Raw genomic sequence first — 114,432 nt, forward strand, 5'->3', positions numbered from 1 at the left:
CGGTTCGGCTCGCGTGCAGGCTAAGAACTGGCGCATCATGGCCTTCGGCTCACTGATCCTCTCGGCCGGTTTCGCCTCTGCTCTGGTCTGGCAATCGGCGCGCGGGACGGTCGTGCCCTGGGTGGTGCAGGTCGATAATCTCGGCCAGGCCCAGGCCATCACCGCAGCCACGGCCGATTACCGCCCGACCGATCCGCAGATCGCCTTCCATCTTGGCCGTTTCATCGAGCAGACGCGCTCGATCCCGGCGGATGCCATCATCGTGCGCCAGAACTGGCTGCGCGCCTATGAGTTCACCACAGATAGGGGAGCGGCCGCGCTCAACGACTATGCCCGCGCCAACGATCCGTTCACCCGTGTCGGCCGCCAGCAGATCGCAGTCGAAGTTTCCAGCGTCATCCGCGCCTCGAACGACAGTTTCCGCGTCGCCTGGACCGAGCGCCATTACGAGAACGGGCAGCTTTCCACGACCGAGCGCTGGACCGCGATCCTGACCATCGTGATCCAGACCCCGCGCGATGCCGAGCGTCTGCGCGCCAATCCGCTCGGCATCTACGTCAATGCAATTTCATGGTCGCGGGAGATGAGCCAATGACCATCGCGTCTTCCCGCAATTCCGCCTTGCCGGTTTTCCGTAAACCCGCCTTCGCGGCTTTGTTGCTTTCGGCCACCATGCTCGCCGGCTGCGCCACCAACAAAGCGCCGCAGTTCAGCTATGATGCCGATGTGCCGGCGTTGCCCGTCGTGCCGACCGCTGTCACGGATGACCGGCCTCGGCCGCTTCACACGCCGCCGGCCTGGACGGTCGCACGCGGCGGCACTGCTGCCGGAACACCGGCAGGCCGCGTCGAGAACGCCAATGCCGCCGCCCGCGTCGAGCCGCGCCGCGAGGGTTACTATAACGCCATCCAGATCTATCCCTGGTCGGAAGGCGCGCTCTATCAGGTCTATGCAGCACCAGGACAGATCACCAATGTAGCGCTGGAGCCGGGCGAAAGCCTGACCGGCGCGGGACCAATCGCGGCGGGAGACACCGCCCGCTGGATCATTGGCGATACCGAGAGCGGGAGCGGTACGTCGCGCCGGGTCCATATTCTCGTCAAACCATCCCGATCCGACATCTCAACCAATCTCGTGGTGACGACCGATCGGCGCACCTACATGATCGAGCTGCGCGCCCGTGAGGCGCTCTACATGCCGTCCGTATCCTGGTCTTATCCGGCGCTGCCTGCCGGTCAGCGCCAGACCGTTCCGGCAGCACCCATCATCCCGGTCGAGGCGGCACGCAACTATCGTTACAGCCTGACTGGAGATACGCCGCCATGGCGGCCGATTTCCGTCTTCGATGATGGCCGCCGTGTCTATGTCGTTTTCCCGCGCGGCATCGTGCAGGGAGAGATGCCACCGATTTTCGTCATCGGTTCCGAGGGCGAGACCCAGATCGTCAATTCCCGTGTTCACCAGAACATCTTGATCGTCGATCGGCTGTTCGGAGCGGCTGAGCTGCGTCTTGGTAGCGGCAAGCAGCAGCAGACGGTCAGGATCGTTCGCATCGAGCAAAGACAAGCTGCCCAGCCCGCTAAAGCCGGAGAGCAACCGTCATGAGTGAAGAGGCTACCACCAACCCAACGCCGATGCGTCTGCGTGCCGAGCCGCCGCGCGTCACGCGCCTGTCGCGCAAGATGCTGGCCGGTGCCGGAGCTGTTGCGCTCCTCGGCATCGGCGGGGCGCTGATCTATGCGCTCCAGACGCGCGATATGAGCGGAAACGGTGAAGAACTCTATTCGACCGAGAACCGCGCCACGGCAGATGGACTGGCAGGTCTGCCGAAGGATTATACCGGGCCGGTCCTGGGGCCGGCATTGCCGGGCGATCTCGGTGGCCCGATCCTGGATGCCCAGAACCGGGGTCAGCCCGTCACGCCGCCCGCCATGGCGACGCCTGCCCGCGATCCTGCCGAAGAGCGCCGGCTTGCCGAGGAAGAAGCCGCACGTCTTAGCACCGTGTTCTTCCAGTCCGGGCCAAGAGTGGCGACGACAGCTGGCTCAACGATTCCGGGGCTTGTGGGGCCGGACCTTGGTGCCCAACCTGAAACGCAGGACCGGCACACAGCTTTCCTCAATGGTCCTGTGGATCGGCAGACCGTTGCCATGGATCGGATCATGGCGCCTGCCTCGCCCTACATCCTGCAGGCCGGGGCAGTGATTCCGGCGGCGATGATTACCGGCATCCGCTCTGATCTGCCGGGGCAGATCACCGCGCAGGTGACGGAGAATGTCTATGACAGTCCGACCGGCAGTCTGCTGCTGATCCCGCAAGGAACCCGCATCATCGGCCAGTATGATGCGGGCGTGCAATTCGGTCAGCGCCGCGTGCTGCTGGTCTGGAACCGCCTGATCCTGCCCAACGGCCGCTCCATCGTGCTGGAGCGCCAGCCCGGTGCGGACGCTTCCGGCAATGCCGGGCTGGAAGATGGCGTTGATTACCACTGGTGGGATCTGATGAAAGCGGCGGGGCTGTCCACGCTGCTCGGCATCGGCACGGAACTGGCGACCGACGACGAGGATCGCCTGATCCGCGCCATCCGCGACGGAGCGCAGGATACCATCAATCAGGCCGGGCAACAGATCGTCCAGCGCCAGTTGCAGGTCGCGCCGACCCTGACGATCCGGCCGGGCTACCCGGTCAGGGTCATCGTTACCCGCGATCTCGTACTCGAACCTTACAGGAACTGACCATGACGAAGCTGAAACTCGGCCCCCTCATCGAAGACAAGCCCGTGAAGGTGACGGTGGAACTGCCGGGGCCGCTGCACCGCGATCTTGCCGCCTATGCCGAAGTGCTGGCTCGCGAAACCGGCCAGCCCGCTGCCGATCCTGTCAGGCTGATTGTGCCGATGCTGGAACGGTTCATTGCGACAGATCGGGGCTTTGCCAGCGCCAGAAGATCTCGCTCATGAGGTGCCGCGCGAGTCATGGCGCGTCGCGGCGATGATTTCCATCAACGTATCGACGGCCTTTCGTGTCGCATCCCATTTGGCGGACTGGTCCATTTCCCGGTTCTGAAGGGTGAGGCTCACCGCGCCGTGTACCGTTGACCAGAACATGAAGCTGTAGCGCCTCAGATCCATGCCGGGCAAAAAGCCTTGGCCCTGAGAGCAGCGAAGTCCCGTCAGCAATAGATTTAGTATCTGTCTTCCAGCTTCGCCCGACCATGGATCATCGCTGACTCCGAGCCGTGGCGGCGGTGTGAACATCAGCCGGTACAGCGTGGGGTTTTCCAGGGCAAAGCGGACATAGGCATAGCTGCCATCACGCAAATAGCCGAATGGATTGCCGCGCATCTGCTGGAAGACGGCCAGCTTTTCTCTGTAGAGCTGGTTGAAACCTTCGTCCCGAACGGCGCGCAATAAGGCGCTTTTGTTGCGGAAATGGCCGTAAAGCGCTGGCGCTGTGCATCCGATGGCATGCGCGACCGCAGTCAGCGGTACGTCGAGGTCGCCACGCTCCGACAGCAGCCGGATCGTTGCGTCGATTGTACGACGAGCAATATCAAGTTCTTGCTCTTTCCGGGGACGGGCCATTCCGATGCCTGTTGCAACTTGTCGTGAAAACTAAACGACATTTACTTTTTTCGTTGACGGGCCGGAAGTCAAGAAGCAGCATTCGGTAACTGAACGTCGTTTAGTTTGAGGATGTGCGGAGAGCCGATGAACGCACATAGATCGATTTTCGCGTTGATGATGGCGGGGTGCCCGTCAGAAACCGAACGCTGTTTCGGATGATGCACCATGGCTGTGATCGGGAACAATCAGACCTCGCCTGATGATAGCCTCACGAAGGTCGTTGAGGGGAAACCTGGCACATCTGCGGTCCGGCTGAACCAGTTGCGATATTTTGTTGCCGCCGTCGATTATGGGAGTTTTCGCAAGGCTGCTGCCGCGCTTTCGGTGCAGGAATCCTCCATCAGCCGACGAATCCGTGATCTCGAAGATGAACTCGGGGCGTCGCTTTTTATGCGAAATGCTGGCGGGGTGCGGTTGACCGTTGCCGGGCGGGAATTCCTGCGCAACGCTCGCCATGCTCTTCGCCAGATCGATATCGGGGTGACAAAGGTGGCAGCGGTTGGCCGGGCGGAGCAAGGGCTGATCAAGGTCGGGATATTCTCGTCCCTCGCATCCGGTTTTCTGTTCGATTTGCTTCGAGATTTTGGGTCACGCCATCCGAAGGTGCAGGTCGACATTATTGATGGAAATTCGCCCGAGCATGTCGCCGCTGTCCGCAAGCTTTATCTGGACGTCGCATTCATCACGGGAACGACAGCATGGGACGGATGCGAGACGGAGCATATGTGGTGCGAAAAGGTTTACGTGGTGCTGCCTGATGAACATCCTTTGGCGGGCAAGCCCGAACTTGGATGGGCCGATTTGGCTTCCGAGCGGTTCATCGTGAGCGATGTCGCGCCGGGACAAGAGATCCACGACTATTTGGTCGCTCACCTTGCTGGTCTCGGCCGCCACCTCGATATTCAGTCTCAGCAGGTCGGCCGCGACAATATCCTATCTCTGGTCGCTCTCGGTCGGGGCCTCACTCTGACGAGTGAAGCGACGACCGTCGCGCAGTTTCCGGGGGTCGTTTATCGGAAGCTTGCCGGTGAGGTGCTGCCGTTCAGCATGGTCTGGTCCGCGCAAAACGACAATCCAGCATGTCGGCGGTTATTAAGCTTGGCCCGGTCGATGGCGGGACCGGCCGGGAGAAAGTAGGATTTGTCGGCACATGCGATTGTGCCGACGTGTAAGGCTACCCCAAGTTGCGCCCATCGGCTATTCCAGCGACTTTTCGATGAAGCCGAGCGTATTGGCGTTCTCGACCAAGGTTCGCACCTTGGAGCGCTCGAGTCCTTCAGGCACTTCCGCCTCGATCTCGAGCCTGAGTTTCACCTGACTGCCCGGAAGCGTGGTGAGCTGTTCGACGATCGCCTCTACAATCTGGTGGATGTCCCGGGCCGGACGATCCGGCGAGATCATCACGGTGCCGGAAAACCGCGTCGGCTTCTTTTCCGGCGCAGGCGTGGTCGGCGCGTCGTCCATTGGCGGCCCATCGGGCCCCGGCGTGCCACCACCCGGCCCCGAGGCTGTGTCGCCCGATCCAGGCTGCACCGGCGCCGGGCGGTGGGCTTCGGCCACCTCCGGTGTCACGATGACGCTGTCGCTGTCGATCACGACCGCGGCGCTGGCCGCCCGCTCGATCGCCAGCCCCAGATAGGTGCCGGCCCCCTCCTCCCATCGCTCGGCATAGGCGAACGGACCGGGCAGCATGCCACTCACCGCCGCCTGCACCGCCTTGACCAGTACGTCCTGGCCCTTGAGACGCGGCAGGTAGATGTAGCGGTTGAGATATTCCCGCAGGTCCTTGAGCGACAAATGCGGCTTGTCGTTCCAGATGTATTTCTGCAGGTCTCGGTCGAGGCGCGACGGCCCCAATTCCGTCAGCAGGCCCTCCTCGGCCACCAGCTTCTTGCTCGCCCGGGCCAGCAGCCCGTCCTGCGCCGGAATCTTGCCCGACACCCATTCCCAATCCGCCTGTGCGCTTTCCTGGGCGGGATAGTGCAGATAGCACCACGCCTCTTTCAGGCGCGTCTTCATCGTCTCGTTCGCCTCGACCAGCTTCGCCTTGGCCAGCGCACTGTCGCTCTGGGTGAGGTTCAGCCGCTCGGTGTCGCGCACGATCTCGCCCCACGCCAGGGACGCGCGCACGGCGTCTTTCAGATGATCGAGCTGGCGGGCCTCCGCAGCGATGAACACCAGCATGTTGCGGTAGACGCGCGGCGTGCTGCCGCGCTGAGTGAGGATGTCCTTCGCCTCGACCAGCGCGTCCGAACCGTCGCGCCCGTTATGCGAATGCTGGACCCCCAGCACAACGACACGCACGCCGCCCGCCTCATCGGGGACTTCGGCTGACGAGGCCGGCGCGACCTGAACCGCGTCGAAATGCCCGCGATCGGCAAGCCCGTTCACGTATTTTCCGAGTTCGCTGTCGATCATCACATCGACCAGTGCCGCCTCGATCTGCGCCGCCTTGTCCGCTGCGATACGGTTAAGGCTCGCCGACATCGAGTACCAATAGCGGCCCAGATCGGCGTGCATGAACTTGGCCTGATTGGTCAGCCGGCGCAGCGCATCGCCGAAGATCGCCGGACGCTCGCCCGGCTGCACGACACCGAGATTGATCTGTTTGTCGTCGAGTCCGGTGTTCTGCTGCTGATGCGTCGGCGCCGTACCCATGAAGATCGCGCGGGCGACGCGGCGCGTCGCCGAATAGCGGTTAAGGTTGGGCGCCGATTGATCGACCTTGTACGGGGTGGAGGCCGTGCCATCGACGTCGCCGGCGATAATCGACTGCCAGGTCACGTCGAGATAATGGAGCAGTTCCGGCTCCACGCGCGGCGAACTCACCGCCACGCTGCCCGGCATGATCATCACTGACGGGTCTGCGTTCATCCAAAGTTCGTGGATCGCCTGCGCCATCAGGCGCAGGACGCCGCGCGTGCGCTGGAACTTCTCAAGCGAACCCCAGCTCGTATAGAGCTGGTCGAACAGCTCGGGATGGATCGGATAGGCCTTCTCCAGCTTGCGCCGATAATCCTCATCCGCGCAGCCTTGCGGGAAATCGTTGGCGTTTTCCCGGTACAGCTTGGCGAACTGCTTCAGCGTGTTGTCGCGATGATGGAACTTGTCGCCGGGGATTTCCTTGAACAGCCGCCGCCGGACGATCTCATAGCTCTCTTCCTGGCTCGCCGGCCGCCACGAGGATTCCACGCGGCTGAAGGTCTGCTTGAGGCGCGCGAGCGCCTCCTGGCCGCCTTCGCCGCCCACCTCGATCTGAGACGCCGGCAAGGAGGCGACCAGCAGCGTGCCGGGGCTGGCCTTAACCGCCTCGGTCAGCGACTGAACGAACGACAGGTTCGCATCGAACGAGCCGGACGGCAGGCCCTCGACCTTGTATATCTGGCGCAGATAGGCGACCCATTCATCGATCAGGATCAGGCACGGCGCATATTTCTTGAAGAGCGCCTCCAGAAGGTTGGAGCCTGGCGCAATGCCGCTGGCGTCATTTTCCGCCACCATGGCGAAGGCGTCTGCGCCGCCGAGCTGCCAGGCGAGTTCGCCCCAGGTCGTGCGGATCTTCAGGTCGCCTTCCGCGTGGAGCACGTCCTGCGGTCCTCGCGACGTGCCGACCAGGACCGCCCGATTGACGGCCTTCGGCACGGTCAGGCCGAGCTTGTCCAGCAACTGATCGAGGCCCGACAGGTCCTGCACCGGCGTCGGCCCGGCCATGTGATAGAGGGCCAGCATCGAGTGGGTCTTGCCGCCGCCGAAGTTGGTCTGCAGCTCGACGACCGGATCGCCCCCGCTGCCGGACAGCCGCTTGGCCGCGCCGATCAGCAGCGTGCTCAACCCTTCCGTCAGATAGGTGCGGCTGAAGAACTGGCGCGGATCGCGATATTCCGGCGGCGCGCTTCCCGAATGCACCTTGGCGAGGTCGGCCGCGAACTCTGCCTGCTGGAACTCACCGGTGGCGACATCCTGGTGCGGCTCGACCACCTCGCGCCACGGCAAGAGGCCGGCCACGGTATCGACCGAAATTTCGAGGCGCTGGGTCTTCCGGCGTTCCTCATTGCGCGCCAGCTCGGTGAACTTGGTGCGCAGGATGGTGTCGCGCATCTTGCCGAGCTGCTCGGCCGTTTCCCCCGCGCTGATCGCCTCCATCAGCCGACGCATGGAATCGAGCGCGCGCTCGGCGTCGTCATAGGTGAAAGTCTCATTGTGCGACAGCTTGTTGCGCACGTCGCCCAGTTCGTTGACCAGCGAGCGCTCCGCACGGCCAAGAACGGTCTTGAACGCCTCAGCCCAGAACCGATCCATCGCGTTGAACAGCGCGGCCTGATCCCAGCCGACCTCGCCGTTGCTGTTCGGGCGCAGGTTCGGCAGCTTCTCCAGAACCTGGACCTGCCAGTGCCCCTTGAGGGAGGTCTCCAGCCTCTTTTCGACGAAGGGGATCAGCGCCGACGGCAGCAGCTCCATCCCCTCAAACACATATTGGCGCGTACTTTTTGCCACGTCCCGTTCCCCCTTAAATATCCAACCGGATCTGACGATCGCCGCTTGTGTCGTGAATGGCCGCCGCGGCCTTTGTCAGCTCGGTCCAGTCGGCGATCAGGGCGTTGTAAGCCGTGGCCTCCTTGGCATCCTTCCGCTTGTTAGCGCTGATGTCGTAAAGGCAGTAGGCGAGATCCTTCACGGCCTCGGCCTGGGTGTTGATCTTCTTCATCAGGACGGCGGTGTCGTGGGAGATGCCGTCCTTCTCGTGCAGGCGGACCAGGTGCTGGAGGCATTCCCACACCGTCAGGTGGCCATCACTTTCCGGCTCCCAATCCCCGGCGAGTTCGTCGCGAGAGAGAATACGGACCTTGCCGGCGGCGCTTTCGACGATACCGGCGTGCTTGACGCTATCGACAGAGATACCGCGCGCGGTGGCGATGCTGTTGGCCGTACCGTATTCGCCCTTGCCCATGCCATTCTGCTCAAACCAGGTGATGGCGAACCGCGTGTCCGCGTCGAACTCGCCCTGGATGCCGCCGAGATATTCATCCAGTTCCCGGTTGATGAGCTGAAGTGCAGTTTTCACGCTCATCGGGCTGTCGTCGGATTCCAGCACGGCCTTGTAGCGCGAGAACACACCCATCCCGGGGCCGATGGCCGACTGCGGCATGTCTGCCGGCGCAATATTGGCAGCCTGAAGCTCGGCGATCGCCGGCGGCAGCTCGCGTTTCAAAGCACGGATGAATTCGGCACGTGAGATGATTTCGGCCGTGGCTTCCTTCTTTCGGCACACGAGAACGACCGAATTGGCGAGGGCGTTGGTGCCCTTGGCGATCAGCCGCCCGGGGCTTTCGGTACGAATGGGCCATGTGCCGAGCACAGAAAAACCAGCGGAAATAACCGCTTGCAGAAAGGTGGACCAGCCCGTTGAGCTGATTCCTTCCTGCTCAACTTCACTTTGCTTGAAAGCATAGTAGATCGTGGCGGGAAAATCTGCGGCCGTTCCGTCAGCCATTCTTCCAATTGCCGCCGTCATTCCTTCAAGGAAAAACTTCTCCGCTGCATCCGCACCGCCGTGCCGATAAGGGGTCGCAACCAATTCTTCAGTTTTCGGCGTCGCCAAAACACCGAAAATCGATGGATAGATTTCTTTTAGACTAGGCTTGAGCCAGCAAAAGAAAAAATCTGAAAGGTCTGCGTATCCGATGTTGTCATAATAGGGCGGATCGGATGAAATTACTGTTCCAGCCTCATAAATCACTTCCCCAGCATTAACTTGTTTAACAGATCCAATTCCTGACGCGGGGAAATCTGCAATTGCCCTGCTGATCTTATCGACCGGCGTCGACCAATTCCCCCCTGAGTTCGAGAAGAAGTTGACTTCAGCATAATCCCAGACCATCGGAATCGCTTGGCGAGCAAAGGTTTCGCGCAGGGCTCCTCGATCGCTCATCCAGCTTGTCACGGTTGAGCCGAGGTTTGTTAATTTCGAGATCGCGAAAGCCAAATATACACTCACCGCCTCCGCATATGCCTTTGCACCATCACCACCATCACGCAGCGGGGCCGTGTTGGAGGATTTGCTTGCAGCCGACGCATCAACCTCGACCTGCGCACGCACCTCATGCACTAGGCTGCTAAAGGTATTCAGGGCCACCAACTGACGATCAGTGAATAGATCACCGAAGGTCGTGAGTCCGTAGTCTACCGTCCAGAAATTGCGAGGATCGTTCGGCAGGCTGGCCTCGGGCTTCCACGCAGGCTTTGCCGACAAGGCCAGCGTTCTGTGCATATCCGTAGGTGCAACATAAGCACGGGTGCGATGGCCTTCGGCGACGATCGCGATCAGTGTCTGGCCCATTTTACCAGCGCGTCCGTTGCTCTTCACATAGTCAGGGGTGATGGCGGTATCCGACATAAGGCATCGGAAATTCGCGCCACGACCCGCCTTGGTCCCTTCCTTAGCCGCGGCGATCTCGGCTTTGGTTCCGCCATGCCTAATCCGATAGGAAATGGTCTTGGCCTGCTTATCGACCATAGGCTCGACCCAAGCCTCCTTGCCGGTCTTGGTGCTGAGCAGGAAGCTTGAAGCGATCGGCACCTGGACGTTGGCAAACGCAGGATCGGGACTAGGCACCGTTCGCGCCCAGATCCAGGCAACTACTGTCGCTTGGCCGCCACCATATTCCTTGGACAGCTCCACCTGCGGATATAGATTCCCGATGCGCTCCCACGCCTTCTCGCGCATCCACTCGCCATAATATTTGACGTCCTCGGCGAGCCCCTCGGCGTTGCGGTAGAATTGCCGGTCCTTCGCGCCCGGATGGATGGGCTGCTTGTCCTTGAACCTCGGTGGGATCTCGATCATCGCCTTGCCGATCATCACCGCGACCGGGTTCAGGTCGGACCCATAAGCGGGCAGACCGAGGCGTTGCGCCTCCAGCGGGATCGAACCGCCGCCCGAGAACGGATCATAGACCGGCGGCAGCTCGCCGCCGCAGCTCTTGCGGATCTCGGCGCGGGCGCGTTCCAGCACTTCCTCGTTGGTCGAGTTCTCCCACACCACAAGTTCCTCAATGATGCCGAACAGGCGCTTGCGTTCGGCCTCCTGCGCTTCGGGCGTGGGGAATTTCCCGGGGTCGCTCGACGGATCATCGACAAGCTGGGCGAACAGCACCGCGCGGCACGCCGCCAGTGGCCGCCGCGCCCACCACATATGCAGCGTGGACGGATGCCCATGCCGGATGGACTTTTCGCGTGCGGAGGCGGCGTTGATCGCTTCAAGCGGGATCGCAACCTCAATCAATTTCTTCTTGGTGTTAGTCGTCGAGGTCATAAACCAGCCTGTAGGTTGCGGGATGGATGGTCAGTTCGCCGCCGTCGCGCAGGGCGCGCAGGCGGGCGCCCGTCATCTCGACGGGACCACCCTCCGGGTTGATAAGAATGAAGGAATAGAGGTCCGGCTTCTGGTCGAGCAGCCCCCAGAGATCGGCCTCGAGCTGGAGCGGTTCGTGCTCCAGACAATGGTCCTTGGGATAATAATGCCGCAGAACCTCGCCGCCTGCCGAGCGGCGCTCCCACGGAAAACGTGTCCCGTTGGCGCGACCGATCCAGCTCCCGTCCGCATGGAAAAAACGGTCCTCGCCGTCAGCCTTGTAGCCTTCAGCCAACGCAAACCGCGCCATGACACTGGGGCGTGGCGGCTTCGGCGCGACGCGGGGCCTGCTCGCCATCTCCGTCTCGATCAGCTCTCGATCCGGTTCCACGGTTGGCGAGACGGGCTCAGGCTGCGACGCCGGCTCATCTTCGTCCGCCAGGAGGAGATCATCCGCATCCGCGGGCTCGGCATCACCGCGTTCGTCTTCCGCGACCTGGTCGACGCCATCATCATCGCCAGGCTTGGCAGGGAGTTGGACTTCGACGATCGGAGCGGCGGCGATGTGCTGGGGACCGAGCGTGAAATTCTCCTCGAGATATTCTTTGATATCCTCAGGCGAGCGCTCGAACGCATAGGCGAGCGCTGCGCGAATGTCCGCGCTCAGAGGCCTGCCGATCTCTTCCGGCACCCGCTTGGCAAGCTTGGCCTTGGATAACGGGCTGACAAACAGTTTGCGCTCGAGCCACAGAATATCGGTGAGACGCGCGGTCCCCGCCGGGACGCCATCGAGATAGGGTACAACCTCCAGCTTGGGTGTCTGGACCCAGATCGTCGCCGCGATCGCTTCCGCCAACGCCCGCACACGCTCGGTCTCGACCGCATCGGCAAGCTCAATCCGCCCGAGCTGGGTTCCGAAGGCCGTGAGCCAGGCGCGGTGATCGTCCATGCCGGCCAACAGCGACGGCTGGTGGAAGCGTTCTTCGACAAGGTCCGACAAGGCCGGCAACGCCGAGAACGGCGGCGCCTGCAGAATCTCGCCCGACAGTCGCTGAAAATCAGCGGTCTTGCGCTTGATCCATTCGTGCAGATGGCTCCACCGGAACAGGGTCTGCATGCTCAGCCCATAGCCGAGCGTCTCGATCGGCGCCCACTCGCCCACGAGGTTCAGCCAGTGCGCGCACTCTTCCCAGATGCGGGTCGGGTATCGGACCAACAGGGTGCGAACCCGCCGGGCGTCGTCGGTCGACAGCACCTTGCCCGAGGCCAGCGTCCCGAGCCATTGCAACGCCAGGTCCGCCGATGGGCGATCGGCGACGCCGATACGATGCCACAGACTGAGATCGAGCACGGACCCGCGCACGACCGCTGCGCCAGGAACATCCCCCTCGTCCCCCGCCAGGAAGACGCCGACTGACGTCACCCACGTGCCGTCCTGGGCGAGGATCAGTTTCTCCGCCTTGAAGGCGGTTCTGATGTTCTGCGCGTCGGCAGTCGAGCAGCCGTCGAGCAGCTGGTCGAGCCGACGATACCATTTCTCAACCTCATGGGCCGGAGCCTTGTCGGATTTCGCCAGGGCGCGCAGCCGGTCGAGCAAACGTCCGGGGCCGCTCGGCGTGCTGCGGACCCCGAGAAGATCGAGCAAGGGGCGCGTCGTCTCCCGGTCGAGCAGCCCATTCACAAAGGGCTCGACGTCGATCAAGGCTTCTGTCTCAGGCGTCCGGCGCACCAGGTCGGCCGGAAGCTGGATCATGTTGCGCGTGTCGGGAAGGCAGGGTTTTGCGCGCAGCTTCATCAACCAGTCCGCCAGCAGGCGTTCTGATGTGACCGATCGCGTTGAGCCCGTGGTCGCGACCTGCGACATGCGAGCGCTGACGGCGCGCGACCAATAGGCGTCGCGCTGATCCAGGATCTTGCCGGCGATCTTGGCCCAGATGCCGGCGTCCGCCTTCGACAACGCCTCCCAATGCCGCCAATAATCGGACGAGAAGTCCCAGTCCTCAATGACGAACTGGTTGGTGACATAGGGATAGTAGAGCGCGCCGCGCGCACCGCGCGCCTGCGCCTCCGCGGTAAGTTGCTGCCGACCATAGGCGCTCTGGCGCTTCTGAACGAGCGGCGCGAATGTCAAAAGCCCCGCACGACCGGACGACACCCAGCGGAGCCAATCTTCGCGCGAGCAGGATTTGAAGCTTGCTACATAGTCGCCGTGCAAAAGCTGCGCCGCCCGCACCGTCTCGGGCAGCAGCTCTTCCAGCGCGCCATTCTCATCAAACAGAACGCCCTTGCCGATCGGCCGAAGCGTCCGATCGGCGCAGGCATAGCGGAAGGATTCCCCAACGGTGACGCCGAGCTTGGCCGCGATCTGAGCGAGCTGGACGCACTCGGCCAGCTTCGGCTGCCCCGAGCCGAAATAGTCGGCGGCGACGCGTTCGATCACGGCATTGACGTCACTCGTGCCGTCGAGACCGATCTCTTCCAGCACCGCGAAAGCCGCCTCGATCGGGTCGTTGCGACCTTCTCCCTCCGCCTTGTCACGGCGCTGTTCGGCGAGGAACCGGGTCCAGTTCTGGTTAAGCACGATCAGATGGCTGGCGAGGAACTCCCAGTCTTCCTCAGATTGAAGCAGCTTCTTCTCGCCAAGCCGAACGATCTCCGAGGCCGCGTAGAGCACGTCCTTGCCCTGAACCGGCACAATCCGCAGGCTGTCGGTGTCATGGCACTGCCAGCCCGTCACCTCGGGCGCGATATAGGCCCACAGGTTCAATAGATGCCGCCAGGTCGAGGGCCGAGGGAGGTGGTGGCTCCGCAGGCGTGTCAGCAGATCGGACTTCGAGAACTCCTCGACCAGCCCCCAATGGACCAGCTTGGTCCGATCCCTGGACGAGACATGCTGGCACAGGGCGGGACGGGCCGTGGCGTCGAGCAACGCCATTGCTTGGTCAGCCGGCCAGATGTCGAATATCGGCTGCGGAACGGTGACGGCGCCCCTGGCGGCGACAAGCTGTCCCTCTTCGGTCAGCAACAGCGAGCGACCATCGATCGCCGCGTCAAACGCCAGCTCGACGATCGCACCACACGCCCCCTCGAGCGTCGTCGCTTCCCGGTCAACCTCGGGAAGCAGGCCATAGGCGTCCGCCCGATCCTGCGCGCTGGCGCCGGCCTTCTCCAGCCACTCCATCATCGCGCTTGCGGCGAGTTCGCCGGCCCGGTTCAGAAGCCAGCGATTGGTCGGCGAGGTTTCCGGATCCTTGATCTTGAGACGCGCCGGGTCCTGGATGAAGGGCGCATTACAAGCGAAGGGAAGCGCCGTTTCAACCCCGGTCGGCAGCACGACATAGAGTCTGCCCTTCGCGCCCAGCACGATCTCGACCCGGCAGGGCGGGAAATCACTACTGTCTTCAGCGCCCAGCATCCGCTCCTTACGGATCTCGTCGAGCGCCTCGTCCGGAAAGGCTTCCTCGCCCGATCGCACCAACAGGAAGGGATCGTCCGCCTTCTCATCGAGGGCCATCCATTCGCTCCCTGCGATGGGGCCGGGTCCAAGGCTCTGCCAATGCACCTCGCTCTCGCCGATCCGCAAGCGTCGGATTGTCTTGAAGAAGAGCAGTGAAACCGGGCTCTTCAACCATTCATCGAGGTTCTTTTCGACCTCCCGCCGCAACCGCGCATCGGCGATCGCCACTTCAACGCGCGTGACGCCCGACGTCAGATTGCGGCCGTCGATCCAATGCGGCTGGGTGAACCGTGCGCGCTCGAAGGCGACCGCCAGAGTCGGCGTGACAAGCTCGACACGATCGCCCAGGCTGAAGGTGCTCTTGAACCCGATCCCTCGAAACCCGATCGTGTGAAGGGCCCGCTTGTTGGAATAACCGAAGCGGCAGATCGAGGCGAAGTGGGCCTCGATGAAATCATCGCCATTGTGCTCGAACACGAAGCGCTCATTCTCGATCGACACACAGGCTTCGCTGGCGCCGGCATCGTCGGCGTTCTGGAGCAACTCAGAGAGGATATGGCGAGGGCTCTGGACCTGCTTGAAAAGCTGGTGCCAAGGCCCTGCAAGTTCAGGATCAGCCTCAAGCTGATCCCATCGCTTGGTGGCGCGGTCCTGGATCGGCTGGAAATAGTCGGGCCACGCGACCGGCGCCGTCGCCATCTGGGAGGTCGCGGTCATAACGGCGCCTCTGCGCGCTCCAGCAAGCGCCGCAGATCGAACTGGATCGCCGTTTCGAGGAACGACGGTTCCCGCTCCACAAGCGGACCGCGCACGTAACGAGGCGCCTGAGCGACGTCGGCGTTGACGGAGACGATCGCCAGGATGAACTTCTCCGGCTCATGCAGGGAGGTGATGACCTCCTGCCGCGTAACCATCACGCTGTCCGCGCCGTCGATGCGACCCTTGACCTCGATGAAGCGCAGATGCCCCGACCTCGGATCGTGAGAAGCGATGTCGTAGCCGATCTTCTGGGCCGAAACATCGGCCGGCACATTGCCCAGCGCCCGCTCCGCGGCCATGACCGCTTCCATCGCCGCAAGCTCGATCCGTCGGCGCGCGGTGGGATCTTCGGCGAAGTGGTTCGGGCTGCCTGGCGCCTGACGCGCTTCGAGCAGGCCCCGCGGAATGACGACCATGCCGCCCCGCACGCGCGGCGGCTGCGATGAGATGAACCGCTCGCGCTCAAGCTGGTCCATTCGGCGCTTCTGCCGTTCCGCCAGATCTTCCGCCCGGCGTTGGGCGTTCTGCCAGTTCACTCGCGTCTTCTTGCCGGCGCGCTCTTCCTCCTTCAGCTCGAAGGCGCGCGCGTCCCAGTAGTTGATCTCCTTCTTGAGCCGCGCGCGAACTTCCTGCTCGACCTTTTCGATCTCGGGCAAACGCCGCGCCTTGACCTCGCCGACATGCCCCTGGGCCAGCTCGACCGTCGCAAACCGGATCGCAGCCTTTTCCAGATCCGTGGTCAACCAACTCTCATGCAGAAGCTCGCGGACGCTTTCGACCTCCTCCGGCGTCGCTGGCCGCAGATTCAAATGCGGCGCGATGCCCGCATTGACAGTATTGCCGGCCTTGTCGATGGCGGCGAACTGCAATCGCTGCGAAATCACATGCGGCTTGCCGGCGCTGGTCACACGCCCGTCCTGGACGCTGTGCTCCAGCAGGAAGATCGCCGACAGCGCGTCACCGGCATCGGTGTCGTCCACCAGGATCGCCCCCTGGCGCATGATCTGCTCATATTGCTCGCGGATCAGGCTGATCACGGCTTCGAGCAACGGATGGCCGGGGCAGACGAAGGCGGCGACCGGCTGCTGGTTGATCTTGTCCTTCTCGAAGCAGATCCGCTCATATTGCGTCTGGATCGGCGCGCCGGTCCCGATCTGGCGATCGCGCTCGCGAATGCGTACCGGCACATGGCTGATTTCCCAACGCCCTTCCTCTCGGCGCTTGATCCGGCCGCCCAGATGCTGGAACGCCTCGACAAAGAAGCTCTGGATATGGTGCGGCTGCAGGCGCAGCGCTTCGGCCCGCTCCATTTCGAGGCGCAGTTCCTCGACCCTGGCCTCCGGCATGGTGTCGTTGGTCAGCGCCCGGCGGCGCAGCAGTTCCAGCAGATGTCCCTGATCGACGGCGCCATCGACCTGCTGGAAGAGGCGCGCTTTGACGTCCTCCTGCTCGCCGTACTGGATCGCCTCGAACAGCAGATCCTTGAGCGCCACGCCGTCGAACAATTCGCCGAGCACGTCATAGACACGGCCGCCCAAGGCCTCGCGCGCCGCCTCAAGCTTTTCCAGCAGCCGCGCATAGACCTCGCCTTCGCGCGTATCGGCGGCGACGAGATTCCACAGATGACACACCTCGGCCTGGCCGATGCGATGGATACGGCCGAAGCGCTGTTCGATCTTGTTCGGGTTCCACGGCAGGTCATAGTTGACCATGAGGTGGCCACGCTGAAGGTTCACGCCTTCGCCCGCCGCATCGTTGGCGATGAGGACGAGCATGTCCTTGTCCTGCATGAAGCGCTCGACGACCTTGCGTCGCTCTTCGCGCGACACCCCGCCATGGATCACTTCGACGGCCTCGGGATTACCAAGCCGCGCCCGCACCTTGTCGAGCAGGTAGTGGAGCGTGTCCTTGGGCTCGGTAAAGATGATCAGCTTGCGGCGATGGCCTGCCGCATCGATCATGAGATCGTCGTCGAGGATACGATTGAGCTGGCTCCACTTTGTGTCCACGCCCGAGCGCAGCACGCCCAGCGCCATGCTTTCGAGACCCTTCAGCGTCTCGACTTCCAGGGCGAGTTGCTCGACCGTCTCGGCCGTCGTCGCGCCCGTCGAGATCAGATCCTCAAGCTCGTCGATCTCCTCCTGGCCATATTCCTCGATATTGCGCAGCATGTCAGCGTTGACCGCCGGTTCGCCCATGCCCGACCGGCGCCCCTTGGCGGCAAGGCGCGCCTCGCCCAGTTCGTTCTCGAGCCGTTCGCGCCGGCGCTTGAGCGACTGGTAGATGGCCGCCGGCGACGAGGCGAGACGCCGCTGGAGAATCTGCAAGGCGAAGCCGACATTGTTGCGCTTCTTCCCGTCGCCCTCGGCGAAGCGCTGCACCCGGTTCATCTCGGTGCGGACATATTCGGTGACGGCGGTGTAGAGCGCGGCCTCCCCTTCCGAGAGTTGATACTTGACCGTGCGCGCCCGCCGCTCGGGGAAGAGCGGTCGGCCATCGAACTTGAGCAGCTCCTCCTTGGTCAGTCGCCGCATCATGTCTTCGGTATCGGCATAGTGGACGCCGTCGCGGAACCGGCCTTCGAACCGGTCGCCGTCGAGCAGCGCCATGAAAAGCTGGAAGTCCTCTTCCTTGCCGTTATGCGGCGTCGCCGACATGAGCAGCAGATGCCGGCAGACCTGGCCGAGCTTCTGACCGACCTGATAGCGGCGCGTATATTTGACCTCGCCACCGAAATAGGTGGCCGACATGCGATGGGCTTCGTCGCAGATGATCAGGTCCCATTCGCGCGCGCTCATGAGCTTCTCCTGAAGCTCCTCGTTGCGCGCCAGCACATCGAGACGAACGATCAGCCGATCTCGGTCGCTGAACGGATTGCCCGACCGCGAGTTCTCGATCATGTCGCGAGAGAGAATGTCGAATTCGAGATTGAACTTCTGGCCGAGTTCGTCCTGCCACTGCTCGACCAGGCTGCCCGGCGCGACGACGAGACAGCGCTCAAGATCGCTGCGGGCGATCAGCTCCTTCATCAGCAGCCCGGCCATGATCGTCTTGCCGGCGCCGGGATCGTCGGCGAGGAGGAAACGCAACGGCTGACGCGGCAGCATTTCGCCATAAACGGCGGAGATCTGGTGCGGCAGCGGATCGACCAGGCTGGTGTGAATCGCCAGATACGGATCGAAATAGTGCGCGAGCTTGATGCGGTTGGCCTCTGTCACCAGTCGCAGCAAGGCGCCATCGGCGTCGAACGACCACGGCCGCCCGTTCTGCTCGACCTCAAGACGGTGCTCGTCGTCCCTATAAAGAACCGCCTCGGCGACCGCGCCATTGTGATCGCGGAAAACGACATTGACCGCCTGATCGCCGATCCAGTCGACCGAAATGACATGCACAGCCTGCGCCGAGGCCACGCCCCGCACGGATGCGCCGTTCTTTATGTCCTCAAGCCTTGCCGCCATCAGTCCGCGCGCCCCCCGTTTCGTTCATAGCTGAAGCTCCGCCCGCTCGAGCGCGGCCTCAGTTTCTTTGCGGTTTATTGTCACGATATGCTGGGTATGGGCGCTCTGTTTCGCAGCATCGCCCAGCAACCCCAGGCGCTTCAAAACATAGAAAAGCATCGCATAACGCACCGTGAGCACGCCGTTACCCTGATCGAGCCCGTAATCTTTGGCCACGACCTTCTTCTGGCTCGCCGTCAGCGCGGGGTGCGGGCCGATCATGACGTCGAAATAATTGTTCCACAGCCAGTCCTGATCGCCAGTCTCTCCCGGCTCGCCCTTCGCCCCCACATCCAGAATGCGCGGCAGCAGGAAATCCTTGAACTTGTGCTCAAGGTGGCAATAGGCCCGGGTGTGCCAGCGAAAGCCGTCATAGCCGAAGGCGTGGGGTGTGATGCGCCGCCAGAGCGGGTCCGGTCGCGCCGTGTTCATCGACTGATAGAAGACCTCGATGGAGACACCCTCACGGCTGGCGTCGAGGATCTTGCGCAAAACCTCTATGTCGATGTCCCGCCTCGGCGTCAGCGCGACATCAGCGCTGGGCAGGGCCGCAATCCAGGAATCATGTGACGGCACAGCCCCTTCGGCGACCGAGCGAAGCTGCGCGAGATAGAAGTAAGGATCAGGATCGAGGAAGCGCAACATGAACTTCTCGGCGGCGACATAGCGCTTGGCGCGCGTGTCATATTCCATGTTTCCAGGCGCCCGCTCCTGATAGAGCGTCAGATCCTTCGACGCCTGAGGAACCGATACGCCAAACGCCTCCACCAGGCCGGCGCGATTGATCGAGCCCTCCCAAAACAGCCGGAACTCAATGAATTCGAGCCGGCGCTCCACCCCCCACTTCAACGTCGTCGCTGCCTCTGCCATCGCTTCCGTCTCGGTTTAATGAGCGTAAAAACTATATGGACAACCAATGTCCGTCCGTGTAATTATTATTCCCATTAGGGGCTTTCGTCAATGGACGATCGGATGCAGGCGGGAGGGAGCATGTACGGCAGCGCTCGGGACAATACACCGGCCGTCAGGCGGCGTTCGCCGCCGCTGACGCGGCACCCCAACGTCAAGAGGCGCCCGGAAGGAGAGCGGTCATGACCATCGCCTATCGATCCACCCTGGTCGTTCACGGCCGCCTCGCCATGCGGGAAGGCCGCCTGGCGGCAGGGCGTGACGGCCGTCACGGTCTCCAGATCATGTCGTTCGAGCAGGCCGCGGTGCGGCTGGCCGGCGGTTTCGTTCGTCCGATCGACGACGAGAGTCTGCGCGCGGCCATCCAGGCCGCCCTGCCTTTGACGCCGATGGCCGAGCTGGAAAGCATCAAGGCCCTGCCAGGCATGATCGATGCGGCGGCTGACACCCTGCATAAAGCCTGGCGCGCCGGCATCGACCTTGCCGCGCGCGCCGCCGATCATCCTCGTCTCGGCGCAATCGCGCGCCTAGAGGCCGCCGTCCTCGACCATCTCCCGGCCGGCATGATGCGCCCCCTGGACATCGTCGCCGCCGCAACCACCCGCCTCGCGCATGCGCCGGCGGTACTCGGTCCGATGGAAATCACCGGCCTGACCGAACTCTCGCCCTGCTGGCGCCCGCTGCTTCAGGCGCTCACCGCCCATATTCCCGTGCAGTGGACCGCCGGCCCAAGGAACGCGCCGGCATGGCTGGAAGGCATGGACGTCGCCGTTTCGCGCGCGTCGGCGCAAACGCCCGAAGTCAGCGCCATGAGCGCGGCGACGGCCTATCACGAGGCCATCGAGGCGATGCGCTGGGTGCGAAGCCTCCTGGCCGCAGGCGTATCGCCCTCACAAATCGCCCTCGCGACCGCTTCACCCGCAGACTATGACGATCACTTCCTGGCCCTGCGCGCGGACGCCAATATCGACCTGCACTTCGTTCACGGAGTCCGGACCGTCGCCACGCGCGAAGGCCAGGCCGCCGCCGCGCTGGCCGACATCGTCGTGCGCGGCCTGTCGCAGTCGCGGCTGCGCCGCCTGGCGACGCTGTGCCGGGACAGCGGACCTTTCGAAACTCTCCCTGAAGGCTGGCTGCGCGTCCTGCCGACCGATGCCCCGCTTTCGACGTCGAGCGCCTGGAACCGTCTGCTCGCCCGCCTGACGCCTAAAGACTGGCCCGATGGCGCCGATCACGCCCCGGCGCTGCGCGCAGGCGTCGAGCTTCTGGCTCAAGGCCCCGTCGCCGCCGCCAAGATCGGCGACGCCTTCCTCAAGGGCCGGGCGCTCGCGATCTGGCGCAAGGCGCTGCTCGCCGGACCCGCCGCCTCGATCGACGCGACGCTGGAAACCCTGAAGCAGGACGACGGTCTGGAAGCGTGCGTCTGCGTCGCCTGGATGCCGGCCAGCGCGCTTGCGGCGTCGCCGCGCCGCTTCGTGCGGCTCCTGGGCCTCAACTCCTCGCGCTGGCCACGGGGGATCGCCGAAGACCGGCTGATCCCGGACCATATCATCCCGACCCCGGTGCTTGATCCGCTGCCGGTCAATCTCGCTGACCGCCGCGACTTCGAGACGATCCTCGCCACGACCGCCGGCGCGGTCGTTCTGTCACGCGCCCGGCGCGATGCCGACGGACGCCTGCTCGGACGCAGCCCGCTGCTCGCCGGGCATGGCGATGAAACCTACCTGCGCCGCAACGCGACGCCGGCCCACGCCTTCAGCGAAACCGACCGTCTCATGGCCCGGCCGCAGGACTTCGCCGTCGATCCGCAAGCGATCGGCGCGCAGGGCTGCTGGCGTGACTGGCGACAGACCGAGATCACGTCCCATGACGGGCTGATGCGCGCCGACCATCCCCTTGTGCTCGCCATCCTCGATCGCACCCAGTCGGCCAGCTCGCTGCGCCGCCTGCTGCGCAACCCGCTCAGTTTCGTGTGGATCTATGCGTTCGGATGGCGCGAGCCGCAGAGCAGCGCTGAACCGCTGGTGCTCGACGCACTCGGGATCGGCGATCTCGTCCATATGGTTCTCGACAGCGCCTTGCGCGATCTCGAAACCGGCGGCGGGCTCGCCTCCGCCGACATGGAGACCATCGAAACAGCGGTCGCCCGGGCCGCGCATGCCGTCGCCGCCGATTGGGAAAGCGAGCGCCCCGTTCCCCCCTCCGTCATCTGGGGCCGCACTCTCGACGACGCGCGCCTGATGGCCGGCCGCGCCCTGGCCTACGGCGACGAAGTCCTGCCCGGCGCACGCGCTTTCGGCGAGGTGCCGTTCGGCGGCTCGCAGCCAAAGTCGGACGCGGCGACGCCATGGGACACGAACGCGCCGGTCACGATTCCCGACACCGGCTTCAACATCGCCGGCTATATCGACCGGCTCGATATTTCGGGCGACGGCAAGCGTGCGCTCGTTCGCGACTACAAGACCGGCAGGCCGCCGCGCGGCGACATTCGCCTGAACGGTGGACGCGAGCTTCAGCGCTGCCTCTATGCCTTCGCGGTGAAGGCGCTCCTCGGCGACGACGTCGCCATCAGCGCCTCGCTGCTCTACCCGCGTGAACCGGTCGATCTCCAACTCGACGATCCCGAGGCGGTGCTTACCGAGATCACGGGCTATCTCCGGGCGGCCAGGACCAGCCTCGCCGGCGGCGCGGCCCTACCTGGCCCCGATACCGGCGGCGACTATGACGATCTCGCCTTCGCCCTGCCGGCCAACGCCGGCGCAACCTATTGCAAACGCAAACTCCCGGCCGCGACTGAGCGGCTGGGCGAAGTCGCTCGGATCTGGGAGGTGGAATGATGAGCAGCGTGTCCACAGGGCTGAAGGACGATGGCGCGCGCCGCGCCGCGATCAGCGTCCACGACCGGTCGATCCTGGTGGAGGCCGGGGCGGGATCGGGCAAGACCGCCGTCATGGCGGGACGTATCGCCGCCATGCTGGCCGAAGGCGTCTCGCCGCGCGCCATCGCCGCTGTCACCTTCACCGAACTTGCGGCGAGCGAATTGCTGTCCCGTGTCCGTGAATTCGTCGCTGACCTCTCGATCGGCAAGATCGCGACCGAACTGCGCATTGCGCTGCCCGACGGCCTCACCCAGACCCATTGCGACAATCTCGCCGCCGCCAGCGCCGCGATCGACGAAATCACCTGTTCGACCATTCACGGCTTCTGCCAGCGCCTGATCAAACCCTATCCGGCGGAGGCCGACATCGATCCCGGCGCCGGCGTCATGGATCGCAACCAAGCCGATCTCACCTTCCTCGAAATGGTCGATGACTGGCTGCGCGAGCGCCTGTCCGGCAACCAGGGCGGTATCCTCGCCGAGATGGTGCTGCACAGCCCCGGCGAAACCGTGGCGCTGGTCCACAAGATCGCCGAAAATCTGCGCCGCCGTCGCACGCTCGCAGCGCCGCCCATCTCCCCGCTCGACGGCCACCTGACGGCGTTCCGGCAGGCGACGGCGGATTTCGCGGGGTTCATGGACGCGGCGACGGCGACCGAACCTGAAACCGTGACGATCGTCGAACGGCTCATCGAGATGGCGACCGCCTTGGCCGGCGGACCTGATCTGGCGACGCCCGCTGGGCTCGTCGGGCTCCTCACCTCGCGGCCCCACCCGGACCTTTGCACCAAGGCCGGCACCTTCACCTCTTACCGCAAGAAGGGCAAATGGGCGGCCGCGGCGAAGCAGGCCGGTCTCTCCAAGGCCGATGGCGAGCGGCTGAACGACGCCGCCGACGCCCACTACACGGCCTGCTGCGACGCCTGGGCCCTGCTTCTCCAGGCCGCGGCGAGCCGGACCCTCGCGGCCCTGATCGAGGAAGCGCGTCCGATCCTGGACCGCTACCGCGCCCACAAGCGCGCCAGCGCTCAACTCGATTTCGACGATCTGATTTTCGCCGCGCGCGATCTGCTGCGCGACCATGACGACGTTCGCCGCGCGCTCGGGCGGCGTTTCGCCCACGTCCTCGTCGATGAATTCCAGGACACCGACCCGCTGCAGACCGAGATTTTCTGGCGTCTGTGCGGCGAGCCGGTCGACAGCGATGACGACTGGACCCAGTTCCACATCCGGCCGGGGGCGCTCTTCCTGGTCGGCGACCCCAAGCAGGCGATCTATCGCTTCCGCGGCGCCGACGTCGGCGCCTATGTGCAGGCCCGCGACGCCTTTCGCGCCCAGGACCCCGACAGCCTCCTGTCGATCTCCACCAATTTCCGCTCCTGCGCCTCGATCCTCACCTTCGTCAATGAGCGCTTCGAGGCCGTGCTCTCGGCCGATGGACAGCCGGGCTTCACCGCTCTGGACCCGTTCCACGACGACCGAGGCGGTCTGTGCGTAGCCGCCATCGACATCGCCGTCGCGGACGAGAACGGCAAGGCGAGCGCCGAGCAGCAGCGCGACGCCGAGGCTGACGCCATCGCCGAGCTGTGCGCGCGGCTGATCGACAGCCAGCCCGTCATCGACCGGCGCAGCGGGACCGAACGCCCCTGCCAGCCGGGCGACATCGCCCTGCTGGCGCCGACCGGTGCGGAGCTGTGGCGCTATGAAGAGGCCCTGGAGCGCCGGGGCATTCCCGTGGCGACCCAGGCCGGCAAGGGCCTGTTCCGCCGTCAGGAGATCCAGGACCTGATCGCGCTGACCCGCGTCCTCGCCGATCGCCGCGATACCCTGGCGCTCGGCGCTCTGCTGCGCGGACCTCTGGTCGGCCTCACCGAGGAAGAATTGCTGGACGTCGTCTGGGGGCTTCCGCGCGCCGAGGACGAACCCGCTCGAATCCCGCGCCTCGACCTCGGCGTCGACCCGGCGGTCATCGCCCATCCGCTCGTGCGCGAGGTTATCGAGCGGCTGCAATCGATTCTCCGGCGCGGCAACAGCACGACCCCGCACGCTCTGCTCTCGCAGGCCGTGGACGTCATGCGGGTTCGCCCGATCCTCCTTGATCGCCATCGTGGTCAGGCCGAGCGCGCGCTGGCCAATGTCGATCTCTATCTCAGCCTGTCGACCGGCTACGCCGTGCGTGGCCTGCGCGCCTTCGCCGAGGCGATGACAGCGGCCTGGTCCGACGAAGCGCGGGCGGTCGAAGGCCGGCCGGACGCCCAGGAAGAAGCCGTCGCGCTCTTCACCATGCACGCGGCCAAGGGGCTGGAATGGCCGATCGTCATCCCCATCAACACCATGACCGGCGTCATGGCGCCGGACAGCGCCGTCATCGACCGCCAGACAGACACCTTCTATTGCCCGGTCCTCGGCGTCGCGCCCGATGGCTACGAGACCGCGCGCCAGGCGGAAAAGGACGAGCTGGATCGCGAACGCATCCGGCTTTGGTATGTCGCCGCCACGCGGGCCCGCGAACTTCTCGTTCTGCCGCGGCTCGATACGACGCCATCGAAATCGGCCTGGATCGGTCTGGTCGATCTCTCGCTTGCCGAGCTTCCCGGCCTGGATGCCGCGCATCTGCCTGCCGGGATCACGACCGCCGGCGCCGGAGCGGTCAATGACCAGACGCGCGCAAGCTTCGCCGCGGAAGCCGAAACCATCGCCGCCGGACAGACGCGGCTGACCTGGCTTGCACCCAGCCGCGACGAAAACGCCGCCGGTGCCGTCCTTAGGGAAGAAGAGACGGCGATCTGGACCGGGACGGCCGACGACGCGTCTCCCGAGCTGGACGCCGCCGCCTTGGTCCAGGGCGGCCGTGAACGGGGCCTGATCCTGCACAAGCTCATGGAAGAGGTGCTGACCGGCGAAACCGAGCGGACAGTGGCGGCCCTCGCCGAACGGGCCGGCGTGCTGATCCGCGCCCTCGGACGAACCCCGGTCGCCGATCCGGCGACGGGCCTGTCGAGCGCAGAACTGGCGAGCTGCGTCGCCCGGACCCTGGCGCTGCCCGACATCGCAGCCCTGCTGCCGAAGCTCCAGGCCGAGTTTCCTGTCTATGCCGTGCATCAGGCCGACGGGGCGGAGACGGCGACGGCCGGGATCGCGGACGCCCTGACCCTGACCGACGCAGGCCGGCCCGCCGTCGTCGTGGACTGGAAAGGCGATGTGACGCCGGCGCCTGGAACGCTCGATCACTATCGGGCGCAGGTTCGGGCCTATCTTGACATGACCGGCGCCGAACGCGGCCTGATCGTGCTGATGACGTCCGGCAACGTCATTCCCGTCCAACCGACGAACCCGCCATCGTCCCTTTCTGAGCATGGGGCCGGCTGAACCCATGTCATCTCTTGGATGGATCGATTTCGATGAAGCCGAGCGCCAGCGCGCCCAACGCATCATGGCGCTCTTTCAGGAGCGCGAGACCCGCGACGAGTTGGGATTGGGGGCGATCCGAGATTCCATCGCCGACCACCTCTTTCCAGGCACCAGCACGATCCAGACGCGCCTGCGGTACATGCTCTTCATTCCCTGGCTCTATCGGGCGCTGGAGAAGCGAGAAATCCCCGAGGCCCAGCTCCGCGCCGAGGCGCGCGACACCGAGATCCGGCTTGCCGACGCCTTGAAAGCCGGCGGCGAGTCCAATGGCGTCATTGGCCGCGATGCGGGCCCACGGCTCCAGCGGCTGCCCAGCTCGGTCTATTGGGCGGGGCTGGGCGCGTGGGGCATTCGGGCTTTTCCCGGCTCGCTCGACAGCCTGTTCGTCGCCCTGCGCGGCCGTGGCCGCTCGCGCGGCGCATCCGGAAGCGAGGACGCCCTGGCCAGCGCCCCGGCGCCCGCCGTCTGGAATCCGGCCCTGCCGCGGATGCCAGACGACCTGCTCGATCAGGCCAACTTCCGCCTGACCGCCGACGAGGCGCAGTTCCTCATCGACCGCCTGGTCGCCAGTCAGCCGACCGCTCTGCTCACCATGCTGGCGCGCGAAGGCATCGACGCGGACTGCGACCATATCTGGATGCATCCCCATCTGTCGGCCTTTCCTGCCGCCGCCCGCCGTCTCGTCCAGCACGGCGAAATCTTCTCCCACGTCATGCACGGCGCGGCGTTGCTCTATAACCTCGCACTCAGCGAGCTGCGCCAGCGCGACGACTGGATCGAGGCGTATCGCGAGCGGCTTGCCGCCTGGCGCGACGACCTCGACCCCGGCGCCGTCCGCGCCTGGTCGCTCGATGAGTTCTGGTCCGTCGTGGAGCATCCGGCGCACGCCGTCCGCCCCGCAGCCAAACGCTTCGTGACCGAGTGGCGCGAGCTGGTTCTTGGCGGGGTCGGCCAGGTGATCTCGGCGCCAGGGGCCCGCCAGCTTGTCGAACAACGCGAACGCCGCCTCAAGACCAGTCAGTCCCGCTTCGGCAATCACGCCGTGCGCGACCGCTGGACCGGCGCATCGGGCGCCGATCGCCTCAGCTTCCGCTGGGCGCAGGCCAAGTCTCACCTGCGGGATCTTGCCCATGCTGAATAGACGCAGCCTCGATCCCGAGCAGCGCATGCTCTACGGCGCCAATCTTCAGCCGCCCGCCGGCTATGTCTTCGACGCGGCGGTCGCCACGACCTACTCCCTCGACTTCGAGACCGCGCTCGCCGTGCCGGTCAGCCTGGCCCTCTTCGCCGCCGAAAATCGCGACGATATCCTCTCCCATCCCCTGGCCCTGCTGGAAGGCGCGGAGCGGATCGCCGGTCGGCTCGTCGTCTTCACCGACGCCGGCCACATCCAGGCCAGCGCGCGTCCGCATTCCCGCCTGTGCTCCTTGCTGGAACGCATCGTGGTCGAGGTCGCCGCGCCGCAGGGCGGCGCCTTCCATCCCAAGATGTGGGCGCTTCGCTTCACGCCGCTGAGGCCCGAAGATCCGGCGCGGCTGCGCCTGATCATCCTGTCGCGCAACCTGACGCGCGACCGCTCCTGGGATATCGCCGCTTCCTTCGACGGCGTGATCACGAAGCAGCCAAAGGCCGCCAACCGTGGGCTCGCCGATTTCCTTCGTCGGCTCCCCGATCTGGCGACCGCGGGCGCGCCGGACGGAACCAGCACCCTTGTCGGTGAAATCGCCGAAGACCTGCGACGCGCCGAATGGAGCCTGCCAGAGCCGTTCCAGAGCGTCACCTTCGCGGTCAATGGCCTCGGCGGCAAGCCATGGCGTCCCGACCCCTGCGCGCGGCTCGGCGTCGTCTCGCCTTTTTGCGACGACCAGACCTTGGAGATGCTCGCCGGCCTGGCCAGCGCCGACAAGCCCGTCTTCATCGGACGGTCCGACGAACTCGTGCAGGTGTCGGGCGCGACACTCGACCGTTTCGCCCGCGTCACCGTGCTCGACGAAATGGCAGTCGCCGAAGACGGCGAAGAGGCCGATGCGACGACCTTGCAGGGCCTTCACGCCAAAGCCTTTATCGCCGAGCGCGGCTGGGACACCGCCATCACGGTCGGATCCGGCAACGCCACACGGCCGGCGCTGGTGACCGGCCGCAATGTCGAGCTCTTCGCGACCTTGACCGGCAAGCGATCGCGGGTCGGCAGCGTCGAGGAAATCCTTGGCGACAAAGGGTTCGGCCGGTTGACGCGACCATTTGTCCGCGACGAATTGAACCCTGGAGACGCCGCGCAACGCGCCGCCGAGGCGCGATTGGATCAGGCCCGGCGCGAGATTTGCCGCAGCGGCCTCAGGCTACGTTGCGAACGCGCCGAACCCGCAGATGACGGCGCGCCGCTCTGGCGGGTCTGGCTGGTCCCGTCCGAGCCGCTCTCCCTTGCCGGGATCGGTAGCTTGCATGTCTGGCCGATCACGCGGGGCGAGGGTCACGCGCGCGATGGGTTGGAGCGGCTTCGGCAGGGACAGCCCGCGGACTTGGGCGCGATGCCGCTGGTCGACCTCACCCGTTTCCTGGCCTGCCAGCTGACGGACGAGCAGAAGGACGTCTCCATCCTGTTCAGCACCGGGCTCATCATGGAAGGGCTGCCTGCCGAGCGCCACGCCGCCATCCTGCGCTGGGTGATCGACAGCAAGGACGCCTTCTTTCGCTATCTGCGGCTGCTGCTTTCCGAATTGGGCGATCCGTTCGCCGCGGCGCTGGCGGCTCAAGACGGTTCGGGCCAGGGCGCATGGCGCGCGGCAAGCGACGATGCGCCGATCCTGGAGGAGATGGTCCGCGCCTTCTGCCGCGGCGGCGACCAGCTGCGCGCCATCGAAAGGCTGATCGCGCGCCTGGAAACCGGAGACGGCGCCGATACCGATCCGATCCCGCCCGAATTCCGCGCCCTGTGGAACGCATTCCGGGGCGCGCTCGCAGCCGAGGACGCCGCGCATGGGCAATGAACGGTTCCGCGCCGAAACGGCGCTCGCCCCTCTCAAGGTCTTCCAGCGGCGGACCGTCGACTATGTGTTCGACCGGCTCTACGGCCAGGACGATCCCGTCCGCCAATTCCTGGTCGCCGACGAGGTCGGTCTGGGCAAGACGATGGTGGCGCGCGGGGTCATCGCCCGGATGATCGAGCACCTGTGGGACAGCACCAAACGCATCGACATCCTCTATATCTGCTCGAACCAGGCGATCGCCGCCCAGAACCTCAACCGGCTGAATGTGCTCGGCCGGCGCGAACTGGCCCTGCCGACCCGCATGACCCTCATTCCCTTGCAGCTGCGGGACCAGACGGGCCTCGACGCCAACAAGGTGAACTTCATCAGCCTGACGCCGGGCACGACCTTCGATTTGCGCTCCGCGACGGGCGTGACGCAGGAACGCGCCCTGTTGTGCCACCTCCTGCGCGATCTCGTTTCGCGCCCGCGCGGCCTCCACAACCTGTTGCAGGTGACGGCCGGCGTCGATGGCTGGAACCGCGCCGTGGAAAGCCTCACCCTTGAAGGCGTCGACAAACGCATCATCGCGCGCTTCCACCGCGACGTGCAGGCGGACCGCGACCTCTTCGAGGAGCTCGAACGGGTCTGCGACCTCTTCCCGCGCCGACGGGACGCCTATCCCCCGGAGATGACCCAGCCGCGCAACGCTCTGGTCGCCCGGCTCCGCGCCAAACTGTCCCACGCATGCGTCGACGCCCTCCAGCCCGACCTGATCATCATGGACGAGTTCCAGCGGTTCCGGGACCTCCTGCATGGCGATAGCGATGCGGCGATCCTCGCACGCGAACTGTTCGACTATTCCGGGGCCGACGGACACGCTGCCCGCACCCTGCTGCTGTCCGCCACGCCGTACCGGATGCTCACACTCGCCGGCGATGAGCCGGACGAAGGCGACCACTATCAGGACTTCCTCGAAACCTTGAGCTTCCTCTATGGCCGGGAGAAAGGCCCGGAGGTGGCCGCCACCCTGGCGCACGAAATGCGCGCCTTCCGCGGCCTCCTGCACGCCCTCCCGCAATCGCACGCTTCAGCCGTCGAGGCCCGCAAGACGATCGAACAGCGCCTGCGCCGCGTGATCGCCCGCACCGAACGGATCGCTTCCACGGTCGAACGCGATTCCATGATGAGCGAGCCCGCTATCGCCGTCTCGGTCGCGCCCGCCGACCTCGCCCAGGCGTCGGCCCTGTCGCAGGTGGCGCGCGCGCTCGACGCCCCGGAAATCATCGAATATTGGAAATCAGCGCCCTACCTGCTCAACTTCATGCGCCATTACAGCTTGAAGCAGCTTCTGGCGGCCCAGGCGCAGGCGCCTACGGCGAGCCTGTGCTACGCCATCCGGACGGCGCGTCCAACCATGCTCGATCGGGAGTCCATCGACGCCTACGCACCGCTGGAGCCAGCCAACGGCCGTATGCGGGCGATCATGGATGACATGTTCGGCCAGCATCTCGAGCAAAATCTCTGGATCCCCGCCGCCATGCCCTATTATGGCGCGACGCCGTCTGGCCCGCCGCTGACCAAGGCGCTGATCTTCTCATCGTGGTCCATGGTGCCCGACGCGGTCGCGGCCCTGCTGTCCTACGAAGCCGAACGGCGTATGGGGGTTGGGGACTCCGGCCGCCGCTATTTCGAGCAGCATCGTCTGCGCCCCTTGCAGTTCCGTCAGGATCAGGGACGTCTCGCGGGCCTTCGCGCCCTGCTGCTCATCTATCCATCGCCGGCGCTGGCGGAACTGGCTGATCCGCTCGCGGTGTTCGCCGAGCAGGACGCCGCCGTTTCGCACGAAGCGATGCGCGCCGCGATCAGGGATCGGCTCAAGCCCGCGCTGGACGCGATCCCGCACGCCACAGGATCAGACGGCGATACGGCAGGCGCGGAATGGGCCGCGCCCGCCGTGATCGACGATGCGCTCGGCAAGCACGTCCGCGCCTGGCTGGAATCGTCCCACGGCATGCGCGCCTTGGCTAGCGAAGACGCCTTCCAGGATCACGTCGCCGAACTCGCGGACGCCGTAAAGACGCGCACGATCAGCGCCGCTTCCGCCGATCTCCCGGACCTGCTGGTTGATGTGGCGCTCGGCAGTCCGGCGGTCTGCGCGCTTCGCGCCCTCAAGCGGATCGCGCCAGAACTAGCGTGGGATGACCCGCGCTTGCTCAGCGCAGCAGCCGATGTCGCTTGGTCCTTCCGGACGCTGTTCAACCAGCACGACGCCGTGGCCCTGCTCAGGCGCAACGCCGACGATCGATACTGGCATCGTGTGCTGACCTATTGTGCGGATCACAATCTACAGGCCGTCCTGGACGAATACGCCCACTACCTCGTCGACGCCGAGGGTCTGGGAGCGCGTCCCGCCGCAGAGCGCGCGATCGGCGTGGCCCGGGCCATGGCCTTGGCCTTGGCCGTCCGCCCCTCGCAGATCGACGTCGATGACGTCCATGTCGATGGCGACGCCCTCACGATCGGCAAATTCCAGATGCGCGGGCGCTTTGCGATGCGGCTCGCCGACTACAAGGACGAGGACGGCGCCGTCGCGCGGCTTGGAGGGGTGCGCGACGCCTTCAATTCGCCGTTTAGGCCGTTCGTTCTCGCCACGACGTCCGTCGGTCAGGAGGGGCTGGATTTTCATCCCTATTGCTATCGCGTCTACCACTGGAACCTGCCGGGCAACCCGGTGGACCTTGAACAGCGCGAAGGCCGGGTTCATCGCTTCAAGGGCCACGCCGTGCGCCTCAACCTGGCGGAACGCCAGGCCGCTGTCGTCAGGGCGCGCGGGCAGGTTCCCGATGACCCGTGGCGGCTGATGTTCGAACAGGCGCGATCCGAGGCCACGGTCGATACCGACCTCATCCCCTACTGGATCTACGAGGGCTCCGTGCGGGTCGAACGGCGCGTGCCGATGTTGCCGTTCAGCCGCGAAGTCACGCGGCTCGCCTGGCTCAAACGCAGCCTCACAGTTTATCGCTTGGCCTTCGGTCAACCGCGGCAGGACGATCTGCTCGACTACCTGCAAACCCTGGCCGGTGACGGCATGGACTCCAACCTGCTCGTAGACCTGCAAATTCGGCTCGAGCCAGAGTCGTTCGACAGGTCAGCGTGATGACCTCACTGCATCTGGCATCAAAAGCCTTTGCAAACGGGAAGACCACTACGCATCCCCGCCTATTTGTATCCTCGACTATCCGCGTTCCCTACGCCTGACGATTGATACTTCCCTGACCACTTCCGCGCGCTCATGTTTGGTCATGCAGGAGCGTGCACCATCAAAGCACGGCCAGCGTGCCGGTGCCTCTGAATGACCGACACATCCCGAAATGCGCATCGCGCTCGACCATCAACGGCAGGTCTTCTGCCGAAGGAGGGATTATGCCAGAGACCACATTTCTCACGCCGGAAGAGGTAGCCGAACGCTATCGTGGCTGCGTTTCCGTTGGCACCCTTCGGAACTGGCGTGCGATGAAGATCGGGCCGTCGTTCGTAAAAATCGGTAAAGCGGTCCTCTACCGGGTCGATGAGCTTGAGGCGTGGGACGACAGGAATCGTGTGCAGTGCTGCGCCCCAAAGCGAGTTGAACAAAGCGCCATGGATAGTGCTTGATCGCTCAGCACAAATGGCGGGCGCGCCGGTCGGCGCTTCCGACGCACCCGCCCACCTTCAGTTCATGCGAGGCAAACCACCCCTCATGCGGCTGGACCATATGACGGCCAACCTAGTGGGCCTCATGCGGGTTCGCCGCCATTCCCACCACCATGATTGATCCGCCCCACGGTGCGGCTTCTCCCATGGTCCCCGCGCTTATCGGGTCCGGGTCCCCATATACCTGCCTCAGGCGCTCGGCGTTTCCGCGATCGGGCCGAGCGTGTCGATCTCGGCGATCTTCTGAAACTCGCTGAGATAGTCCTGCTGATGAGTCGCTAACCAACGAACCACCCGATTGTTCGCCAACAGCTTGGCGATGTATCCGCGCGCGACGGTCAGATGAAGATTGTCGATACCGTAAGTCTCCTCAACCGACTTCACCTGGGTCTGGAGCGCCGCCAATTCGCGCTCCATCCGGGCGATCTGCTGGCCTGAAGGCGTCGGCTTGCCGCCGCCCTTCCCCTTGCGGGCAGTGGCAAGCTGGTTTTCAGAGGTCGCCGCACGCAACGCGCGCGCAAACATGACGGTGAAATTGTTCTGACCGATCATTAGGTCGGCGGCTTCGATTTGCCTGACCGACGTCATCTGGCGCAGAATGTCGAACACCTTCATCGAACAGGGCGTGTCCTTCAGCATCTCGGCCGCCTCGGGGCTGATCCCTTCCAGCAACCGAAAACGCCGCAGCACCGACTCGACCTGAAGGTTCAAGGCGGCGGCGATGTCCGCCGACGACACACTCCGGTCCATTGCACGCGCGATCATTCGGTGTTCCTGGATCGGCGGTATGCGATTGACGCGCTTGTTGTAAGTATAGGTGTCGTCATCGGTGGCGAGCAGGCATTCGACCTCGACGACGCCGAGTTCCTTCAACGCCTCCAGCCGAAGATGGCCATCGAGGAGAAACCAGGTTCCGGGATTCTTTGTGTCGGCCATCACGACGGGCGCTTCAATCAAGCCGATCGCCCTGATGGAACTCAGAACCTGCGCATAGGAGCGGCTCGCCCTGGCGCCGTCCGGCAGCGTCTTGAGCGGCACGATTCCCGCCACAGGGATCGTCAGGAAGTCTCGGTCAAAAGCGAGATGGATATGGCCGTCCTCCCGGTCTTTCGGTTCATCAGCCATGATCGTCCCCCGATATGCGAGCCTTGAGCGCCCGCGGCATGGTCGCCAGCCCTTCGGCGCGCAGCAGATTGATGAAGCCGTCATTGGCGAGCAGGTCCTTCAGCGCCTCGACCACGAACAACAGACGAACCTGGGTGAAATCCGATTTCTTGACGAGCAGGCGCTGGCGTTCCGCCTCGCGCTGGTAGACCTGCATCAGATCGGCCGCCGTCATCCGCCGGCTACTGGCTTTGCGCCCCAAGCGCCCGGTCGGCAATCCGCCCTTGCGCTGGCTCTGCAACCGCATTTCGAGCAGGCGACGAACAGCGGCCAGCCGCTTGCCCCTGAGCTTGCCGGTCTCGTAGGCGTCGAGGAGCAGATTCTGCGCCTCCTCCGTCTCGGCTTTGGAGATTTCCATCGCCAGGGTGATCGGAATGAGCCCCGTTTCGACCGCGGAGACCAACCGCTCCTCGCCGCGATCGAGGAGCGAGCCGATCATGTTGACCCAGGACGCCCCGACGCCGATCTTTTCTCCGATGGTCGCATCGCTATAGCCGCGCGAGCGAAGGGCCCCGATCTCGCGCATCAGGTCGATGGGACGCGGGGTGCGCCGCGCGATATTTTCAACCAGGCTCATCACGAGGCATTCGCTCTCGCTGGCCTCGATAACCACGGCCGGGATCTCGGTCTGCCCCAGCATCTGGAAGGCCTCCAGCCGGCCTTCCCCGCAAACCAGATCATATCGGGGACCGCCGGCCCCGTCGCGGCGGCTTACCGTGATAGGGCGCTTGAGACCAATGGCCTCAATATTGTTCACGATCTCCCGATGCTGCCGCTTGTTGCGGGCGCGGGGATTGAGGACGGTGATCCGGGAGATGGGGATCATCTGGATCTGGTTGGGACGGACGACTGGCATCAGATTTCCTCCGCGAGAGGAACGGGCTTTGCGATGTCATAAAGAAGATCGAGGCCATCAAAACGGTAGGCGTCGAGCCCCAAGGCATTGTCCTCCGCTAGGCGCAGTTTCTCGGAAAACATGTCGATCCGCGGGAGCAGATAGTAGTCGAGCGGCGCCCGATTGGCGCTGTCCATGCGCACCACGATCGTGATGTCGGGGGCAAGCGAGGTGTCGAAGCGCAACTGCCAGCGCAGAAGTCCGGTCGGCGTCTCGACGCATCGCGCCACCACCACGCAGAGGCTGAACTCGTTGTTGACGATCACACGATCGGTCTGGAGATCCTGCCAGGCATCGCTCCCCGTGACTTGCAACCCGTCGAGCACCTGGCGCACAATTTCGGGATGGAGCTTTCGCAGCTCGCGATTGACCTGAACGTAGCGATAGTCGCGATCCGGCGTAAAACCGATGAGGCGATAGGCGCGCAGCAGACTGCCAAAGCGAGAGCTATAGGCGCTGCTCGATGGGAGGCCGTCGCATTCGTCGATCACGATGCCCGATAGCAGGCCCTTCTGCTGGTAGAGCTTGTGCAGGGATCGCAGCATCTCCTCGTCGCTCAAACGAAACGAGCGCGCGTTGATGATGGTTCTCGCCGCCTCGAACAGCTCGCGCTCGACGACGGCCTGAAACACATCCTGCGCCCTGATCCACATCTCGGGCTCATTGGCGACGCGCTTCTTCTTGAGCTTGAAGGAGCGACGATTCCAGACGTTGTCGCCGACATATTTCTCGTTGATCAGAATCTGATGGACCGTGCCCCGGGTCCAAGGACGCCCAAGATCGGTCGGAACGCCGCGTTGATTGAGATCGTCCGCAATTTCCCGCTCGCTGTATCCTCGATGGACGAAAGCCCGGTAGATGCTGCGAACCAGATCGACCTCTTCGGCAGGGCCAAGCGTCAGGATCACCCGATCTGTCTGAATGCTCTTGTGCTCGCCCCGTTCGAGAAGCCCCTTGATGACGCCATGCTCGTCAATCAACGTCCGGCGCAGGCCGAAGCCGGCGGGCCCGCCCTGGCGGTAGCCCTTCTCGATCAGCCGGCCCTGGCCGGCGAACACCTTGGTTGAAAGCTCGCGGCTGTATTCGCCAGCCATCGCTCGTTTGACGCCCTTGACGATAGTCGAAATCGGGCTGCCGTCATTGTCGAATTGCTCGGCGCAATATTCGACGGCGATGCCGGCGCGCCGACAAATATACTCGTAGTAGGCGCTTTCGTCGGCGTCCTGGAAGCGCCCCCAGCGGCTGACATCATAAACGAGCACCAAAGTGAAATCGGTGCTGCCCGATTGCACGTCCTCGATGAGTTGCCTGAGCGCGTCGCGCCCCTCGATCTTTAGCCCGCTTTTTCCAGCGTCTTCATAGGTTCGCACGATCTCGATTCCACGCGCCTCAGCATATTGCTTGATCGCGTCGGATTGGTTTTCGGTCGAATACTTCTGATGATCCGTCGACATGCGGACGTATTCGGCAGCCCGAAGTGGACGTTCAGGCTGCCCTGACCGGTCATCATCGTAAACTCTCCGGCTCATCACATGACGCCCTCCTGAAATCGGCTGCGGCGGTCCGGGCGACCTACCGCCGCAGCGCATGACGGGCCTGTGCCGCGACTCCGCAATGAAACCAGTCTAACTGCGGAGAAAACGGAAGATGTTGCCGAAAACGGGCAGGAAATTACCCCAATGGACAGTGGGAGAGCACAATCCCTTTGGGTGAGGCTTCGGCCTCACTTCCCGGCGGCTCGGGCGCGGCGCAGTCGCGCCGCCAGGTCTACCTTTGGCCGCGTAATCGGCGATGCCGATCCGAGGAACGCAGCGCTGCGAGCTGCCTTTGCCTGTAGTGTCATCACTCCAGGCGGTTCTTCTTATCCGACTGTGACCCCAAAGATTGATCCGACCAGCGCGGTCGCGGCCATGGCAAGGGCACCCCAGAACGTCACTCGGACAGCGCCTCGCAGGATGCCGGCGCCGCCAGCGGTCGCGCCAAGACCGCCCAGGATGGCGAGCGACAGGAGTGTCGCGATGGCTACGAACGGCACAATTTGCGCTGGCGGAGCAAGCATGGCCACCAGAAGCGGGACCACAGCACCCACGGCAAAGGTCATGGCGGAGACAAGGGCCGCTTGGATCGGATGAGCGGTCACCGTCTCGGATATGCCCAGCTCGTCGCGGGCGTGGCTGCCAAGGGCATCGCGGTCGGTGAGCTGGACGGCCACCTGTTCGGCCAAATCGCGGGTCAGCCCGCGCGCCTCGTAGATTCGGGTCAGTTCCTCGAGTTCGGCATCAGGCGTCTCTGCAAGCTCCTTCTTCTCGCGGGCAAGGTCGGCCTGCTCGGCATCGGTCTGCGAACTGACCGAGACGTATTCGCCCGCCGCCATCGACATCGCTCCAGCGACCAGCCCGGCGAGGCCCGCGATCAGCACCTCCGTCCGCCCTGTGCCGGCTGCGGCGACGCCCACGACGAGGCTGGAGGTTGAGACAAGGCCATCATTCGCGCCGAGCACCGCCGCGCGCAACCAGCCGATGCGGTGCACCATGTGGATTTCGGAATGGGACAGGCGGCTCATGCGGGAATTCCTTCAAAACGGGTTTGCGGTGCTGTGAGGCCCGCGGGTGAAATGCGCAGGGCGCGCAGCGCGTTCAGGATAACGGCGACGTCGATGGCTTCCTGCAGCAGCGCGCCCTGAACGGGGGTCAGGTAGCCGAAGGCCGCAGCGATCATGCCCAGAACCGACAGGCCGATGCCTGCGACCACGCTTTCAAGCGCGATCCGGCGCGACCGGCGGGCGATCTCGATCCCCGGCGCGATGCGGTCCACCCGGTCCACCAGCAAGACCACATCGGCCGCCTCGGCACTTGCCGCCGCCCCGCGTGCGCCCATGGCGACGCCCACATCGGCGGCAGCCAGTGCGGGCGCGTCGTTGACGCCGTCGCCCACCATCATCACCGGACCGTTCTTGTGCTCGGTCAGGACCAAGAGCACCTTTTCATCTGGCGTCAGCCCCGCGCGGATGCCGTCAAGGCCAAGCCCTTCCGTTACCCGCGCCGCAACCTCGGCCCGGTCTCCGGTGGCCAAGAGGATGCGCGCAACCCCTTGCCGCCTCAGGCTGGCCAGCATCTCGGCTGCCCCTTCGCGGAGGGGGTCGGACATGACCAGATGCCCCGCCAAACGGCCATCGAAGGCCACGGCCACCATGACCGACCCTGCCGCCAGTTCCGGGTGATCACCCGACAAACGGCCCACACGCTCCGCGACGAAACCATCGCCCCCGACGATGACCTGCCGTCCGTCGATGAAACCGATGACGCCTTCGCCCGGGATTTCAGCCACATCTTCGGGGATGGGTAGGGTGAGCCCCCGGTCCCTTGCTGCAGCCACGATGGCCTGCGCGACGGGGTGTTTTGATGCCTGATCCAGCGCCGCAGCATAGCGCAGGATGTCGTCAGCCCCCATCCCGTCATGGCTGTCGATACTGACGATCTGCGGGCGCCCGTCGGTCAGCGTGCCGGTCTTGTCGAGGATCAGGGTGCGGATGCGGGCCATCGCCTCGAGGGGTTTGGCCCCCTTCACCAGCACCCCGAAATGCGCCGCCCGGCTCAGCCCGGCCACCAGCGCCACCGGCACGGCCAGGATCAGGGGGCAGGGCGTCGCCACGACCAGCACCGCCACCGCGCGGATCGGATCGCCGGTAAACCACCATGCGGCAAAGGCGATGGCAACGGTGACGGCCAAAAACCCCAGCGACCAGCGATCAGCCAGCCGCGCCATGGGTGCTTTCGACGCCTGCGCCGCCTCGACCAGCCGGACGATCCCGGCATAGGTGCTGTCCTTCGCCTCGCGCGTCGCCTCCAGATCAAAAGCATCACCGGCATTGGTCGATCCGCTCATCGCCTCAGACCCGCGGTCGAGCCGCACCGGCAAGGATTCGCCCGTCAGCGCCGATGTGTCGACGAAAGCCGCGGCGGATGCGATGCGCCCGTCCACCGGCACGACATCGCCTTGCCGGATCAGCAGCCGGTCGCCAGGCGCGATGTCTTCCAGTGCCACCTCCTCCAGCCCGCCATTGCGGTGGCGCGTGGCGGTGCGGGGCACGCGCGACAGAAGATCGCGCATCTCGCGCCGCGCGCGACCCTCGGCAAAGCTTTCGAGGAAGGTGCCGCCCGAATACATGACGGCGACCACGGCGGCCGCCAGCGTCTCGTCAAAGGTCAGGGCCGCCGACATGGACAGGGCGGCCACGATGTCGAGCCCCACCTCGCCGCGGGTAAGGCTGCGGATGATCTCGACCACAAGCGCCGCCAGCACGGGGACAACCCCCGCAAACCACGCCGTTTGTGCAAGGTCCGTGCGCCCGCTGAAGTGCAGCCCGAGCCCTGTCACCAGACCTGCAAGGGCGATGACCAGGAGCAGTGTCTTTAGCCGATCTGTTTGAGTATGATCCAAAGGTGTCAATCTCCAACGGCCGGGGCCGTCGCCGCGGACTTGCTCGAAAATAGTTTGCCAACGCCAATGCCTTGAACGACACCCGTATCATCGCGCGTCAGGAACAGCGCGTCGATCCCTGCCTGTCGCGCAAGGTCTGCGCCCGCATCGACACCCTTCACCATCAGTGCCGTCGCCCATGCATCGGCCTCGGCGCAGGTGGGGGCGATCACGGTGACAGATGCGGGGGGCGCGAGAAGTGGCGCACCGCGCGCGGGGTCCATCGTGTGGGACAGATCACGCCCCTGCACCGTGACCCAGTGTCGATAATCGCCCGAGGTGGCGACAGCAGCATCCTGAAGCGTCAGGATGGAATGGGGCGCGCGGCGGTGATGATCGGGGGCCTCAACCGCAACGGTCCAGGGCCTGCCGCCCGGGCCGAGGCCCATGGCGCGCATCTCGCCGTCGATGCCGACGAGGGCGTCAAGGATGCCGTTGGCTGACAGGACTTCGGCCAGACGATCCACCCCATGGCCTTTGGCGATGCCGTTCAGGTCCAGAGAGATCGGGGCAATCTTGCGCACCCGGCCGCCGTCCAGCTCCAGCACCGCATGCGCCGGGCGATGTGGGGCCTGCATCGCGGCGCGAATGGCCTGCGGATCGGCGGTGGCGGGGCCAAAGCCCCAGGCGCGCACCGCCTCACCCTGCCCGATGTCAAAGGCCCCGCCCGAGGCGCGGCCGATTGCCAGCCCGACGGTCAGCACCCGCGCCAGATCGGAGGGGATGTCCTGCCATGCCCCCACCGGCGCGGCGTTCAGGCACATCAGATCGCTGTCGGGTCTCCACGTCGACATTTGCGCATCGACCGCATCCACCGCCGCTTGCAGGTCTGCCTGCACGGTGGCGGGGTCGAATTCTGGCGGCGCAAAGAACAGCGCGCTCCACCTTGTGCCCATGGTGGGGCCGTTCGGCGCGTGGCGAACAGGGTCAATAGACATCTTCGACATAACGCCCCCCGGCCTTGAGCATCGCGGGCGTCAGGCCCATGGGCGCCAGGATATCCTCCAGCGCGCGACCCACGCCGCGGCCCATGTCACGCCCCCCGCAGACCATCACCTTTGCACCCTGCCGGATCGCCTCGGCCACCTGCGCGGCCTCGGCGCGCAGGGCGTCCTGCACATAATGCGGCCGCGCCCCGCGCGAGACGGCGGTGGAGAGCTGCGTCAGACGCCCCTCGGCCTGCCACGCGGTCAGATCGTCACCATACAGGAAGTCGCTGTCCGGGTGGCGCATCCCAAAGAACAGATGCACCGGACGGTGGCGGGCATTGGCGCGGATGATCCCGGCCAAGGGTCCGATCCCGGTGCCTGCCCCGATCAGGATCAGGGGCGCCCGACCCCGCCCGGCATGAAAGCCCGGATTGCGCCGCAGGAAGGCCTGCACGGCGTCACCCGGTTCCAGTGCCAGCAACTGGCCGGAACACAGGCCCCCCGGGTGTTTCTTCACCACGATCTCGACAAACCCGTCCCGGCTGCCCGAGGCCAGCGAGTAGAAGCGCGGGACTGTGGAGCCTTCGGGCAGGATGCCGAGAAGGTCGCCCGCCTGAAACCGTGCGAAACCCCGGCCTGTCAGCCGTGCCCAGAGGGTCGCTTTTGGCAAGGCAAAGCGCAGGATCGCGGTCGGGGCCTGCACCGCCTCGCCATAGTCGCGGCGCGAGATGAGCGTCAGGCCCTGCGCCTCGGGGCGGGCGGGCTGGTGGTCAAGGTCGAGCGTCAGCCCATTGGCCTGCCCCAGTGCCCGGCCCCAGCGCGCGAAATCCTGCGGCGACTGGCGGTCGACCGTGTCCATGGGCAAGAGGGTGGTCCAGCCCATGGCGCGGGCGGCGGCGTCCACCTCTGCCGCAAAGGCGCAGTAGGCCGGAAAGCTGCGGTCGCCAAAGCCCAGCACGGCCAGCGGGGCGGTCGGGGCCATCCGCGCCAGCCGATCGAGGAACCCGCGGGCCGAAGCGGGTGCGTCGCCTTCGCCATAGGTGGCGGCGAGGATCAGGAAGCGGTCCGCGCGGGGGCAACGGGCCGGGTCGAAGGCTGACATGGGTCCCACATGCACCGCTTGGCCCGCATCCCGCAGGGCCCGCGCCAGCGTTGCGGCAAAGCCCCAGGTGCTACCGCCTTCGGAACCCACAAGGATCACCGTCTGCGCCCGGCTCGCCCGGGCGTTGTCGCGCAGGTGGGGCCGACCCCGCCGCCCTGCAACCCAGATCAGCGCGCCGGTCACACCCATCACCGGGACGCTCAGCGCGATCAGGCCGAGGACCAGCCCCAGGACCGCCGCACCCTGACCGGTGTGAAGCATGTAGATGGTTTCCGAGACCTGCTGCCATGGCGTCAGGTCTGCCCAGGACAGGAGCTCGCCGGTCCCCTGATCGATCAGGCCGGTGCCTGCATCGGTGGAGAGAGTGAACACATCCTGCGCATCGCCCGCATAGGGAAAACTCAGCTTGCGCAAGGCGCTGACCGGAACATCCTGCAGCGCGGCCATCTGCCCCAGCGGGAAGGCCATCTGCCCGCTGACTGCCGCAGGGTCGGCGGGGCGCACCGCGCCATCGGGCAGCAGGTCAAAGGTCGAAGCCGTCATCCACAGCGCCGTCGCCGCCGACAGGGCAAGGCCCATGACCGCAACGCGCGCCAGTTCCACATGCAGCCGCCCCACCAGCGGCCCGCGCAGCCGCGCGAACCCGCGCCGCCAGCCGCCCGTGCGCCGCGCCACCAGCGCCGCCCCCGACAGGGCCAGCACCAGCATGGCGGCGGCGCCTGCGGCCATCACCAGCCGCCCGGCATCGTCCAGAAACAGCGACCGGTGCAGGTTCGTCAGCCAGCGTTCGACCGGGTTGGGGTCGGCCGAGCCGACATCCGCGCCTGTCGCCGGGTCGATCACGGCGGAACCTGGCGTGCCGCCGTCGAACCACCAGGCGGTGATGGTGCCCGAGGGGGACCGCCGGATCTCTTCCAGCCCCGGATGCGTCGCGGCCACACGGGCAGCCATATCGGCCACGCTCTGCCCCGCCACCGCCTGCGGCGCGACCAGCCGCTCGGCCATGGGAAAGACCGACAGCGCCGCACCGCTGAGCGCAAGGACGGTCACAAGGACAAGGGCCAGAAGCCCCGGCCAGCGGTGAAGCGCGCGGATCATCAGTCCGTTCCCTTACTGATAGACGAAGCTGGCGATGTAGCGACGGCCCTGCACGAGCGTGCCCGCGCCAGCACTGGTCAGCGGCACCGCAATCTCGTTCGGGCTGTCGCGCATATCCTCGACCGCCGCGTCGATGTGGAGCGTATAGCCCGCATCGAACAGGGCATCGGCCAGATCGAGCGTGATCTCCAGGGTCCGGCCTGCCCCGACACTGGCGCCCGTGATGCCGTTGATCTGGGCAGGGTCGGCCCCGGTGGCGGTATACCAGTCGCTCAGGTGTTCGTAGTATTTCGACTTGCCGCCCGCCATCCAGAGGCTGCCGACATAGGCGCCCGAGGCATCGGTGACGTAGAGCGCCAGGTAGGCGCCATCGCCGCCATAGCTGTTCATGGTGGTCGTCAGCGTCACGGGCCGGGCCATCGCGAGCCCAGGAAGGGTCAGTGCGGTGGTCAGGGCAAGGGTGGCGAGAAGGGATTTCATCGGGTTTCCTTTCGGTGATGGTCTGCGCCCCGCACGGGGCAGGGCGCGCGATGGCCGGGATCAGTTGGTCACAGCCACGGGCGGCGCGCCGTTGCCGAAGAGCCCGTTTGCCGGAGGTGCGACGGTGCCCGCAGGAGCAGGGTTGCCGAGAGCGCCGATGCAGCCATCGTCGTCATCATCATCATCATCATCATCATCATCGTCGCAGTCCTCGTCGTCCTCGTCATCGTCGTGCCCGCGACGGACCCATCCGCCGTCGTCATCATCTCCGCTCACACGAATGAGGGGCATGGGCTGGTCGTCGGCACTGACCACGGCGGCGCAAACGCCGCTGCACGCGCCTTGAGCGTTGCCCTGGTCCTGCAACGCGGCAAGGGCAGGCAGGCCGAGTGCCACGGTCAGCGCCGTCGACGCGAAAAGAAGGGAAAGTCGGAATGTCATGGCGTGGTCTCCTTGGATCTGATGCTGCCAATCTGTGCCTCGGACCTGAGCTGTTCCTGACGCCGCCCCACTTTCTGCTTCAGCTTGGCGTCAGGAAGAAAAAGGCCCCGCCGGGACAGGGCGGGGCCAGTCAGACCACGAGGGACAGGCGTGGTCGGAGAACGGGGTCAGGCGATGTTGCCGGGCATGGAGGGATGGGTTGATGCGGACTTGCGGGGCATCTCAATCGTCATCGTCGTCGCCCTGATCCGATGTCTGTTGCGTCGCCAGATCGGCACCCGCAGGCGTGGCCGCAGTGTCGCCGGGCTGCGCCGGTGCCGTGACGGTGGCTGGCGCAGTGCCGGGTCCGCGACCAAGGGCTGTCAATGTGGGCGCGGCAAGGACCGCGATAACGGCGGCAGTTGCGAGCAACACGAGAATTGTGGATTTCATGGCGGTAGCTCCTTGATTGGATGAACCGATTCTGTCGTGTGCCGCTGAAGCCTTGCTGATGGGACGCCGGTTTCTGCTTCAGCCTGGTGTCAGAAAACACGCGCCCTAACCTCATGCCGGGCACAGGCCGGAACCGATTGTACACCCGGTTCCGGCACGGCTGCGTGTCAGCGCAGTTCGAACGCTTCGGAGTAAACGCGGCGCGGCGCATGGCCCATCGCCTTGAGCCCGTTCTGGATGCCGTCGCGCAACCCGCAGGGCCCGCAGAAGAACAGCTCCGACCCGGCGATCTCGAAGGGCACCATCGCGACCAGGCGTTCGGCCGTCAGTCGCCCCTCGGTGCGGCTGGCCACGACCTGCACGCTCAAGCCCGGATGACCTGCGGCGATGGCTTGCAGACGGTCGGCGGCAAAGGCTTCGTCCTGGGTGTTCACGGCCCAGATCAGCGCGATCTGCTGGCGGTCTGCCTCGGTCAGCGCCTCGGCCCATGCCAGGAAGGGTGTGATGCCGATGCCTCCCGCCAGCCAGACCTGACGCGGCACCCGGCGTCGGAACAGGAACCGGCCATAGGGCCCCTCAACGCGCAGCCGCTGGCCCGGCACCAGCTTGTCCGGCAGGCTGCGCGTCCAATCCCCCAGCGCCTTGATCCCGAAATGCAGACTGCCATCGGCGCGCGGGGCCGAAGCGATGGTAAAAGGATGCGCCTCGTCAAGGCCAGCGCCGGGGCCCGAGCCGGGAACCGAGACAAAGGCGAACTGGCCAGGACGCCAGCGCATTCCGCGCCCTGTGGGCCGCAAGGCAATCTCGGTCGCAGCACCGTGTCGCGTGACGGAGTCGAGCGCATAGTCGCGCGGGCGCAGAAAAGGGTTGATGAACTGCGTGAACACCCAGGCCACCAGCCCCGCAAGGCTGAACGTGTTGAGGTAGAGCGCCAGCATCGGGTCCACCCCTTCGGGCTTGTCGATGGCCAGTTGGTGAAACGCGGCAATCGCGAACAACAGCCCCATGAACCGGTGCGTGAAACGCCACAAGGGCCAGGGCAATTCCAGATTGGTGAAGGGAACCCGCTTGATCCAGCTGATCGCGATCAGCGCGATGAACCCGTAGAAGGCAATTTCTCCGACCTCGGCGGCGAATTCGCCAAGGTTGGTTTCTGCCACAAAATCCTCGATCTCCGGTTCAAGCTGGTCATGCAGGACCATCAGCCCCAAGGCCGCGATCCCCAGCCACTTGTGGACGGCATACATGCGATCCAGCCCGCCGAAGAACGGTTCGATCACAGCCGGGCGCGCCGACAGCACCAGGGCTATGCCCATGGCCACAATCGCGGCGGACCCGACCGCGATGCTCATGGCGGACTCGATGCCGAACGGGGCATAGGTTTGCGCGCCAAGGGCGGCGCCTAACAGAACGGCGATGGCGGCAAATGCCGGACCGGAATACAACATGTCAGAAAACCTTCCGTTCGGGCCGACTTGAGGAATGGTACCCGGCGTCACAGGGGACTGGTCGTGGGCCCGGCGCTGTGGATCTCGCCCTGTCACCGTGGCCTTTTCATGCACGGAAACATGGTCAGTCATCTTCCTGTCCTTCGCGGTCGCGACCGTGGTCGTCATCCTCGAATTCGAATTCGACGATCTGCAGCGTGCCGGGATGCAGCTTGACCTCGATCGCGCGGCCCGTCGCGTCGCGGCCGTCGATCTCGTAGCAGCCGTCGTCGATCTTGATGCGGCGCACCTCCCAGCCTTGCCGGGTGGCGAACTCAGCCACCGCCTCGCGCGGTTGCCAGTCGGCCATCGGAACGAAGCAATCATCATCAGCCAGTGCGGCACCGGCAGGCAGGGCTGCCAGAAAAGCAAGAATTGTCAGCGTCTTTCGCATGGGCCACACTCCGGGTTACGGCCAGTCTGGATGATGTGATGCGCGCCGAAGCTGACGGCAGCCTGAAGACGGCTGATCCAGGGCTTCAGCCTGCTGTCAGGAGAGAGGGTCAGAAGCAAACCAACCCGGGGCCAAAGGGACGGCAGAAGACCATGCGCATCTTGCTGATCGAGGATGATACAGTTCTGGGAGCTGCCGTGCGGGACCAGATAGCCGCCGATGGCCATTCGGTCGACTGGGTCCAGCGGCTGGATGCGGCCGGGGACGCGATGGCCGGGGCGAGCTTCGATCTTGTGCTGCTGGACCTGATGCTGCCCGATGGCCGGGGCATTCCGTTTCTGCGCCGTCTGCGGGCCAAGGGCGATGTGACGCCCGTCATCATCCTGACCGCGCTTGACCAGATCAGCGACCGGATCGAGGGGTTGAACGCAGGGGCCGACGACTACCTGGTCAAGCCCTTCGATCTGGCGGAACTGTCCGCCCGGATCGGCTCGGTGGCGCGCCGCTATGCGGGGAACCCCAACCCAATTGTCACCCACGGGCCGCTGGAGATCGACCTTGCTGCGCGCAGCATCCACCGCGACGGCCGCCCAGTCGCCCTGACGGCACGCGAATGGGCGCTGTTCGAGGCCTTTCTGTCCCGGCCTGGGCAGCTTCTGTCCAAGGCGCAGCTTGAGGACAAGCTTTACGCCTTTGGGGCCGAGATCGAGAGCAACACGATCGAGGTCCATCTCAGCCGACTGCGGAAGAAGTTGGGGGCGGAGGTGATCGAGACGGAACGCGGCCTCGGCTACCGTCTGGGCCGGGCATGAGGGCGCCGCGCAGTCTTCAGGGTCGCCTTGGGCTCTGGCTGGGCGTGGCGCTGACGGTTCTTTGGGTGCTCGCGGCCAGCGTGACGGCGCTGATCGCGCGGAGCGAGATCGAAGAGGTGTTCGATTCCGCCCTGCAGGAAACCGCACAGCGCATCCTGCCACTCGCCGTCGTTGATATCCTGAACCGCGAGGAAGCAGGGATCAGCCAGCGTCTTGCCGCCATCCGCGAACATGACGAGTTCTTCACTTACATCGTGCGGGATGATCAGGGGCGCATCCTGCTGCAATCCCATGCCGCCGACCCGGGCGTGTTCCCCGCCTGGGAAGGGATCGGGTTCCACCAGACTGCAACGCATCGGCTCTATAGCGACGAGGCTGTGCAGGGCACGATCCGCATCACTGTGGCCGAGCCGCTGGACCATCGCGCAAGCGTCGCGCGCGAGATTCAGATGGGGCTTGGCCTGCCACTTCTGATCTTGCTGCCCGTGGCGCTTCTGGCCATCGTGCTGGCCGTCCGCGCCAGCCTTGCGCCCCTGCGCCAGTTCCGCGACCGCCTGTCGGCGCGGGGCGCGCGCGACCTGAGCCCCGTCGCCAGCGCCGATCTGCCCACCGAAATCGCGCCCCTCGCCGATACGATGAACGGACTTCTGGGGCGGCTGGAAGCGGCCTTCGAGGCGGAGCGAAGCTTTGCAGCGAACGCCGCGCATGAACTCCGCACCCCGCTGGCAGGTGCCATCGCACAGGCACAACGGCTGCAGACAGAGACGCGCGACGCTGACGCCAAGGCCCGTGCGGCCGAAATCGAGGCCACGCTGAAACGCCTGACCCGCCTCTCCGAACGCCTGTTGCAACTGGCGCGCGCTGAAGGTGGTCGCCTTCGCCGTGACGTCGCTGCCGATCTTCGCCCCGTGGCCCGACTGATCGTCGACGACCTTGCGCGCGGTGGCGAGCCCGGGCGCATCCACCTCGCGCTTCCGGACAGCGCTATCATGTCGGATCTGGACCCCGACGCCTTCGCGATCGTCTTGCGCAATCTGATCGAGAATGCCTTGCGCCATGGCCAAGCCGAAGCTCCTGTGGAGGTCTCGCTTGCAACTGACGGAACGCTGATCGTCGCCAACGACGGCCCGGTCGTGCCCGCCGAGGATCTCGCACGCCTGACGCACCGGTTCGAGCGCGCCCGGTCCGATCGCGAGGGCAGCGGTCTTGGGCTGGCAATTGTCGCGACGATTGCCGAGAGGTCTGGCAGTCAATTCGAACTCAGATCGCCTCGCGAAGGCCGGGCTTCAGGGTTCGAGGCACGACTATCACCGACCGGAACACGCGTTCTGAATTCCTAGCGAGAATGGATCAGGCTTTACGCCTTGATTCGAAGGCATTTCTCGCGCGCAGTACTCGGCTGGTTGCGTATCGACCGAGTGGCGAACGCATTTGGGCTGGATCAGTTGATAGCCAAATCGGTCGCCGTTTTCCCAGCAGCCAACGCCTCCACGAACCACTGCGGTTTGCGCCCGCGACCGGACCAGGTGAGTGCCGGGTTCTCAGGGTGCCGGTATTTCGCCGCGACAGGCGCACGGGAGGCTTTCGTCTCGGTTCCGTCAAGTTCGGCCAGAGAGTAGCCCAGATCCCGGGCGAGAGCTTCCACCTTGGCGCGGGCTTCCGCCTTCTGCCGATCCTCGAATGTGGAGATCGCCTTGGCGACGTCCTTCTGCATTTTCTTCAGCTCGCCAAGCGACAGTGCCTCGAGTTCGTAATCAGCCATTGATGCGGTCCGTGTCCTGAATATCCCGGTATCGATAGCCCGTCGATGCAGGGCACCGCAACTCCCGGAAGGCAAGGGCAGGGGTGGCAAAGGCTGGTGATCGCAGTTTTCGCCGCCGGGGAGGTGCTGGACTGGGGGTAAGGCAGTCCCGATGGGCAAGGTGACAGGTCCTGGCATGGGCTCCCCGCGCATCTCTGTCTCCTCGGCCATCCCTTCGACTGACAATCCCCTAATCCCGTTCGGTTGCCTGCGCGCAACCCCGCGTCAGTCCGGGCCGTGTTGGCTAGCGTTTCTTTGGAAACGCGTCACCTGCCCGCTCCACCCCGGTCCTCTGGGGGTTTCCGGCGTCCGTTCCGTCCACCGTGCACGCGTCACCCGACGGGCTTTTTCCGGGTCTTGTCGAAGGGACGGTCCCGAAGACAGGACACAGAAGGAAGCTTACCATGCAGAACATCGTTATCCTCGCCGGCAACATCGGTCAGACCCCCGAAGTCCGCACCACCCAGGGCGGCACCAAGATCACCAACTTCAGCCTCGCCACCTCCCGCCCCCGCATCTCGGAAGGTCGCGTCCTGCGCGACGAGAACGGCTACCGGGTCATGGACACGGAATGGCACCGCATCACCTGCTTCAACGGTCTCGGCAAGACGGTCGCAGAGCACTGCGAAAAGGGCATGAAGGTCCTCGTCCACGGCCGCATCCACTACACCAAGTGGATCGACAGCATGGGCAACGACCGCTACGGCTGCGAGATCATCGCCGAAAAGGTCGACTTCCTGAGCCGCCCGAAGTCGGCCGAGACCGAAAACCCCGAGCTGGTCGACCGCGACGACGAGATCCCGTTCTGAAAAGAACGGGGCCTCCCCCTCAGGCCCGGCGGGGAAACCCGCCGGGTTCGTGGCATGCGCACGGCAAGCCGTGTAGCAGGACATCGGCACAGTTTGACAATCTTTGCCAATTTATGTCATCGTCCTTGCAAAGGAGATCGCGACCATGGCCACGATGAATGTTTCTTTGCCGGACCCGATGAAGGCCTGGGTCGAGGCCCAGACACAAGATGGGCGCTACAGCAACGCCAGCGATTATGTGCGCGATCTGATCCGCCGGGACCAGGATCGCCAGCAGGCCATCGTCGAGTTGCAGCAGCTTGTCGATGAGGGTCTCGCAAGCGGTCCGGCAGGACGTCTGGATGTTGAGGCATTTCTTGCCCGCAAGCGGGATCAGAATGCCAGAACCGACGGTCGTTGAATATCGCCTATCACCTGCTGCGCTGAATGATCTGGACGCGATCTGGGATTATACCGCGCGTACCTGGTCAGTTGGTCAGGCAGAAACCTATATCCGCGGGCTCGCCGTGGACATGGACCTGCTGGTCCAGCACCCGGGGATCGCGCGCGAACGCACTGAAATCCGCCCGCCCGTGCGCCTTTACCGCTCGGGATCGCATCTGATCATCTACCGCATCGAGGAGGAGTGGCTGCAGGTGTTGCGCATCGTGCATGCGCGACAGAATTGGGTCGCCTATCTCAACGAGTGATCTGACGCTCTCGCAGCCCTTCGCGGCGAAGCGAGGTGCTGCGAGAGGATTTGAGCATGAAGGTCGAAGACGAAGAACGCATTGCCGCCGATCTCGCGAAGATCATGGCCATGATCTGCATCCGCAACACGCGGCTGGAGGATTTGCACGCCGGGGTGCAGCCGGTGACGCTGACCGGCGATTATTCGGACGTGAACGTGATCGACGCCACAGGTCAGACCATCCCGTGGCGCACGGTGTCGCATATCGATGATGCGCAGATGGCGGACTTGATGCGGGACATCGTCAATCGCCTGTTCACGTTTCACATGAGGCGGGATGATCTGAGATTCAGGGATCATCTCGACCGCTGGATGACTGCATCGAACAAATGGGGGTCTGCTGCCGGACGGTGCTAAATCCTACGCTAAGCTCTTTTCGGCCACCTGTACTCCCCTGTGAGTAAGATGTGCGCCCATCCGAGGGGCGAGATGTGAGCCAGAAGGCCGGGCGAACAGTCGAGACCGGCGCGGTGGCGGCTTGTGACTGCCTCCCCGAGATGTTTGGTGTTCCAGTAGATGATGATGGCGGCGAGCAGATTGAGGCCTGCCATGCGGAAGTGCTGCCCTTCGGCGGACCGGTCGCGGATTTCCCCTTGGCGGCCGATGCGTAGGGCGTTTTTCAGAGCGTGATGAGCCTCGCCTTTGTTCAGCCCGATCTGTGCGCGGCGCTGCATGTCGGCATCGAGCAGCCAGTCGATGATAAAGAGCGTGCGCTCGACACGTCCGATTTCGCGCAAGGCCAAGGCCAGCTCGTGCTGTCGGGGATAGGCAGCGAACTTCCGCAACAATTGGCTCGGGGGCATGACGCCCGCGACCATGGTGGCAGCGCTGCGCAGGATGTCGGGCCAGTTTGCCGTGACGAGGGGTTCCTTGATCTTGCCGCCGATCAGCCCCTTCAGCTCTTTGGGGCAGGCTGCCGGGTCGAAGAGATAGAGGCGCTTCAATGGCAGGTCCCTGATGCGGGGGATGAACTGGAAGCCCAAGAGGGCTGTTACCGCGAAGACATGGTCGGTGAAGCCGCCCGTGTCGGCATACTGCTCGCGGATATTCTGGCCCGCGCCCGTCATCAGCAAGCCATCCAGAATGTAGGGAGCTTCGTTCACCGTGGCCGGGATGGTCTGGGTGGCGAAGGGGCCGAACTGGTCGGACACATGGGTGTAGGCCTTCAGCCCGGGCTCTTGGCCGTATTTGGCGTTGATGAGGTTCATCGCCTCGCCTTGTCGTGTCGTCGGGAAGAATTGCCCATCACTCGATGCCGTTTGTCCGGCACCCCAGAACCGTGCCATCGGCAGCGCGGACTGCGCCTCGATCACCTTTGCCAGTGCGCGCGACATGGCCTCGCCTTCGACATGCCATCGCGACAGGCGGGAGAGCTGGAAGTAGTCATGGGTGTTGGTAGCCCCTGCCATCTTGCTGAGGCCGAGGTTCAGTCCCTCGGCAAGCAGCACGTTCAAGAGGCCGATCCTGTCCTTGCAAGGCACACCCGTATGCAGATGCGTGAAGGCTTCGGTGAACCCGACCTCGTCATCCACTTCCAGCAAGAGATCCGTGACCCTGATTTCCGGCAGGCGCTTGTAGAGGTCGAGGACCATGGCTTCGGCTTCTTCGGGAACAGCGGCGGTCAGGCGGTCGATCTTCAGCACACCATCTTCGATCGACCCGCCCGGAATGGCCCCGGCCTTTGCAGCCCGCGCCAAGCGACGCAGGGCGTCGGACATTCGTGCCTTGCGGTCGGCGAGCCAGATATCGGGCTCAAACGGCATGGCTAGCTTCGGCGTGGCGCGGGCAACCTCTGCCGGAACAAGCGCCTCCTTCAGGTCGCCAAACCGCCGTGAATGGGCGAGCCACACATCGCCCGAGCGGAAGGATTCCCGCAGATGGAACAGAACCGCGACTTCCCACAGACGGCCTGCATCGCCGCCATCCGCGTTCAGGTGCCGCAACCACTTCGACCCCCGGCGCAGAAACGTCAGCGGCAGGATCTCCGTCGTCTCCGTGCCCGCGATGATTGTGCTCGCCGCCAGCAGCGGTTCCGCCACGGGCGCGGCGCGAATGTCGAGCGTCCGCAGCATGCGCGGTGCGTAGCGGCGGAAGCGATGATACCCATGTCCGACATGCGCCAGAGGGTCGGCGGCCAAGGTGTCTGTCAACTGGGCCGCTGTCGCGACCAGCCCCTTGAGGGATAACCAGCCACCGGCATTGTCGACAGCCTCCTCGAGCGATGCGCGATCTTCATGGGCTTCCAGCAGCGCCGAACCGAGGGTGGCGAAGGACTGCAAGGTGTCCTTTAGCGCTGCCTTGGCATCTTCCGCACGAGCGTCACGTCGGGACTTCGCCTCGCGCCAGGTCTTGCCGACGATCCGGTCATGGGTCTCCACAATGGCGTCGGCAAGGGCGCTGCGCCATTCCAGTACGCAGACGGCAAGGATGGCGAGACGGCGATCACCGGAGATGTCTCGCAAATCGCCCGCGAAGTATCGCTCTCCCTGCCTGCGAAGTCGGGCAATCCGGTGCGGCGGCACCCCAGCCAGAACCGTCTCGGTCAGCCCAAGGCGTTGCAGGAATTCCAGCCGATCCAGAAGACGGTTCATGTCGGCCGAGTTCTGCCCGGCCTCGAATTGACGCAGCCAGACAAACCGCGTGACCGATCCGCCAGCGTCTTCCGTCAGCAAGGCATCGAGGCGGGTCCTCATGGCATCGTCCAGCCGCTCCGCGATCCGGGACTCGATCCGCCGCTCCGCAGCCACAAGCGCGTCCGCGCATAGGCGCTCGATGATCGTGACGCCAGGCAGTATGGTTCGGGTCGCCCGGCACTGCTCGACAAAGCGCCGTGCCAGATCGTCATTGGAACGGGCACCCTCGGCCGCATCCTGCAGCCAGCCCTTCAGGTCGCGCGCCCCTCTCCCAGAAAACATCCTGTAGCCATACTGCTCTCTGAGCGTCGCCAGATGTTCATGGCGGGTCTCTTCACGGGTCGCGTAACCGGCCAGATCATCAGGCTTCAGGCCAACCTGCGCGGCCAGAAAGCGCGTAACTGCCAAGGGAATGACTTCACCGGGTGTCAGCAGACGACCGGGATATCGCAAGGCGCACAGTTGCAGAGCAAAGCCGAAACGGTTGTGTGGACGGCGTCGGGCGCGGATGATTTCCAGGTCATCGTCCGACAGCGTGTAATGATGCAGCATCTCGGCCTCAACGGTCGGCAGATCGAACAATGCTGCGCGCTGCCGGTCGGTCAGAACTGTGCGATGTGCCATATATCTTTTTCTTTCCGCGAATAGTTTGTGATATTCTGTTTAAGATATGGGATAAGGAACAGGGTTGATGCCGAAAAGCACCGGCCGCACGAAAGCACCTCAAACGAACGTTTGTGAAACATGTTGATCGGCTACGCACGCATCTCCAAGGCTGACGGGTCGCAGTCTCTGGATCTCCAGCGCGACGCCCTGATCGCCGCAGGAGTGCCCGCGGAACGCATTTACGAAGATCAGGCATCCGGCGCACGCGATGATCGCCCAGGACTGGAGGCCTGCCTGCGGTCATTGCGGGAAGGGGATGTTCTCGTGGTCTGGAAGCTGGACAGGCTCGGGCGCACGCTGACCCACTTGGTCAACACCGTGCGCGACCTGTCGGATCGCGGCATCGGCTTGCGCGTGCTGACTGGTCAAGGCGCTGAAATCGACACCACCACCTCGGCCGGTCGCATGATCTTCGGCATCTTCGCGACCCTGGCGGAGTTCGAGCGCGACCTGATCCGGGAACGCACCATGGCAGGTCTCGCAGCCGCCCGGGCGCGCGGTCGAAAAGGCGGGCGAAAGTTCGCACTGACCAAGGCTCAGGTCCGCCTGGCCCAAGCGGCCATGTCAAACAGGGACACCTCAGTCGCCGCCCTCGCGGCCGAGCTGGGCGTCAAACCGGTGACCCTCTATCGCTACGTCGATGCCAACGGAAACCTCAGGGACCACGGAAGGCGCGTTTTATCGGCTTAGCGTAGGATTTAGCACCGTCCGGCAGCAGACCCCATGGTATCGTCGGCAGGCCGCGAGGGTCTGGTTCGTGCCTGAGGTCTGTCCATTCGTGCAATGGGTCTTTGCAGGTTTCGTCAATTCTCGTGCGAAAACGGACAGCCTATGTCTATCCCAAGCCCGGCGGCGTCTGTCGATGCCCGCCGCGGCCAGAACCACTTGGCAGATACAGGAGATCACTATGCGGACTGTAAAATCTTTCACCACCGTTGCTGTCGCTCTCGCCCTCGCGCTGGGGTCAGCTGGCATTGTCGCCGCGCAATCCCATGATCATGACAGCCATGGCTCGGGGGCTATCGAGATCACGCTGAACGATGGCGCCAAATGGCAGGGCGATCAGAACATGATCACCGGCATGACCGCGATTCACGGAACCATGGCCGCGAACCTGGACGCGATCCACAACGGCACCCTGCCTGCCGATGCCGCGAATGGGGTCGCTGCCGATGTCCAGAAGCAGGTCGATTTCATGGTCGAGAACTGTGTGCTGGAACCCGAGGTAGACGAGCAGTTCCATATCGTCCTTGGTGAGGTGATGACCGGCATCTCGGCATTGGAGGCCGGCGAGGTCGAGACTGGCGCGGTGACGATTGTTCAGGCGTTGAACGCCTATGGCGAGCATTTCGAGCATCCCGGCTGGCAGATGATCGACTGACGCCACGGGCGCAGGCATGGGCCGGCGCGGGCGTCACGCCTGCGCCGGCCTTGTCTTGCACGGGCAGCGCCCCTCCAGCAGGTCGGCATCGGCCGCCAGGGCCGTCGCCATGAAGTCCAGAAACAGGCGGATGCGCGCGGTTTGGCGCAGATCCTCGTGAATCAGCAACCACAGGTCCAGCATGAAGTCCTCGGGCAGCGCGGCGGCGCGGATCAGGCTGGGGTCGCAATCGGCGATCACGCAAGGCAAGGCGGCAAGTCCGATCCCCGCCTTCGCACCGGCATGGGCGGCGATGATCGAGTTTGTCCGGTAAACCTGTCGCGCATCCGGCCACCAGCGGGCCAGGCGGCGGCTGAGCGGACCATGGGCCGAGCCGTAGCCGATCCAGTCGCCATCGGCCGGATCGTCCGCCCCCCGCGCATGAAGGCCCGCCGCACCATAGACAGCGAAGGCAAGCCGCCCGACACGCCGCCCGACCAGCGTTTCCTGCCCCGGATTGCCCAGCCGCAACGCGACATCGGCCTCACGCCGGGTCAGGTCCAGCACCGTATCCGCCACCACCACCTCGATCTCGATCTCGGGCCATTCGGCGCGGAAGGCGGCGACGTGGCGGGGCAGCACACCCACCGCCAGCAGGTCGGTCGTGGTGATGCGGATCGTCCCAGTGGGCCGCTGGTCCTGTCCGGTAACCTTCAGCCCCAGCGCGGTGATTTCTTCCTCGATGCGGATGACGGAATCGCGCATCTCCTTGCCCGCCTGGGTCAGAGCATAGCCGCCGGGCAGCCGGTCGAACAGCCGCACCCGCAACCGCGCCTCGAACGCGCCGATGCGGCGAAAGACGGTGGAATGGGTAACGCCAAGGCTGCGCGCCGCCCCTGAAAGCGACCCCGCCCGCGCCACGGCCAGAAACAACCGCAGATCGTCCCAATCCTGCGCCTGTGCATTCATGCAATGATCCCTTGTCGAAATTGCCACTCCTGATCCTGAAAGGACAGCATATCTTGAGTTCACAAGCAATGACCGCCCCACCGGGCGGCGACATGAAAGGAACCAGCCATGACCAAGACCATCCTGCGCAGCGACGAATTTTCCTGCCCCTCCTGCGTCACCAAGATCGAGAAGGCGCTGGCGGCAACTCCCGGCGTGACCGCCGCCAAGGTGCATTTCAACACCGGCCGCATCGAGGTCGAGCATGACCCCGCATCCGCCCCGGTCGAGGCCCTTGTCTCGGTGGTGAAATCCACCGGCTACGAGGCCCGCCCCGCCGCATTCTGACCCATCCCTTCCAGCCCGGCCGTGCCTGCCCGCGCGGCCGGGCCTTCACATCACGAGGCCCCGCATGTTGACCCCTATCCTGACAATTCTTCACCAGTCGGCCAGCCGCAGGAAGTGGCTGACCATCATCAGCGGCAGCCTGATCGTGCTGGGCCTGATCGCCCTTTACGGGTTCGGCCTGCGCGGGCTCTGGGCGGCATCTATGCTGGCGGCGGCCTTTATCGCCGGCTCTGACATCGCCTGGCGGGCGTTCCACGCGCTGCGAATTCGCCATTTCTCGATCGAGTTGCTGGTGACCGTTGCGGCTATTGGCGCGCTGTTCATCGGCGAATATTGGGAATCGGCCGCCGTTACTTTCCTGTTCAGCTTCGGCGCCTGGCTTGAAGCCCGCACCCTGCGCCAGACCCGTGGCGCGCTGGCCGATCTGCTGAAGGCCGCGCCCGAGGTCGCCACCGTGATCCGCGACGGCCAGCCGGTCGAGATTGCCGCCAGTGCCGTCCAGCCGAATGAGGTCGTGCTCGTGCGCGCCGGAAACCGCATCCCCGTCGATGGCGAGGTGATCGACGGTAACGCCGCCGTGTCCGAGGCCGCCATCACCGGCGAGCCGATCCCGGCCGAGAAAGCCCCCGGCTCCCACGTCCATGCCGGCACCATCGCGGAAAATGGCGTGCTGCGCATCCGCGCCACCGGCATCGGCGCCGATACCACGCTGGCCCGGATCATCCGCCGCGTCGAAGAGGCGCAGGAGGAACGCGCCCCCAGCCAGCGCATGATCGAGCGTTTCGCCCAATGGTATACGCCCGGCATCATGGTGCTGGCGCTGGGTGCCTGGGCGGTGACGCAGGATATTCGCCTCGCGCTGACCCTTCTGGTGGTGGCCTGTCCGGGCGCCCTGGTGATCTCGACGCCGGTCTCCATCGTCGCCGGCATCGGGCGGGCGGCGCGCTCGGGCATCCTCATCAAGGGCGGGCAGCATCTGGAAAGCGCCGGCCGCATCGACATGCTGGCGCTGGACAAGACCGGCACCCTGACCGAGGGCCGCCCCAGCCTGGTCGAGATCGTGCCTCTTGGCGGCATCGATCGTGCCGAATTGCTGCACTGGACGGCGATCGCCGAATCCGGCTCGGACCACCCGCTGGGCCGCCCGATTATCGAGGCCGGCCGTGCCGAGGGCGAGATTCCCGCGCCCGAGACGGTCGAGGAAGTGGCTGGCATGGGTCTGGTGGTCCACCACGACGGGCGGCAGGTCGCGGCCGGCAACCGGCGGCTGTTCGACCGGCTGGGCATCGGTTTCGACGCCGAGGCCGAGGCCGCGCTGGCCGGGGTTCTGGGCCGCGGGCGCACGCCGATCATCGTGGCGCTGGACGGGCGCATCGCGGGCATCTTCGGGCTGTCCGACCAGCCCCGGCTTTCGGCCCAAAGCGCCATCGCCCGGCTGCGCGATATCGGGGTGGGGCGCATCGCCATGCTGACCGGCGACCAGCCGCAGGCCGCCCACGCCATCGCCGCCGAAATCGGCATCGACGAGGTTCATGCCGGGCTGCTGCCCGAGGACAAGCTGGAGTTGATCCGCCACTTTCAGGCCGAGGGCCGCCATGTCGCCATGATCGGCGACGGCATCAACGACGCCCCGGCGCTGGCTGCCGCCGACACCAGCATCGCCATGGGGGCCGTGGGCTCGGACGTGGCGATCGAGACCGCCGACATTGCGCTGATGGCCGACGATCTGGAGAAACTGCCCGAGGCCATGGCGATTTCCCGCGCGACGCTGCGCAATATGCGCCAGAACTTGGCCATCGCGCTGCTGACTGTGGCCGGGCTGCTGGCGGGCGTGTTCAACGGCGATGTGCATATGGCCGAGGGCATGCTGATCCATCAGCTTTCGGTACTGGTGGTGATCGCCAACGCCATGCGCCTGCTGCGCGTCCCGCGCGGTCCCGGCGGACGCCGGCCTGCGCAGGCAGCGGTGCCCGCGACCGCCTAGGCGCTTGTGCCTCATCGACAATTCCGCTCCCGTGTCCATGGCGCGGGGGCGTTTTCATGGGGGATGACATGACCGATAGCAATGATGTTCGGGACATCCGCGAGGTTCTGGATTTCTGGTTCCCCGAGGGCCGCGCGCTGGACATCGACCCCGACCGCCATGCCAAGCTGTGGCGCTGGCGGATGCATGGCGGCGCGGACGGTGAGATTGCGGCGCGGTTCGGCCCGCTGACCGAACGCGGCGCGGCGGGGGCGCTGGATCATTGGGCGGCAACGCCCGGGGGCAGGCTGGCGCTGATCGTGGTGCTGGACCAGTTCCCGCGCTCGCTGTGGCGGGGCAGCGCGCTTGCATATGCGCAAGACCCGGCAGCACTGGCGCAGGCGCTGGCGGGGCTGGAAAACGGAGACTGGGCGGCACTTGGCCTGCCGTGGTTCCAGATCGCCTTCACCCAGCCTCTGGGCCATGCCGAGGGGCCGGACCATCTGGCCCGGATCGACCGGCTGATTGCCCTGCGGCGCGACATTGCCGCCCGCGGGCCGTCGGCCTTGCGCCCGCTCTATGCCTCGCTGGTCGATCAGGCCGGCAAGGTGCGCCGCGTCATCGCCAGCTTTGGCCGCCACCCGCATCGCAACGCCACCCTTGGCCGCAACTCGACGCCCGAGGAGGAGGCGTATCTGCAAAGGGGCGATTTCCCCCATCTGCGCGCCTTTCGGGACTAATGCCCCGCCGGTCAGGCCGGCAGCGCCGCGCCCGGCAATGCCTGTCCGCCCGCCGGTGCCTTGGGCCGGCGGATCGGGTCCGACAGCAGCCGCAGCCCGTTCAGCACCACCAGCACCGTGCCGCCTTCATGGCCGATCACCACCAGCGGCAAGGGCAGGTCGAAGAACAGCCCGCCGATGACCAGAACCACCATGGCGCCGATGGCAAAGGTCAGGTTCTGCCGGATCACCCTTGAGGTTCGGCGCGACAGGCGCTGCGCATCGGCCAGCCGCTCCATATCCTCGGAGAGCAGCGCCACATCGGCGGCCTGAAGCGCCACCTCGGACCCCGCCGCGCCCATGGCGATGCCGATATCGGCGCGGGCCAGCGCCGCGGCGTCGTTCACCCCGTCGCCGACAAAGGCGACCTTGCCGCTGTCGGTCAGCGCACCGACCGCGCGAACCTTGTCCTCGGGCAGCATTTCGGCGTGGATCTCGTCGGGGGCAAGGCCAAGCTGCGTGCCGATGCGCAGTGCGACCGGGCGGCGGTCGCCGGTCATCATCACGATGCGGCGCACGCCCCCCTTGCGTAAAGCCGCCAGCGCCGGGGCCGAACTGCCGCGCGGCGCATCGGCGACGGTGACCGCGCCCAGCACCTGCGCGCCACGGCCCAGATATACCACGGTGTCCGCGCCTTCGGCCAAGGATTGCAGGGCGGGGTGATCCAGCGGGGCGCCCATCGCCTGCGCAAGATAGGGGTTGCCGGCCCAGACCGGGCCAGAGGCATCGCGGCCTTCGATGCCGATGCCGGGCCTTGCGTTCACATCCGTCACCGCGACCGGCTGCAAGTCGCGGGCCAGGGCCTCGCGGTGGATGGCGGCGGCGATGTGGTGTTCGGAATGCGCCTCCAGCCCGGAAAGCAGCGACAGGAAGCCGGCCTGATCGCCGTCCAGCGCGACCAGCCGCGTCACCGCAGCGCGGCCGGTGGTCAGGGTGCCGGTCTTGTCGAAGGCGAAGATATCGACCTCGGCCAGCGTCTCCAGCGCGCCGCCGCCCTTGAACAGAACACCGCCCCGCGCCGCCGCCGACAGCGCCGACAGGATGGCGGCGGGAACCGAGATGACGATGGCGCAGGGGCTGGCCGCGACCAGCAATGTCGCAGCCCGGTAAAGCGCCTGTTCCCAGTCGTGTCCCAGGAAATAGAAGGCGGCGAAGGCGAGCATCGCGCCCGCCATGACGGCGACCGTGTAGCGTTGCCCGAACCATTCGCTGAACCGCTCGGACGGGGCGCGGGCGGCCTGCGCCTCGGTCACCAGCCGGATCATGCGGGCGATGGTGCTGTCGCTGACGCTACGCGTGACCTCGACATCCAGCACGCCATCCAGATTGATCGTGGCCTCGAACACTTGCGCGCCGGCCTCTTTCGACACGGGCATGGATTCGCCGGTGATATTGGCCTCGTCGATGCCACCGCGCCCGGTGACGACCACGCCATCGCTGGGCACCCGCGCACCGGGGCGCAGCACCACCACATCGCCGACGGCCAGCACCTCGGCGGGCACCTCCTCGACGGTGCCGTTGGCGGTCTTGCGCAAGGCGGTCTCGGGGCGCAGCGCCATCAGCGCCTCGATGGCGCGGCGCGCCCGGCCAAGCGCGCGCTCCTCCAGCGTGGTCGAGATGCTGAACAGCGTCAGCAGCACCGCGCCCTCGAACGGGGCACCGACGATTGCGGCGGCAATGGCGGCGGCGATCATCAGCAGGTCGATGTCCAGCACCCGCTCGCGCCACAGGGTCGAAAGCGCGCGCCAGCCGGTCGGCAGGCCACCAGCCAGATAGGCAAGCACCAGACCCGGAAGCTCGATGGGTGCCCATGCCTCGCCCGGCAGCCACCGCCCGGCAGCCGCCATTGCGAGGCCCAGCACGGTGGCCAGCGAAAGGGCCATGGACAGGTCGATGGAAGAGGATTTGGTCATGTCAGGGTCCTGGCTGGCACGACTGCGGCATGGGGCCGCAGTCGCTGGCTGGCTTGGGTTTATGCCTTGATCAGTGGGTGCGGCGGCCGCGAAAGGCAAGTGCGGCAATCGTGATCCAGATGCTGCTGCGCAGGATCATCGCGCCCATGGTGCGCGCCTCCCATGCGCCCCCCGAGACCACATGCCACAGAAAGGCGGTAAAGACCGCCACTGTCGCCAGCGCGATGCCCAGCGACAGCATCGGTGCCCAGCCCGCGCCGCGCCACAGGCCGATTCCAGCCAGAACATAGGCGAACCCGGCAAGGAAGTTGAACCACAGAACGAAGGGCACCGCTGCACCCATATCGACGCCGCCGAACAGCGCCCTGCCGCCCGAAACGATGGTCAGGAGGCCAAAGACCGTCGCCACGGCGGCGGTAATGGTCAGGGTGCGCGATCTTGTCGTCATGTCTTCCTCCGGGGTTTGGGGATCGGCCGGGTGGGTGTGACCCGGCCCGCCATGGGTCATGGGGTGCGATACGCGGAACGGACCGCGCCTCAGGGCCGGCCAAGCATGCGCCGCAGCACATCGGTCTTGAGCCAGAAATGATGGTAAAGCGCCGCGAGGATATGCAGGATGACCAGCGGAACCAGGACCAACCGCGCGATGGAATGGGCATCGCCGATTGCCTCGATGCCGGTCATCCAGGCGGCCGCGCCGGAAAGCACCATCAGGATCAGCAGGAGGTTGAGGGCCGCATGCGTGCCCGTTGCCAGAGCCTTCAGGGCCGGGTGCTCGCCTTCCGGCAGGCCCGGAACGCCGCGCCGACGGCGCAGCACCAGCCGCCACAGGACGAGAACCAGGATCAGCGCGCCGGCAACGGCATGGGGATTGATCGTCGGCTGGTTCGGCAGCGTGCCGTCCATCCGCCCGTCCCATGCCCCGACGATGCCGTCATGCATGAAGATCTGGAAAAAGACGAGGGTTGCAATGACCCAATGCAGGATGATCTGGGGTCTGGAATAGGATGTCGGTTGCATCTTGGTTGTGCCTTTTCAAGGACGGGTGAAGTTGCAGGATCGGGGTGCAGGGTCTTGTGGTCATGTCTGCCTCCCCGCAAGCCCGTCACGCGCTGACCAGATGGCCGTCGCGCAGGTGGATCAGGCGGTCGAAGCGGTCGAAGATCTTTTCGTCATGGGTGACGGTGACGATGCAGGCCTCCTGCTCGACGGCCAGTCGGCGCATGAGGTCCATCACCAGCCCGGCGCGCGCGCCGTCCAGCGCGGCAGTGGGCTCGTCGGCAAGGATGATGCGGGGGCGGTTGGCCAGCGCGCGGGCAATCGCCACGCGCTGCGCCTCGCCCCCCGACAGCAGCGCGGGCTTGACCATCGCGCGATGGCCGACCTCCAGATAATCCAGCAATTCACGCGCCCGTGCCCGGCCTTCGTCAGGGGGCCAGCCGGCAAGGTCCAGCACCACCGAGACGTTTTCCTGCGCGGTCAGGAAGGGCAGCAGGTTATGCGACTGGAAGATGAAGCCGATCTTGTCCAGCCGCAGCCGGCGCAGATCACGCCGCAGCCATTTGCCGTCGAACACCGGCTCGCCATCCAGCACCACGCGGCCCGCCGAGGGGGCAAGGATGCAGCCGATGACGTTGAGCAGCGTCGTCTTGCCCGACCCCGATGGCCCCAGCAGGGCGATCACCTCGCCGGCGCGCACCGTCAGATCGACCGCGCGCAGGGCATCGACGCGGGTTTCGCCCTCGCCGAAATGCTTGGCCACGCCTGTGACTTCGATCAGGGTGTCGCCAAGCGCCATCTCAGCCCCCCAGCGCGGTGGCCGGATCGACCTTCATCGCCGCCCGCACGCCAAGCGCCGAGGACAAGAGGCAGACGGCGGCGATGATCCCGGCTAGGACCATGGCGTTGAACGGCTCCAGCACGACGCGGCGGGGGAAATAGTCCTTGACCGTCAGGATCAGCAGCAGCCCGATCCCCCAGCCCGAAGCGCCAAGGATCATCGCCTGCTGCACGATCAGCCCGATGATGGTGCGGTCGGGCGCGCCGATCAGCTTCAGCGTGGCGATCTGCTTCAGCTTTTCCATGGTCATGGTGTAGATGATGAGGGCGATCACCACGGCGCTGACGGACAGCAGAATGCCGAGGAACAGCCCGATCTGGCGGCGCGCCTTGTCGACGACCGAGGCCAGCAGCAGTTCCTCCTGTTCGGCCTGGGTCATGGCGGCGAGGTGCTTCCATTGGCGCACGGTCGCGGTCAGCAGATCGACATCGGCGCCCGGTGCCATGCGGGCAATTATGGCGGCGACCGATGCGGACTTGACGGAGACAGCCCCGCGCGCGGCCTGCACCCGCTGGGCGGCGGGGTCGAGTTCAGTCTGAAGCGCCATCGCGTCGGCCAGCGTCACATAGACCGCCGGATCCCCGCCCGAGTTCATCGCCCCTTCGACCAGCCCGACCACGGTAAAGCGGTTGCGCCCGAGCCGGATCGTCTCGCCGGGCAGCAGGCCGGTCTTGCGGTCGGCCACCAGTTCGAAATGACCGGCGCCGATGCCGCGCCCCTCGGCGATCGCCTGCGGCCCGCCGGGGCGGCCCGGCTCGTAGCCGACGACATAGAGTCGCAGCGTGCGCCCGGCATGAGGCGCTTCGAGGTTCTGATAGTTGACCGCGCCGGCCTCGGCCACGCCGGGCATCCGCGCCACCGCGTCGCGCGTGTCGGCGGGGATGCTGGAGGCTTCCGCGAACGGTCCCTTGGTGCCGGCCTCCACCACCCAGACATCTGCGGCAGGTGCCTTTACCACCGCCAGCGCGTCCGAGACGAGGCCGTTATAGATACCGATCATCGCCAGCACGACCGTCATCAGCAGCCCCAGCCCGAAACAGGTCAGCACGAACCGGAACAGGCCATGGCGGATGTCCTTGAGCGCGAGGTTCATGGCGCCTCGCTGGTACGGGCGCGCCGGCCCTCGGCCGCGCCTTTGGGCGGGCCGGCGACGATGGTGGCACCTTCGGGCAGGCCGCCGGTGACCTCGACCCGGCCGCGGTCATCGCGGGCGCCGAAGGTCAGCCCCACCCGCGCAAGGCGGCCGTCCTGCACCGTCCAGACCATGCCGCGATGGCCGTCGAAGCCGGTGATGGCGACTTCGGGAACCATCAGCGCGCTGTCCCTGTTGCCGGTGGTGATGCGCACCTCGGCCTGTTCGCCGAGGAACATCTCGGCGGGGCAGTCGGAGCAGGTCAGCCAGACGCGGCGCTCCTCGTTCACCCGGTCGCTTTCGATGCCGATGCGGGCGATGGAACCGTGGAACTCGGCCGAAGGCTGGGACCGTAGCCGGATCGTGCCCGGCTGGCCTATGGCAAGCTGGCCGGCGCGCTCCTCGTCGACATAAGCCTGGATCCAGATGGTGGCCGGGTCGATCAGGGTGAAGATCGGATCGCCGGCCTTCACCACCGTGCCCGCCTCGGCATGGCGGGTCACGACCTGTGCATCAAAGGGCGCGACCAGCCGGTGGTGGGCGAGCAAGGCTTCCTCCTGCCGCAGGGCCGCCGCCGCATCCGCGCCTTGCGCCTGGATCACTGCGACATCCGCCTCGGCCACCGCCAGATCGGCGCGGGCCACGTCCTCGTCGCGCTGCGTTTCCTCCGCGCGCTGCGCCGAGGCGACATCCCGCTGCACCAACCCTTGCTGGCGCCGGTTCGCCGCCTCGCGCTCGGCCAGCACGGCGCGGGCGCGCACCACCGCCGCGCCGGCCTTGGCAAGATTGGCCTCGTTCGCCGCCACCGCCGCGCGGGCGCGCGCCACGCGCGCTTCCTGCTCTGTGGAATGAAGTACGGCAAGCTCCTGCCCTTTAGTCACGCTGTCCCCAGCATCGGCGGAAAGCCGGGTCAGCGCGGCGCCCACCTCGAAGCCGACACGGCTGAGGATGCGCGCCTCGACGGTGCCGAGCCCGTAGATGCGAAGGGTCACATCGTGTACGGGCTGAACGACCGTCACCGTCAGCGGGCGCTCCGTGAAGAACAGGAAGCCGACCCCAACGGCGGCCGCCAGCACCACGCCCAACAACGAGATGCGCCGCATCGTCTATTCTCCTCGCACAGCCAGAAGCCGGCATTGCACGTCGAACAGCCGCAATCCCTCCTCGCGAAGGTTGAAATCGCGCGCGCCGAGCGCCCAGCGGATTGCCACCCCTGCACGAGTGCGGTCAGCAGCACCGCCACATCGTTTGCGGCGACGTCGTCCCAAAGCACGCCCGCCTGCTGCCCGGCGCCGACCTCCCGCGCAAGCAGGCCACGAAAGGCCGTGAGCCTGCCGTGAAACGTGGCGCGCAGTTCCGCATTGGTGACGTTCAGTTCACGTGAGAACAGCAGCATCGGCAGGGCGGGGGTCGCAGCGATCTGCGCGAATTGCGCGGCAATCAGTGCGCGCAACCGGATAACCGGCGCGTTGCCGAGGTTGAGAGCTTCGTCCCAGGCCGTTGTCATCCGCTCGGCGACATGCTCGGCCACGGCCTGCCACAGCGCCGCCTTGGTCGGAAAATGCCGAAACAGCGCCGCCTGCGTGACGCCGATCTGCGACGCGACGGCGCCTGTCGTCACCCGGTCCGGCCCGATCCGGTCGGTCAGATCGAGCACGGTGGCCACGATCTCGGCCTTGCGGAGTTTTGCTGACTTGCGCACGGGGCGCCTCTTTGGTTAGTAAGCGATCACAAACAAATTTAAGCGGACTCACGCGATGCGTCAATTATCGGGCGTCACTTTCTGCATGTATTGATTGTCACGACACTGGGGGCCAGATGGGAAGCTCGTTTCAGAGCATCCTCCTCTGACAAATCATAGATCGACGCCGATCAGCAAACCCACCGATGTTTAGCCGGGACTAACCGGCAACCCTACGATAGTAGTTTTCTGCTTTCTCCGCTTTTTAAGAGGGCGCATGTTCATCCGTGACCGCAAATGAACGAACAGCCTAGACGCTCGCTGACCGTGACTGAAGAACGCTGCCGCATCTAGTCACCCAGTCACCGCGTGGTACCCAACGCGAGGAGACCATCATGGCAGACAACAGATTTCTTACACCCGAGGAGGTTTCTCAGCGCTATCGCGGAACAGTTTCGCCCGGAACCCTGCGGAACTGGAGATCCATGAAGATTGGTCCATCGTTCGTCAAGATTGGCAAAGCGGTACTCTATCCTGAGAGCGAGCTCGATGCCTGGGACGAAAAGAACAAAGTGAACTGCCGTGTTTTGGCTCGAACCGACGTGCAGGTAGAGGATCAAGCGTGATGATCATACTAGAGCACGACCTACATACCCCGAACGACGTCCCCACCTACTCTCAAAAAGTATTAATATATAGCATATTCAATATAATAGTAGATTAAAATGGGTGATGCACAACCATCCGTCCGGCGATCCGACCCCGTCGCGCGCCGACATCGACATGACGAAGATGATCGTCGACACCGCCAAACCGCTCGGCATCACCGTCCACGACCACATCATCATCGGCCGCGACGGCCATGCGAGCCTGAGGGGGCTGAGGCTGATCTGAGGGGGCAAGGGCCTCAGGGCGGCCTGTTGAAGATGATCTTCTCGCTGAAGACCCGCCGCCCGCTCGGCGTCCCCATCGCCGGCGAAGGCCCACCGAACGCGTCCACATCGGCCAGGCCGTGCTGAACCTCAAGGGCACGGTCGAATATTTCGTAGAAAACACCTTCAACTATCCGACGCTCGCGGAAGCCTACAAGATTGCAGGCCTGGATGCGTGGAACCGGATGGGGGAACTGCAGGGGCGTGCGCTGTGGGGTGGCCCTCATCAGATGCAACCAACGCCCAAAACCTGCGCCGCTCTTGTCCCTTCCGTCATCTTCTGACTTAGTGATGGCAGCAAGGTCTTACTGACCGGGCAATAGCGCTCCGTTCTTCACAATCATGGTGGAAATAGATCGATCCCGTTTAGTTTTGTCTCAAACGATACTTCTACGCATCTCATATAAAGATCCGAAGAGGAAAACGAAGAACCGCCCGGCCGCTCGCGCCCTGGTTAATTCACCCTCCTCGTGATGTTCGACGAACATGCGTACACGCAGGCATAGCAGGTCCAGCTTACTGTGCTGGTAAGTACTGGAGGAATTCATTGTCTCGAAAGCATGCCGCCCCCGTAGTTCTAAAAGAAGGCTCCACGACTGTCCTGAGCCAACTCAGCCTCACAGCAAGCCAAGGCGGTGTCAGCGAGGCCCAGATTCAGGACCTCGTGCATAATTATCCGGGATCGCTCCCGATCGCAGAAATCGATCCCTCATTCAAACAGCCAGTGGCGATCTGCCGGGAGTTGATGACACCCGCCGGCCCTATAGACAACTTCCTGGTTACCCCGTCGGGCCTACCGGTCCTCGTCGAGTGCAAGCTTTGGAGGAACCCAGAAGGCCGCCGTGAGGTAGTTGGGCAGATTGTCGACTACGCAAAGGAACTGAGTCGTTGGACATGTTCAGATCTCCAGCGCGAGGTCAGCCGCCGCCTAGGAACACCGGGTAACACGATGCTAGATCTGGTGCGCGCTGTCGATCCGACCATCGATGAGATAGCCTTCAACGACGCGCTCAGTGTCAACCTCCGTCGAGGGCGCATTCTGCTTCTGATTGTCGGTGACGGTATTCGCGAGGGGGTCGAGGCCATAGCTGAGTATCTCCAACGTCATGCCGGCCTCCACTTCTCCATGGGGCTAGTTGAGATCCCGATTTTTACTCTGCCGGACGGTGGTCTCCTCTTAACCCCACGTGTTCTAGCTAGAACGATTTCGATCGAGAGAACCGTAATCTCCGTACCAGATGGGCATCGAGTGGTCGACGGCGACCTTGCTACATTGGAAAACCGACACGATCTCGATCCCGATCGTGAAGCGAACGGTTCCGAACGCCTCCAGTTCTGGAGCGAGTTCCTTCAACATCTTCGGATAGACGATCCCGAGCAACCATTCCCGAGACCGAGCCGGGTGGGCTACATTTCAGTGATGCTGCCCGCGCCAAATGGAAGCTCATGGCTTACAGTGTATCGAGAGAAGGCCAAGAACTCGGTTGGCATTTTCCTTTCGGCAAGCCGTAGCAGTGCGGGCGAGTATGCAATGCAAACCATCGTGGACGCGTGGGACGAGATCAAAGGCGAACTGGGGGGCTCGGCGAAGGTCATCGAGCGAAACGGGCGGGAAACCGTCGCAGAGAGCAGATCATTTGCTGATCTGAACACGTCCGAAGGTAAGGCTGAGGCGTTCTCTTGGCTGGCCGAGCGTGTGAATGCCTTCATCAATGTTGCACGTCCACGCATCAGGTCAGCCGCCATCGATTACGAAGAAAGAGGCCACTGATCAAACATACCGGCGTTGTCGGCGACAATTGATTTACCCGCATAAGGATCGTCAACTCTTGTTCTTTCGAGGCTCGGGACATTGTAGGTCGGAATTCCCCCCCAACGCAAAAAGGCCGCCCCACCGGGCGGCCTTTCCACTTGTCCGTTCAACAATCCGAAGCTTACTCGGCGTCGCCTTCGGCGGCCTTCTTCTTCGGAGCGGCCTTCTTCTTCGGCGCTGCGGCTTCTTCGCCGTCAGCGGCGTCGTCGGCCTTGGCGGCAGCCTTCTTCTTCGGGGCGGCCTTCTTGGCCGGCTTGTCACCTTCTTCGGCTTCGTCGTCGGCCAGCAGCTCTTCCTTGGAGACCTTCTTGTCGGTCACGTCGATCTCGGCCAGCAGCTTGTCGATGACCTTTTCTTCGAAGATCGGCGCGCGCAGCGAGGCGGAAGCGCCGGGGGTGTTGCGGAAGAAGTCGAGGATCTGCTTTTCCTGGCCCGGGAACTGCTGCAGCTGGGCATACAGCGCGCGCTGCATTTCGTCCTCGGTGACTTCGACGCCACCCTTTTCACCGATTTCCGACAGAACGAGACCCAGGCGGACGCGGCGCTCGGCGAGCGTGCGGTATTCCGTGCGGGCTTCTTCCTCGGTCGTGTCTTCATCGGCGAAGGTCTTGCCCGACTGCGCGAGATCGGTGTTGATCTGGCGCCAGATGTTTTCGAACTCGGCGTCGACGAGCTTGGAGGGCGTGTCGAACTTGTAGAGTTCGTCGAGCTGGTCGAGGATCTGACGCTTGACCTTCTGGCGGGTGACGTTGCCGTACTGGCTCTCGATCTGGCCGCGGACGATTTCCTTCAGCTTGTCGAGCGATTCGATGCCGAGCTTGGAGGCGAGTTCGTCGTTGAGTTCGATTGCGGCAGGCGCTGCCACTTCCTTGACGGTGATGTCGAAGGTGGCTTCCTTGCCGGCGAGATTGGCGGCCGGATAGTCGGCCGGGAAGGTCACGGTGATGACCTTTTCATCGCCAGCCTTCAGGCCGACGAGCTGGTCTTCGAAACCGGGGATGAAGCGGTTCGAACCGATGACCAGTTCGGCATCTTCGTCCTTGCCGCCGTCAAACGGGACACCGTCGACCTTGCCGAGGTAATCCATGGTCACGCGGTCGCCTTCGGCGGCCTTGCCCTTCTTGGTTTCGAAGGTGCGGGCATTTTCGGCAATCTTCTCGATCTGCTCGACGACTTCCGCATCCGAAACCTCGACCACTTCGCGGGTGACCTTGATGCCGTCGACCGACTTCAGCTCGATCGGCGGAATGATCTCGTAGGACAGGGTGAATTCGAGGTCTGCCTGGGCAGACAGGATCTTGTCGGCTTCGGCCTCGTCCTCGGTCATGGCGATTTCCGGCTGGGTCGCCGACTTTTCGCCGCGCTCCGACAGGATCGCCGACGGCTTGTCGCGGATGATCTCGTTGACCAGTTCGGCCATGATCGACTTGCCGTACATCTTCTTCAGGTGACCGACCGGAACCTTGCCCGGACGGAAGCCGTTGATGCGGACCTTGTCCTTGGTCTCGGCCAGGCGCTCGTTCATGCGAGCTTCCATGTCCTTGGCCGGGATGACGACCTTGATTTCGCGCTTCAGCCCTTCAGCGAGCGTTTCGATAACCTGCATGTTCTTACCTTCATGTCGTGGCGGCCGTGCTCGGACAGCCGGTTGTTTCCCTGAGCACGACGCCGGAATCTTCTGTTCCCGGACGTGGCTGCGGCGCAGTCTTCAAGCATTCCTGCCAGGCAAATCGGTGAAAGGAGTGGCGGGATCGTCCCCGGTCCGCCTCGCACCGCCCCGCTCGGCAAATCTGGTGCGGGTAGAGAGACTTGAACTCCCACGCCTTGCGGCACCAGAACCTAAATCTGGCGTGTCTACCAATTTCACCATACCCGCGTCCAAAGAAAATGCATGCAGCCGTTGCGCATGCCCCTCCGGAGCGCGCGTCTCTATATCACCCGTTTTTGCCCGCGCAAAGGAAAAATGACGGTTCTGGCGGCGGCTTCCCGAGGAAAGACGGCAGGAAAGGAGCCCGCCGCGCAGGGCCATCGGAACGGCACACCCCAAGGATCCCGACCGTGTGGTCATCGCGGCCAGGGGCACGTTTCCCGCGGCATCACGGAAGGTATATCCAAAATTGCTGCTTTACATTCCCGGTGAGATGCGCTTTTCGTCATCAAAACGTCATAATGTCCCCATCGCGAAGCTCGGCAATGGCATCTCCCCTGACCTGCATCGTCTATTCCACCATAGCGCTCAATACATGGACGAAACGCTGCCGCATCGATGGGCGGCTCTACGACGTCCATCTCGGAAAATGGATGTTCTATAATCCAGCACTACAGGAGAAATACTTTCATGTGCGGGCGGGCAAGATCGATTCGACAGCCCGCAGCCGGCCAAGCCTTCGCCAACTCACGGAAATGGCGGAGGATCAACTAAGCGGGCGCTACCCCATATCCGTGTGGAAGGAGGCGCTGGCGACCCCGATCTCCCGCCGCCTCGCCGAAATCTGGATTGCCGCCAAGCGGCTTCACCGCAACGGCCTCGGCCCCGAGCCTGGATCGCTGGTCATCGCCTCCCAATACAAGCGTAATTTCCGCAGCTATGGGCCAACGGTCGGCCTGAAGATCGGCGATGCGCGGCTTCTTCCGCCGCGCGACCCGGTGACGCAGGAGGAGATGATCGCCGCCGGCGTGCAGCCGGACCGCTATCTGAGCTGCGTGCGGCAGACCATCAATGGATATGTCTCCGATCTCTGTTCGGTGGTCGGCGTCGTGCCGATCGACGCGGAGGACGAGGTTCGCGAACTGGCCGAGCATATCGATGGCCTGCTGAACGGCAGCGCAGCGAACTGAGCCGTCATCAGAGTGGACGATTGCGCATTAAGGCCCCGACCCGCGCGGTCAAAGTCCCCTCCCCACCGGAACGAGCACCCCGTGCCAGAGCATCTCCCGCGAAGACGGAGCGCCTTCGATGCTCTATCTCTTCTTTTTTCACGCAAATCCGGACGCAAAACCGCTTCGCACTTCTGCTGGAATTGCTCTAATAAAGCGGCTCCTCGTAGAGCGCCACGCCGCCCATGCGCAATTCGCGAATCTGGCTCTGCCCGCCCTTGCCGACGCGTGCGACGACCGCCACTTCCCCAGCATTGCGCGCCGTTTCGATATCGTAGCCCTCGCCTTCCGGCACATAGAAGCGCTCGATGCCGTAGTCGACCCTGAGGCTTGCGTCGGCGCTGGCCGCAAGTTCGCCCGCGCCGTAATAGCGGAAGCGCTGCGTCTCGAGGATGACGCTTCCGTCCTGCGGTGCAAGCGCGCCGAAGGCGGCCTCGGCGACGGTCCAATAGCCGTCGCTTCCCGGCCGCAGCCGCACCTGCATCGTCTGCCAGCCGGCATCGACCGGACGTTCGCCCGTGATCACGGCGACCGGGATGGTCGAGATGTCATAGGCAAGAACGACATAATCGCCGCGCAGCAGATCGCGCGGATCGACCGGCGCAGTCTTGAGCAGGATCTCGTCGCCGGACCGCAGAACTCCAGCCCGGCTCTCGATCATCGCGCCGAGAATGGCGGTCTGCAGCACGCAAAGGCCAAGGGCAATCGCCAGATAGCGCAGTGTTGATCGTCTCGACCCTTGCTCGCTCATGCCCGATCCTCCGAAATCCGTTTGGCAAACAGCCTTTCCAGCCGCACCACGACCATAGCCAGAACCGCGACAACCAGGCCTGCCAGCAGGAAGAAGGCCGAAGTGCCGAGCATGGAATCGATCGTGACGAAGGAAAGGTAGAGCACCTCGCCGGCGAAAACCGCATAGGCGAGATAGCGCACGGCGCCGTTGTCGCGCCCGTCGAGCGCAAGCGCCAGGAGAGTGACGGCGATGGTGACGATTCCCAGCAGGGCCAGACCGGCGCCATCGGTCCATTCAAGATGCAGCAGCCCGAGGCCGAGCAGGGCCAGCACCAGTGAATAGAAGGCCGGGCCCGCGCCCAGGCCGCCAAGCATCCGAGAAACCGGCGACATGGGCAACGTCACGGCGACGAAAGCTGCAAGTCCGACCGCGGCAAAGGCCACCGCCGTTCCCACCTCCGGCCAGAGCGAGTAGAGCCAGCCGCACCAGCCGAGCAACAGCAGATAGATGAAATGCCGGGCCCGCTCGGCGCCGGTCCAGGCGCTCAACAGTCCGATGACGAGGCTCGCAAGCACCGGCCACCAGCCATAGAGCGCGTGCCATTCGCCCTCGAACTGATCGAGAAAGGCGCCGAAGGCGGCAAAGGACAGAAGTCCGGCCATGACCGTCAGCGCGGCCGACCGGAACGCTGCTGCCGAGAGCACGGTCATGGCGAACCACAGCAGCATGGCGTCGAACGCGTCACCCGACAGGTGGTAGAGCTGGCCGATCAGCGAAATCGCCCCGCCGAAGCAGGCCGCACCCAAGACCAGCAAGGCGCCGCCAAGGCGATCCGCACCGCGGGCGAAGGAAATGGCCGCAAGGCCATAAAAGATCCAGATCAGCGCAACGATCCCGCCGATCTTCACCAGCCGCGGGATCTCCTGCCAGTTGGCGGCGATCAGCAAGAGAATGGAAGCGGCGATCAGCACGGCGGCCAGGATCATCAGAACGCCGCTGATGCTGAAGGACGATCGGCGCGAATCGAGGTCGCGCAACAAGGCGTCGGCCACGTCCTGGCCGATCAGTTGCTTCTCAACCCAAAGCGCCAAATCCCGCTTCAATCGTCCGCGATACATGTAACCCTCCGCCCCACGGGGCCGCTCGGCGAAGCCAAATGCGCCCTTCCGGTTATGGCTGCCATTCTTGAGCCGAGCGCCGGCAAAATACAATCCGGGCCGCCGACCAAGTTGGGACCAACGGCGCGGGCCCGACCATGCACTTTGCGCATGGCTTCCATGATGATATTGCACTGCACAAGATCGATTTTTCCGCTATTGTCAGTCTCAACAGAGCGCGAACGAAATGACTTCGATCCGCTCAAGCGGCGGACATTCCGCCGATACGACCTTCGACCCTGCGCACTCCTCCTCCCAGCGCAGCGTCGATTTGACTGACGACACTCCTCCTCCCAGTCGTCAGTCTGTCAAAATGACGCTCACCGGATCCTCCTCCCCCGGTGAGCGTTATTTTTTTGTCTTCACTCCACCGCAGCCGCCGACCCACATTATCCCGAGGCTGACTTCCGAGCCGGCCGGCGCTCGATCGCCTGGCGAATTCTTGATCAACTCCACCGACCCTCGATCCATGGCCTATGCAACGGCCGCATAGGAGTCATACGACTCCGTCACTTCAAGTCTTTCGCACCGCAACATATATAACATTTATCAGATTCAGGCCGGCACCCCGATGGGAAGCCGCGAAACAAGAGGCAAGACCATGAACATCGCACGCTCGCTCAACAACTGGCGCAAGTACCGTCAGACCGTCACCGAACTCGGACGCATGTCGGACCGGGAACTGCGGGACCTCGGCATTGGCCGCGAAGATATTCGCCGCGTTGCACGGCACGCCGTCGCCGGCTGATCCCCATCCCAGATGATGAGAAAAGGCTCCTTCGGGGGCCTTTTTTGTTGCCTGTCCGGACGGACGATTGCCTACCTCCGCGTCTCTGCCACTTAATTCGCCACTCCATGCACAATTGCATAGCAGTCGCTCATAATTTGCACTGCACAATATTGTTTTACGGGCGTATAAAACGCTCAATCGCTGAGGTGGAGGAAACCACGAGATCAGCGCAAGAGATTCACCCGAGGAAACGACCATGAACCCGATCCGCATTGCCAAGAACTGGATGAGCTATCGCCGCACGATGAACGAACTGGGCAACCTGTCCAACCAGGCCCTGTCCGACATCGGCATCACCCGCTACGAAATTCGCAACATCGCCGCTCGCTCCTTTCGCTAATCGCGAAGGTTGAGCTTTCTGGCGGCGGGAACGGCACCTTCGGGTGCCGTTCTTGATTCCGGGCTGGCCCACGGTCTTCCCTCTGCCTGCTTGCAGCAGGCCGGAAAGGATTGGCCCTTCGCTTACCCCGTGATAAGCAGCACGCCATGATGAAAAGCACTCTTCCCCCCATTCATGTCGTCGGCGGCGGGCTCGCCGGATCGGAAGCCGCCTGGCAGGCGGCCGAGGCCGGCGTTCCGGTCATTCTCCACGAAATGCGCGGCGTGCGTGGCACCGACGCGCATAAGACCGACAGCCTTGCCGAACTGGTCTGCTCCAATTCCTTCCGCTCGGACGACGCGACCGCTAATGCCGTCGGCGTCATTCACGCAGAGATGCGACTTGCCGGATCACTCATCATGGCCTGCGCCGACAAACACCAGGTGCCGGCCGGCGGCGCACTGGCCGTCGACAGAGACGGCTTTGCCGAGGCGGTGAGCCAATCGATCGAGGCACACCCTCTGATTACCGTCGTGCGTGAAGAGATCACCGGCCTGCCGCCAAAGGACTGGGGCTCGACAATCATCGCAACCGGCCCGCTGACGTCGCCCGATCTCGCCGAGGCGATTCGCGCGGAAACGGGCGAAGACGCCCTCGCCTTCTTCGACGCGATCGCGCCGATCGTCTATCGCGACTCGATCGACATGGACATCTGCTGGTACCAGTCACGCTATGACAAGGTCGGGCCCGGCGGCACGGGAAAGGACTACATCAACTGCCCCCTCGACGAAGCGCAATACAATGCCTTCATCGATGCGCTGATTGCCGGCGACGCGGTCGGCTTCAAGGAGTGGGAAGGCACGCCCTATTTCGACGGTTGCCTGCCGATCGAGGTGATGGCCGAGCGCGGCCGCGAAACCTTGCGCCATGGGCCGATGAAACCGATGGGCCTCACCAACGCGCACAATCCGACCGTCAAGCCCTATGCGGTCGTGCAATTGCGCCAGGACAACGCGCTCGGCACGCTCTACAACATGGTCGGCTTCCAGACCAAGCTGCGCTACGGCGCGCAGGCGGAAATCTTCCGGATGATCCCGGGACTGCAGAACGCCGAATTCGCCCGCCTCGGTGGCCTTCACCGCAATACCTATATCAACTCCCCTGTCCTGCTGGATCCGACGCTGGCGCTGAAAAGCCGGCCGGAACTTCGCTTTGCCGGGCAGATCACCGGCTGTGAAGGCTATGTCGAGAGTGCCTCGATCGGGCTCCTCGCCGGTCGCTTCGCAGCCGCCGGGCGCAAGGGTGAAATGCCCGTCCCGCCGCCACAGACGACCGCCATGGGCTCCCTGCTCAACCATATTACCGGGGGCCATCTCGTCAGCGACGAGGAGCCCGGCAAGCGCTCCTTCCAGCCAATGAACATCAATTTCGGGCTGTTTCCGGACCTTGCTCCGGGGTCGATCGTCAAGCCGGAGGGCATCAAGCGCTTTCGAGGCAAGGACAAGACGATCATGAAACGGCAGTTGATGGCCGCCCGGGCGCTCGACGACTGCAAGGTCTGGCTGGCCCGCGAACACGCCTGAGACGCTGACGGAACAGACCGTGGCGGGTCAGGCCGTCGGGATAGCCCCAGCCGGGGCATCCCGCTCGGCATGGCCGACATAATTGCCCAGCAGCCAAAGCGAGACCTCCGCGGCCTCGATCGGCGTCGCGAAGGTGAATTCACCATTGTGGAAAGGCGCATCGAGGAACTCGATGGCGAAGCCCCGGCCGTTCGGCAGGTCGCGCACGCGCACCGTTCCCGGCTCGATCAGATGGCAGGCATAGTGGCTGCGCATGTTGCGCATGAGCCCGGCCTTGTTGTCGTGCAGCCGCACGAACACGGCGCGTCCGTCCTCGGTGGCGTGCAGGCTGCGGATCGCCTCGTTGGGAAAGGCACGGCCGAATTCGACGATCGCAAGCCCCGAGTCGTGCAGATCATCCTCATTGGCCTGCTTTGCCATACGCGTCGAATAGTAGGCAAAGACAGCCACCAGCAGGAAAATAACGATCCAGGTAATCGACGCCACGCCTTGCCTCCCGCTTTGGCCGGACATCCGCCGACACGTTCTTCATTGGAGGACTTAACAGCCGAGCCTTGCGCGAATGTGGCGCGTCAGAAGCGCCCGATCAAGGTGGCGCGCAGCAGGCGCAACTGCCGGCGCCATTGCGGCTCCCGCAAGTCGCCGTCAAAGACGGCCCAGCCTGCCTTCCGCGCTCGAATGAGCACGGTCTCGGACAATGCCACCGGCAGATAGGCCGGGACCAGGCTCTTCGGCAGAGGCCCCCCGTGGCGCGCCTTGCGCAGATGATCCAGGCCCAGCCCGGCAAAGGCCTCGATCGCGGCCGAAATCCGCGGCTTGTCGTCACCGACCAGGAAGCCGTCGCGATCAAGCCCGACCGCCGAAAGGATCTCGAGCGGCAGATAGAGCTGGCCCCGCGCCCGATGAACCGGCATCAGCAGAAGGCTTCCGGCAATCGCCTGCGCGACGCCCGCATGGCCGGCGATCGTCGCCGCATCTGCCGCAGCCTTCGGATCGAGCACCAGGCTGACAAGCTGGATGAGCGCCGCCGCCGTCTCCCCGGCATAGCCCTCGAACATCCCGGTCGTCTCCATCGGGTCGTCGTAGAGATCGAACAGGCGGGCCTCGATCATGGCGGTCAGCGCGGTCAGGGGGAGTTGATGCTGCCGGATGGTCTCCAGGAGCGCTGCGGCAATGGGATTGGCCTCGGTCGAACCATGGGCGGCGCCCGCGAGCAGGTCGCGCCAGTATTGCAGACGCACCTCACCGGGCAGGGGCTCACGCACGAGATCGCGGATGCGGGCGATCTCGGCATTGAAGGCATAGAGCGACGCCACTGCATCGCGCCTCAAAGCCGGCGTCAACAGGCAGGCGAGATAGCGGTCGCGATCGGTGTCGCGCAGTGCCGACATCTCGAGGATGCCCTTTGCTGTCTCGACCTTGCTCAAGGACGTCTTCCCGGTTCAAACGGCGATCAGGGCAGCCGCCACGGCCCGCTGCTCGGCGAGCATGATGTTGTAGGTCCTAACCGCGGCTCCCGTTCCCATCGGATCGCTGGCAATGCCCTTGGCCTTCAGCGCGGCCTTGAGTTCGGCCGGAAGCAGGCGCAATTGCGAACCCGTGCCGACCAGCAGCACCTCGATCTCGGCGGCATCCTCCAGCACGCGACGAAAGTTCTCGACCGTCAACGGCATGTCCACGTCCATCTCCCAACCGTAGATCCCGGAAGGGAGCATCAGCAATGAACCGCGATGCGACATGTCGGCGAAGCGGAACCCGCCATTGCCGTAGGAATCGATCGGCGCGCGCCCGGGAAAATGAGCCGGACGAACCACGATCCCCTTGCCGGACGGCGAGAACGACGACATTGGCCTTAAGCCTCGACCTTGCCCGAAACCGGACGGGCGGCCTCGACTTCCGCGTCCCGTTCCTGGAAAGTCTCCGGACGCAGCTTGAAGGCGATCAGCACCGGACCGGCAATATAGACCGACGAGAAGGTGCCGATCACCACGCCGAAGATCATCGCCAGCGTGAAGGAAGCGATCACCTCGCCGCCAAAAATGTATAGGGCGATCAGAGCAAGAAGCGTGGTCGAGCCCGTCAGAACCGTTCGCGACAGCGTCTGGTTGACCGAGATATCGATCAGCACATCGAGCGGCATCTTCTTGTAGCGTCTGAGGTTTTCGCGCATTCGGTCGTAGACGACCACAGTATCGTTCAGCGAATAGCCGATGATCGTCAGGATCGCCGCGATACTGGTCAAGTTGAACTCGATACCGAGGAAGACGTAGAGGCCGAGCGTCAGGATGACGTCGTGCAGTGTGGCGATGATCGCACCCAGCGCAAACTGCCATTCGAAGCGGAACCAGATATAGACCAGAATGGCGAGCAGCGACGCTGCGACGCCAATGGTCGCCATCTTGGTCAGGTCGGCGGAAACGGCCGGACCGACCACTTCGACCCGTCGGAACTCATAGGCGTCCTCGAGTTCGCCGCGAACCATGGTGATCGCCGATTGCTCGGCATTCTCGCCGCCTTCCTGGGCCTGAATGCGGATCAGAACGCTGGCGGGATCACCAAAACCCTGGGCCTGGACCTCTCCCAGATTGAGTTCGCTCAACCGGTCGCGGATATCGGAAATATCGGCCTGGCCCGAACGCGCCTTGACCTCGATGATCGAGCCGCCCTGGAAGTCGATGCCGAGATTCATGCCCAGTGTCGTGAAGCCGACCAGCGAAATGAGCGACAGCGCGCCGGCCACCGCGAAGGTATAGCGACGGATCGCCATGAAGCGGATGTTCTGCGCGTCGAACATGCCGGTGCGGACGCCCTTCGGCAGGTGCTTCGGACGCTGCCAACGGAACCAGACGGCCATCAGCCAGCGGGTCATGGTGAAGGCGGTGAAGACGGTGGTGACGATACCGATGGCCAGGGTTACGGCAAAACCCTTGACCGGGCCGGAGCCGAGGAAGAACAGCACGGCGGCGGCAATCAGCGTCGTCAGGTTGGCGTCGACGATGGTTGCGAAGGCCTTGTTGAAGCCGACCTCGATCGACTGGACTAGCGATCTGCCACTTTTGGCCTCCTCGCGGATGCGCTCGTAGACGAGGACGTTGGAGTCGACCGCCATGCCCATGGTCAGGACGATACCGGCGATGCCCGGCAGGGTGAGCGTCGAGCCGAGCAGCGACAACAGAGCCAGGATCATCACGATATTGGCCGCCAGCGCGATGTTGGCCATCACGCCGAAGGTTCCGTAGAAGCCGAGCATGAAAAGCACGACGAAGATCGCGCCGATGCCGCTGGCAAGGACGCCGGCATTGATCGAATCCTGACCGAGTCCCGGACCGACGGTGCGCTCCTCGACCACGGTAAGGGTCGCGGGAAGCGCGCCGGCGCGCAGCAGGACGGCGAGATCGTTGGCGCCCTCGACGGAAAAATTGCCGGAAATCTGACCGGAGCCGCCGATGATCGGCTCGCGGATGACGGGGGCCGAAATGACCTGGTCGTCGAGGACGATGGCGAAGGGACGGCCGACATTCTCCTGGGTCGCCTGGGCAAAGCGCTGGGCACCCCTGCTGTCGAAGCGGAAGGTGACCACAGGCTCGTTGGTCTGCTGGTTGAAGCTGGCCTGCGCGTCGACGAGATTTTCGCCCGACACCAGGGAGCGCTTCTCGATGAGATAGGGCACCGCCGGGTCGTCGACCGAATAAAGGACTTCGGCAGTCGCCGGCGGTCGGCCGTTGATCGCTTCCTCGACCGGCATGCTCATGTCGACCATGTGGAAGGAAAGCTTCGCGGTCTGGTTCAGAAGCGCCTTGAGGCGCTGCGGATCGGTCAGGCCCGGCACCTGGACGATGATCCGGTCATTGCCCTGGCGCTGGATCAGCGGCTCGGTCGTGCCGAGTTCGTCGACACGCCGGCGCACGACCTCCATCGACTGGGTGAGCGCGGAACCGGTACGGTACGCGATGCCCTCATCCGTCAGGTTGAAGCGCAACAGGGTGCCGTCTTCCTGAAGCGTGACTTCCTGAATGGTGCCACCTGTCAGGCCGCCGACACTCACCGGCTCGGAAAGCGACGACAGCGCCTGCTTGGCCGCTTCGACCTTGTCCGCGTCGGTGATGCGGACCTGGACCTGCTGTCCGACTCCGGAAAGGCCGGTATAGCGGATGCCGGCTTCACGCAGCGCGGCGCGAATGTCGCCCACCGTCGTTTCCAGCCGCTCCTTGATGATGTCGGCCTGCTCGATCTTGAGCATGATGTGGGAGCCGCCCTGCAAGTCGAGACCGAGCGTCACCTTCTTGGTCGGCATCCACGACGGGAAAGCCTCAAGCTGCTCATCGCTGAAAAGATTGGGCACGGCCACCAGGACACTCACCAGGACGGTGAACCAGATGAAGATTGTCTTCCAGCGCGAAAAATACAGCATGAAACTCTCGAAGTCGGATGGTTTCCATCGAAAAGAAAAGCAACCGTCAAGGCCGGCTGCAAAGTGTTCTCAGCGATCAGGCGGCAGCGTCGGTCTTGACCGGCTCACCCTTCACGCGCACTTCGGCGATGTAGGTGCGCAGTGCGCGAACCTTGACGCCGTCGGCCAGTTCGACCTCGACCTCGTTGTCATCCACGACCTTGGTCACCTTGGCGATGATGCCGCCGCCCAGTACCACCTGATCGCCGCGACGGATCGAGGCCAGCGTCTCGGCGCGCTTCTTCATCTGCTGGCGCTGCGGACGGATCAGCAGGAAGTACCAGATCAGCATGAGCGGGGCGAAGAGGAACAGCATTTCGAGGCCGGAACCGAATGCACCGCCGGCGGCAGCACCGTCCTGAGCGAAGGCTTGCGTAATGAACATGGAATAACTCCCTAGACTGCGATGATCGCGGGCAGCCTCGCCCCCGCTTCAGGTCGCCGGAATATAGTGCCGGGACCTGTGAATGCAACAAAAACAGCGGCGGCCAGTACCGTTTTACAGCCTCTTACCCTTTCGGCTCACAAAAGGCCATGCTACCGCCGGCGAAATGCCGCCCGGCGCCGTGGCGGCGCCATGTCGAGGAGGTCACGATGTCCGAAGAAGCAAACCAGATCCTGCTTGCAGAACTGCGCCGCCTGACCGCGGCGGTCGAGCGCCTCGCCGGGCCGCCGCCGGCGGAGAACGACTGGACAGCCGCCGACTGTTTCGTGTGGTCGCCGGCCCGGAGCCATCTCCAGCCGATCAGGCGGCCGAACCGCGTGGCGCTGTCGCTGATCCGCGGCGTCGACCACGTGCGCGACATCCTGCATGAGAACACGCTGCGCTTCGCCGAAGGCTATCCGGCCAACAATGTCCTTTTGTGGGGCGCGCGCGGCATGGGCAAGTCTTCGCTGGTCAAGGCCGTGCATGCCGATATCCGCGGGCAAACCGGCATTTCGCTGAAGCTGGTTGAAGTCCACCGCGAGGACATCGCCACGCTGCCCGCCCTTCTCGACCTGCTCAAGGACACGCCGCATCGCATCATCCTGTTCTGCGACGACCTGTCCTTCGACCATGACGATACGGCCTACAAGTCACTGAAGGCGGCGCTCGACGGCGGCATCGAGGGGCGGCCGGACAATGTGCTCTTCTATGCGACGTCCAACCGCCGGCATCTCCTGCCGCGGCACATGATGGAGAACGAGCAGTCGACGGCGATCAACCCGTCGGAGGCGGTCGAGGAAAAAGTCTCGCTCTCGGATCGTTTCGGCCTGTGGCTCGGCTTCCACAAGTGCAGCCAGGACGACTACCTGACGATGATCGACGGCTATGCAGCGCATTTCAAACTGCCGTTGGATCGCGAAGACCTGCACCACCAGGCGCTCGAATGGGCGACCACGCGCGGCGGACGGTCGGGCCGGGTGGCCTGGCAGTACATCCAGGACCTCGCCGGTCGGCTACGGATCTCCATGGACCGCGCCTGAAACGAGAAAAGGCCCGGTGATACCGGACCTTTTCACCGCTTGCCTGGGACGCGAAACTTAATCCAGGAAAGTCATCGGGTTGACCGGGGTCGCATCCTTGCGAACCTCGAAATGCAGCATCGGGCGCTTGGCGCTGCCGCTCATGCCAGAGGTGGCGAGCTGCTGGCCGCGCTGGACCTTCTGGCCGCGCTGCACGGAAAGCCCGTCGGCATGGCCGTAGACCGTGACCGTTCCGTCGTCGTGGCGCACGAGAACGGTATTGCCAAGCTCCTTCAACCCGTTGCCGGCATAGATGACCACGCCGTTCTCGGCTGCCTTGACCGGCGTTCCCGCCGGAACAGAGATGTCGATACCGTCATTGCGCTTGCCGTCGACATTGGCGCCATAGCCGGCGACGACCGCGCCGCGGACCGGCCAGCGATACTTGCCGATGCCCGTCGTTTCGGGTGCCTCTTCCTTCGGATCGACCGAAGCGACCTCGCTGACCGACTGGGTCGCGGCAGGCGCCTTGTAGGCTGCCGGAGCATTGCCCTTGGGGTCAGCCTTGCCGGCGGGGATGGTCGACGTCTTGACCGGATCGGTTGCAGGCGCCGTCGATGCCACCTGGGCCGGCGCTTCGCCGGCCGGGATCGTCAGGGTTTGGCCGATGCGGATATTGGCCGACGTCAGGCCATTGGCCGCCTTCAGCCTGTCGATCGGCGTACCGGTCGCCTTGGCGATCTTGTTGAGGGAATCCCCTGCCTTGACCACGTATTTGCCGGGAGCAGCGCCCTCGCCCCCACCGGCGACAGCCTTGCCGGTGGCGCTCGAGGCCGGGCCCTGCAACTTCTCGCGAGAAGAGGGAGCCGTCGGCAGGACCGCAACATTCTGTTCCGGCGACTGAGGCAGGGTCGGCTTCTTGCCGCCATCGGGGAGAACCGAGGCATCTGCCGCCGCGCGGGCCGCATTTGCCTGACCGACCGGGCTCGGGATCAGCACCAGCTGACCCGTGGCCGCGTCGCTTGGATGGGTCAGGCCATTGGCTTTTAGAATTTCCCGTTCCGGGACGCCGTAGCGGCCGGACAGTGTCGAAATCGTCTCGCCGCGCTTCAGCGTCACGCGTGCCGCGTTCGCCGTGCTCCAGGCCGGGGCCGTCCTGGTCGTGCCGGTGGTCAGCGTATCGCCGGCAGCGGGAGGCGTGAGCATCGCCGTCTGCTGTTGGGCGGGTGCCGAGGGGAAGGGCTGACCGAGGGCTGCGGCGCGCTCGGCAGACTTGGTGGTGGCCGCCCCTGCCGGAGCCGCGAGTTCGCCGCGCTGGACGGCGACGGGTGCTGCGGCTGCACGGGCTGCCGAGGATGGCGCGTAGGCCGGCTGGCTCGGATAGGGCTGATTGACCGCCTGCTGACGACTGGAATAATCCGCCTGGGCCGCCGGCTGCATGCCGCCGACATCGGCCGATGGCATGGGGCTGGCAACGACGTTGCGGCGCGGAATGGACGCCGTCGTCAGACTGTCGGTGGAGAATACGGAACTAAACCGCGACGCATCCGAGCTGCAGCCGGTCGCAGCGCTGGCAAGCAACATCGCCACAAGGATACGGGTGACGGGCAGTCCGGATTTCGGCGATACACTCATACGCATAACTCGACCCACTTATTACGCAACTTGATGTGGCTATGATTAAAGCGCGTTAGTGTTACTGGCCGGTTAATCGAAGAGAATCGCCGTGAACTATTTTCGAGAAGTCGAACATTCGCAGGCGCACCAGGGCCCCTTACGACGGCGTCAAAGGAAGGATGCGAGCCGGGGGACGAGCGGCAGGTAAGGAACCTCGAACAGGTCTTCGCGGTCGAAGCGGCTTCCCGTCTTGGTCAGACGCATCATCATGCAGGTCTCCTCGCCGGTCATCAGGGGCGCGAGCAGCACGCCGCCGGATACCAGCTGGTCGGCCAGGAAGCGCGGCATGGTGGGAAAAGCCGCGGTGGCGACAATGCGGTCGAAGGTCCCCTCGCCCGTCAAGCCATTGCTGCCATCGGCCTGACGCAGCACCACGTTGCGAAGACCCAGACCGTCCATGCGGCTCTGGGCGGCGGCAATCAGCGTCTTGTAGCGGTCGATTGACATGACGCGCTCGCACAGACGACCGAGTACGGCGGTCATGAAACCGCTGCCGGTGCCAATCTCCAGCACGCGCTGGCCGGGCTTGACATGGAGTTGGGCGAGCAGCCGTACGGCAAGGTCGGCGCCTTCCATGAAGGCGCCGCATTCGATCGGAATGGAGCGGCTGGAATAGGCCTGTTCGGAGAACTGCGGCGGAACGAAGAGCGAGCGCGGCGTCTGCTCGACAGCGGTCAGGAGATCGAGATCGGATATCCCCTCCGCCCGGAGCCTGAGAACCAGCGCGGCAAAGCCCTCCTTCTCCAGCATGCCCGGCTTCAATCGGCTGCTCCGAAGCCCAGCGCCCGGGCAATGCTGTCCTGGGCGGCATAGTCCGTCATGTCGAGTTTCAGCGGGGTGACCGAGATCTTGTCTTCCTTGAGAGCCTGCAGATCGGTGCCTTCGCGGAACTTGCTGCCGCGATCGCCGAATCGCAGCCAGTAATAGGGAAAGCCGCGGCCATCGGCGCGCTGTTCGACCTCGAGACCGAAATCGAGCTTGCCCTGCGACGTCACCTCGATCCCCTGGACCTCGGCGGGCGCGCAGCGCGGGAAGTTGACGTTGAGGAAGGTTCCCGGCGGCAGCTCGGCCTTGAGCAGCTGCGCCAGAAGCTTGGGAGCGAGCGTTTCGGCCACTTCCCAGGGAATGACACGGCCGCCATTGTCATATTCATAGAGCTGGCTGAGCGAAATCGAGCGGACACCCTGCAGCGTGCCCTCGATTGCGCCTGCGACCGTGCCGGAATAGGTCACGTCGTCGGCGACGTTTCCACCGGCATTGATACCGGACAGGACGAGGTCCGGCTTTTCGGGCAGGATCTCGCGGATCGCCATGATCACGCAATCCGTCGGCGTGCCGCGCAGCGCATAGCGTTTCTCGTCGATCTTGCGCAGCCTGAGCGGCTCCGACAGCGTCAGCGAGTGCGCAAGCCCGCTCTGGTCGGTCTCGGGCGCCACGATCCAGACATCGTCCGAAAGCGTGCGGGCAACCCGTTCGAGAACCGCCAGGCCCTCGGCGTGGATGCCATCGTCATTGGTCAGGAGAATACGCATGAAAACTCCGCCTCAAGCCGCTTTTTCGATCTTCTTCAGGCCACCCATGTAAGGCAGCAGAACGTCTGGAACGGTGATCGAACCGTCCTCGTTCTGGTAATTCTCCATGACCGCGATCAACGCCCGGCCGACAGCCGTGCCCGAACCGTTCAGCGTATGGACGAAGGTCGTGCCCTTGCCGTCCTTGCCGCGATAGCGGGCGTTCATCCGTCGGCCCTGGAAATCGCCGCAGACCGAGCAGGACGAGATTTCACGATAGGTGTTCTGGCCGGGCAGCCAAACTTCGAGGTCATAGGTCTTGCGCGCGCCAAAACCCATGTCGCCGGTGCACAGCGTCATGGTGCGGAAATGCAGGCCAAGGCGTTTCAGCACTTCCTCGGCGCAGGCGGTCATGCGTTCGTGCTCGTCGATCGCGCTGTCGGCATCGGTTATCGACACGAGTTCGCACTTCCAGAACTGATGCTGGCGCAGCATGCCGCGCGTGTCACGGCCAGCGGAGCCCGCTTCCGAGCGGAAGGACGGGGTGAGCGCGGTAAAGCGTAGCGGCAGCTTGTCCTGATCGAGGATTTCGCCCGAAACGAGATTGGTGAGCGTCACCTCCGCCGTCGGGATCAGCCAGCGCCCGTCGGTCGTCTTGAACAGGTCCTCGGCGAACTTCGGCAACTGCCCGGTGCCGTACATCGCCTCGTCCTTGACCATCAGTGGCGAGGAGACTTCGGTGTAACCGTGCTCGCTGGTGTGCAAGTCGAGCATGAACTGGCCGATGGCGCGTTCCAGCCGGGCCAATGGGCCGGTCAGGACGGTGAAACGCGAACCGGACAGCTTGGCGGCCCGCTCGAAATCCATGTAACCCAGCGCTTCGCCGAGCTCATAGTGCTCCTTGGCCGCATGGTTCCAGCCGGGCTTCTCGCCGACGACGCGCTTGACCACATTGTCGTGCTCGTCCTTGCCGACCGGCACGTCCTCCAGCGGAATATTGGGAATGCGCGACAGCTGGTCGGTGAGCTCCGCCGTCAGCTGGCGTTCCTCTTCTTCCGCCGTCGGCATGATGTCCTTGAAATGGGCGATCTCGGCCTTGAGCTTCTCGGCGAGGTCCATGTCCTTCTTGCCCATGGCCGCGCCGATCTCCTTGGAGGCGGCATTGCGGCGGGCCTGCATGTCCTGCAGCGACTGGACGACGGAGCGGCGTTTTTCATCCAGCGCGATCAGCCTGGCGGCCAGAGGCTCTGCACCGCGCTTGGCCAGAGCGGCATCGAGGGCTTCGGCATTGTCGCGGATCCATTTGATATCAAGCATCGTCGTTCCAGGTCATCTCTCGTGATCGTCGGATCGGACCTGGCGGGCGCCCTGTCCGGCCCCATGGATGCAAGCTCGGGAGTGGAGGAGGACGAACGGCGCGATTTACGCGCTGTCCTGCTCGCCCGCCTCGTCCGCGACAACCGAAGTCTCGGCGGCCCGGCGACGCTCCACGAGTCGCGCAGCATAGATGGCTACCTCGTAGAGAAGGATCGTGGGCAAAGCAAGACCGATCTGGGAGATCGGATCGGGCGGGGTCAGCACCGCGGCGACGACGAAAGCGACGACAATGAAATACTTGCGCTTGTCGGCCAGCCACTGGCTTTCGAGGATGCCGACACGCGCCAGAAGCGTGGTGACGACCGGCAGCTGGAAGACCAGACCGAAGGAGAAGACCAGCGTCATGATGAGGCTCAGATATTCCGAAACCTTCGGCATCAGCGAGATGGCCACCTCGCCCTCACCTGGCGCCTGCTGCATGGCGAGGAAGAACCACATCACCATCGGCGTGAAGAAGAAATAGACGAGAGCGCCGCCGAGCAGGAAGAGGATCGGCGATGCGACCAGGAACGGCAGGAAGGCCGCCCGCTCGTTCTTGTAGAGACCGGGCGCGACGAACTTGTAGATCTGTGCCGCGATCACCGGAAAGGCGATCACGACGGCACCGAACATCGCCACCTTGACCTGAGTAAAGAAGAACTCCTGCGGTGCGGTATAGATCAGTTCCGCCTTGGCCAGATCGAGCCCTGCCCACTGCACCGCCCACTTGTAAGGGACGACCAGGATGTTGAAGAGCTGCTTGGCGAAGGCGAAGCAGCCGATGAAGGCGATGAAGAACGCACCCAGCGCCCAGATCAGGCGCGAGCGCAGTTCGATCAGATGCTCGACGAGCGGCTGCGGCTTGTCTTCGATGTCGCCGCTCATGCGGGCTCCTCGTTCTTCGGCTTGCGGGGCTTCTTCGGCGTCGTCGGCTTGGCTGCGGCGGTCTCGACCGTCGCGGGCTTTGCCCGGCTCGCCTTGGCCGGCGTGGCCGCAGCCGTCGATTTCGCCGGCTTGGCGACAGGGCTGTCTGCGGACGATGCCGGTTTCTTGGACTTGCTCGCCGCCTTGCTCGGCGCAGCGACCTTGACAGGCTCCGGAGCCGCAGCAGGCGCGGGATCAGCCATAGGCCGGGCGAATTCGTTCGGCACCCCGGTCAGCGGCGAAGGCATTTCCGGCAAGGGCGCGGGCTGGACCGCGGGCTCGGACGGTGCGATGCCGGCGGCAGCCTTGGCATCCGCCGTCGTCGCCTTTTTCAGGTCGGCCTTGATCTCGTCACCCACTTGGCGCAGCGGGTTGATCGCGTCGCGCAGCGCATTCTTCGGATTGAGACTGCGAACTTCGTCAACCGACTTGCGCAGGTCGTCGAGTTCCGCTTCGCGCAGCGCCTCGTCGAACTGGGCTCGAAATTCGCCAGCCGTCCGGCGCAGCCGCGACGTCATCTTGCCGAAAGCGCGGATCATCGGTGGAAGGTCTTTCGGACCGACCACGACGATCAGGATCACCGCGATGACGAGCAACTCGGTCCAGCCAATATCCAGCATTCAACGGGCTCCTGAAGCCTTGCTTTGCGGGGAACGCGCGTCGTGGAGACGCACTGCTTGTCCCCTTGCCCGCCCGCCGTATCCTGCGCTTCGTAAGCCAGAGCGCAGAACAACGAGGCAGACCGGCCGCCTCACGGGCGGCCGATTGAGGGTTTACTTCGTTTCGTCGGCCTTGTGATCGACGGACTTGCCCGGCGCGGCCGTGTCGGCCTCGTCGTCGCTCATGCCCTTCTTGAAGCTCTTGATGCCCTTTGCGACGTCACCCATCAATTCCGGAATCTTGCCGCGGCCGAACAACAGAAGAACAATGGCCAAGACGATCAGCCAGTGCCACATGCTAAAAGAACCCATACCCGTCACTCCGTGTTTTTCGTTTCCCCGATGTAAGGGGTTTCAGAGTCTTTTTCAAACACCAAAATGTCCTGCGGATTGACCGAGATTGTCGCATCCCTCACACCCGGCGGCAGGATGTCTGCGCGAATGCGCGCACGCACCGGGCGCTCGCTGCCGGGAATCGCCAGTTCCAGCAATTCGACCACGCCGAGAAAGCGGCGCGAAACGACGCGCGCCGGGATCACGCCGCTATCCGCGCTCACGCCGACACCGGACAGCCTAACCGCGATCGAGACTTCCCTGCCCTCGGCCATGCCGTTCGCTTCGGCGACCCCGAGCGGCGTCGACACGTGGCCATTGCGCACCACGCCGGAAAACTCGTTGATCTCGGAGAAGAAGGCGGCGGCGAACAGATCCTTCGGTCGGCGATAGAGGTCGTCTGACGTGCCCACCTGCACCAGTTTACCGTCGCGCAGCAGCGCGATCCGGTCGGCCATCCGCATCGCCTCCTCGGCATCATGCGTGACGACGACCGCGGTCGCGCGGGTCTCCCGCAGGATCGCCAGCGTATCGGCACGGATCGTGTCCTTCAATCTCGAATCAAGGCCGGAAAAGGGTTCGTCCATCAGCAGCACGCCCGGACGCGGCGCGAGCGCCCTGGCCAGCGCCACGCGCTGCTGCTCGCCGCCCGAAAGGGCATGCGGGTATTTCTGCGCATAGTGGGAAAGCCCGACCCGCTCCAGCGCCAGCATCGCCTCGGCGGTTCCCTCGCGCGCCGGCATGGCGGTCAGCCCGAATCGCACGTTCTCGACCACGCTCATATGCGGAAAGAGGGCAAAATCCTGGAACATCAGCCCAATGCCGCGCTGTTCCGGAGGCACGAAGACCGAAGGACCGGCCACTTCGCGGTCATTGAGCAGCAGCCGGCCGGACGATTGCGCCTCGATCCCGGCCGCGATCCTCAGCAGCGTCGTCTTGCCGGAGCCAGACGGTCCGAGCAGGCACAGAACCTCGCCGGGCTCGGCCGTCAGCGACACGCCCCTCAGCGTCTCGCGGCCGTGATAGCCGTGGCGGATCTCCTCGAAGCCCAATCGCGCCGCGAAGGTCACACCGGCGGTTCGCCTCGAATTGTCGGTCTGCGTCGTCTGCGCGCCCATTCCATTGCCCGAATGGCCGATGATCGCGGATGCGTGGAGGCAAGGCGCCCGGTGCATCCGGACACCGCCCGGTTACCATTTAAAACCTGAAGCTATTCGTCCGCTTCTCCGCCCGGAGTCAAGAGGCCAAGCTCTTCGAGGTCGAGTTGGGTGATCGGATCCTCGTCTTCGGCGAGGTCGTCGCCCATGAGCGGCAGGGGGATGTTGAAATTCGCCGGAATACGGCCGGACAGCAGCCCCGCCCCCTTCAACTCCTCGAGACCCGGCAGATCGCGCAATTCCTCAAGACCGAAATGGTCTAGGAAATCACGGGTGGTGCCGAGGGTGACCGGGCGGCCCGGCGTGCGGCGACGGCCGCGAAAGCGCACCCAGCCGGCCTCCATCAGCACGTCGAGCGTGCCCTTGGACGTCTGCACGCCGCGAATGTCCTCGATCTCGGCGCGGGTCACCGGCTGGTGATAGGCGATGATGGCCAGCACTTCGAGCGCGGCGCGCGACAGTTTCTTCACCTCCGCCTCGTCCTTGCGGATGGCGAACGAAAGGTCCGCGGCCGTGCGGAAGGCCCAATGGTCGTCGACCTGCACCAGATTGACCCCGCGCGGAGCATAATCCTCCTTCAACCGGCGCATGATCGCGCCGACGTCGATACCGCGCGGCACACGATCGGCGATGAAGTTCTCGGACACCGGTCCGGCGGAGGCGAAGACCAATGCCTCGGCGATCCGGAGCGCCTCGCGCTCGGCACGAACCGCCGCAGGATCGCGCTCCTCCGGGCTCTCCCCATCGTCGCTCTCCAGGAAGAAGTCCTTGTCCCTGATCTCCCCCATGGCGCTACTCCACCGCCGCCAGTTCGCCGGCCCGCGGGCCGCCGCGCAGGTAGATCGGCTGGAAGGCCCCCTCCTGGCGGATTTCCAGCCGTCCCTCGCGCACGAGTTCGAGCGAGGCGGCGAAGGCGCTGGCGATCGCGCTCACCCGCTCGGCGGGGGTCGGCAGGTAGCGCAGAAGGAAATGGTCGAGGGCCGTCCAGTCGCCGATCTCGCCGATCATTCGAGTCAGGATGGCGCGCGCATCGGCAAGCGACCAGACGCGGCGTCGCGTGATCGTCACCTGGGTGGTCGCCTGTCGCTGTCTGAGCGAGGCATAGGCGGTGAGCAGATCGTAAAGCGAAGCCTCATAGGCGTTGTCGACCCGCGTCGGCACGTGTTCCGGCGCACCGCGCGCATGCACGTCGCGGCCGAGCCGGTTGCGGTTGATCAGGCGCATCGCCGCCTCGCGCATCGCTTCCAGCCGCTTCAACCGGAAGGCCAGCGTCGCTGCCATTTCCTCACCCGAAGGACCTTCGTCCTTGGCCTGCTGCGGGATGAGCAGCCGCGATTTCAGGTAGGCGAGCCAGGCCGCCATGACCAGGTAGTCCGCCGCCAGTTCCAGCCGGATACGCCGGGCGCTCTCGATGAAGTCGAGATATTGTTCGACCAGGGCCAGGATCGAGATCCGGTGAAGATCGACCTTCTGATTGCGCGCCAGAAACAGCAGCAGATCGAGCGGTCCCTCGAAGCCGGCCACATCGATGACAAGCGCAGGTTCGCCGGTCAGACGCTCCGCCGCGTTCTCCTGCCACAGGTTATCCATGGGCGTTGCGGCCGCGGTGCTGCTCGTCTTTGGCGAAGGATGCGGATTGCCGGTCGGGGGCGACATCAGGCGGTCGCCCTCAGCCCGTCGAACTCGTCGCGGATCGCAATCTCCTGCAGCCCATCGACCGCGCCGAAGGCGGCCTCTACCGCATCGGCGCGCGCCCTCGCCTTGCCGGTGAGCAAGGGCACCTCGGCGGCGACCGCCCGCATCTCGTCCATGACGCCGTTACAGTGGAGCACGACGTCGCCGCCGCCGGCGACGATCGCCGCCGCCCGTTCGCCTAGCGACCCCTTGAGCGCATTCATCGATACATCGTCGGACATCAGCAAACCGTCAAACCCGATGGAGCCACGGATGATCTCGTCGATCACCTTGCGCGAGGTCGATGCCGGACGATCCGGATCGACGGCCGAGTATACCACATGCGCGCTCATCGCCATGAGTTCGTTGCGCAGCCTTCTGAACGGCGGGAAATCATGCTCTTCCAGTTCGGCAAGCGGCGTCGTCACGACCGGCAGTTCGTGATGCGAATCCGCCATGCCGCGCCCATGTCCGGGTATGTGCTTCATCACTGGCAGGACGCCGCCGGATTTGAGGCCCGCCGCCGCCGCCTCACCCATGGCACCGACAGTTTCGGGATCATTGCCATAGGCGCGGTCGCCGATGACATTGCTGGCGCCTTCCACCGGCACGTCGAGAACCGGCAGGCAATCGACATTGATGCCGAGGCGGGTGAGATCGAAGGCATGCAGGCGCGACATCAGCCAGGCGGCGCGCAGGCCGAGGTCACGGTCGCGGCGATACAGTTCGCCGAGCACGGCGCCGGACGGATAGCGCGGCGCGATCGGCTCGCGGATGCGCTGCACCCGGCCGCCCTCCTGGTCGATCAGCACGGGAGCATTGCGCCCGCCGACGGTGTCGCGCATCTCGGCGACGAGGTCGCATATCTGCGCCGGCTCCTTGAGATTGCGGGCAAAGACGATGAAGCCCCAGGGCTGTTCGTCACGATAGAACGCCTTCTCGTCGGCTGTCAGGGCAAGGCCGCTGCAGCCCAGGATCATTGCTTTTGCGGGCATGTGTTTCTCTGTCATGGCCGAATCATAGGAGGGGACGGATCAAAGCCGAAGCGACGCAAATAGGTCATACACAGGAAAAGAGGCGGAAACCGTCGGTTCCCGCCTCTTTTTTCGTTCTGGTGGAGCGCCTGCGTTATTTCGTGACCAGACAACTGCCGCCAGCGGACTTGTAGCGCTCGCACAGCGCCTGTGCCTCGGCCTTCGTTCCCGCCGAGATACGGACCCGGTAGTAGGTGCCCTTGCCGGCGATTTCGGCTCGCTTGATCTCGTAGGCCCTACCGCCGACGACACTACCGAACTTGGCCGAGATATTCCTGTAGGACTTTTCCGCCTCTGCTTCGGACGGCAGCGACGCCACCTGGATGTAATAGCCGCCCGCGGCAGGTGCCGTTTGGGCCGCCGCAGGTTCCGGCGCTGCTGCGGCCGGCGCGGGTGCCGGCGCCGCCGTCTCGGCGACGGGAGCAGCAACTTCGGGCGCGGGGGCCGGAGCGGCCGCCGGCGAAGCGACCGCCGGAGTAGCCGCGGTCTCGGCAGGGCTCGCCGGACGAGCCGTCGGAACGGGACCAGGCGTGCCAGGCGTGGCTGTCGCAGCCGGCGGGGCAAGATCTGTCGTCGCCGGGGTGGTGGACGGCGCAGCCAGGGCGGGCGTCGCAGACGGCGGAGCGGCGGCTGCGGCGTCGGAGGCTGGCGCGTCCAGCGTCGGAGCGGATGCCGCCGGTTCGGGAGCCTCCTGCGCCACCAGCGTGCCGTCCGGACGGACGATCATGGTGCGCACCTTGCGGGGGGTAATCGTCGCGGGTTCAGTCGAAGCACCCGGCGCCTGTTCCGTTCCGGCCTGATCCGGCAAGAGCCTCGGATCCTCGGTATCGCCCACGGGGGTACCGAGCGCCTGCGCTTCCGCCTCGCCTTCGAGCGGCAGGGTTTCAGGGATCAGCGTCTTCTGCACGACGTCGACCGGTTCCTCGCTTGAAGATATCAGGCTCTCTTGCTTGGGGTCCTCGACAGCGGCGCCGGCCACGCGGTCATAGACCGCCTTGTCCTGGTTCGGGACCGACTTGCCGCCCGGATTTTCCGGAACGATCTTTACCGGATCCTTGTCGGCAGCAATCACCGGAGGCTCGCCGGAGGAGATCACCGAGCTTGCACCACCGCTCAGCCAGGCATAAAGGGCGCCACCGCCCAGCAGCACGACCACAGCCGCCGTACCCGCCATCAGAAGACCGCGTGAGCCGAAACGCGAGAGCCCCTTGGGCTGCATCGGAATGGCGATCCGGCCGGCATTGGCGGCCGCATAGTCGGAAGGCCTGTCCAGCGTGTGCCGGAAATCCTCTTCCAAAGCGCGTTCGAAGGCATCGAAATCATCCATCGGCGGTAGCGACGTGGCCTTTGCCGCGGCCGCCTGACCCGGGACGGGTGCGACCGGTGCCGGTGCCGGTGCCGAAGGCGTCGCCCGCGATACCGGCGTCGCCGCGACAGAAGGTTTGTCGCTTACGGCCGCCGTCGTCGACGGCTGGTCGAACAGGGCCGCCAGCTCGTTGTCGATGTCGAGATCGTAATCATGTGCATAGGCAACCGGGGCCGGCTTGCTCTCGGGCACCGGAACTTCCGGCACATCCATGTGGGCGATGGATTCGAGATGATCATCCTGCTCGGAGATCTCCGTCGGATCGAAGGCCAGCGGCTCGTCGGCCATCTGCGACACCGCCGGGGCGGGCTTTGCCGGCGCAGAGCCGGCATCGCTGGCAGCCACACGCGGCGCGACCGGCACAGGTGCGACCGCCACAGGGGTGACCGGAACGGGAGCAACCGAAGACGTCGCAGGAGCGGACGCGACCGGGGTGGCCAACGACCGTACCGGTGCAGCGACCGGTACGACCGGCGCGATAGGGGCGACCACCGGCTCGTCGAAGTCCTCCTCGAGGTCGGAGAGGTCGAGCTCAAGGTCATCGAGCTCAAGGTCGAACTCGCCTTCGGTGAAGGGATCGAACTCCTCCTCCTCGATGGACGGGCGCTTGTCGGAAGTCAGGTCGGAGATCGGTTCGGACTGTAGCGCAGTTACCCGCGCCGCCGGGGCCGCGGAAGCGAAGTCGGGCGCGGAAACCGAGAAATCCTCGTTTGCGGCGAGTTCGTCGGCAAAGGAGAAGGAAAAAGATGGCTCGGTCCGGGCCGCAGGCGCGGCGACCGGGACCGGCGCGGCTTCCGTCGCGACCGCGTGGCTTTCGTCGGAGCGGCCCGCGAGATCATCAAAGCCGAACGGATCGGCTGTGCGTTCCACAGGCGCGACGGGCACCGCCGAGGCGGGACCGGACATCGTCTCGTTCCACTGGAAGACTTCGTTGGCGAAGAAATCATCCACTGCGGATGGCTTATCCGCGTTGGAGGATTCAGCCTCGGCCGCCACATGGGGTGCTGCCTCGACGCTTTCCTCGCGCACGAATTGCGGCTCGGCGCGCGCGACAGGCTGCGCTGCAAAATTGGCAAGGGGGAGCCGCAGCTTCGGCTCCGGCCCCACCTCGGGCGCCGACCAATCGAGCGTCACGGCCGGTTCGGAAACGGCCAGTTCCAGCTCGTCGGCAAGATCGGCGGACAATACGGGTTCGGCGCGCTGTTCGGGCTCAAAGGACGCTTCGGACTCAAAGGATGGGGCGGCGATTGCCGGCTCGACGCGAGCGACCTGCGCTTCGACAACCGGTTCGGCCATCGGTTCCGGATAGAAGATGTCGTCCAGATCCTCCAACGCATCGGCAGGCGCAGGGGACGGAGCAGCCGCGACGGGCTCGGCCAGGAGCGGCGCCTCGTCGCTTCGCAGAGGCACATCATAAACCTCGAACTCGCGCAGCAACTCGTCTTCCAGATTGAACTGCGGCTCTTCTGGCTCTGCGGCGCGCGTCGGCGCGGCGTCACGCTCAACGGGCGACTCGAAGCCGACGATTCGGGCCAGTTCCGCCAACGGATCATCGTCCGCGAAACTATCGCTCCCCAATCGACTGCTGAATGCGGCCTGTTTTTGTACCATTACTTGATCCACTCACCCTACGCGACTCGACGCTTGCCAGTGCATTGTGGGTAAATGGTGACGATACTATCGCATTTCGGCCGGAGCTGCGGTGCCCGTGATGGACAGACCGGACTTCAAAACGGAGGCGACAGCATGCACCAGCCCAAGCCTGGCGATGGTCAATTGTCTATCTTTATCGTTAACAAAGCGTAATTCGGGCGAATCCTTGCCCTTGTTCCAGTGCGCGTGGAAGGAACTTGCCAGATCGTAGAGGTAGAATGCCAGCCGATGCGGCTCCTGTGACTGGGCCGCAGCCTCGATGACGCGCGGATATTCTGCAAGCTTGGCGACCAGCTGGAGCTCGGTCACATCGGAGATCTGCCCGGCCACGGCTGCGGCGAAATCACTCGGGCTGACGTCGAGATCGGGGAAGGCCTCCTTCGCCTGGCGGAAGATCGACATGCAGCGCGCATGAGCATACTGCACGTAGAAGACCGGATTGTCCTTCGACTGTTCCGTCACCTTGGCAAAATCGAAGTCGAGCGGCTCGGAGCTCTTGCGGTAGAGCATCATGAAGCGGACGGAGTCGGAGCCGACTTCCTCGACGACTTCGCGCAGGGTGACGAAGTCGCCGGAGCGCTTCGACATCTTCACCGGCTCGCCGTCGCGATAGAGCTTGACCAGCTGGCAGAGCAGCACGGTCAGCTTGGTCTTGCCTTCCGATACGGCCCGCGCCACAGCCTCGAGCCGCTTCACATAGCCGCCATGGTCGGCACCGAGCACATAGATCATCTCGGAATAGCCGCGATCGAACTTGTCCTTGAAATAGGCGACGTCGGCGGCAAAATAGGTATAGGCGCCGTCGGACTTGACCAGCGGACGGTCGATGTCGTCACCAACCTCGGTCGAACGGAACAGCGTCTGCTCGCGGTCTTCCCAGTCCTCGGGAAGCTGGCCCTTCGGCGGCGGCAGCGTGCCGCGGTAGACATGCCCCTTGAAGGTCAGGTCATTGATGGCCGTGCGGATCTTGGCAGCGCCGTTGGCATGCAGGGTGCGCTCCGAGAAGAAGATGTCATGATGCACGTTGAGGATCGCGAGGTCGTCGCGGATCATCACCATCATCGCGGCGATGGCGCGCTCCTTGACGATTTCCATCCATTGCTCTTCCGGCATGGCGTGCAGCTTCGTGCCGAATTCCTCAGCCAGTGCCTGGCCGACCGGGACGAGATAGTCTCCCGGATAAAGGCCCGGGGGAATTTCACCGATCCGTTCGCCCAGCGCCTCGCGGTAACGCAGGAAGACCGAGCGGGCGAGAACCTCGATCTGGGCACCCGCATCGTTGATGTAATACTCCTTGGCTACGTCATAGCCGGCAAAGGCCAGGAGATTGGCGAGCGCGTCGCCGACCACGGCGCCACGGCAATGGCCGACATGCATCGGGCCGGTCGGATTGGCCGAGACATATTCGACGTTGACCTTGCGGTCCTTGCCGAGCGTCGAGCGTCCGAAATCCGTGCCCTCGGTGATGATCGTGGCGAGCAGCCGCTGCCAGTAGCCGGTCGACAGGCGGATGTTGATGAAGCCGGGACCGGCGACGCTCACCTCGGCGATGTCGCCGTCTTCCTTCAACTTGTCGCCGATGACCTCGGCCAGCGCCCGCGGATTGGTGCCAAGCGCCTTGGCGAGCACCATGGCGGCATTGGTCGCGGCATCACCATGGCTCGGATCGCGCGGCGGTTCGACGACGATGCGGCCGAAATCGAGGGAAGAGCGCTTTTCCTTGATGCTGTCGATCTGCTCGAGCGCGGTTTTGATTCTCGTTTCGAAGTCGGCGAAGAGGTTCATGTCGTGGTACCCGCGCAAGCAGTTCGATAGCCCGCAAATGGAGTGGAATTGTTGCGCTGCCTATCGCAAATCGGGAGTCCGGTCAAACAGCTCGGTGTGGGTACGCACCGCATAAGTGTCGGTCATCCCCGCCAGATAGTCGCCGACATGGCGGGCCCTTGCCGGCTCGTTCAGGCCGGCCATGTGGTTCACCCAGTAGTGGCTCTTCATCAACGCCGGATCGGCCATGTAGGCGTGGAACAGATCGGTGACGATCTGTGCTGCACCGGCGCGAATGCGCATGATGTCCGGGTGGCGATAGATGCGGCTGAACAGAAGCTTCTTGATCTGTCGGTCGGTCTCGGCCATCTCGTCGGAAAAGGTGGCGATGGTGCGTGCAGCGCCGCGAACATCGGCGGCGCTGCACGGCCTCAGTTCGGCAAGGCGCGCCTGCGCCACGCCGATCACGTCCTCGACCATGCGGGTGATCTGCCGGCGCATGATCTCATGGGTGAAGCGGTCGGGCTCGAGATGCGGATAGCGATCCCGCACCTCCTTCATCAGCCCGGCGAGGAAGGGAACCTCCTCCAGCATGTCGAAGCTCAGATAGCCGGAGCGCAGGCCGTCGTCGATGTCATGGGTGTTGTAGGCGATGTCGTCGGCGATGGCGGCGACCTGTGCCTCAAGGCCCGCATAGCTTGCCAGTTCGAGGTCGTGCAGCTCGCAATAGTCAAGGATCGGCTGCGGCACGGGACCGCGCGTGCCCTCGCCTGCCTCGGTCATCAGCGGGCCATTGTGCTTGACCAGCCCCTCCAGGGTTTCCCAGGTGAGGTTGAGCCCGTCGAACTCGGCATAACGCCGCTCCAGCTTGGTGACGATCCTGAGCGACTGGGCGTTGTGGTCGAAGCCGCCATAGGGCGCCAGCACCTCGTGAAGCGCATCCTCGCCGGTATGGCCGAAGGGCGTGTGGCCGAAGTCGTGCACGAGCGCCACGCCTTCGGCCAGATCCTCGTCGAGCTTCAGCGCACGGGCCAGCGCGCGGGCGATCTGCGCCACCTCGATCGTGTGGGTAAGCCGGGTGCGGTAGTGGTCTCCATCGGGACCGATGAAGACCTGCGTCTTGTGCTTCAGCCGACGAAAGGCGGTGGTGTGGACGATGCGGTCTCGGTCGCGCTGGAAGTCGGATCGGGTCGGACTGCCGCCTTCGGCAAACAGCCGGCCGCGTGTCGTCCAGGGATCGGTCGCGTAAATCGCCCGCTCGCCGGTCCCGAACCCCAGTGCACTTTTATCAATCGTCATGTCGCGTCCTGTCCGCTCCCCATTGACGCCATCGGCCCGCCTTCATACCTATAGCGGGCAATGCCGCAAGGCATGCCCCTTATAGCACGGGCCGCAAGGGCGGCCTTTACTATCTCGGGCAGAATGGCTGCATTGCATGTCAGAACATTGAATTTTCTGCCGTTCCAGCAGTTTTCCACGGGCCTTGAACCCGTCAGGAGGCGAGATGAGCACCCAGACCGTTACCCTTTCCGAAGCCGCGGCGAAACGAATCGCCCAGATCGTCGCCAGTGAAGCGGACAAGAGCGCGTTGCGCGTCTCCGTCGAAGGCGGCGGCTGTTCCGGCTTCTCCTACAAGTTCGACCTCGACAAGGGGCCGCAGTCCGACGACATCGTCATCAGCCGCAATGGCGCCACCGTGCTGATCGACCCGATGTCGCTCATCTACATGGCCGGATCGGAAATCGATTTCGTCGACAACCTGCTCGGCCAGTCCTTCCAGATCAACAATCCCAATGCTGTTGCCAGCTGCGGCTGCGGCACCAGCTTCTCCGTTTGATCGCCGGCCGTCTCGGCGCGCGCTCCTGCATAACCCGCAAAAGCGGATGGCAAAATCCACACCGTCGGGTATGTAGAGGCGAGACGAGAGGGTGAACGCCATGAAGATCGCGACCTGGAACATCAACGGCGTCAAGGCACGCATCGCCAATCTTTGCGAATGGCTGCAGAGTTCGGCGCCGGACGTGCTGTGCCTGCAGGAAATCAAGTCGGTCGACGAAGGCTTCCCGCGCCTCGAGATCGAGGCGCTCGGCTACCACGTCGAGACGCATGGCCAGAAGGGCTTCAACGGCGTGGCCATCCTGTCGAAGACGAAGCCCGACGAAATCAATCGCGGCCTGCCGGGCGACGACGGAGACGAACAGGCGCGTTTCATCGAAGCGGTCTTTTCGGTCGCAGGGGGCGTGGTGCGGGTCTGCTCGCTCTACCTGCCGAACGGAAATCCCCCCGACGACCCGGTTAAGTACCCTTACAAGCTCTCCTGGATGGAGCGGCTGAAAGCCTATGCCGAGAGCCGGCTGGCGCTCGAGGAACCGCTCATCCTTGCCGGCGACTACAATGTCATCCCCGAGCCGCACGACTGCCGCGATCCGCGCCTGTGGGAGGGCGATGCCCTGTTCCTGCCCAAGACCCGACAGTCGTTTCGACGGCTGGAGAATCTCGGCCTCACCGACGCGGTGCGCGCGACGAGTGACGATCCCCTGCTCTACTCGTTCTGGGATTACCAGGCCGGTGCCTGGCAGAAGAACAACGGGATCCGCATCGACCATCTGATGCTGTCGCCGGAAGCGAGCGACCGCCTGCTGTCTGCGACGATCGAAAAGCACGTGCGCAGTTGGGAACGGCCGTCCGACCATGTGCCGGTGACGGCGATGTTCGATTTCGCCTGAACGGCGGCACACCTATTCCGTCTGGCTGATGACCTGCGGCGCGAGCGCGACCGCCACCCGGCGGTCTTCTTCGTTGGCGATGGAGAAAGCCTGTTCCTGCAGTGACTGCATCCAGTCACAGTCCTTCGGAGGACAATTGTCCAGCGCCGCGGTGAGGAAGGCGAGGCCCCGCACCGTCTGGCCTTCCTCGAAAAGAACATTGCCGAACACTGCCATGGCACCCGTATGCCCCCCCTTGCGGGCAAGGTTCAGCCATTTCTTGGCCTGCTGGACATTGCTCTTGCCGCCCTCGCCGGCCAGGATCATCCGCGCCAGCTGGAACTGCGCCTCCGGCACACCGAAGGTCGACGCCGCCTGGAAGTAGAGCTGGCGTGCTTGGGCGAGGTCGATCCTCACCGGGCTGTCGGGAATGCCCTGACGATAGTAACGGGCGAGCGACAGCAGCGCATTGACGAAGAAGCCGGTATCTTCGGAACCCGGCTCGACGCCCTGGCTGGCGATGTCCGCATAAATCTTGAACGCTTCGAAGTCATTCTCGACCACGCCGTCGCCTGCCGCATACATATTGGCGAGCGCCCAGCGGGATCCGGTATGACCCTTTTCAGCGGCATAGCGATAGGCTTCGACCGCGTCCTCCTTCTGGCCGTTCTTGTAGGCCTTGAAGCCGAACTTGAAGAGGTCGAAGGGACCCGATTCCTTCGTCACCCCGGCATTCATGTCGAAGGCGTGACCGGCCGTTCCCGCCATGACGAACAGGAATGCCGAGAGAAGCAATGTGGCCGGAGACTTCCAGTCTGATGTCTGCATAATTCCGTATTTCTTCCACAACACCGCAGACATCAGCGCATCCCTCCATTCGACATGGAGGGCCTGGCCTTGCCTGTAAGACATTTGAGCTTGAAACCGTGAACAACCGGTTCATCGCTCCGCCGCGGGGGCGTGCCACGCACGTCGCCGAAGGACGGATCTGCATCCGCCGCGACGAAAGGAAGCTTAGGAGCGATTTCGGGCAAGACTACGACTGCTGCGCGTTTGCGGCCACCGCCGACGCCCGTTGTCGTTCGAAAATCGTCCCGCAGGCTCGCCGCGGTTGATTTCCGGAGATAATTCCCGACGCACTGTCCCATGCCTACTCACACGCCACGCTAACGCGAAACGGCCCCATCCGTTTCGAGACCTGATCGCTGCGCTTCGTTTGTGGCGGGAAATGGACAAAATCGGCGGCCGGAAGCCCGTCAAGCGAGGATTCGGCGTCTGTTGCAGATCTGTCACATTCTTCGCGGCAGCGCGGCGGCGAAACGCAGAGAGCCCGGCATGCCGGGCTCTCCTTGTTTCGTTGTCGGATCGTCGCGCTTAGAAGACGATCTTGTAGTTGGCCGAGACGGCATAGGCCCAGTCGGCGTCAGCCGTCGCGTCATAGGTCGCATCGTCCGCAACCGACTGGCTGCCTTCGGTCAGGTAGCTGACTGCACCGCCGAAGCGAAGCTCGCCGGGACCAGCCTTGACCGAGACGCCAGTGCCGATGGTCCAGGTGTCGGTGTAGATGTCGGCGCCCGTATCAACACCCTTGTCCCAGGTCACGTTGACCGTGCCGGAGATCTTCTCGTTGAAGGCATGACCGACGCCGGCCTGAATGGTCCAGCCGTCCTGCCAGTTGTAGACGTCCTCGCGCGGGACATAGACGCCCGGAGCCGGCGTGCCGAGGCTATAATCGAGCGACTGCATGACACTCCAGTCGGTCCACTTGACCGAGCCGTAGACCAGCCAGCCGGGCGCCACGCCCGACTGGAGCGACAGCTTGATCGACTGCGGCAGCGTACCGCTGCCAAACGCGTCCTGGACACCCCAGAGCGGATTGACCGCGCCGGCGCCCCAATCGAAGCTGCCATTGTCGCTGGCATCATGCTCGACCTTCGAACGGTACATCAGCTGGGCGCGCAATGCGTATTCCGGAATGTCATAGGCGACCCCGAGGCGATAGCCGAACGCCGCGTTGTCTTCCAGATGCAAGTCACCAGCATAGCTGTTTGCCGTATACTCGAAATCCTGCATGAACACGCCGCCGAGCACGTGGACACGGCCCTTGCCGGCCTCCATGTTGACGTCGCAGGTGGCGCCGTATTCGTTGGTGACGAAGTCCTTGTGGCTCGCGCCGGTGCCACCAGCCATCAGGCTCGCCATCTGCGCCTGCGGGCCGTAGTCCGCATCGGCACCGAAGGGCTGGGTGTAGGTCAGTGCGCAAGCGACATTATCGGTCAGCTTGATCTTGGCGGCCAGGCTCGGGATCCAGTAGTTCTGCGAAAAATCCTCGTCCGTGCCGTCGACCATCACGCCGCCGATGCGGATCTTGTCATAGTCGCGACGCGGCGAGACGAACGTGACGCCACTGCGGGCAATATAATCACCTTGTTCAAACAGGATATCAGTGTCCGCCTCGCCGCGGTTCCAGCCGCCCGCATGCGCCGACGTGGCCAGCGCGCTGACGCCGAGCAAACACAAAATAGTCGTCTTCTTGAGATACATTGCCGTCTCTCTCCCCACTTACTGGCAAAAACTGATTTGCAGTGTAGCCGCGCCGACGCGGATGACAATCTTGCAACCTCTCCCCCGAACAGGGGTGCCTTGCCTCAATTTTTACGTAAAGACTCTTCCGCGCACGTAAGATGGATGCAGTCTTGGACTATTATTCCATCTTGAGCGACATTCAGGCGGCACGGGAGAATTTCATTCCATTTTCCGCTGGTTGCGTTGCCGATATGCCACAAAACCCAATTTGTGTGCGCACGGTCACAATCTTGTCTGGAAGCGCGCTTCATGCCATCGCCGCGATCGCAACGCCTTGAAATGTCTGCGTGCCGCGGCGATTTGCAACCCAAGATAGGAGGCAGGTGCGCTTTTATCTGAGAATCAGCCTGCGATCGCTCTAGAAAAAAGAAAGGGCGGCCGCAGGCCGCCCCCTAGATCGGTCAACCGGCTTCGACGACTCTCTTGAGTGCCGTGTCGAGGCTTGCCTTTTGCTGTTCCAGCTCTTGATAACGCTCGCGCTCGGCGGCGACAACGTCCGGATTGGCATTGGCGACGAACTTCTCGTTGGCGAGTTTTCCGGCAATGCGACCCATCTCCTGCTCGACCTTGGCAATCGCCTTTTCGAGCCGCGCCCTTTCCGCCGAAAGATCGATCAACGTGCCGAGCGGCAAGCAGGCGGTTGCCTCACCGACAACGATCTGAGCGGCTCCCTTGGGCGCCTCGTCGGCAAGCGTGATCGCCTCGACACGGGCGAGGCGCTTGATCGACGCCTCGTGGCGAACAAGGCGGTCACGCGTCACACTGTTTGCCCCGACGACAACCAGCGGCGCCACGGCACCCGGCGGCACGTTCATCTCGGCCCGCACGGAGCGGATGCCCGAAACCAGGTCGACCAGCCAGTTGATGTCGGCGGCGGCCAGGTCGTCGGCAAAATCCGGTGCCGGCCAGGCCGCGTGGCACAGCAGGGAATCGCGTGCCCTGCCCTCGCCCGCCGTATGGGCCCAGAGCTCTTCCGTCATGAACGGCATGAACGGATGCAGCAGCTTATAGGTTTCCTCGAGCACATAGGCCGCGCAAGCCTGCGCTTCCGCCTTGGCCTTCTCGTCCTCGCCGGAGAAGACCGGCTTCAGGAGTTCGAGATACCAGTCGCAGAAGCTGTTCCAGACGAAGCGATAGAGGCTGCCCGCTGCCTCGTTGAAGCGGAAGCTGGCGATCGCTTCCGTTACATCGCGTTCGGTGCGCGCCAGCTCGGTCAGGATCCAGCGGTTGATGGCAAGCGTCGTGGTTTCCGGAAGGAAGTGCGGGTCGCTCTTTGCCCCGTTCATCTCGGCAAAGCGCGTGGCGTTCCACAGCTTGGTGCCGAAATTGCGATAGCCGGCGATGCGGGCCGGATCGAGCTTCACGTCGCGGCCCTGCGCCGCCATGATGGCCAGCGTGAAGCGCAGCGCGTCGGCACCATATTCGTCGATCAGTTCGAGCGGATCGATGACGTTGCCCTTCGACTTCGACATCTTCTGGCCGTTCTTGTCGCGAACCAGTGCATGCACGTAGACGGTATGGAAGGGCTCGACCGGATTGCCGGCGTCGTCCTTCATGAAGTGCAGGCCCATCATCATCATCCGGGCAACCCAGAAGAAGATGATGTCGAAGCCGGTGACCAGCACGTCGGTCGGGTAGTATTTCGCCAGTTCCGGCGTGTCGCCCGGCCAGCCGAGAGTCGAGAAGGGCCAGAGCGCCGATGAGAACCAGGTATCGAGCACGTCCTCGTCGCGGGTGAGGATCTCGCCGGGGGCAAAGTTCTCGAGCTTTTCCTGGACCCAGGCCTTCCACGGGCCTTCATGGGCCAGATAATGCTGGACGGCGGCGTCGAGCGCCTCTTCCTCGGTCTTCTCGACGAAAACCTGACCGTCGGGACCATACCAGGCCGGGATCTGGTGCCCCCACCAAAGCTGGCGCGAGACGCACCACGGCTGGATGTTTTCCATCCATTCGAAATAGGTCTTTTCCCAGTTCTTCGGCACGAACTTGGTGCGGCCCGCGCGAACGCTCTCGATCGCGGGCTTTGCCAGCGTCTTGGCGTCGACATACCACTGTTCGGTCAGCCGCGGCTCGATCGGCACGCCGCCGCGGTCGCCATGCGGGACCATGTGCTTGTGCGGCTCGATCTTGTCGACGAGGCCCTCGGCCTCGAGGATCTCAACGATCTTCTTGCGGGCGGCGAAGCGGTCCATGCCTTCGAGCTCGCCCCAGACCATTTCCTGCTCGCGGTTCGGCGTAAGCCCCTCAAGAAAGTCCTCGTCGCCGACGATGGCGATATTGCCCTCGACGGTCAGCACGTTGATGGCCCGCAGGCCGGCACGCTTGCCGACCTCGAAATCGTTGAAGTCATGGGCGGGCGTCATCTTGACGGCGCCGGTGCCGGCGGTCGGATCGGGATATTCGTCGGCGACGATCGGGATCTTGCGGCCGACGATCGGCAGGATGACGTGCTTGCCGACGATCGCCCTGTAGCGCTCGTCGTCGGGATGAACGGCAATGCCGGTGTCGCCGAGCATGGTTTCGGGACGCGTCGTGGCAACGACCAGATAGTCGCGGGTCTCGTACTCGGTCGGCTTGCCCTCTTCGTCAAAGGCGACCGGATGCTGGTAGGTGACCCCCTCTTCCAGCGGATACCGCAGATGCCAGAGATTGCCGTTGACCTCGACCTGCTCGACCTCCAGGTCCGAGATCGCCGTCAAGAGCTTCGGGTCCCAGTTGACGAGCCGCTTGTCCTTATAGATCAGGCCCTCCTTGTAGAGCGTGACGAAGACTTCGAGAACGGCTTCGGACAGGCCCTCGTCCATGGTGAAGCGCTCGCGCGACCAGTCACAGGAGGCGCCGAGGCGCTTCAGCTGGTTGAAGATCAGGCCGCCCGACTCGTCCTTCCATTCCCAGACCTTCTCGATGAAGGCCTCGCGTCCCATCTCGCGACGGTGCTGCTGGGTCTCCATCAGTTTGCGCTCGACCACCATCTGGGTGGCGATGCCGGCATGGTCCATGCCCGGCTGCCACAGCACGTCCTTGCCGCGCATCCGCTCGAAGCGGATCATGATGTCCTGCAGCGTGTTGTTGAGCGCATGCCCCATGTGCAGCGAACCGGTGACGTTCGGCGGCGGGATGACGATGGTGAACGTGTCCTCGCCGGGCTTGGCATTGGCGCCGGCGCGAAACGCGTCCGCCTCTTCCCAGGCCTTGGCGATCTTCGGTTCGACGGCGGCGGAATCGTAGGTCTTTTCGAGCATTTTGGACCACACTTCGGGGTTCTTGTTGCAGCTTGGTAAATAGGATGGCCGATTGTGAGTCAATAAAAAAGCCGCCCCGGCGACGGAGCGGCTTGATGCCGGATCGGGCCGGAAAATCAGCGGCGCGGGCCGCGCGCCACGCGCTCGATTTCTTCCCGCACGAGGCGCTCGACCAGCGTCGGCAGATTGTCGTCCAGCCATTCCTGCAGCATCGGCCGCAGCATTTCCTCGGCCATCTCGTCGAGCGAGCGACGCTGCTGTCCGTCGAGGACGGCGGCAAGTTCGCCGAAGGAGCGCGACACCTGCTCGACGGTCGCTGCGGATACCAGCATCCTCAGGTCCTGCCCGTTCTCGGACGGGACCGGCGCGCGAACGGGTTCTGCTTCCGGCTGAACAACAGCCAGCGCCGCCTGTTCGACATCGGCCATGGCCGCAGCCTCAAACTCGGATTTCTCGGCGATGTCGGCGTCGGGCTGTACGCTTGTCATTTCCACGCGCGGCTCTGCCGGGCGCGGATCAGCGGCGGCCCGCAGATCGGCCATGCGGCCGGTCATGGTCGGATTTTCGGCGCGCGGCGCCTGAACGGCGGGCTCGGCGAGCGCGGTCTCGATGAAAGAAGGACGCTCGACCCTTTCGGAAGCGGAGCGAACCCGCGCGGCAAGATCGGCGAGCGAGATATTCTTCGCCCGATCCCCCTCGACCGCGGGCTGCGGGGCAACGGGAGCCGGGCCTGGCACCGGACCGGCATCATTCGCCGCCACCATTTCGGCCGCGGCATAGGCATCCTCGTCATCGATCGTCAACCGGACATCGCTATCGATCTCATCCGCATCGTCGCCATAGACCGGCGGCAGGGAAGAGGAAACCGACTGGCTGCCGCCGGGATCATTGCTTTCGATGATCCGGCGGATCGAGGCCAGAATCTCTTCCATGGACGGTTCACGCGCTACACTTGGCTGGGCCATATTCATCCCCGTTGGTCCCCGACAATCGGCACGCGGCAGACAGCCTGGCCGACTTCGAATCACCTTAGGATACTCGCTCGTTGAAAAAAATCACGCGGACCCAACTAATTGGGGCTGATGCACAGCTTTGTTGGACCGGGCCGCGAGGTCAGCGGCCATCCACCGTGCGCAGGCCGAACCAGGCATCCTTGACCGCCTCATAGTGCTCCTCGGAGCGATACTCGGCCACATCCAGCCCCTGGCTCTTGATCGTCAGACGGCCCGATGCCGCCAGCACACTATAGCTCGCCACGACGGAATTGCGCTGGTAGCTGACCAGACTTTCCTTGGCCTCGAGCACGGTCTGCTGGGCATTCAGCACGTCGAGGGTGGTCTTCTGCCCGACATTGCGTTCCTCGATCACGCCCTGCAGCGCCAGATTGGCGGCGGACAGCTGCTTGCGGGCGGCGGAAATCGCGGCGGTCGCCGCCTCCATCTGGGCATAGGCGGAGGTTACCTGCTGCTGCACGCTGGCGCGGGCGGAATCCACCTTGATGCGCTGTTCGCCGAGCGTTTCCTTCGCCTTGCGGACATTGCCGTACTCGGCGCCGCCCTGATAGATCGGGATCTTCAGCTGTGCCGAGACGGTGGCCGATGTTGCATCCGGGTTCGAGAATGAAGGCGGCTCGTTCGTCCAGTTGCGCGAGACATTGCCCTGGACAACGACGCCGGGAAGAAGCGTGCCTTCGGCGGACTTCACCTGGTAGCCGGCGGCATCCACGGCGTGGAGGGCAGCCAGCACGTAAGGGTGTTCGCGAATGCCGATGGCGACCGCCGCATCGATACTCGGCGGCAGTGCCTTCGTCGCGGGCGCCGGCTGCTTGACGCCCTTGGGCGCCTCTCCAACCACCTGCACATAGGCAGCTTCGCTCTGCTTCAGCTGGGCGATCGCCGCGGCGAGCAGCGCCTGCGAACCGGCAAGCTGGGCTTCCGCCTGGCTGACATCGGTGCGGGTCCCCTCGCCCACCTCCAGACGGGCCCTGGCGGCGTTCAGCTGCTCCTGGAGAAAGGCCAGGTTCTGCTTGCGGATCACGACGATCTGCTGGTCGCGGGCGACATCGGCATAGGCCTGGGCGGCGGCAAGCAGGATCGAGATCTCCTCGGCCCTCAGGCTCTCGCGGCTGGCGAACACCCCGGATTCGGCAGCCCGGACATTGTTGAGCGTCTGGAAACCGTCAAAAATCTGCTGGGTGATGGAAATGCCGACGCTCTGCGTGTTGTAGCCAAAGCTCGGGCTGGGCGGCGACGTGATATCCGTGATGCGGGTGCTGGACGCCGAGGCCGTGGCGGCAATCTGCGGCCGCATGCCGGCCTTGGCGATGGTGACGTTCTCGTCGGTGGCGCGAAGGGCTGCACGCACCGCATTGAGATCCGGATTGTTTTCATAGGCCTTGGCCATGGCGCCGAACAGCGTCTCGGCCGATACCGGCCCGGACGGCAGCACGAGCGCGGGGAGGATTGCGGCAGCGAGAGCGGTATTCCGAATGAACGACACAGGTCACTCCACATATGAGGGGGCGCGCCACCGGAGGCCTCGCCCGATGCGCGGCCGCGGATTCATGCGCGGCGGCGCATCAAAACAAACTATGCGGACTTGATGACCCGTCGCGGCCCGAGCCGCAACGGCAGCGCCCGGCCCGGGCGGAAAAACCGGAGAACCGTTGCGCTTCGGCAACATCTTCATTCGTAACTGATTAAATCGCCACCAGACGCCGATGAGTTCGGGGGGAATGCCCGGCTGAGCGGATCAGAATACGAATTCGGCGGCCCTGCGGAAACCCGGCAGCGGCTTGATCGCCGCATTGAAATATTCGGAATAGGACCAGGAGCCGCCGGCGCGGATGTAGAGCCGCGCGCGCGCTGCATTGCCGTAGCCGACCACGGCGACCAGTCGCCCACCTTCGCGCAGTTGGTCGAGCAGGGCCTGCGGCACCTCTTCGATCGCGCCCTCGACAAAGATCACGTCATAGGGCGCCTCTGCCGGATAGCCCTTCTCCAGCTCTCCGGTCACTACAGCCACATTGTCGCAACCGAGCTTCGCAAGCGTTGCCGTCGCCTTTGCCGCCAGCGCTTCATCGCTTTCGACGGCGACCACGGATCCGGCCAGTTCGGACAGAAGGGCTGCCGCGTAGCCTGCGCCGCAGCCTATGACCAACACCAGTTCGTCCTTGGTGATCGCGCCGAGCTGCAGGAGCTTGGCCAGCGGCGACGGCTCCATGACATAGCGGGCGGGCTGGCCATTTGCCGCGGGTGCGACCTGCATGTCTTCGTCGATATAGGCGAGCGGCCGCAGATTGTCCGGCACAAAGGCCTCGCGCGGCACCGACAGGAAGGCGTTCAGCACGGAATGGGACGTCACGTCGGTCGTGCGGATCTGGTTGTCCACCATCTTGATGCGTGCTGCGGCAAAATCCATCATGTCAGTCGTCCCACTTGCGGCCGGTTTGTGTCAGCTGTCTTAATTGCAGGCAGCACCGCTTTCAAGCGGGGTTGACGCGATGGGAACAGATTATCGCCTCGGGAAGGACCAGGGCGAGGCCCTGCCCCGCTGCATCGTCCATCATTCCTCAATCGAGTAGACGTCCGACTCGCAGAAATCGACCTTGTTGGTCACATCATAGAAGCTGTCGTCCTCGAACACCGCCCGGGTGGTGTAGACGCAGGCATCGCTGCCGTCGGCAATCGTCAGGCTGCGCGACTTGCCGGCCCACAAGCCTTTCTTGTTCAAAAGTTCGAGGCGCTTGCCATCCCCGCCAACCGGCGTCGCATAGAACTTGACGATCATGCGGGAGGTGTTGTTTTCCAGCTTGAAGGCCAGATTTTCCGCATAGGCCGCAGACGGAGCGAAAATCGCGGCGGCGATCAGGGCAAGAGAAGCAAATTGGCGCATCGTGTCGGCTCCCGGTTGATACCGAAGCAGATCTAGCCGAGCGGTGGTCCCGCGCAACGGGCCGGATCGGCCAAAACTGCGCCAATCGGGCCGCGAGAGCCATTAAGCCCAATTCTGGCCGCACGGAGCGACGATGTCGATCTTCTGAAAGGTGGAGGTGGAGGAAGCAGGAAGTGGAGGCCTCGCCCGGAATCGAACCGGGGTGCAAGGATTTGCAGTCCTCTGCGTAACCACTCCGCCACGAGGCCGTCCGTTTGCTTAAAAGCGAGTGGTGGGCGGCGTTTAGAACGGATCGTGATGGAGCGCAAGGGGCTTGGCGGTTCTCGCTCGCGAATTTTTGCTTAGCACCCCTCGCCCGCGAATATTTCGCGAAGCATGGACCGCGAAACCGCCAAGGACACCTGCGGCGAGGATCGGTTCACCGCTTGCCGGCGCGATGGACCGTCGGATAGCGCTTGCGCCACCAGATCGCCAGCCGACGCCGGCGCCGGCGCACCGTCGCGAGATCGTGGGACAGCACGAACAGGCCGAGCGGCACCATCCAGAAGCCGAGCACCGGCAGGAAACCCAAAAGGCCACCGCCGACCAGCGCCGATCCGGCCACGACCCGACCGAGCTTGGTTCGCGGAAACGGCAGCTCATAGCGGCCCAGCACGATGCGGCCCCGCTCGGCGTCTATGTAGTGTCTGCGTCTCTGGCTGGCCATTCAAATCCCTTGCAAAACCTGGGAAAGCACAGCCTGCCCGGTCCGGCAAAACATGGGATGCCCACAGAATAAAGCAAGGCCGTGACATTTTTTTTGAAAAATCGCTTGGCAAATCGAACGGGCGTTTGTATTACCCCGCTCACACCGCGCCAAGCGGCTGTTCCCTGGTAGCTCAGCGGTAGAGCATTCGACTGTTAATCGACAGGTCGCCGGTTCGAATCCGGCCCGGGGAGCCATAGAATTCAAGGCCTGCGCCGAAACAGCGCAGGCCTTTTTCGTTTCTATCGCGTCCAAACGATTCTTCGGTGGCCCCGGAAACCCTGTCTTCATTTTTGCCTGCTATCTCCACCGACATAATGGTCGCTATCAGGAGAAAATTCATATGTGGCTCCAGCTTCATGACGGGGACGGTTTTCCCTTCTTTGTGAACATGGACAATGTCGTCGATTTTCGCTGGTACGAACGGGAAAAATACACCTGCCTGCTGACGACCGCCCCTGTCGCCGAGAAACTGCACCGCCTGTTCGTCCGGGAAAGCGCAGTCGAAATCATGCAGATGATCAAGGGCCAGACCAGGCCGGCGTCGAAGATCGCGGCCGCCTCCTGACAGCGGCATTGACCCGCGGGCGCATTCGTTCCCCGTAACAGGTCCGGCGGCGCCACCACATCGTGGCGCCTGCCGCCCGGCGCGCGCCGGACGCCGGGCCGGAGATCAGGCCCGGCCTAGGCCGATTTCTCGGGGCCCGCCGGCATCTCGTCCATCACAGCGTCCCAGGTGACGACCCGGTTTCTTCCCTGCGCCTTGGCCAGGTACAGCGCCCGGTCGGCGCGCTCGATCGAACGCTCGACAGGCAGGTGCGGATGGAGATCCGCCAGGCCGACCGAGGCGGTGACGCTAAACCCGGCCTTGCCTTCGGCCGTGAACGGCAGGGCGGCGATCCCCTCTATGAACCGGTTGAGAATCTCGCCACCGGTGGCGGCGTCGGTGTCCGGCAGGCTGATCAGGAATTCCTCGCCGCCATAGCGGTATATCTTGTCGTAGGGTCGCAGGCGGGCCATGATCCAGCGGGCGACTTCGACCAGCACCGTGTCGCCGACCAGATGCCCGTAATTGTCGTTGACCGACTTGAAGTGATCGAGGTCCAGCATGGCGACGACGCAGACATGGCTGCGCCGGACGAACTCCTGCTGCTCGCGAAGGGCGCTCAGCATGCCGATACGGCTCGGCGCTCCCGTCAGGGGATCGAGATTGAACAGGGCTCTCTGGAGCTCGTCCCGGACGCTGGACATTTCGAGGTTCATGCGCTTCAGCGCGCCGACGAAACGCTCGTAATCCGCGCGCGCCACCACGCGGCCGTCCGTCAAGGATCGAAGCAGGTGCGCGGCGCATTTGTGCATGCGCTCGTGCTCGATGCCGATCTCTAGAAAGCCCGGATGGTTCTTCAGCGCAATCGATCCGGTCTGGTAATACCATTGGCCGAAGCGGCACTGGCAGTGGGCATCGGCCCTAAGGTCCATCTCGTCCGGCACGGCCCGGCAGACCAGAGTGCCGTGGAGCTTTTCCGCCCATTGCTCATGGTGGTAGGCGGCCTGCTCGAGCTCCCTCAGCGCCATCCGCATGAACTCGTCGGATATGTTGGGGATTACCATCCTCATCTCCCGGCTATTCCGATCGGCTGGCGCATCCCGGCGCCGTGCACACATTCTGGCAACCTTAGCGCATGTGAGGTTTCCCCGAGGTGAAGAACAAACAAATATTGCGATATTTCGATAGGCGTCTCGCAATCCACGCTTCGATCGCGACCGGCGCCCCGGCCGGCCCAAGCGCCGGCGCCCTTCTCCCGATCGTCTGACTGACCTATGCATTTTGTCGGCGTGCGACGTGATCCTGACGAGGCCTTCGAGCGTAAGGCCTTTCAAGGCGCATGCAGCATGGTGAAATAAGATGACGAATTCCGAGAGCACCCCCATCATCCTGTGGTTCCGCAAGGACCTGCGGCTCGAAGACAATGCGGCGCTGGCCTGTGCGGCCGAGTGCGGGCGCCCGATAATCCCCGTCTACATTCTGGAGCCCCGCGAGGCGGGAAACGGCCCGCTCGGCGCCGCGCAGGCCTGGTGGCTGCACCACGCCCTGCAAGCGCTGCACCGCGCCCTTGAACAGGCCGGCAGCCGGCTGATCCTCAGACGCGGACCGGCCGATGCCGTGCTCGGCGCGCTGATCGCCGAGACCGCGGCCGACAGGGTGTTCTGGAACCGCCGCTATGACCCGGCCGGGATCGCGGTCGATTCGGCACTCAAGGAAGAAATGACTCGAAGCGGCCTGACCGTGCGCAGCTTCGCCGGCCAGCTCCTGCACGAGCCGTCCCGGCTGAAAACCGGTGCCGGCGGACCCTACCGGGTCTATACGCCATTCTGGCGCGCGCTCGAGGCCTCGGGGGAACCCGCGGAACCGATCCCCGCCCCCACCCGTCTTGCCGCGCCGGACAGCTGGCCCGCCTCGGAGCGGCTGGAGACGTGGAGGCTGCTGCCGACCAAGCCGGACTGGGCTGAAGCGTTCTCCACCGTCTGGACACCAGGCGAGGCGGGTGCCCGGCAAAGGCTTGAAGACTTTATCGACACGGGTCTTTCAGGCTACAAGGCCAGGCGCGACTATCCGGCGCTTCCCCACACCTCCATGCTATCGCCGCATCTGGCGCTCGGCGAAATCTCGCCGGCGACCGTTTGGCACGCGACACGCGGCCTGACGGAGCGCTTGGCCGCCGAAGACGTGATCCATTTCCGCAAGGAACTCGCCTGGCGCGATTTCTCCTACCATCTGCTCTATCACTTCCCTGAACTCGACACGAAGAACTGGAACGAGCGGTTCGACGCCTTTCCCTGGCAGGACGCGCCGGACCTTCTTGAGCGCTGGCAGCGCGGGCAGACGGGCTATCCGATCGTCGATGCCGGCATGCGCCAGCTTTGGCGGACGGGCTTCATGCACAATCGCGTGCGGATGATTGTCGCTTCATTCCTGATCAAGAACCTGATGATCGACTGGCGCGAAGGCGAGCGCTGGTTCCGCGACACGCTGGTCGATGCCGATCCGGCCTCGAATGCGGCCAGCTGGCAGTGGGTGGCGGGTTCCGGCGCCGATGCAGCGCCATTCTTCCGCATCTTCAATCCGATCAGCCAGGGCGAGAAATTCGACGTCAACGGCGACTATGTCCGCGCCTTCGTGCCGGAACTCGCAAAACTCGACGCCGCCTTCATCCACAGGCCGTTCGAGGCGCCGCCCGCGCTTCTTGCCGCCGCCGGCGTAAAGCTTGGGGAGACCTATCCCCTGCCGATCGTCGATCACAAGGCCGCCCGCAACCGGGCCATGGCAGCCTACCAGGCGCTCCCGCGGCCGGACGACGCCGCCTGAACCGCCGCCGCCCGCTCCACATAACTCCTGGCAACAAGAGCCCCGGTCCGCAGTCGTGAGCCCGGTGCGAAGGAGCACCTGCTGTCGTCTGGCATGGTTTTCCTCAAGCCACCGAAAGGTTGAAAACCGTTTCCTTGCCATTGAACGCTTGTGCCCGGAAAAGTCGCCGCTTAATCTTCTGGCAAAGAGAAGGCAGATCCGATGACATTCCATCCATCCGTTCTCGAGGCGATCGGCAACACGCCGCTGATCCGGCTGAAGGCCGCATCCCAGGCGACCGGCTGCACCATCCTCGGCAAGGCGGAATTCCTCAATCCCGGCCAGTCGGTCAAGGATCGCGCGGCACTCTTCATCATCCGCGATGCCGAGCGGCGCGGCCTGCTCAGGCCCGGCGGCGTGATCGTCGAGGGAACCGCGGGCAATACCGGCATCGGCCTGACGCTGGTCGCCAAGGCGCTCGGCTATCGCACCGTGATCGTCATTCCCGAGACGCAGAGCCAGGAAAAGAAGGACGCCCTCAAGCTGCTCGGCGCCGAGCTGGTCGAGGTCCCGGCCGTCCCGTACAAGAACCCGAACAACTACGTGAAGCTCTCCGGGCGGCTCGCCGCCGAACTCGCCAAGAGCGAGCCGAACGGCGCGATCTGGGCCAACCAGTTCGACAATACCGTCAACCGCGACGCCCATATCGCCACCACCGCCCGGGAGATCTTCGACCAGACCGGCGGCGAGGTCGACGGCTTCATCTGCGCCGTCGGTTCCGGCGGCACGCTGGCCGGCACCGGCATGGGCCTTCGCCGGCTGAAACCCGAGGTCAAGATCGGCCTTGCCGATCCGGAAGGGGCAGCACTCTACGAATACTATAAGAACGGCGCGCTGAAGTCGTCCGGCTCCTCGATCACCGAAGGCATCGGCCAGGGCCGCATCACCGCCAATCTCGAAGGTTTTGCGCCGGATTACGCCTACCAGATCCCGGACGCCGAAGCGCTCGACATCGTGTTCGACCTGGTCGAGCACGAGGGCCTGTGCCTCGGCGGCTCGTCCGGTATCAACATCGCGGGCGCCATCCGCCTTGCGCGGGATCTCGGGCCGGGCCATACCATCGTCACCGTGCTTTGCGACTACGGCAACCGCTACCAGTCCAAGCTGTTCAATCCGGACTTCCTGCGCTCCAAGCAGTTGCCCGTACCGGCCTGGATCGAGAGAAAGACCGAGTTCGCGGTGCCCTTCGAACCGACAGAGTGAGACCCATGCCGACCACCGCCCTCTACCGCGACGACTTCTATCTTGCCACTGCCGAGGGCGTTGTCACACGGATCCATGAAGACGGCGCGATCGAGCTCGACCAGACCTGCTTCTATGCGACGTCCGGCGGCCAGCCGGGCGATACGGGCCTGTTCGAACGTGCCGATGGCTCGAAGATCGAGATCGCGCTCACCCGCCACGGCGAGAGCAAGGACATCATCCTGCACCAACCAGCCGAGGGCCAAGCCCTGCCGTCCGTCGGCGAAAAGCTGGTGCTGCATGTCGACTGGCCGCGCCGCTACAAGCTGATGCGCATGCATACCGCCTGTCACCTGCTGTCCGTCGTCTGTCCCTATCCGATCACCGGCGCCGCGGTCGGAGAGGACGAGAGCCGCGTCGACTTCGACATGGGCGAGACGATCGACAAGGAGCAGGTGACCGCCGACATGATGCGGCTCGTCGAGGAAAATCACCCGGTCTTCCTCCAGTGGATCACGGATGAGGAGCTGATCGCCAATCCCGCCATCGTCAAATCGAAGAACGTGCGCCCGCCGATCGGCATGGGACGCGTCAGCCTG

96 protein-coding genes, 3 tRNA genes and 1 pseudogene (2 of these 100 cut by a window edge) are annotated in these 114,432 nt (G+C 64.4%); 39 read left to right on the forward strand and 61 right to left on the reverse strand.

Going from position 1 to position 114,432, the window contains the following annotated elements:
- The 4 genes in view from trbF to RHIZ70P_RS09745 are tightly spaced (at most 2 nt apart) and all read left to right on the forward strand, a layout consistent with a single transcriptional unit that may run on beyond the window.
- On the forward strand, positions 1–595 hold the 3' portion of the coding sequence (gene trbF, locus RHIZ70P_RS09730; RefSeq protein ID WP_038148833.1) for a conjugal transfer protein TrbF. It extends 95 nt beyond the left edge of the window; only the last 595 of its 690 coding nucleotides appear in the window; the start codon falls outside the window, past its left edge; the stop codon is at positions 593–595.
- A complete protein-coding gene (trbG, locus tag RHIZ70P_RS09735; RefSeq protein WP_038148831.1) occupies positions 592–1,605 on the forward strand; it encodes a P-type conjugative transfer protein TrbG in 1,014 nt (337 codons plus the stop codon). The genes trbF and trbG overlap by 4 nt, the downstream gene beginning before the upstream one ends.
- Entirely contained in the window at positions 1,602–2,735 is a 1,134-nt protein-coding gene (locus RHIZ70P_RS09740; RefSeq protein WP_038148828.1) for a TrbI/VirB10 family protein, read from the forward strand. Before trbG ends, RHIZ70P_RS09740 begins: the two co-directional genes overlap by 4 nt.
- A 2-nt stretch (positions 2,736–2,737) precedes the next feature.
- Positions 2,738–2,959 (forward strand): DUF2274 domain-containing protein, encoded by a 222-nt coding sequence (locus RHIZ70P_RS09745; RefSeq protein ID WP_038148826.1) that lies wholly within the window; start codon positions 2,738–2,740, stop codon positions 2,957–2,959.
- Here the strand turns inward: RHIZ70P_RS09745 and RHIZ70P_RS09750 are convergent.
- Positions 2,954–3,583, reverse strand: a complete 630-nt coding sequence (locus RHIZ70P_RS09750; protein ID WP_038148824.1) for a TetR/AcrR family transcriptional regulator — start codon at positions 3,581–3,583, stop codon at positions 2,954–2,956. The genes RHIZ70P_RS09745 and RHIZ70P_RS09750 overlap by 6 nt on opposite strands.
- Positions 3,584–3,790: 207 nt before the next feature.
- On the opposite strand from RHIZ70P_RS09750, the gene RHIZ70P_RS09755 reads away from it, so the two are divergent.
- The gene (locus RHIZ70P_RS09755; protein ID WP_038148823.1) at positions 3,791–4,762 is read left to right on the forward strand and encodes a LysR family transcriptional regulator; all 972 of its coding nucleotides are present in this window, start codon (positions 3,791–3,793) and stop codon (positions 4,760–4,762) included.
- 60 nt (positions 4,763–4,822) lie between these two features.
- Here the strand turns inward: RHIZ70P_RS09755 and RHIZ70P_RS09760 are convergent, their stop codons facing one another.
- Genes RHIZ70P_RS09760 through RHIZ70P_RS09780 form a run of 5 tightly spaced genes read right to left on the reverse strand, consistent with a single transcriptional unit; the run spans position 4,823 to position 19,559 of the window.
- Complete coding sequence (locus tag RHIZ70P_RS09760) at positions 4,823–8,119, reverse strand: DUF499 domain-containing protein (protein WP_106754608.1); 3,297 nt, start codon at positions 8,117–8,119, stop codon at positions 4,823–4,825.
- 13 nt (positions 8,120–8,132) lie between these two features.
- Complete coding sequence (locus RHIZ70P_RS09765) at positions 8,133–10,937, reverse strand: DUF1156 domain-containing protein (protein ID WP_100237045.1); 2,805 nt, start codon at positions 10,935–10,937, stop codon at positions 8,133–8,135.
- Complete coding sequence (locus tag RHIZ70P_RS09770; protein ID WP_106754609.1) at positions 10,921–15,150, reverse strand: sacsin N-terminal ATP-binding-like domain-containing protein; 4,230 nt, start codon at positions 15,148–15,150, stop codon at positions 10,921–10,923. The genes RHIZ70P_RS09765 and RHIZ70P_RS09770 overlap by 17 nt, the downstream gene beginning before the upstream one ends.
- Positions 15,147–18,650, reverse strand: coding sequence for a protein NO VEIN domain-containing protein (locus tag RHIZ70P_RS09775; protein WP_106754610.1), 3,504 nt, complete (start codon positions 18,648–18,650; stop codon positions 15,147–15,149). The genes RHIZ70P_RS09770 and RHIZ70P_RS09775 overlap by 4 nt, the downstream gene beginning before the upstream one ends.
- A gap of 24 nt (positions 18,651–18,674) precedes the next feature.
- Positions 18,675–19,559 carry a WYL domain-containing protein gene (locus RHIZ70P_RS09780; RefSeq protein WP_100237048.1) on the reverse strand — a complete coding sequence of 295 codons (885 nt, stop codon included), beginning with the start codon at positions 19,557–19,559 and terminating at the stop codon, positions 18,675–18,677.
- A gap of 221 nt (positions 19,560–19,780) precedes the next feature.
- Here RHIZ70P_RS09780 and RHIZ70P_RS09785 point away from each other — a divergent pair, with 221 nt between their 5' ends.
- From RHIZ70P_RS09785 to RHIZ70P_RS09810, 6 genes are all read left to right on the forward strand, one after another.
- Positions 19,781–22,435 (forward strand): PD-(D/E)XK nuclease family protein, encoded by a 2,655-nt coding sequence (locus tag RHIZ70P_RS09785; protein WP_106754611.1) that lies wholly within the window; start codon positions 19,781–19,783, stop codon positions 22,433–22,435.
- On the forward strand, positions 22,435–25,845 hold the full coding sequence (locus tag RHIZ70P_RS09790; protein WP_115670159.1) for a UvrD-helicase domain-containing protein: 3,411 nt from the start codon (positions 22,435–22,437) through the stop codon (positions 25,843–25,845). The genes RHIZ70P_RS09785 and RHIZ70P_RS09790 overlap by 1 nt, the downstream gene beginning before the upstream one ends.
- Before the next feature lie 4 nt (positions 25,846–25,849).
- Entirely contained in the window at positions 25,850–27,028 is a 1,179-nt protein-coding gene (locus RHIZ70P_RS09795) for a DUF6361 family protein (protein WP_100238644.1), read from the forward strand.
- A 25-nt stretch (positions 27,029–27,053) separates the two neighbouring features.
- Positions 27,054–28,874 (forward strand): phospholipase D family protein, encoded by a 1,821-nt coding sequence (locus RHIZ70P_RS09800; RefSeq protein WP_115670160.1) that lies wholly within the window; start codon positions 27,054–27,056, stop codon positions 28,872–28,874.
- Positions 28,864–32,013: a helicase-related protein gene (locus RHIZ70P_RS09805; RefSeq protein ID WP_106754614.1), complete on the forward strand. Its 3,150-nt coding sequence runs from the start codon at positions 28,864–28,866 to the stop codon at positions 32,011–32,013. Before RHIZ70P_RS09800 ends, RHIZ70P_RS09805 begins: the two co-directional genes overlap by 11 nt.
- Positions 32,014–32,279: 266 nt before the next feature.
- Positions 32,280–32,510 (forward strand): helix-turn-helix transcriptional regulator, encoded by a 231-nt coding sequence (locus RHIZ70P_RS09810; RefSeq protein WP_100237053.1) that lies wholly within the window; start codon positions 32,280–32,282, stop codon positions 32,508–32,510.
- Positions 32,511–32,738: 228 nt separating this feature from the next.
- Here RHIZ70P_RS09810 and RHIZ70P_RS09815 read toward each other — a convergent pair whose 3' ends face one another.
- The 12 genes from RHIZ70P_RS09815 to RHIZ70P_RS09870 form a co-directional block, all read right to left on the reverse strand.
- Entirely contained in the window at positions 32,739–33,674 is a 936-nt protein-coding gene (locus RHIZ70P_RS09815; RefSeq protein WP_100237054.1) for a plasmid partitioning protein RepB C-terminal domain-containing protein, read from the reverse strand.
- Entirely contained in the window at positions 33,667–34,569 is a 903-nt protein-coding gene (locus RHIZ70P_RS09820; protein ID WP_106754615.1) for a plasmid partitioning protein RepB C-terminal domain-containing protein, read from the reverse strand. Before RHIZ70P_RS09820 ends, RHIZ70P_RS09815 begins: the two co-directional genes overlap by 8 nt.
- Positions 34,569–36,137 (reverse strand): recombinase family protein, encoded by a 1,569-nt coding sequence (locus RHIZ70P_RS09825; RefSeq protein WP_268877522.1) that lies wholly within the window; start codon positions 36,135–36,137, stop codon positions 34,569–34,571. The genes RHIZ70P_RS09820 and RHIZ70P_RS09825 overlap by 1 nt, the downstream gene beginning before the upstream one ends.
- Positions 36,138–36,469: 332 nt before the next feature.
- Positions 36,470–37,171 (reverse strand): VIT1/CCC1 transporter family protein, encoded by a 702-nt coding sequence (locus RHIZ70P_RS09830; protein WP_038148821.1) that lies wholly within the window; start codon positions 37,169–37,171, stop codon positions 36,470–36,472.
- The gene (locus tag RHIZ70P_RS09835; protein WP_038148819.1) at positions 37,168–39,048 is read right to left on the reverse strand and encodes a heavy metal translocating P-type ATPase; all 1,881 of its coding nucleotides are present in this window, start codon (positions 39,046–39,048) and stop codon (positions 37,168–37,170) included. The genes RHIZ70P_RS09830 and RHIZ70P_RS09835 overlap by 4 nt, the downstream gene beginning before the upstream one ends.
- A 5-nt stretch (positions 39,049–39,053) precedes the next feature.
- Positions 39,054–40,034, reverse strand: coding sequence for an FAD:protein FMN transferase (locus RHIZ70P_RS09840; protein WP_106754616.1), 981 nt, complete (start codon positions 40,032–40,034; stop codon positions 39,054–39,056).
- Positions 40,015–42,216, reverse strand: a complete 2,202-nt coding sequence (locus RHIZ70P_RS09845; protein WP_038148816.1) for a PepSY domain-containing protein — start codon at positions 42,214–42,216, stop codon at positions 40,015–40,017. The genes RHIZ70P_RS09840 and RHIZ70P_RS09845 overlap by 20 nt, the downstream gene beginning before the upstream one ends.
- Before the next feature lie 12 nt (positions 42,217–42,228).
- The gene (locus RHIZ70P_RS09850; protein ID WP_115670161.1) at positions 42,229–42,696 is read right to left on the reverse strand and encodes a DUF2271 domain-containing protein; all 468 of its coding nucleotides are present in this window, start codon (positions 42,694–42,696) and stop codon (positions 42,229–42,231) included.
- A gap of 60 nt (positions 42,697–42,756) precedes the next feature.
- Positions 42,757–43,137, reverse strand: coding sequence for a hypothetical protein (locus tag RHIZ70P_RS22985; RefSeq protein ID WP_038148812.1), 381 nt, complete (start codon positions 43,135–43,137; stop codon positions 42,757–42,759).
- Positions 43,138–43,359: 222 nt separating this feature from the next.
- Entirely contained in the window at positions 43,360–43,569 is a 210-nt protein-coding gene (locus RHIZ70P_RS09860) for a hypothetical protein (protein ID WP_038148811.1), read from the reverse strand.
- A gap of 167 nt (positions 43,570–43,736) precedes the next feature.
- A complete protein-coding gene (locus tag RHIZ70P_RS09865; protein WP_081875072.1) occupies positions 43,737–45,149 on the reverse strand; it encodes a ferric reductase-like transmembrane domain-containing protein in 1,413 nt (470 codons plus the stop codon).
- Positions 45,142–45,450, reverse strand: coding sequence for a PepSY domain-containing protein (locus RHIZ70P_RS09870; RefSeq protein ID WP_038148808.1), 309 nt, complete (start codon positions 45,448–45,450; stop codon positions 45,142–45,144). Before RHIZ70P_RS09870 ends, RHIZ70P_RS09865 begins: the two co-directional genes overlap by 8 nt.
- Positions 45,451–45,602: 152 nt before the next feature.
- Here RHIZ70P_RS09870 and RHIZ70P_RS09875 point away from each other — a divergent pair, with 152 nt between their 5' ends.
- Together RHIZ70P_RS09875 and RHIZ70P_RS09880 are read left to right on the forward strand one after the other, a co-directional pair.
- Positions 45,603–46,262: a response regulator transcription factor gene (locus tag RHIZ70P_RS09875; RefSeq protein WP_106754621.1), complete on the forward strand. Its 660-nt coding sequence runs from the start codon at positions 45,603–45,605 to the stop codon at positions 46,260–46,262.
- Positions 46,259–47,602 carry an ATP-binding protein gene (locus RHIZ70P_RS09880; RefSeq protein WP_038148806.1) on the forward strand — a complete coding sequence of 448 codons (1,344 nt, stop codon included), beginning with the start codon at positions 46,259–46,261 and terminating at the stop codon, positions 47,600–47,602. The genes RHIZ70P_RS09875 and RHIZ70P_RS09880 overlap by 4 nt, the downstream gene beginning before the upstream one ends.
- A gap of 101 nt (positions 47,603–47,703) precedes the next feature.
- Here RHIZ70P_RS09880 and RHIZ70P_RS09885 read toward each other — a convergent pair whose 3' ends face one another.
- Positions 47,704–48,024 carry an H-NS family nucleoid-associated regulatory protein gene (locus tag RHIZ70P_RS09885; protein ID WP_038148804.1) on the reverse strand — a complete coding sequence of 107 codons (321 nt, stop codon included), beginning with the start codon at positions 48,022–48,024 and terminating at the stop codon, positions 47,704–47,706.
- A 443-nt stretch (positions 48,025–48,467) separates the two neighbouring features.
- On the opposite strand from RHIZ70P_RS09885, the gene RHIZ70P_RS09890 reads away from it, so the two are divergent.
- The 4 genes from RHIZ70P_RS09890 (at position 48,468) to RHIZ70P_RS09905 (ending at position 49,959) form a co-directional block, all read left to right on the forward strand.
- The gene (locus tag RHIZ70P_RS09890; RefSeq protein ID WP_038148802.1) at positions 48,468–48,872 is read left to right on the forward strand and encodes a single-stranded DNA-binding protein; all 405 of its coding nucleotides are present in this window, start codon (positions 48,468–48,470) and stop codon (positions 48,870–48,872) included.
- Between the two features lie 145 nt (positions 48,873–49,017).
- Positions 49,018–49,272, forward strand: coding sequence for a type II toxin-antitoxin system ParD family antitoxin (locus RHIZ70P_RS09895; RefSeq protein WP_038148800.1), 255 nt, complete (start codon positions 49,018–49,020; stop codon positions 49,270–49,272).
- Positions 49,250–49,561, forward strand: a complete 312-nt coding sequence (locus tag RHIZ70P_RS09900; RefSeq protein WP_038148799.1) for a type II toxin-antitoxin system RelE/ParE family toxin — start codon at positions 49,250–49,252, stop codon at positions 49,559–49,561. The genes RHIZ70P_RS09895 and RHIZ70P_RS09900 overlap by 23 nt, the downstream gene beginning before the upstream one ends.
- Positions 49,562–49,617: 56 nt before the next feature.
- The gene (locus RHIZ70P_RS09905; protein ID WP_038148796.1) at positions 49,618–49,959 is read left to right on the forward strand and encodes a hypothetical protein; all 342 of its coding nucleotides are present in this window, start codon (positions 49,618–49,620) and stop codon (positions 49,957–49,959) included.
- Between the two features lie 8 nt (positions 49,960–49,967).
- Here RHIZ70P_RS09905 and RHIZ70P_RS09910 read toward each other — a convergent pair whose 3' ends face one another.
- The gene (locus RHIZ70P_RS09910; RefSeq protein ID WP_038148986.1) at positions 49,968–52,859 is read right to left on the reverse strand and encodes a Tn3 family transposase; all 2,892 of its coding nucleotides are present in this window, start codon (positions 52,857–52,859) and stop codon (positions 49,968–49,970) included.
- A 120-nt stretch (positions 52,860–52,979) separates the two neighbouring features.
- On the opposite strand from RHIZ70P_RS09910, the gene RHIZ70P_RS09915 reads away from it, so the two are divergent.
- Both RHIZ70P_RS09915 and RHIZ70P_RS09920 read left to right on the forward strand, forming a co-directional pair.
- The gene (locus tag RHIZ70P_RS09915) at positions 52,980–53,591 is read left to right on the forward strand and encodes a recombinase family protein (RefSeq protein ID WP_038148987.1); all 612 of its coding nucleotides are present in this window, start codon (positions 52,980–52,982) and stop codon (positions 53,589–53,591) included.
- Positions 53,592–53,763: 172 nt separating this feature from the next.
- Positions 53,764–54,282 (forward strand): hypothetical protein, encoded by a 519-nt coding sequence (locus RHIZ70P_RS09920; protein ID WP_235842197.1) that lies wholly within the window; start codon positions 53,764–53,766, stop codon positions 54,280–54,282.
- A 33-nt stretch (positions 54,283–54,315) separates the two neighbouring features.
- Here the strand turns inward: RHIZ70P_RS09920 and RHIZ70P_RS09925 are convergent, their stop codons facing one another.
- Entirely contained in the window at positions 54,316–55,230 is a 915-nt protein-coding gene (locus tag RHIZ70P_RS09925) for a LysR family transcriptional regulator (RefSeq protein ID WP_038145497.1), read from the reverse strand.
- A gap of 108 nt (positions 55,231–55,338) precedes the next feature.
- Between RHIZ70P_RS09925 and RHIZ70P_RS09930 the strand changes: the two genes are divergently transcribed.
- The 3 genes from RHIZ70P_RS09930 to RHIZ70P_RS09940 all read left to right on the forward strand — a co-directional run bounded on the left by RHIZ70P_RS09930 (position 55,339) and on the right by RHIZ70P_RS09940 (position 58,260).
- On the forward strand, positions 55,339–55,557 hold the full coding sequence (locus tag RHIZ70P_RS09930; protein WP_028714023.1) for a heavy-metal-associated domain-containing protein: 219 nt from the start codon (positions 55,339–55,341) through the stop codon (positions 55,555–55,557).
- A gap of 64 nt (positions 55,558–55,621) precedes the next feature.
- Positions 55,622–57,541, forward strand: coding sequence for a heavy metal translocating P-type ATPase (locus tag RHIZ70P_RS09935; protein WP_038145501.1), 1,920 nt, complete (start codon positions 55,622–55,624; stop codon positions 57,539–57,541).
- A 68-nt stretch (positions 57,542–57,609) separates the two neighbouring features.
- The gene (locus RHIZ70P_RS09940) at positions 57,610–58,260 is read left to right on the forward strand and encodes a DUF924 family protein (RefSeq protein WP_038145502.1); all 651 of its coding nucleotides are present in this window, start codon (positions 57,610–57,612) and stop codon (positions 58,258–58,260) included.
- 11 nt (positions 58,261–58,271) lie between these two features.
- On the opposite strand, the gene RHIZ70P_RS09945 is transcribed toward RHIZ70P_RS09940, so the two are convergent.
- From RHIZ70P_RS09945 to RHIZ70P_RS09975, 7 genes are all read right to left on the reverse strand, one after another.
- A complete protein-coding gene (locus RHIZ70P_RS09945; RefSeq protein WP_038145504.1) occupies positions 58,272–60,212 on the reverse strand; it encodes a heavy metal translocating P-type ATPase in 1,941 nt (646 codons plus the stop codon).
- Positions 60,213–60,282: 70 nt separating this feature from the next.
- Entirely contained in the window at positions 60,283–60,660 is a 378-nt protein-coding gene (locus RHIZ70P_RS09950; RefSeq protein WP_038145505.1) for a hypothetical protein, read from the reverse strand.
- Between the two features lie 89 nt (positions 60,661–60,749).
- The gene (locus tag RHIZ70P_RS09955) at positions 60,750–61,232 is read right to left on the reverse strand and encodes a cytochrome b (protein ID WP_038145508.1); all 483 of its coding nucleotides are present in this window, start codon (positions 61,230–61,232) and stop codon (positions 60,750–60,752) included.
- An 85-nt stretch (positions 61,233–61,317) separates the two neighbouring features.
- Entirely contained in the window at positions 61,318–62,010 is a 693-nt protein-coding gene (locus tag RHIZ70P_RS09960; protein ID WP_038145510.1) for an ABC transporter ATP-binding protein, read from the reverse strand.
- A 1-nt stretch (position 62,011) separates the two neighbouring features.
- Positions 62,012–63,145 carry an ABC transporter permease gene (locus tag RHIZ70P_RS09965; RefSeq protein ID WP_038145513.1) on the reverse strand — a complete coding sequence of 378 codons (1,134 nt, stop codon included), beginning with the start codon at positions 63,143–63,145 and terminating at the stop codon, positions 62,012–62,014.
- The gene (locus RHIZ70P_RS09970) at positions 63,142–64,287 is read right to left on the reverse strand and encodes an efflux RND transporter periplasmic adaptor subunit (RefSeq protein WP_038145515.1); all 1,146 of its coding nucleotides are present in this window, start codon (positions 64,285–64,287) and stop codon (positions 63,142–63,144) included. The genes RHIZ70P_RS09965 and RHIZ70P_RS09970 overlap by 4 nt, the downstream gene beginning before the upstream one ends.
- On the reverse strand, positions 64,206–64,886 hold the full coding sequence (locus RHIZ70P_RS09975) for a TetR/AcrR family transcriptional regulator (protein WP_210209736.1): 681 nt from the start codon (positions 64,884–64,886) through the stop codon (positions 64,206–64,208). The genes RHIZ70P_RS09970 and RHIZ70P_RS09975 overlap by 82 nt, the downstream gene beginning before the upstream one ends.
- Positions 64,887–65,260: 374 nt before the next feature.
- Between RHIZ70P_RS09975 and RHIZ70P_RS09980 the strand changes: the two genes are divergently transcribed.
- The 4 genes and pseudogenes from RHIZ70P_RS09980 (at position 65,261) to RHIZ70P_RS09995 (ending at position 67,568) form a co-directional block, all read left to right on the forward strand.
- Entirely contained in the window at positions 65,261–65,491 is a 231-nt protein-coding gene (locus tag RHIZ70P_RS09980) for a helix-turn-helix transcriptional regulator (RefSeq protein WP_038145517.1), read from the forward strand.
- Between the two features lie 76 nt (positions 65,492–65,567).
- The gene (locus RHIZ70P_RS09985; RefSeq protein ID WP_419178285.1) at positions 65,568–65,759 is read left to right on the forward strand and encodes a JAB domain-containing protein; all 192 of its coding nucleotides are present in this window, start codon (positions 65,568–65,570) and stop codon (positions 65,757–65,759) included.
- Between the two features lie 8 nt (positions 65,760–65,767).
- Positions 65,768–66,081, forward strand: a pseudogene (locus RHIZ70P_RS09990) (hypothetical protein); the annotation flags it as partial.
- 263 nt (positions 66,082–66,344) lie between these two features.
- Positions 66,345–67,568 (forward strand): hypothetical protein, encoded by a 1,224-nt coding sequence (locus tag RHIZ70P_RS09995; RefSeq protein WP_235842198.1) that lies wholly within the window; start codon positions 66,345–66,347, stop codon positions 67,566–67,568.
- Between the two features lie 163 nt (positions 67,569–67,731).
- Here RHIZ70P_RS09995 and tig read toward each other — a convergent pair whose 3' ends face one another.
- Together tig and RHIZ70P_RS10005 are read right to left on the reverse strand one after the other, a co-directional pair.
- On the reverse strand, positions 67,732–69,216 hold the full coding sequence (gene tig / locus RHIZ70P_RS10000) for a trigger factor (RefSeq protein ID WP_115670162.1): 1,485 nt from the start codon (positions 69,214–69,216) through the stop codon (positions 67,732–67,734).
- Between the two features lie 185 nt (positions 69,217–69,401).
- Positions 69,402–69,486 (reverse strand) — tRNA-Leu (locus RHIZ70P_RS10005).
- A 317-nt stretch (positions 69,487–69,803) separates the two neighbouring features.
- On the opposite strand from RHIZ70P_RS10005, the gene RHIZ70P_RS10010 reads away from it, so the two are divergent.
- A complete protein-coding gene (locus RHIZ70P_RS10010; protein ID WP_115670163.1) occupies positions 69,804–70,448 on the forward strand; it encodes a hypothetical protein in 645 nt (214 codons plus the stop codon).
- A 187-nt stretch (positions 70,449–70,635) separates the two neighbouring features.
- Here the strand turns inward: RHIZ70P_RS10010 and RHIZ70P_RS10015 are convergent, their stop codons facing one another.
- Both RHIZ70P_RS10015 and RHIZ70P_RS10020 read right to left on the reverse strand, forming a co-directional pair.
- Positions 70,636–71,238, reverse strand: a complete 603-nt coding sequence (locus RHIZ70P_RS10015; RefSeq protein WP_115670164.1) for a GDYXXLXY domain-containing protein — start codon at positions 71,236–71,238, stop codon at positions 70,636–70,638.
- Positions 71,235–72,338, reverse strand: coding sequence for a DUF2157 domain-containing protein (locus RHIZ70P_RS10020; protein WP_115670165.1), 1,104 nt, complete (start codon positions 72,336–72,338; stop codon positions 71,235–71,237). Before RHIZ70P_RS10020 ends, RHIZ70P_RS10015 begins: the two co-directional genes overlap by 4 nt.
- A gap of 640 nt (positions 72,339–72,978) precedes the next feature.
- Here RHIZ70P_RS10020 and RHIZ70P_RS10025 point away from each other — a divergent pair.
- From RHIZ70P_RS10025 to trmFO, 3 genes are all read left to right on the forward strand, one after another.
- On the forward strand, positions 72,979–73,125 hold the full coding sequence (locus tag RHIZ70P_RS10025; protein WP_115670237.1) for a DUF1127 domain-containing protein: 147 nt from the start codon (positions 72,979–72,981) through the stop codon (positions 73,123–73,125).
- A gap of 238 nt (positions 73,126–73,363) precedes the next feature.
- On the forward strand, positions 73,364–73,507 hold the full coding sequence (locus RHIZ70P_RS10030) for a DUF1127 domain-containing protein (protein WP_115670166.1): 144 nt from the start codon (positions 73,364–73,366) through the stop codon (positions 73,505–73,507).
- A 146-nt stretch (positions 73,508–73,653) separates the two neighbouring features.
- A complete protein-coding gene (gene trmFO / locus RHIZ70P_RS10035) occupies positions 73,654–75,069 on the forward strand; it encodes a methylenetetrahydrofolate--tRNA-(uracil(54)-C(5))-methyltransferase (FADH(2)-oxidizing) TrmFO (protein WP_115670167.1) in 1,416 nt (471 codons plus the stop codon).
- 27 nt (positions 75,070–75,096) lie between these two features.
- Here trmFO and RHIZ70P_RS10040 read toward each other — a convergent pair whose 3' ends face one another.
- From RHIZ70P_RS10040 to yajC, 5 genes are all read right to left on the reverse strand, one after another.
- Entirely contained in the window at positions 75,097–75,555 is a 459-nt protein-coding gene (locus RHIZ70P_RS10040; protein ID WP_115670238.1) for a hypothetical protein, read from the reverse strand.
- 86 nt (positions 75,556–75,641) lie between these two features.
- Positions 75,642–76,460, reverse strand: a complete 819-nt coding sequence (locus tag RHIZ70P_RS10045; RefSeq protein ID WP_115670239.1) for a phytoene/squalene synthase family protein — start codon at positions 76,458–76,460, stop codon at positions 75,642–75,644.
- Positions 76,461–76,511: 51 nt separating this feature from the next.
- On the reverse strand, positions 76,512–76,916 hold the full coding sequence (locus tag RHIZ70P_RS10050) for an Mth938-like domain-containing protein (RefSeq protein WP_115670168.1): 405 nt from the start codon (positions 76,914–76,916) through the stop codon (positions 76,512–76,514).
- 5 nt (positions 76,917–76,921) lie between these two features.
- The gene (gene secDF / locus RHIZ70P_RS10055) at positions 76,922–79,480 is read right to left on the reverse strand and encodes a protein translocase subunit SecDF (RefSeq protein WP_115670169.1); all 2,559 of its coding nucleotides are present in this window, start codon (positions 79,478–79,480) and stop codon (positions 76,922–76,924) included.
- A 76-nt stretch (positions 79,481–79,556) separates the two neighbouring features.
- Positions 79,557–79,904, reverse strand: a complete 348-nt coding sequence (gene yajC / locus RHIZ70P_RS10060) for a preprotein translocase subunit YajC (RefSeq protein ID WP_115670170.1) — start codon at positions 79,902–79,904, stop codon at positions 79,557–79,559.
- Between the two features lie 209 nt (positions 79,905–80,113).
- Here yajC and RHIZ70P_RS10065 point away from each other — a divergent pair, with 209 nt between their 5' ends.
- The gene (locus RHIZ70P_RS10065) at positions 80,114–80,986 is read left to right on the forward strand and encodes an ATP-binding protein (RefSeq protein WP_115670171.1); all 873 of its coding nucleotides are present in this window, start codon (positions 80,114–80,116) and stop codon (positions 80,984–80,986) included.
- 57 nt (positions 80,987–81,043) lie between these two features.
- Here the strand turns inward: RHIZ70P_RS10065 and RHIZ70P_RS10070 are convergent, their stop codons facing one another.
- The 14 genes from RHIZ70P_RS10070 to RHIZ70P_RS10135 form a co-directional block, all read right to left on the reverse strand.
- Entirely contained in the window at positions 81,044–82,606 is a 1,563-nt protein-coding gene (locus RHIZ70P_RS10070; protein ID WP_115670172.1) for a peptidoglycan DD-metalloendopeptidase family protein, read from the reverse strand.
- 144 nt (positions 82,607–82,750) lie between these two features.
- On the reverse strand, positions 82,751–83,392 hold the full coding sequence (locus tag RHIZ70P_RS10075) for a protein-L-isoaspartate(D-aspartate) O-methyltransferase (RefSeq protein ID WP_181903989.1): 642 nt from the start codon (positions 83,390–83,392) through the stop codon (positions 82,751–82,753).
- 8 nt (positions 83,393–83,400) lie between these two features.
- Complete coding sequence (gene surE, locus RHIZ70P_RS10080) at positions 83,401–84,174, reverse strand: 5'/3'-nucleotidase SurE (protein ID WP_115670174.1); 774 nt, start codon at positions 84,172–84,174, stop codon at positions 83,401–83,403.
- A 12-nt stretch (positions 84,175–84,186) separates the two neighbouring features.
- Complete coding sequence (serS, locus tag RHIZ70P_RS10085) at positions 84,187–85,470, reverse strand: serine--tRNA ligase (protein ID WP_115670175.1); 1,284 nt, start codon at positions 85,468–85,470, stop codon at positions 84,187–84,189.
- 105 nt (positions 85,471–85,575) lie between these two features.
- On the reverse strand, positions 85,576–86,394 hold the full coding sequence (gene tatC, locus RHIZ70P_RS10090) for a twin-arginine translocase subunit TatC (protein ID WP_115670176.1): 819 nt from the start codon (positions 86,392–86,394) through the stop codon (positions 85,576–85,578).
- On the reverse strand, positions 86,391–87,053 hold the full coding sequence (gene tatB / locus RHIZ70P_RS10095; protein WP_115670177.1) for a Sec-independent protein translocase protein TatB: 663 nt from the start codon (positions 87,051–87,053) through the stop codon (positions 86,391–86,393). Before tatB ends, tatC begins: the two co-directional genes overlap by 4 nt.
- A 153-nt stretch (positions 87,054–87,206) precedes the next feature.
- Entirely contained in the window at positions 87,207–87,404 is a 198-nt protein-coding gene (locus RHIZ70P_RS10100; protein ID WP_115670178.1) for a twin-arginine translocase TatA/TatE family subunit, read from the reverse strand.
- A 5-nt stretch (positions 87,405–87,409) separates the two neighbouring features.
- The gene (locus RHIZ70P_RS10105) at positions 87,410–88,543 is read right to left on the reverse strand and encodes an ABC transporter ATP-binding protein (RefSeq protein WP_115670179.1); all 1,134 of its coding nucleotides are present in this window, start codon (positions 88,541–88,543) and stop codon (positions 87,410–87,412) included.
- Positions 88,544–88,635: 92 nt separating this feature from the next.
- On the reverse strand, positions 88,636–89,370 hold the full coding sequence (gene scpB / locus RHIZ70P_RS10110; protein WP_115670180.1) for an SMC-Scp complex subunit ScpB: 735 nt from the start codon (positions 89,368–89,370) through the stop codon (positions 88,636–88,638).
- A gap of 4 nt (positions 89,371–89,374) precedes the next feature.
- Positions 89,375–90,238: a segregation and condensation protein A gene (locus RHIZ70P_RS10115; RefSeq protein WP_115670181.1), complete on the reverse strand. Its 864-nt coding sequence runs from the start codon at positions 90,236–90,238 to the stop codon at positions 89,375–89,377.
- Complete coding sequence (gene nagZ / locus RHIZ70P_RS10120) at positions 90,238–91,251, reverse strand: beta-N-acetylhexosaminidase (RefSeq protein ID WP_419178284.1); 1,014 nt, start codon at positions 91,249–91,251, stop codon at positions 90,238–90,240. The genes RHIZ70P_RS10115 and nagZ overlap by 1 nt, the downstream gene beginning before the upstream one ends.
- Positions 91,252–91,384: 133 nt before the next feature.
- The gene (locus RHIZ70P_RS10125; protein WP_115670183.1) at positions 91,385–94,201 is read right to left on the reverse strand and encodes an SPOR domain-containing protein; all 2,817 of its coding nucleotides are present in this window, start codon (positions 94,199–94,201) and stop codon (positions 91,385–91,387) included.
- A 132-nt stretch (positions 94,202–94,333) separates the two neighbouring features.
- On the reverse strand, positions 94,334–96,094 hold the full coding sequence (gene argS, locus RHIZ70P_RS10130) for an arginine--tRNA ligase (protein WP_115670184.1): 1,761 nt from the start codon (positions 96,092–96,094) through the stop codon (positions 94,334–94,336).
- A 60-nt stretch (positions 96,095–96,154) separates the two neighbouring features.
- Positions 96,155–97,372 (reverse strand): deoxyguanosinetriphosphate triphosphohydrolase, encoded by a 1,218-nt coding sequence (locus tag RHIZ70P_RS10135; RefSeq protein WP_115670185.1) that lies wholly within the window; start codon positions 97,370–97,372, stop codon positions 96,155–96,157.
- A gap of 205 nt (positions 97,373–97,577) precedes the next feature.
- On the opposite strand from RHIZ70P_RS10135, the gene erpA reads away from it, so the two are divergent.
- Positions 97,578–97,910 carry an iron-sulfur cluster insertion protein ErpA gene (erpA, locus tag RHIZ70P_RS10140; RefSeq protein ID WP_115670186.1) on the forward strand — a complete coding sequence of 111 codons (333 nt, stop codon included), beginning with the start codon at positions 97,578–97,580 and terminating at the stop codon, positions 97,908–97,910.
- A gap of 100 nt (positions 97,911–98,010) precedes the next feature.
- Positions 98,011–98,799, forward strand: coding sequence for an exodeoxyribonuclease III (gene xth, locus RHIZ70P_RS10145; RefSeq protein ID WP_115670187.1), 789 nt, complete (start codon positions 98,011–98,013; stop codon positions 98,797–98,799).
- Positions 98,800–98,811: 12 nt separating this feature from the next.
- Here the strand turns inward: xth and exoR are convergent, their stop codons facing one another.
- Both exoR and RHIZ70P_RS10155 read right to left on the reverse strand, forming a co-directional pair.
- Positions 98,812–99,606, reverse strand: coding sequence for an exopolysaccharide production regulator ExoR (exoR, locus tag RHIZ70P_RS10150; RefSeq protein WP_115670188.1), 795 nt, complete (start codon positions 99,604–99,606; stop codon positions 98,812–98,814).
- Between the two features lie 546 nt (positions 99,607–100,152).
- Positions 100,153–101,322, reverse strand: a complete 1,170-nt coding sequence (locus tag RHIZ70P_RS10155; RefSeq protein ID WP_115670189.1) for an OmpP1/FadL family transporter — start codon at positions 101,320–101,322, stop codon at positions 100,153–100,155.
- Positions 101,323–101,474: 152 nt separating this feature from the next.
- Here RHIZ70P_RS10155 and RHIZ70P_RS22990 point away from each other — a divergent pair, with 152 nt between their 5' ends.
- Positions 101,475–101,642: a hypothetical protein gene (locus RHIZ70P_RS22990; protein ID WP_181903991.1), complete on the forward strand. Its 168-nt coding sequence runs from the start codon at positions 101,475–101,477 to the stop codon at positions 101,640–101,642.
- 123 nt (positions 101,643–101,765) lie between these two features.
- Here RHIZ70P_RS22990 and RHIZ70P_RS10160 read toward each other — a convergent pair whose 3' ends face one another.
- The 7 genes from RHIZ70P_RS10160 to RHIZ70P_RS10190 all read right to left on the reverse strand — a co-directional run bounded on the left by RHIZ70P_RS10160 (position 101,766) and on the right by RHIZ70P_RS10190 (position 109,206).
- The gene (locus tag RHIZ70P_RS10160) at positions 101,766–104,606 is read right to left on the reverse strand and encodes a valine--tRNA ligase (protein ID WP_115670190.1); all 2,841 of its coding nucleotides are present in this window, start codon (positions 104,604–104,606) and stop codon (positions 101,766–101,768) included.
- A 116-nt stretch (positions 104,607–104,722) separates the two neighbouring features.
- Complete coding sequence (locus RHIZ70P_RS10165; protein WP_115670191.1) at positions 104,723–105,571, reverse strand: PopZ family protein; 849 nt, start codon at positions 105,569–105,571, stop codon at positions 104,723–104,725.
- 148 nt (positions 105,572–105,719) lie between these two features.
- Positions 105,720–107,105 (reverse strand): TolC family outer membrane protein, encoded by a 1,386-nt coding sequence (locus tag RHIZ70P_RS10170; RefSeq protein WP_115670192.1) that lies wholly within the window; start codon positions 107,103–107,105, stop codon positions 105,720–105,722.
- Positions 107,106–107,357: 252 nt separating this feature from the next.
- Positions 107,358–108,029 (reverse strand): protein-L-isoaspartate O-methyltransferase family protein, encoded by a 672-nt coding sequence (locus RHIZ70P_RS10175; protein ID WP_181903992.1) that lies wholly within the window; start codon positions 108,027–108,029, stop codon positions 107,358–107,360.
- Positions 108,030–108,170: 141 nt separating this feature from the next.
- Positions 108,171–108,500 carry a hypothetical protein gene (locus tag RHIZ70P_RS10180; RefSeq protein ID WP_115670194.1) on the reverse strand — a complete coding sequence of 110 codons (330 nt, stop codon included), beginning with the start codon at positions 108,498–108,500 and terminating at the stop codon, positions 108,171–108,173.
- A gap of 174 nt (positions 108,501–108,674) precedes the next feature.
- A tRNA-Cys gene (locus RHIZ70P_RS10185) sits at positions 108,675–108,748 on the reverse strand.
- Between the two features lie 170 nt (positions 108,749–108,918).
- Positions 108,919–109,206: a hypothetical protein gene (locus tag RHIZ70P_RS10190; RefSeq protein ID WP_115670195.1), complete on the reverse strand. Its 288-nt coding sequence runs from the start codon at positions 109,204–109,206 to the stop codon at positions 108,919–108,921.
- A gap of 161 nt (positions 109,207–109,367) precedes the next feature.
- Here RHIZ70P_RS10190 and RHIZ70P_RS10195 point away from each other — a divergent pair.
- Together RHIZ70P_RS10195 and RHIZ70P_RS10200 are read left to right on the forward strand one after the other, a co-directional pair.
- Positions 109,368–109,442, forward strand: a tRNA-Asn gene (locus tag RHIZ70P_RS10195).
- Between the two features lie 146 nt (positions 109,443–109,588).
- Positions 109,589–109,813, forward strand: a complete 225-nt coding sequence (locus tag RHIZ70P_RS10200; protein WP_115670196.1) for a hypothetical protein — start codon at positions 109,589–109,591, stop codon at positions 109,811–109,813.
- Positions 109,814–109,929: 116 nt separating this feature from the next.
- On the opposite strand, the gene RHIZ70P_RS10205 is transcribed toward RHIZ70P_RS10200, so the two are convergent.
- Positions 109,930–110,856, reverse strand: a complete 927-nt coding sequence (locus RHIZ70P_RS10205) for a diguanylate cyclase (RefSeq protein WP_181903993.1) — start codon at positions 110,854–110,856, stop codon at positions 109,930–109,932.
- Positions 110,857–111,151: 295 nt separating this feature from the next.
- Here RHIZ70P_RS10205 and RHIZ70P_RS10210 point away from each other — a divergent pair, with 295 nt between their 5' ends.
- The 3 genes from RHIZ70P_RS10210 to RHIZ70P_RS10220 all read left to right on the forward strand — a co-directional run.
- A complete protein-coding gene (locus RHIZ70P_RS10210) occupies positions 111,152–112,612 on the forward strand; it encodes a cryptochrome/photolyase family protein (RefSeq protein ID WP_115670198.1) in 1,461 nt (486 codons plus the stop codon).
- Positions 112,613–112,813: 201 nt separating this feature from the next.
- Positions 112,814–113,854, forward strand: coding sequence for a cysteine synthase A (locus RHIZ70P_RS10215; protein WP_115670199.1), 1,041 nt, complete (start codon positions 112,814–112,816; stop codon positions 113,852–113,854).
- Positions 113,855–113,859: 5 nt separating this feature from the next.
- Positions 113,860–114,432 carry the 5' portion of an alanyl-tRNA editing protein gene (locus tag RHIZ70P_RS10220; RefSeq protein ID WP_115670200.1) on the forward strand. 165 nt of this gene lie beyond the right edge of the window, so only the first 573 of its 738 coding nucleotides appear in the window; its start codon is at positions 113,860–113,862; its stop codon lies off the right edge, out of view.

The organism is Paenirhizobium selenitireducens ATCC BAA-1503 (assembly GCF_900492185.1).
Classification (GTDB): Bacteria; Pseudomonadota; Alphaproteobacteria; order Rhizobiales; family Rhizobiaceae; genus Allorhizobium; species Allorhizobium selenitireducens_A.

Excerpts from the sequence above, each read along its gene's own strand:
- trbG (WP_038148831.1), top strand. The coding sequence starts at position 592 with ATGACCATCGCGTCTTCCCGCAATTCCGCCTTGCCGGTTTTCCGTAAA.
- RHIZ70P_RS09740 (WP_038148828.1), top strand. The coding sequence starts at position 1,602 with ATGAGTGAAGAGGCTACCACCAACCCAACGCCGATGCGTCTGCGTGCC.
- RHIZ70P_RS09745 (WP_038148826.1), top strand. The coding sequence starts at position 2,738 with ATGACGAAGCTGAAACTCGGCCCCCTCATCGAAGACAAGCCCGTGAAG.
- RHIZ70P_RS09750 (WP_038148824.1), bottom strand. The coding sequence starts at position 3,583 with ATGGCCCGTCCCCGGAAAGAGCAAGAACTTGATATTGCTCGTCGTACA.
- RHIZ70P_RS09755 (WP_038148823.1), top strand. The coding sequence starts at position 3,791 with ATGGCTGTGATCGGGAACAATCAGACCTCGCCTGATGATAGCCTCACG.
- RHIZ70P_RS09765 (WP_100237045.1), bottom strand. The coding sequence starts at position 10,937 with ATGACCTCGACGACTAACACCAAGAAGAAATTGATTGAGGTTGCGATC.
- RHIZ70P_RS09770 (WP_106754609.1), bottom strand. The coding sequence starts at position 15,150 with ATGACCGCGACCTCCCAGATGGCGACGGCGCCGGTCGCGTGGCCCGAC.
- RHIZ70P_RS09775 (WP_106754610.1), bottom strand. The coding sequence starts at position 18,650 with ATGGCGGCAAGGCTTGAGGACATAAAGAACGGCGCATCCGTGCGGGGC.
- RHIZ70P_RS09780 (WP_100237048.1), bottom strand. The coding sequence starts at position 19,559 with ATGGCAGAGGCAGCGACGACGTTGAAGTGGGGGGTGGAGCGCCGGCTC.
- RHIZ70P_RS09785 (WP_106754611.1), top strand. The coding sequence starts at position 19,781 with ATGACCATCGCCTATCGATCCACCCTGGTCGTTCACGGCCGCCTCGCC.
- RHIZ70P_RS09790 (WP_115670159.1), top strand. The coding sequence starts at position 22,435 with ATGAGCAGCGTGTCCACAGGGCTGAAGGACGATGGCGCGCGCCGCGCC.
- RHIZ70P_RS09795 (WP_100238644.1), top strand. The coding sequence starts at position 25,850 with ATGTCATCTCTTGGATGGATCGATTTCGATGAAGCCGAGCGCCAGCGC.
- RHIZ70P_RS09800 (WP_115670160.1), top strand. The coding sequence starts at position 27,054 with ATGCTCTACGGCGCCAATCTTCAGCCGCCCGCCGGCTATGTCTTCGAC.
- RHIZ70P_RS09805 (WP_106754614.1), top strand. The coding sequence starts at position 28,864 with ATGGGCAATGAACGGTTCCGCGCCGAAACGGCGCTCGCCCCTCTCAAG.
- RHIZ70P_RS09810 (WP_100237053.1), top strand. The coding sequence starts at position 32,280 with ATGCCAGAGACCACATTTCTCACGCCGGAAGAGGTAGCCGAACGCTAT.
- RHIZ70P_RS09815 (WP_100237054.1), bottom strand. The coding sequence starts at position 33,674 with ATGGCTGATGAACCGAAAGACCGGGAGGACGGCCATATCCATCTCGCT.
- RHIZ70P_RS09820 (WP_106754615.1), bottom strand. The coding sequence starts at position 34,569 with ATGCCAGTCGTCCGTCCCAACCAGATCCAGATGATCCCCATCTCCCGG.
- RHIZ70P_RS09825 (WP_268877522.1), bottom strand. The coding sequence starts at position 36,137 with ATGAGCCGGAGAGTTTACGATGATGACCGGTCAGGGCAGCCTGAACGT.
- RHIZ70P_RS09830 (WP_038148821.1), bottom strand. The coding sequence starts at position 37,171 with ATGAGCCGCCTGTCCCATTCCGAAATCCACATGGTGCACCGCATCGGC.
- RHIZ70P_RS09840 (WP_106754616.1), bottom strand. The coding sequence starts at position 40,034 with ATGTCGAAGATGTCTATTGACCCTGTTCGCCACGCGCCGAACGGCCCC.
- RHIZ70P_RS09845 (WP_038148816.1), bottom strand. The coding sequence starts at position 42,216 with ATGATCCGCGCGCTTCACCGCTGGCCGGGGCTTCTGGCCCTTGTCCTT.
- RHIZ70P_RS09850 (WP_115670161.1), bottom strand. The coding sequence starts at position 42,696 with ATGAAATCCCTTCTCGCCACCCTTGCCCTGACCACCGCACTGACCCTT.
- RHIZ70P_RS22985 (WP_038148812.1), bottom strand. The coding sequence starts at position 43,137 with ATGACATTCCGACTTTCCCTTCTTTTCGCGTCGACGGCGCTGACCGTG.
- RHIZ70P_RS09860 (WP_038148811.1), bottom strand. The coding sequence starts at position 43,569 with ATGAAATCCACAATTCTCGTGTTGCTCGCAACTGCCGCCGTTATCGCG.
- RHIZ70P_RS09865 (WP_081875072.1), bottom strand. The coding sequence starts at position 45,149 with ATGACTGACCATGTTTCCGTGCATGAAAAGGCCACGGTGACAGGGCGA.
- RHIZ70P_RS09870 (WP_038148808.1), bottom strand. The coding sequence starts at position 45,450 with ATGCGAAAGACGCTGACAATTCTTGCTTTTCTGGCAGCCCTGCCTGCC.
- RHIZ70P_RS09875 (WP_106754621.1), top strand. The coding sequence starts at position 45,603 with ATGCGCATCTTGCTGATCGAGGATGATACAGTTCTGGGAGCTGCCGTG.
- RHIZ70P_RS09880 (WP_038148806.1), top strand. The coding sequence starts at position 46,259 with ATGAGGGCGCCGCGCAGTCTTCAGGGTCGCCTTGGGCTCTGGCTGGGC.
- RHIZ70P_RS09885 (WP_038148804.1), bottom strand. The coding sequence starts at position 48,024 with ATGGCTGATTACGAACTCGAGGCACTGTCGCTTGGCGAGCTGAAGAAA.
- RHIZ70P_RS09890 (WP_038148802.1), top strand. The coding sequence starts at position 48,468 with ATGCAGAACATCGTTATCCTCGCCGGCAACATCGGTCAGACCCCCGAA.
- RHIZ70P_RS09895 (WP_038148800.1), top strand. The coding sequence starts at position 49,018 with ATGGCCACGATGAATGTTTCTTTGCCGGACCCGATGAAGGCCTGGGTC.
- RHIZ70P_RS09900 (WP_038148799.1), top strand. The coding sequence starts at position 49,250 with ATGCCAGAACCGACGGTCGTTGAATATCGCCTATCACCTGCTGCGCTG.
- RHIZ70P_RS09905 (WP_038148796.1), top strand. The coding sequence starts at position 49,618 with ATGAAGGTCGAAGACGAAGAACGCATTGCCGCCGATCTCGCGAAGATC.
- RHIZ70P_RS09910 (WP_038148986.1), bottom strand. The coding sequence starts at position 52,859 with ATGGCACATCGCACAGTTCTGACCGACCGGCAGCGCGCAGCATTGTTC.
- RHIZ70P_RS09915 (WP_038148987.1), top strand. The coding sequence starts at position 52,980 with ATGTTGATCGGCTACGCACGCATCTCCAAGGCTGACGGGTCGCAGTCT.
- RHIZ70P_RS09920 (WP_235842197.1), top strand. The coding sequence starts at position 53,764 with ATGCCCGCCGCGGCCAGAACCACTTGGCAGATACAGGAGATCACTATG.
- RHIZ70P_RS09925 (WP_038145497.1), bottom strand. The coding sequence starts at position 55,230 with ATGAATGCACAGGCGCAGGATTGGGACGATCTGCGGTTGTTTCTGGCC.
- RHIZ70P_RS09930 (WP_028714023.1), top strand. The coding sequence starts at position 55,339 with ATGACCAAGACCATCCTGCGCAGCGACGAATTTTCCTGCCCCTCCTGC.
- RHIZ70P_RS09935 (WP_038145501.1), top strand. The coding sequence starts at position 55,622 with ATGTTGACCCCTATCCTGACAATTCTTCACCAGTCGGCCAGCCGCAGG.
- RHIZ70P_RS09940 (WP_038145502.1), top strand. The coding sequence starts at position 57,610 with ATGACCGATAGCAATGATGTTCGGGACATCCGCGAGGTTCTGGATTTC.
- RHIZ70P_RS09945 (WP_038145504.1), bottom strand. The coding sequence starts at position 60,212 with ATGACCAAATCCTCTTCCATCGACCTGTCCATGGCCCTTTCGCTGGCC.
- RHIZ70P_RS09950 (WP_038145505.1), bottom strand. The coding sequence starts at position 60,660 with ATGACGACAAGATCGCGCACCCTGACCATTACCGCCGCCGTGGCGACG.
- RHIZ70P_RS09955 (WP_038145508.1), bottom strand. The coding sequence starts at position 61,232 with ATGCAACCGACATCCTATTCCAGACCCCAGATCATCCTGCATTGGGTC.
- RHIZ70P_RS09960 (WP_038145510.1), bottom strand. The coding sequence starts at position 62,010 with ATGGCGCTTGGCGACACCCTGATCGAAGTCACAGGCGTGGCCAAGCAT.
- RHIZ70P_RS09965 (WP_038145513.1), bottom strand. The coding sequence starts at position 63,145 with ATGAACCTCGCGCTCAAGGACATCCGCCATGGCCTGTTCCGGTTCGTG.
- RHIZ70P_RS09970 (WP_038145515.1), bottom strand. The coding sequence starts at position 64,287 with ATGCGGCGCATCTCGTTGTTGGGCGTGGTGCTGGCGGCCGCCGTTGGG.
- RHIZ70P_RS09980 (WP_038145517.1), top strand. The coding sequence starts at position 65,261 with ATGGCAGACAACAGATTTCTTACACCCGAGGAGGTTTCTCAGCGCTAT.
- tig (WP_115670162.1), bottom strand. The coding sequence starts at position 69,216 with ATGCAGGTTATCGAAACGCTCGCTGAAGGGCTGAAGCGCGAAATCAAG.
- RHIZ70P_RS10010 (WP_115670163.1), top strand. The coding sequence starts at position 69,804 with ATGGCATCTCCCCTGACCTGCATCGTCTATTCCACCATAGCGCTCAAT.
- RHIZ70P_RS10015 (WP_115670164.1), bottom strand. The coding sequence starts at position 71,238 with ATGAGCGAGCAAGGGTCGAGACGATCAACACTGCGCTATCTGGCGATT.
- RHIZ70P_RS10020 (WP_115670165.1), bottom strand. The coding sequence starts at position 72,338 with ATGTATCGCGGACGATTGAAGCGGGATTTGGCGCTTTGGGTTGAGAAG.
- RHIZ70P_RS10025 (WP_115670237.1), top strand. The coding sequence starts at position 72,979 with ATGAACATCGCACGCTCGCTCAACAACTGGCGCAAGTACCGTCAGACC.
- RHIZ70P_RS10030 (WP_115670166.1), top strand. The coding sequence starts at position 73,364 with ATGAACCCGATCCGCATTGCCAAGAACTGGATGAGCTATCGCCGCACG.
- trmFO (WP_115670167.1), top strand. The coding sequence starts at position 73,654 with ATGATGAAAAGCACTCTTCCCCCCATTCATGTCGTCGGCGGCGGGCTC.
- RHIZ70P_RS10045 (WP_115670239.1), bottom strand. The coding sequence starts at position 76,460 with ATGTCGGCACTGCGCGACACCGATCGCGACCGCTATCTCGCCTGCCTG.
- RHIZ70P_RS10050 (WP_115670168.1), bottom strand. The coding sequence starts at position 76,916 with ATGTCGTCGTTCTCGCCGTCCGGCAAGGGGATCGTGGTTCGTCCGGCT.
- secDF (WP_115670169.1), bottom strand. The coding sequence starts at position 79,480 with ATGCTGTATTTTTCGCGCTGGAAGACAATCTTCATCTGGTTCACCGTC.
- yajC (WP_115670170.1), bottom strand. The coding sequence starts at position 79,904 with ATGTTCATTACGCAAGCCTTCGCTCAGGACGGTGCTGCCGCCGGCGGT.
- RHIZ70P_RS10065 (WP_115670171.1), top strand. The coding sequence starts at position 80,114 with ATGTCCGAAGAAGCAAACCAGATCCTGCTTGCAGAACTGCGCCGCCTG.
- RHIZ70P_RS10070 (WP_115670172.1), bottom strand. The coding sequence starts at position 82,606 with ATGCGTATGAGTGTATCGCCGAAATCCGGACTGCCCGTCACCCGTATC.
- RHIZ70P_RS10075 (WP_181903989.1), bottom strand. The coding sequence starts at position 83,392 with ATGCTGGAGAAGGAGGGCTTTGCCGCGCTGGTTCTCAGGCTCCGGGCG.
- surE (WP_115670174.1), bottom strand. The coding sequence starts at position 84,174 with ATGCGTATTCTCCTGACCAATGACGATGGCATCCACGCCGAGGGCCTG.
- serS (WP_115670175.1), bottom strand. The coding sequence starts at position 85,470 with ATGCTTGATATCAAATGGATCCGCGACAATGCCGAAGCCCTCGATGCC.
- tatC (WP_115670176.1), bottom strand. The coding sequence starts at position 86,394 with ATGAGCGGCGACATCGAAGACAAGCCGCAGCCGCTCGTCGAGCATCTG.
- tatB (WP_115670177.1), bottom strand. The coding sequence starts at position 87,053 with ATGCTGGATATTGGCTGGACCGAGTTGCTCGTCATCGCGGTGATCCTG.
- RHIZ70P_RS10100 (WP_115670178.1), bottom strand. The coding sequence starts at position 87,404 with ATGGGTTCTTTTAGCATGTGGCACTGGCTGATCGTCTTGGCCATTGTT.
- RHIZ70P_RS10105 (WP_115670179.1), bottom strand. The coding sequence starts at position 88,543 with ATGGGCGCGCAGACGACGCAGACCGACAATTCGAGGCGAACCGCCGGT.
- scpB (WP_115670180.1), bottom strand. The coding sequence starts at position 89,370 with ATGGGGGAGATCAGGGACAAGGACTTCTTCCTGGAGAGCGACGATGGG.
- RHIZ70P_RS10115 (WP_115670181.1), bottom strand. The coding sequence starts at position 90,238 with ATGTCGCCCCCGACCGGCAATCCGCATCCTTCGCCAAAGACGAGCAGC.
- nagZ (WP_419178284.1), bottom strand. The coding sequence starts at position 91,251 with ATGCCCGCAAAAGCAATGATCCTGGGCTGCAGCGGCCTTGCCCTGACA.
- argS (WP_115670184.1), bottom strand. The coding sequence starts at position 96,094 with ATGAACCTCTTCGCCGACTTCGAAACGAGAATCAAAACCGCGCTCGAG.
- RHIZ70P_RS10135 (WP_115670185.1), bottom strand. The coding sequence starts at position 97,372 with ATGACGATTGATAAAAGTGCACTGGGGTTCGGGACCGGCGAGCGGGCG.
- erpA (WP_115670186.1), top strand. The coding sequence starts at position 97,578 with ATGAGCACCCAGACCGTTACCCTTTCCGAAGCCGCGGCGAAACGAATC.
- xth (WP_115670187.1), top strand. The coding sequence starts at position 98,011 with ATGAAGATCGCGACCTGGAACATCAACGGCGTCAAGGCACGCATCGCC.
- exoR (WP_115670188.1), bottom strand. The coding sequence starts at position 99,606 with ATGCAGACATCAGACTGGAAGTCTCCGGCCACATTGCTTCTCTCGGCA.
- RHIZ70P_RS10155 (WP_115670189.1), bottom strand. The coding sequence starts at position 101,322 with ATGTATCTCAAGAAGACGACTATTTTGTGTTTGCTCGGCGTCAGCGCG.
- RHIZ70P_RS10160 (WP_115670190.1), bottom strand. The coding sequence starts at position 104,606 with ATGCTCGAAAAGACCTACGATTCCGCCGCCGTCGAACCGAAGATCGCC.
- RHIZ70P_RS10165 (WP_115670191.1), bottom strand. The coding sequence starts at position 105,571 with ATGGCCCAGCCAAGTGTAGCGCGTGAACCGTCCATGGAAGAGATTCTG.
- RHIZ70P_RS10175 (WP_181903992.1), bottom strand. The coding sequence starts at position 108,029 with ATGATGGATTTTGCCGCAGCACGCATCAAGATGGTGGACAACCAGATC.
- RHIZ70P_RS10180 (WP_115670194.1), bottom strand. The coding sequence starts at position 108,500 with ATGCGCCAATTTGCTTCTCTTGCCCTGATCGCCGCCGCGATTTTCGCT.
- RHIZ70P_RS10190 (WP_115670195.1), bottom strand. The coding sequence starts at position 109,206 with ATGGCCAGCCAGAGACGCAGACACTACATAGACGCCGAGCGGGGCCGC.
- RHIZ70P_RS10200 (WP_115670196.1), top strand. The coding sequence starts at position 109,589 with ATGTGGCTCCAGCTTCATGACGGGGACGGTTTTCCCTTCTTTGTGAAC.
- RHIZ70P_RS10205 (WP_181903993.1), bottom strand. The coding sequence starts at position 110,856 with ATGGTAATCCCCAACATATCCGACGAGTTCATGCGGATGGCGCTGAGG.
- RHIZ70P_RS10210 (WP_115670198.1), top strand. The coding sequence starts at position 111,152 with ATGACGAATTCCGAGAGCACCCCCATCATCCTGTGGTTCCGCAAGGAC.
- RHIZ70P_RS10215 (WP_115670199.1), top strand. The coding sequence starts at position 112,814 with ATGACATTCCATCCATCCGTTCTCGAGGCGATCGGCAACACGCCGCTG.